Raw genomic sequence first — 115,343 nt, 5'->3', positions numbered from 1 at the left:
CGTAGCGGATGCGATAATAATGACGCCAAACATATCCATTTGGCGGCGGCCTGCGGCCAATGCCCCTGTCATGGCTTCGGCGGTAATACCAATAATATAGAGAACGCTGAGTAGCATAATGATCACGTTTCTTTCGGGCTGCAAAAGGCCGCAGAATAATCACTCAGGTTTATTATCGCGACTGAGATTTTCTAAGTCATGAGTTTCAAATTATATTATCTAATCAATAAAATTATTATCTATTTAATATATATGAATAAAAAACAATAAAATTTAATATTTATCATTATTTTTTCTTTTGAAAAAAACATCAGTTTGGGGTTTGCCGCAATACTGCTGCTGCGTGATTATGATGACCGAGTCCAATTGCAGTGTTGCTGATCCGATGGTAGTTTTTATCTTTTAATTCAGTGGGATTTTTACATGAATATGCATATTCATCGGCATCACTATCGGGTGAGTTTATTTACCGGTATGGTTGCCATCATCGTATTGCTAACTGGCTGTGTTAATCACACTGATTCCGAAAGTAGGGGCCATGGAAATGCAACAAATGATAAAACAACCCTGTCGAGAGTTTCGCCACCGGTCTGTAGCCGGGGTGAGTCTATGGTACAAACGACACTCTATTTCGGCCTGAATCGGCCTCATGGTCCTGTGATTACTTCGAATGAATGGCAGTCATTTGTTGATAATGATGTGACGAGCCGTTTCAAAGAGGGGCTGACCGTTATTGATGCCAAGGGACAGTGGTTGGGAAATGACGGGCGTGTCGCCAAAGAAAACAGCAAGGCGTTGGTGCTTATCCACAAAAATGATAGAAGTGCTGATATTGATACTGTGCGTTCTCGCTATAAGCAGCAGTTTGAGCAAGAGTCTGTGATGCGCGTTGATAACAGCGTATGCGTAGATTTTTAAGGACGATCTTCGTATGACTGCATGACCTTTTATCTCATCATTGATGAATCAATGCTGTACAGCGAGTCAATGAGAGATAAAAGGCTGATTATCTGAGGTGTTGTGTACGATGATACGGCTACAACGACAGGATAAGCCCTGTAATGGCGGCAGAAAGCAGGCTGACTAACGTTGAACCGTAAACGAGTTTTAAGCCGAATCGTGATACCACATTACCCTGGCGTTCATTCAATCCTTTAATGGCGCCCGCCACGATGCCAATAGAAGCAAAGTTGGCAAAAGAGACTAAAAATACGGAAAGAATCCCTAAGCCACGCGGAGACATTTCAGCGGCCACTTTTTTCAACTCAATCATGGCAACAAATTCATTGGCGACCAATTTGGTTGCCATAATACTCCCTGCTTGCAAGGCATCTTGAGCAGGAATGCCAATTAGAAACGCCAGTGGATAAAATAGATACCCTAGAACACCTTGGAAACTGATGTTGAATAGGCTACTAAATAAAGCATTAATAGCAGAAATGATGGCAATAAACCCGATTAACATTGCGGCTATTATCATGGCAATTTTAAAACCGGCTAGAATATATTCGCCCAACATTTCAAAAAAACTTTGATCTTCATGAAGCTTGTTTAGTTTTAATTCCGGTTCTTCACTGGGGTGATAAGGGTTAATGATAGAAAGAACAATAAAAGTACTAAACATATTCAAAATGAGTGCTGTTACCACAAATTTTGGCTCGAGCATGGTCATATAAGCACTCACGATTGACATCGACACCGTTGACATCGCTGTTGCAGCCATGGTGTACATTCTGCGTGGTGAGATATCAGCAATAATTCCTTTATAGGCAATGAAATTCTCGGATTGCCCTAGAATCAAGGTGCTTACAGCATTGAAGGACTCGAGTTTGCCCATTCCGTTTACTTTTGACAGCAGTGTACCCACAACCCGTATGATGAGTGGTAGTACATGGAAATGCTGTAAAATACCAATCAGTGCGGAAATGAAAATAATAGGGCAAAGGACATTCAAGAATATAAAGGCTAAACCTTGCTCATTCATATTCCCAAAAACAAAACTGGTGCCGACCGCTGCAAATTTCATCAATACTTCGAATAATCCTGCGAAATAAGTGATTGCGCCTAATCCACTTTCTGAGTGTAGGAAAAAATAAGCGAGTGCTATTTCTATAATCAGTAATTGGAAAATAAAGCGTAGTCTAATACTCTTACGGTCGCGGCTCGCCAGTAATGCCAGTATGGCAATGGTTATCAATGCCAGAAAAAAGTGCAGAATGTGCAACATAAAAAAATCCGTCAGGAATAAATTTTCAGTCAGCATTTTATCTGCAATATCAGAATTTTTTCATCTAAAATTCAATGCTCATGAAAAGGTATATTCTACGCATTGCATAGCTGCGCGCTAAACATTCCGGTTATTTAATATTTTACTGCTTTCCCCTCATTTATCCATTGAGTGACTCACTATTTAACTGCCAGCTTAGATTGCCGTGACTACGGTCTTTTGAGCGTTCCTCAAGGAGGATATGGCTTGAGAAGTCCTTTCCGTGTTCAACTAACTCATTGGATGGAATATGAATATGATCAATCTGCCTAGCTGCCGCCCTTTTACTGAAGCCGGCCATTTATCCCAAATATCGGCTTATTATGAAGAAGAGCGCAATATTATGTGGATGCTATTGCGAGCGCATCCACGCCCTTGTTTTAACCTCGAGTTAATTGAAAATATTATGACGCTAGTAAAGGCGGCTAAAGAGTCGAAATTGCCCTTCGACTTTTGGGTCACAGGGTCAGTCGTACCTAATATGTTTAATGTGGGGGGGGATTTAAGCTTTTTTGCACAAATGATTCGAAGCCGTAAACGTGAATCACTCATGGCCTATGCTCGTGCTTGCGTCGATTGCGTCCATGCAGCTTCTCGCGGATTTGATACTGGTGCCGTATCGATTGCGATGATTGAAGGTAGTGCGCTAGGGGGAGGATTTGAAGCGGCACTCGCTCATCATTTTGTCTTGGCACAGACGACTGCCAGAATGGGCTTTCCTGAAATTGCCTTTAACCTATTCCCTGGGATGGGAGGATATTCACTGGTCGCGAGAAAAGCGGGTATGCGGGTGGCTGAACAACTGATTTGGACAGGAGAATCACATGCTGCCGAATGGTATGAAAGCCGAGGGTTAGTGGATAAGTTATTTCAACCGGGCGATGCGTATCTTGCGACTCGCACCTTTATAGACACAATCAGACCTAAGTTAAATGGTATGAGAGCCATGATTCGAGTCCGGCAGCGTGTTTTACAGCTAACACGTTCTGAGTTAATGGATATAACTGAAGATTGGGTCGATTCTGTATTCTCAATTGAGCCAAAGGATATCGCTTATATTGAGCGATTGGTGATGTTACAAGATAGGCATACTTCGACAATGCCTAAAGCAATATAGCTTTTGTTATCTAAGGCGTTTTTGGCACCTAATCTTGTAAAAGGTGAGGGTGTTGTGTGACCAGCCAATGCTCCAGTTCATCTGCGAGCATTGGTTTGGCGTAAAGAAATCCTTGTTTTTCATCAATACCTATAGAATCCAAGAACACCTCTTCACCTTTTGTTTCCACCCCTTCGGCAATGACCCGCATTTTAAGCGCTTCAGCAACCACAATAATGGCTCGAACCAGTGATTGTGAAATAGGATTATTATCAATGCCACGAACAAAGCTTTGATCCAGCTTAATGGCATCAATGGGAATACGTGCCAATTGGGAAAGCGAAGAATAACCGGTGCCGAAGTCATCCAAATGAACCTGTGCACCTAAGTGACGTAATTGCTTCATGATGTTGATAGCCGCATCTTCATCATCGATCAAACAACTTTCGGTTAATTCTACATCCACCAAGCTGTATTCTAGATTGCTTGCTTCTAGTGATTCCCTAAAACTGGTGACGATCGCCTCATCAATTAATTGCCGAGCAGAGACATTAACGGCAACTCTCAGATTAATTCCTCGCTTTTTCCAATCTACAGCTTGTTGCATTGAGGTTTGTAGAACCCATTTACCCAGTGGTCCTATCAGCCCAGACTCTTCCGCATATGAAATAAACATCAGAGGGGCAATTAAACCGCGTTCAGGTGAAAGCCATCTCACTAAGGCTTCCACACTGTGCACTTTACCGGTTTGAGTCGATATTTTAGGTTGGTAAAAGACTTGTAATTGGTGCTGTTCTAAACCTTTACGCAAATTGGTATCTAGCCATACATACTCAGATACTTTTTATTCATTTCTTGTGAAAAGATTGAGTAGGTACGCTTACCATGTTCTTTTGCGGTATACATGGCGGTGTCTGCACTGCGAATAATATTTTCCAGCGTATCGCCATGCTCTGGGCATAATGCAATGCCAATGGAGCATCCCGTATAAACCTCGATTAATCCGACTCTAAAAGGCGCTTTCATGCGATTAAGAATACGCTGTGTTGTCGTTTCTAACTCACTCATGCGGGCATTTTCGACCAGAACAATAAACTCATCACCGCCTAGCCTGGCAAGCATTTCGTTCTCACCCAAGCAACCTAAAATAGCCAGCGAGACGTCTTTAAGTAATCTGTCACCAAACATATGGCCATAATGGTCATTTACTTTTTTAAAGTTATCGAGATCGAGATAAATAATGCCGACCGAAGTTTCACCACGAGTTTGGATCGCGCTATTAATGCGCTCATGAATAGCATGACGGTTAGGAAGACCCGTAATCATATCGGTATTCGCTAAAATCCGGAGGCGTTCTTGAGCTCGTCTCTCTTTCGTTATATCTGTACCGGAACAGATAAGGTAGCGTTCATTTTTACCACTTCCGCTATGAACAAATTTATTACGAAATAGGAATAGACGCTTCCCTTTAACGGTATTGACCCAACGTTCAACTTCATAAGACGCACCACGTTGGAAGAAGCCTTCAATATTCTTACGGGATGATGCCCCTTCTTTAGCGGTCATAAACAAGTCATAGACATTTTTGCCAATCACATCTTGTTCTTTCTTCCCGGTATATTCTTCGCTGAGATGATTGAAACGTTGGACGCAGCCTTCTTTATCAAGAATAACGATCACTGAATTTGCTTCAGAAACGACCTGTTCGGCAAAAGAAAGCCCTACTACTAAATCGCGTGCGACAGACTCGGTATCAGCATAAGCTGAGGCTGTCCCTCCCCATTCTTTGTCATTAATTTTGCGGCCAACGAGGTGTAAGTGAAGTGGATGTCCGTAAATCTTAATTTCGACATCTAAACTGGCGGTAATACCAGTTAAACTCCGGATTTTCATTGTTTGAACTGAATTGAGGGGAATCGCAATAATAGTCGTCCCTTTAATTGCTGATAACTCTAAAGCTTGGCTATCAAAAGCAAGTCGCCAAAAAGGACTGTGGGTACCAAAATAGGTATTGAGGATCGATGTGTCTTGGTCTTCGAACATGCGCGATCCCCCAAAAAATATCTATGTGTCTTTTAGTTACCTTAGCCAGTCGTTAAAAATAGCTCATCCCTGGCCCACTTGGTTTTTTGTGATAATTCTAGCCTCTGTCGTGTGATGCTATCGAGAACACCCGACTGATACTGATAAAGTATATGTGTAATTTTTGCATACCTGACATTAGATAGTAGTCATAATCATATTAATTGTTATTTCTACTCTAACAGTGTGGCATAGAACGAAAGTTAAGCATGAAAAATGTAATAAAACACGATATTTTTTATGTTGTTATGTACTTTTGAGGAAATTCTCAAAAGTGATGCTGGCAGCTTGTTTCAGTGTGCGAGAGGGTAGATATACCGTTTTTATGGATTAGTGGCACTAAAGCATGGGGTCTCTGTAATTAGAGCTTCTCACTTCAAAAAAATGCTAAAACTCGATATATGTCATCGTGACTGAGTTGATTAAGATAACCTGTGTTTGTTGTCACGCTTCTCAATCACTTGCTTTCTTATTGTGCTAATCATGTCACAGTGCTTCACACAATATTGGCAGTCTTAATGACTGAAAGATATTAGCAAAGATTCTATTAACTCAAATAAGCCTAAAGGTAGAAAAAATCATATCTAAGTTGTATGCCACTTTCCTTGGACCAAGATTAAGTTAAACCCAACATAACAGTCACGATATTACGGATGATTGGAATCCTTGACGCTAAGATAATGAATTAAAACTCAATTAAGGTCGGTGTAAAGCATTCTCATTTTGTCGTGCTGATAATAAAACCATGTACTTAAAAACAGTATTGACATCTCATGCAGAACAAGTAGATTGGAATTTAACACCGGTGCAATGAGTAACGAAATTTTTATTTAACCGGTGTCCATGTAGCAAGATTTAAATAATGCGATAAAGGTCACGAAATACTTTTTTATGTGAGATTCACGGCGGTTTTTTTATAAATGACCATTGTGATGATGCTTTAAGGCCACGCAGTAAATCTTTACAATCGCATTCTGTGGACGATAACGCGATGAGTTAAGGCTTTGTTGTTAATAGTAATGTTCGCGATTTGTGTACGTGAGTATGAGATCGAGAATATCGCGACGAGAGTTAAAGCCATGTAACAAGAGTATATATCGCGAGGGGATGTACTAATTTAGTCTGTCTTATCATAGGCATGACTGAAATGAATTAAGCAGGAATTGTTACCATTCAGTTAAAATATTGGAGGGAGAGTTAACACTAAACAAAATATTCCTGTAGAAACATGTACATCGATATAAACAGTACGTAGATAAGTAATACGTTATTAAGTTGATTAATGTTTAATTTTAAATTTGTAGTACCTTAAAAGCCCTGGCTAACTCAGTCAGGGCTTTTATCATTTTAGTGCCAGATATTATGTAACTCATTATATATTAAGGTTGTTTTTAGTCTGACTTAAATGGAGGAATATCACCAACCCTTTGCCGATGCCGAAATTAATCTCACCTCTATAGTCACTGACCTTCTCATCTTCTTATCCAAGCTAAAATACGTATTTTGACGGATTTCTATCGCGGCTTTAATTTGTGTGAGATATATCAACATATTAGTTTTTGGTATTGATTTAGGCGATATTGAACGGTGTTTTAGCTGCGATGTATTGCTCAATAAGGGTGTCACAATGTAAAATCCATGTGAATTATATGTGACTCCGTGCGCAAAAACACACCAATTTTATGCTGATTTCATAGAGAAAAACACGTCAAAAATCCTTTTGCTATACATTAATTCAAAATGATATCAACCATAACCAATTAATAATTAAGGTTATTACCTGATTTTATTTTGATGTTTCTGCCGTTTTGTTGTCGTTTTCCTTGTGCTTGATTGTACTTGTCTATACGAGTATATGTTAATAAAAGCTCAAGAGAAGTAATGTCGTCGACACCTGAAAAACTGGTTGAAGGAAATTGCCGTGACTGCCCAAAACAGATTTCGTGATAATGAGATTAGAGCCGCTCGTGGAACAAAACTGACCGCAAAAAGTTGGTTTACAGAAGCCCCGCTGCGCATGTTGATGAATAACCTTGATCCTGAAGTGGCTGAGAATCCTAAAGAATTAGTGGTTTACGGCGGTATTGGCCGCGCAGCCCGCAATTGGGAGTGCTATGACCAGATTGTAGAAAGTCTGACACACTTAAATGATGATGAGACCTTATTGATTCAGTCTGGTAAACCTGTCGGTGTCTTTAAAACCCACAGTAATGCACCTAGGGTATTGATTGCCAACTCAAATTTAGTCCCTCATTGGGCTAATTGGGAGCATTTTAACGAACTGGACGCTAAAGGGTTGGCGATGTACGGCCAAATGACAGCGGGGAGTTGGATCTATATCGGTAGCCAAGGCATTGTCCAGGGTACCTATGAAACATTCGTCGAGGCGGGTCGGCAGCATTTTGGCGGTGACCTGAAAGGGCGCTGGGTGCTCACCGCAGGGCTAGGTGGTATGGGGGGCGCGCAGCCGCTGGCAGCAACATTAGCGGGTGCTTGTTCCTTAAATATTGAGTGCCAACAGAGCCGTATCGATTTTCGCTTAAAAACCCGTTATGTCGATGAACAAGCTGCCGATCTGGATGATGCATTAGCACGTATCGGAAAATATACCGCTGCGGGTGAAGCCGTTTCTATCGCTTTATGCGGTAATGCGGCTGAAATTTTACCGGAATTGGTTCGCCGTGGTGTACGACCTGACATGGTGACCGACCAAACCAGTGCTCATGACCCATTGAACGGTTATTTGCCAAAAGGCTGGAGCTGGGAACAGTATCGTCAGCGTGCTCAAAGTGAACCTGTTTTGGTGGTGAACGCGGCTAAAGCATCGATGGCAGAGCATGTCGAAGCGATGCTGGCTTTCCACAACATGGGTGTCCCTACGTTCGATTACGGCAATAATATTCGCCAAATGGCACAGGATATGGGCGTCACTCATGCTTTTGATTTCCCAGGTTTTGTCCCTGCCTATATTCGGCCATTATTCTGTCGCGGTATCGGCCCATTCCGCTGGGCGGCGCTCTCTGGTGAGGCAGACGATATTTATAAGACGGATGCTAAGGTTAAAGAGCTGATCCCTGATGACGAACACTTGCATCATTGGCTCGATATGGCCCGCGAACGTATTAGTTTCCAAGGTCTACCAGCGCGGATTTGTTGGGTTGGATTGGGCCAGCGAGCAAAATTAGGTTTGGCTTTCAACGAAATGGTGCGCACTGGTGAATTGTCGGCTCCCATTGTGATTGGCCGTGACCATCTGGATTCTGGATCAGTCTCCAGCCCTAATCGTGAAACGGAAGCCATGAAAGATGGCTCTGATGCCGTATCTGATTGGCCATTGCTGAATGCCCTGCTCAATACAGCGAGTGGCGCTACTTGGGTGTCATTGCATCATGGTGGTGGCGTCGGGATGGGCTTCTCTCAACATTCTGGCATGGTGGTGGTTTGTGATGGTAGTGATGAAGCCGCTGAACGTATCGCTCGGGTGTTACATAATGACCCGGCAACGGGCGTCATGCGTCATGCCGATGCAGGTTATGATATCGCTATTCATTGTGCCCAAGAGCAAGGATTAAATCTGCCAATGGTTGCCGCAACTCAGGGGAAACGTTCATGAAAACAGGAATCAATCCAACCATGGAAACGATGACACTGCGCCCGGGCCAAATGACTCTGGCAGATTTACGGCATATTTTCCTGCATCCAGTGAAGATCTCTCTTGATGAAAGTGCGCATGCACCGATTCAACAGAGTGTTGATTGTGTACAAGCCATATTGGCCGAGAAACGCACCGCCTATGGCATCAACACTGGCTTCGGTTTGTTGGCATCAACGCGTATTGCCACGGAAGATTTGGAAAACCTGCAACGCTCGATCGTGCTTTCTCATGCCGCTGGCGTCGGAGAGGCCAATGATGATGCCATTGTACGCCTGATTATGGTGCTTAAAATCAATAGCTTGGCTCGCGGTTTTTCGGGTATTCGCCTTGAGGTCATTCAGGCGCTTATCGCGTTGGTTAATGCCGAGGTTTATCCACATATTCCACTAAAAGGTTCGGTGGGAGCGTCAGGGGATTTGGCCCCATTGGCCCATATGAGCCTGTTGCTATTAGGTGAAGGCAAGGCTCGCTATCAAGGCGAATGGTTAGATGCCCGTAGCGCGCTGGCAAAAGCGGGCCTACAACCACTCACATTGGCGGCGAAAGAAGGGTTAGCGCTGCTTAATGGCACGCAGGTGTCTACCGCTTACGCACTGCGTGGCTTATTTGAGGCGGAAGATCTCTATGCTGCGGCATCTGTTTTTGGCAGCTTGACGGTTGAAGCCGCCTTAGGCTCCCGTAATCCATTTGATGCTCGTATTCATGCGGTACGCGGTCAGCGCGGGCAGATTGATGCTGCCAGTACTTATCGCCATCTGTTAGGCGATCGCAGCGAAGTGTCGGAGTCTCACCGTAATTGTGACAAAGTGCAGGATCCATACTCTCTACGCTGTCAGCCTCAAGTGATGGGCGCTTGCCTGACCCAAATGCGTCAGGCTGCAGAGGTACTGGCTATTGAATCTAATGCGGTATCCGATAACCCTCTGGTATTTGCTGAGCAAGGTGATGTGCTTTCTGGTGGTAACTTCCATGCTGAACCTGTGGCTATGGCAGCGGATAATTTAGCACTGGCGTTGGCCGAAATGGGGTCACTATCAGAGCGCCGTATTTCGTTATTGATGGATAAACATATGTCGCAGTTGCCGCCATTTTTAGTGGAGAACGGCGGTGTCAACTCTGGCTTTATGATCGCGCAAGTCACCGCAGCCGCACTCACCAGCGAGAATAAAGGGTTAGCCTTCCCTTCCAGTGTTGACAGTATTCCTACTTCTGCCAACCAGGAAGACCATGTTTCTATGGCTCCTCGTGCCGGTAAACGCTTATGGGAAATGGCTGAAAATGTACGCGGCATTTTGGCCGTTGAATGGCTGGCTGCGTGTCAGGGGCTGGACTTGCGCAAAGGCTTGAAAACGTCGGATGCGCTGGAGCCGGCGCGTCAGTTATTGCGCCAGCATGTAGCCTATTACGAAAAAGACCGCTTCTTCGCTCCAGATATTGAAGCAGCAAGCCAGTTAATTGCGCAACGTCATATGAACGAACTGATGCCTCCGCATGTCTTACCTAGCCTCTAATAAATAAAAAGCAGCAATAATTTTTGCCTATAGGTGATCCCGTTCGCGAGATCACCCTCTCTGAACCCCTGCCTGAAAGGGCACAAATCTTGCGAGAATGTACCATGAAGAATGATTCATCCACGCTCAAACGCGGCCTTAGTGCGCGACATATCCGGTTCATGGCATTAGGTTCCGCCATTGGTACGGGTTTATTTTATGGTTCTGCCGAAGCTATTCGTTTGGCGGGGCCAGCAGTCCTACTCGCCTATTTGATTGGCGGTGCGGCAGTATTTATGGTGATGCGTGCACTCGGTGAAATGGCGGTGCATGATCCGGTTGCGGGGTCATTTGGTCATTATGCCAGTCGTTATCTTGGGCCACTGGCGGGGTTTCTGACCGGCTGGACCTATACCTTTGAGATGATTATCGTGGCGTTGGCCGATGTCACTGCATTTGGTATCTATATGGGATTGTGGTTTCCAGATGCCCCACAGTGGGTTTGGGTGCTGAGTATCATCTTCTTTATCGGTGCGCTGAATCTCTGCTCAGTTAAAGTCTTTGGTGAGATGGAGTTCTGGTTATCGCTGCTCAAAGTGACGGCGATTATTGCCATGATAGCCGCTGGATTTGGCATTATGATGTTTGGTTTTGGTGCCGGTCATGAGAGCACTGGTGTTAGTAATCTATGGTCGCATCAAGGGTTTATGCCCAATGGACTGACGGGGGTGATTGCCTCGTTTGCGGTTGTTATGTTTGCTTTTGGCGGCATTGAAATTATCGGCGTGACGGCCAGTGAAGCAAAAAATCCGGAAAAAGTATTACCACGCGCCATTAACACCGTGCCGGTACGTATTCTTTTATTCTACGTTTTAACGCTCTTTGTTCTGATGGCGATCTATCCGTGGAATAGTATTGGGCAAAATGGCAGTCCTTTTGTAGCAATTTTCAGTAGCTTAGGGATCAGCTCCGCCGCGAATATTCTAAATCTGGTGGTGATCAGTGCGGCCATCTCAGCGATTAATAGCGATATCTACGGCGCAGGTCGTATGATGTATGGCATGGCGCAAGAAGGGTTAGCACCCAAGTGTTTTAGTCGCCTGACACGTAATGGCGTGCCTTGGATGACCATTTTAGTGATGGCCATTGCGCTGCTATGCGGCGTGGTACTGAACTACCTTATTCCAAAAAATGTGTTCCTGATAATTGCCTCAATTGCGACTTTCGCCACCGTTTGGGTATGGTTGATGATTTTAGTGTCGCAAGTGGCCATGCGCCGGAAGATGAGTAAGGAGAGTGTCGCCAAACTTGCCTTCCCTGTTCCGTTTTGGCCAGTCGCACCGATTCTGACCATTCTCTTTATGGCTTTCATCATTGTCGTTCTAGGGTATTTCCCTGCCACTCGTATTGCCATGTATGTCGGTTTGGCATGGGTTGCCTTAATGACGCTGGCATGGTGGATCTGGTTACGTAAATCGCCCGCGTCTGCTCCCCAACCGCAAGTTGAAAGCAGCGAAGCCTAACGGGGAGTATGCAGCTTAGCCACTGATAGTGTATTCAGTGGCTAAGTATCTTCATAGCGGGTGAACGGATTACTCTTCACAAATTAAGTCTTATATTAGGTGTAGTATTAAAATGAAAACTAGGAATGATAACCAAAGTCATTAATTGATTGGTCAGCATGATTATCTCAGCATTGCCACAACACAAGATTAAATCAGATATTTTTAATTCCACAGGCATATTTAATACCGTCGTTATACGCAAGATATATCGCATAATGAAACTGAACATCGGTATTCATTTGACAACAATAACCACATACTGATTTAGTTATATCGCACTCTATTCCAAGAGAATATTTTGCGTTTAAAGTAGCAGCGTCGCCAGATGGTGATAAACTGACCCCAATTGTAAAAAAAATTATAGACCTACGGAGTAACGGATCATGCTTTCCATAGCCATTAAGCGGTGGATTAAACGGATTATTCTAGTCTTGGTGGTAATTTCCGTTACCATACTGGCAATTCGAATTTACGATACACAGCGTGGTCCGAAGCTAGAGCTTTGGCACACTTTTGTTCCACATGAAATGCGCGCGGCTGAGATAGATAAAGCTAGCTGGGCGGATTACATGAAAGCTGAAAATAATATTTTTGATGAAGTTCGGAAAAATGTGACTGAAAAGCTGGAACCAAGAACGGAGATTCCACTAAACCGTTATTATTCTGGCAGCTCGATTTATCCACCAAGTTTTAAAAACGACTGGAACCGTTCTTATATTCTGCAGCCCGATGGGAAACCTAAAGGTGCTGTGGTATTGCTGCATGGCTTAACCGATACCCCATATAGCTTGCGCCATATCGCTGAAAATTATCGTCAGCGTGGCTATGTTGCTATCGGTATCCGTTTACCTGCCCATGGTTCTGTACCGGGTGCCTTGACCGATGTTGAATGGCAGGATTGGTTAGCCGCCACACGTTTAGCTGTTCGTGAAGCTAAAACACTGAGTGGTCCAGATTTACCTTTGCATGTTGTTGGTTTCTCCAATGGCGGTGCACTGGCAATGAAATACACGCTGGACTCATTAGATGACCCCGCATTGGCGAAACCTGCGCGGGTGATATTGATATCCCCAATGATCGGTGTGACGAGCTTTGCGCGTTTTGCCGGTATTGCAGGGTGGCCTGCTATCTTCCCAGCTTTTGCTAAAGCAGCTTGGTTAGGGATCGTGCCTGAGTTTAACCCGTTCAAGTACAACTCATTCCCAGTGAATGCTGCTCGCCAATCTTATTTACTGACATCCGTATTGCAGCAGCAAATTGCACGTGATTCCAGAAACAATAAGATGGAAGAGCTTCCACCTATTCTGACGTTCCAGTCATTAATGGATTCAACCGTCAGTACTCGTGCAGTAGTGACAGCGCTCTATAATCACTTGCCAAAAAATGGCAGCGAAGTGGTATTGTTTGATTTAAACCGCGCTGCCAGCTTCGGCCCATTACTGAGAAACTCTTCTTACACTGCACTGGCTCGCTTATTGCCGCCGCCGCCACGTAATTACAGTGCAACGGTGATTACCAACGTTTCTCCACAAAGTAATGAGACCGTTGCGATAACGACTCTAGCGGGTCAAACCAACGAGACTACCGTGCCAACAGGCTTGATATATCCGCCTGATATCTTCTCGTTGTCTCATGTTGCGTTACCATTCCCAATGAGTGATTCATTGTATGGCCGTTATCCTGAGCCACGGGACCAGTACGGTATCAGTTTGGGTACGTTTGCTGCACGCGGTGAACGTGCAGTGCTGGTTGTGGGCTTGGATTCCTTGATGCGAATTTCGTCCAACCCTTTCTACCCCTATATGTTGCAGCGAATCGACGATAAAATTGATGCCCCTGCACAGTAATTGATAACCCGCACGGCCAGATGACTTTTGAAGCCCCCAAAATTGGGGGCTTTTTCATATGAGTGCCATACTTTCACGTTGTACCTGTTCTTCATCTTCATTGACCCTGAAAGGAAAGCACTATGTCTATCGAAAAAGTCGTATATCGCGCCAAAGCTAAAGCCACTGGCGGCCGTGACGGCCGAGCAACCTCCTCTGATGGCGTATTGGATGTGAAGTTGGGCGTACCAAAAGAGATGGGGGGCGCAGGTGGTGCGGTGACGAACCCCGAACAACTGTTTGCTGCGGGTTATTCTGCCTGCTTCCTTGGCGCACTGAAGTTCGTTGCATCGAAAGAAAAAATTAAAATTCCTGATGATGCCAACATTGAAGGGACTGTCGGCATTGGTGCCATTCCAACGGGTTTTGGCATTGAGGTTCAACTGGATATCAGCTTGCCGGGAATTGAACGAAGTGTGGCTGAAGATTTAGTAAAGAAAGCGCATGTTGTCTGCCCTTATTCCAATGCCACTCGTGGCAATATCGATGTCACACTCAATATTAAGTAAGCCAGTTCCCGTCTCATAAGCCCATAAGACTTTTCTTGTGGGCTGTTCTTCGCCCTCGTACATGCTGCCTCGTTCTACACTGCTTTGGGATAGTTAAACCCATATCCGCTATGGAGAGTTTGCGTTAGCTCGCGGACAGGACCATTGAGAGCGGCTAAGATATTTCTCGCGAAAAATCTATAGCCTGCTTATTGATATCACACTGAACCTGATAGCGGGTTCACTGTCTGATTGATTCAAGCCGCAAATAGTGTCTTTGGAGACCGGGCGTTTTATGGACAGAGTAAAATCTTTATCACAGCAAAGTCTTTCTTTGTTGTTGGCTGTTTATATTGGCATTTTCTTGAATATCTCTGTCTTTTATCGTCGTTTTGACTCCTTTAGCCAAGGTATCCAAGGGATAAAAGTCGTGACCGCTATCATTGAAGTGATGGCCATTATCCTGTTTACCTTTTTTGTGATGCGGGTGATTTCACTCGGTGGGCGGTGGTTTTATCGTGTTGTCGCGACCCTCTTGGTACTCATTTCTGTTGCTGCCAGCTATTACATGACTTTTTTCAATGTCGTGATTGGTTATGGCATCGTTATTTCCGTTTTAACCACAGATACCGATCTTTCAAAAGAAGTGATTGGGCTGCATTTTGTTATCTGGATGGTGCTGGTCAGCGCTTTGCCTCTGCTGCTGATCTGGAAAAACACTCTGCGCTTAACCCTACTTGAGCAGTGCAAGACACCTGGTCAGCGTATGAGGCCGATTTTGTTGATGATAGTGGCAGTGGCGCTAGTTTGGTTGCCCCTTCGTTATCTAGATAAAGTGCAAGCGGCCAATGAGCAACTGCAAACGGTAGATTTACCCAGCTATGGTGGCGTAGTGGCTCACTCATACCTGCCCTCTAACTGGTTGGCCGCACTGGGGTTATACGCATATACGCAATACAACGAAAGGTATGATGCGGCAACGCTGTATGATCCAGCAGAACATCATACCTATGTGGCTCCGGCAGGCATTGATGACACTTATGTCGTGTTTATCATTGGTGAAACAACCCGCTGGGATCATATGGGCCTGTTGGGGTATTCACGTGATACGACGCCCCGTTTAAGTAAAGAGAAGAATCTGGTCGCTTTTCGTGGCACATCGTGCGATACCTCCACGAAATTATCACTGCGCTGCATGTTTGTACGTGAAGGCGGTGCGGAAGATAACCCACAGCGCACATTGAAAGAACAAAATATCTTCGCAGTCATGAAATCATTGGGGTTCACTTCTGAGCTGTTCGCCATGCAGAGTGAGATGTGGTTCTACAATAATACCAACACCGATAATTACTCATTCCGCGAGCTTATCGCCTCAGAGAAGCGTAATGATGATAAGCCTGTGGATGATATGTTGCTGGTCGATGAGTTGAAAGAGTCACTTGGACGTTATCCGCAAGGAAAGCATCTGGTTATTCTGCATACCAAAGGATCCCACTATCTCTACTCCCAGCGTTACCCCCGTAGTTATGCTCGCTATCAGCCAGAATGTATGGGGGTGGATGATTTTTGTAGCAAGCAACAACTGCTCAATGCATTTGATAACAGCGTGTTATACACCGACTCATTTATCGCCAATGTTATCGACCAAATGCGGCAAAAAAAGGCATTAGTGTTTTATGCCGCCGATCACGGTGAGTCTATCGATGATAATACTCACTTCCACGGTACGCCGCGTGAAATGGCCCCCCCAGAGCAATTTCGTGTGCCATTAATGGTTTGGGCTTCAGATAAATTTTTGGCTCAACCCGAGCACCTCGCTGCCTTTGAGCAACTACAAGCAGAGCAACGTGTGGGTAAAACACATCGTCATGTTGAACTGTTTGATTCTATTTTAGGCTGTTTGGGCTACACCTCGCCGGATGGTGGGATTAATGAACAAAACAACTGGTGTCAGGCACCAAGCCGACATCCTCAGCCGGTAATATAATTAATTAGCATAGATATAATTTATTCTGGCGCGATCCTCGACGCTAATCGCCATTCGAGCATTCAGCTTGCGGTATACTCCAGCCTTGATCTATCACTGGCTGGAGCCTTCCATGACTTACCGTGTTGTCTTTATTGATGATCATGACATCGTGCGTTCAGGATTTGCTCAATTATTGTCGTTAGAAGAAGATATTCAGGTGGTTGGGGAGTTCAACTCTGCCAAACAGGCCCGCGCCGGATTGCCGAGTTTACAGGCTAACGTCTGTATTTGTGATATTTCTATGCCAGATGAAAGTGGTTTAGACTTATTGAAGGATTTACCCTCAGGTCTGGCGGTCATCATGCTGTCAATGCACGACAGTCCTGCTCTAGTTGAGATGGCTTTAGAGCGTGGAGCGCGCGGTTTTCTGTCTAAACGATGTAAACCAGAAGATTTGGTTTCCGCCGTCCGTACTGTGGGCAGCGGTGGTGTCTATTTAATGCCTGAGATTGCCCAGCAACTGGCCCGTATTGCTGTCGATCCCTTGACTCGCCGTGAACGTGAGGTGGCGGTGTTGCTCGCGCAAGGAATGGAAGTGCGCGAGATTGCGGAATCGCTCGGGCTGTCTCCCAAAACGGTCCATGTCCATCGCGCAAACCTATTTGCCAAGTTGGGCGTCAGTAATAATGTTGAATTGGCGAAGCAGGTTCTGAACTCATGATGCAGCGTTTGATCATGTTGGTCGCGTTGATGTTTATTTATACCACCGCAGCTTTCTGTTTATGGTCAATTGGCACGCAACTGGTCGATCGGCCTTTACAGGCCTTACTGCTATTTCCCTTTGGCCTGCGGATGGGCATTTTATTGCAAAGCCCACGTCAGTATTGGCCGGGTATTCTGCTGGGTGATGCCCTATTGTGGTGGCTGCTCACGGATCAATTTGGTTACGTTGACCTGCTGTGGTACGCGCTTCCGCTGTTATTGGCGACGACGTTGTTGGCGGTTTTTGCTTCTCCATGGCTATTACGCCATCAGAAAAATACCAGTGAGTGGCAATGGCCGTTGATGCAAGGCTCAGTGATATTAGCCGCAGCTCTAATACAGGCATTAGGCTGGCAGATTGCCAGTCATCAGGGGGCGATGGCACTGTTGCTCGGTTTAGTTGGGGGCTTCACGATTGCACCAACCTGCCTATTGCTGTGGCACTATCTGGCTCGCCAAATCTGGTTGCCGTTAGAACCGGGGCTCATTCATAAGCCGATAAACCTGCGTCTGCAGCATATTATGTGGTATCTGCTGCTGTTTGCGCTGAGTATTTGGTTGCAATACGAAGTCACCGAAACGGATTTACATCTCTTTGCGCCATTCTGTCTCGTCATTCCGATTGTTTTTATGTCCTACCGTTATGGTTGGCAAGGAGGCGCGGCAGCAACATTGCTAAATAGCGTGGTGCTATTGATCAATACACCGCTGCAATTGGACTCTCATCGCGACCTGTTGCTGTCACTGTTGGCGCAAAGTTTAACGGGCTTACTTCTGGGGGCGGGTATTCAACGCCAGCGGGAGTTAAACCAACAACTGCAAATACGCTTGAATGAGAACCGTGAACTGGCTAAAGCATTAGTGGTGGCGGAAGAGCATGCTCGCCGTGATGTGGCGCGAGAACTACACGATGAAGTGGGGCAAACAGTCACTGTTATTCGAACTCAAGCCAGTATTATCAAGCGGTTGACAGCAGAAGCACCGGTACTGAAAAGTGCTGAAATGATAGAGATGCTCGCTTTGAGGGTCTACGATGGCGTTCATGATGTTCTCGCCAAATTATGGCCAGCAGCATTAAATAACTTGCCGCTTTCGGCGGCAATTGCTGCGTTGATGCGGGAGCTGATCCCACAAGATCAAACTGTCGTGGGTGTATTGAATTGGCAACTGGATGACCACCCGATAGATGAAACACTGAAAATCACGCTATACCGAATTTGCCAGGAAGGTGTGACTAATGCTTATCGCCATGGTGCGGCCAGCCGAATTGAGATAAATGCGCGGCAAGATAAGCAGAAGATATATCTAACGATTAGCGATAACGGAAAGGGCATCGATTTAGCCACATTGACCCCTGGTTATGGGCTACGTGGTATGCAATCTCGTGTGAGCGCACTTGGCGGCAGCTTCAACCTGAGTGTCAATCAGGGGACTTGCTTAAATGTGATCCTTCCCACAGTTCCTTCGGTCACTAATGAAAACTAGGAAATATTCTCGGGTCTAGCGGGAATTTCTCTCATGGGTTTCATGCATGTGCGCACCATGATGATGGCACTAGTAATAATATTCTGAGGTTCAACATGTGGTCCTTCCTCAAAAGTCGAGATAACGTCGCGTCTGTCACGGATCAAACTCAAATTGATTCGTCCTATAAATATTGGCGTATCCAACTCATGTGGACGATGTATATCGGCTACGCGGCGTTCTATTTTACCCGTAAAAGTTTCACCTTCATCATGCCAGCCATGCTCAGTGATTTGGGCCTCACGATGTCTGATGTCGGGATTTTAGGCACCCTATTTTATATCACCTATGGCTGCTCTAAATTCATCTCTGGCATGATCAGTGACCGTTCAAATCCGCGTTACTTTATGGGTATCGGGTTAGTGATGACGGGGATTATCAATATCCTGTTTGGCATGAGTTCATCACTCATGGTCTTTGGCACGTTGTGGATATTGAATGCGTTCTTCCAAGGATGGGGCTGGCCACCGTGTTCCAAAATCTTAACCAGTTGGTATTCGCGCTCAGAGCGTGGTGGCTGGTGGGCAATTTGGAATACGTCTCATAACTTTGGTGGGGCATTAATCCCCTTGTTAGTGGGGGTGATTTCTCTCCACTTTAGCTGGCGCTACGGCATGATTATCCCCGGTATCATTGGTGTGGTGATTGGTCTGTTGATGTGTTGGCGCTTGCGCGACAAGCCAAGCACCATGGGGCTGCCAACGGTCGGTAAGTGGCGTAACGATGCGATGGAGTTGGTGCAAGAATCAGAAGGTCGGGGACTCTCAAATAAAGAAATCGTCAAACGCTATGTATTAACCAATAAATACATCTGGTTGCTTGCGGTGTCTTATGTACTGGTTTATATCGTTCGTACGGCAATTAATGACTGGGGTAATCTCTATTTAACCCAAGAGAAAGGTTACTCATTGATGACTGCCAACTCCGCTATTTCGTTATTTGAAGTGGGGGGGTTTATTGGTTCGCTGGTGGCCGGTTGGGGGTCTGATAAGTGGTTCCGTGGTAATCGTGGACCAATGAACCTGATTTTCGCCATTGGGATCTTCCTCTCTGTTGCCTCGTTGTGGATTATGCCGGGGGTCAGTTATGTCTTACAGGCAGGCTGCTTCTTCGCGATTGGTTTCTTTATTTTTGGCCCGCAAATGCTCATTGGCATGGCTGCAGCAGAATGTTCACATAAAGATGCTGCGGGGGCTGCCACGGGCTTTGTCGGCTTGTTTGCCTACTTAGGGGCGGCTTTATCTGGCTACCCTATTGCTCGCGTGATGGAGATTTGGCACTGGAATGGTTTCTTTGTGGTTATCTCTATTGCCGCCTGCTTATCTGCGTTATTCTTGCTGCCCTTCCTACGGGCACAATCGCCACAGTTGAAACCCACTGAAGCCTGATAGAAACAAGAAGAAAAGCGTTAAATGGTGTTGTTTTGACCGCTGGTGGCGATATTACCAACAGTCGCCAGCGGGTTGTTAAAAAGTGATTGACGCCCTAGAGCCGTAGCAGTAAGATGCGCCCCGATTCGGCGAGTAGCGCAGCTTGGTAGCGCAACTGGTTTGGGACCAGTGGGTCGGAGGTTCGAATCCTCTCTCGCCGACCAAATTTAAGAACCCTGACAGAAATGTCGGGGTTTTTTTCGTGTTTTTTCTCTGTGTTCATTCCGTTTTTTATCCTCTCAATGCCGAGGGAAGTACGTCATTATTAATGACCATAATATAAACTTAATACTTTTATATTAATGGTGCATTTGTTTTATATTATTGATTGTAGAAAAATACAATATTATATTAATTAACATTTCCTATCACCATGAGTTGCCGCTAATCGATAGATGTAATTATTCATTTATCGACGAGTTTTTCATTTTATTTCGGTCGGCTATTACTTGTTTTTTATTTGAGTGAGGTTGATTAATATGAAATTAAAAAATAAAACAAATGTGAGAAAAATAGATAGGTATGAATATTGCTGGAGTAATATTACATTTCTATTATTTCTTCACATGAATATCGGGTTATTCTCGACTCAGGCTGTTGCTGAGATAGAGGCTATTGCTGAAAGATCACCATCAAACCCTATTTTGAATGAGGAACAACGGGCCTGCGTGTTGGTTAACAATATTGAAATAAGCAAGGATGACTTAAGTAGCCAGATAAAGATTAATCGCCAGCAAGCACGTTTGTGGCGAGCCAATGCATACTTTGATGATGGTGGGCCTTATGCTTTGGGACACTATCGTTCCGGTTTCATCCTGTCTATCGATAATCCTTTCTCGTTGAGTGAATTGCTCTATTTTTCGTTTAATCGTGATGCTGATAAACACCATGACAAAGGTTACAGCAATTATGCACTTCATTATTCAGTCCCGTATGGCAATTGGTTATTGAGCATGACAGGGAGTCAAGGACGTCGCTATCAGTCGCTAATACTGGCAGATAATACATTTCAGTACAGTACTCGCTGGAATATGTTTGACGTACGAATTCAGCGGCTGCTTTCGCGTGGTGACCATGATAAAACGGCGGGGTATGCCGGATTATTAATACGGCAGTCTGCCAGTTTTTATGCCAATAAAGAGCTTCGTATCCAGCGAGTTAAGACGACAGACTGGCAATTGGGGATTGAGTATTATCGCTCGATATCAGGGGCAACCCTCAGGGGCAGTATTCGCTATCAACAGGGAGCAACATGGTGGGGAGCCAGGCCTGTTCAAGGCAAAATAGATAGGTCACCTGCACGGTTGGTAGCGATCACCGGCTCATTGGATATCCCGTTCAAATTGGGGGCGCAAGCTTTCAATTATCAGCCCGCTTTCAGCCATCAATATACCTATTCAGCGATCAACGTGCAGGATAGATTTTCGATTGGTGGTCGCCAGTCTGTACGCGGATTCAATGGCAATAGCGCGGTAGTTGGACCACAAGGGTGGTATGTGAGAAACGATGTTTTATGGCATGACCCGATCGCGGGTCAACAAACTTATTTTGGTCTGGATTACGGGGAGGTGAGTGAAGGTGGCCATTCAATTTTTCGAGGTAATCGTTTGGTAGGGGCCGTCGTGGGGGCTCGCGGCCGTTATCATTCAGTGGGTTATGATTTTAATGTGGGTATCCCTATCATCAAACCCGATAAAACTCATGCTGAACCCTGGGTCTTTGGATTCTCGGTGACTTGGCAATATTAGATTTATCTATAATCACAGAAGCAATACCGATGCCCTATGCAGATTTTCTGGCGAAATATCGGGCTGGAATGAGCCTCAATTAACGCCGTAAAAATACCCAGCCCTATTTTGGTGCACCATTATCGTGCTCTTCTTCAATATCGAGGCTTTCGGATGAATATCGAGGCTCTCTCATGGGAAATGAGGGAAGGAACAAGTCAGTTTTGCTTTTTTAACGCCACGCAAGATGTGTTCGATTATGGCTGAATGTGACAGTGCTCACGTCACTTATCGGCTGTAACAGCAGCATTTCCTCCTGTTTTCTGTCGAGATTACAAAAAAATCTGAACGGTTAAGCATCATTTAGCAACAAAGTTTTTTGCTTTGTCATTGGGCGTTACCACTGCTTAATTTTAATTACCTAGTTAATTTGGCTGGAATAGCACTGCTAGCACAATTTTTCATGCTAATAATGTTAACGGAAAGTTTTTTTATGTTTGCATGCTGTTTCTCATTGTCTTGATAAATCCTTGTAGACCGTATTGACGTTGCCATCAACTGTTGCCAAATTGGTAGCCTCAGGGCGAGTAATAGAGTGCAATTTGGGTGATTCCACGCACCAAAAATTGTGGTCGCGATAAGATTTATCCGGCACCTCAATCCCGCATCCCTGCGGCGAATAAGCCAAAACGGTACAGACAACGGGCTAAAAAATTATAGGGTCTGGCCGAACACACAACACACATCACCATAATGGAGCACAAGCGATGACGATTTCCTTGGGAAAAACAGGGATACTGAAATTCGGTATTGGGCTGATTGCACTGACCGTAGCGGCCAGTGTACAGGCGAAAACATTAGTATATTGTTCTGAGGGTTCACCAGAAGGTTTCAACCCGCAGCTCTTTACTTCGGGCACAACCTATGACGCAAGCTCCGTTCCTATCTACAACCGTCTGGTTGAATTCAAACTCGGGACAACCGAAATTGAACCGGGTCTGGCTGAGAAGTGGGAAGTCAGTGAAGATGGTAAGAGCTATACCTTCCACCTGCGCAAAGGCGTGAAGTGGCAAGATAACAAAGAATTCAAACCTACTCGTGATTTCAATGCTGACGATGTGATTTATTCCTTCATGCGTCAGAAAGATGATAAACATCCGTACCATAAAGTGTCTGGCGGCAGCTATGAATACTTCCAAGGTATGGGGATGGGTGATTTGATCACCAATATCGTTAAAGTTGACGACAACACAGTTCGTTTCGAGCTGGCCCGCCCAGAATCACCATTCTTGGCTGACTTGGCGATGGACTTTGCGTCAATCTTGTCTGCCGAATATGCGGACAATATGCTGAAAGCCGGTACACCAGAAAAAGTCGATTTGAACCCAATCGGTACTGGCCCGTTCCAGTTGCAGCAGTATCAAAAAGACTCCCGTATCCTGTACAAAGCATTTGATGGCTACTGGGGGACTAAACCAAAAATTGATCGTCTGGTCTTCTCTATCACCCCAGATGCATCAGTGCGTTACGCTAAATTGCAGAAAAACGAATGTCAGGTTATGCCGTACCCTAACCCTGCTGACATCGCTCGCATGAAAGAAGATAAAACCATCAACCTGATGGAGCAGCCTGGCCTGAACGTTGGTTACCTCTCTTTCAACGTTGAGAAAAAACCACTGGATAACGTTAAGGTTCGCCAAGCGTTAACCATGGCTGTCAACAAAGAAGCCATTATCGATGCGGTTTATCAGGGTGCTGGCCAAGCGGCTAAGAACCTGATCCCACCAACAATGTGGGGCTACAACGATGATGTAAAAGATTACGCTTATGATCCCGCTAAAGCGAAAGAGCTGTTAAAAGAAGCAGGTTTACCAGATGGTTTCTCCATCGACCTGTGGGCAATGCCAGTTCAACGTCCGTACAACCCGAATGCACGTCGTATGGCTGAAATGATCCAGTCTGACTGGGCGAAAGTGGGCGTGAAAGCCAAGATTGTTACCTACGAGTGGGGCGAATACCTCAAACGTGCTAAAGACGGCGAGCATGAAACGGTGATGATGGGTTGGACCGGGGACAATGGGGACCCAGATAACTTCTTCGCTACCCTGTTCAGCTGTGATGCGGCCAAACAAGGTTCTAACTATTCCAAGTGGTGTTATAAGCCGTTCGAAGACGTGATCCAGCCAGCCCGTGCTGAGTCTGATCATGACAAGCGTGTCGCGCTTTACAAACAAGCTCAGGTTGTTATGCATGATCAAGCGCCAGCGCTGATTGTTGCTCACTCAACGGTATACGAGCCAGTGCGTAAAGAAGTGAAAGGCTATGTTGTTGATCCGTTAGGTAAACACCATTTCGAGAACGTGTCACTGGATTAATTTTAACCGAGTAGTTGACCGGTGGATGTGCAAGCTGCATGTTCACCGGTTTCTTTGTTTAGGTTAAGACAGATACAGATGTGAGCCATATAACCTCTCCTAATAAGTGTCATTGTCGCCGTAATTTTGAGCATGGATTGCGCCCAAGCACCGAAACACCTTATACGTGACGGTGATGAGCACTGTTCTCTCAAAATGATGCACAAAATAGCCTAATGGGATGGGTTTAATAAGCTGGGTTGCCCACGAGCAGCTTGGCATTCTACACAGAGAGTTCGGGATATGTTGCAGTTCATACTCCGACGTTTGGGGCTAGTTATCCCAACGTTTATCGGCATTACGTTGCTGACATTTGCTTTTGTCCATATGATCCCCGGCGACCCGGTGACCATCATGGCTGGGGAACGCGGTATCTCCGCAGAACGTCATGCGCAAATCATGGCGGAAATGGGGCTGGACAAGCCTCTTTATCAACAATACTTCCAATATGTGAATGGCGTATTACATGGTGACCTCGGCATCTCGCTGAAAAGCCGTATTTCCGTATGGGAAGAGTTCGTCCCGCGCTTTAAAGCGACGCTGGAACTTGGGATCTGCGCGATGCTGTTTGCCATCGCCGTGGGGATTCCGGTTGGAGTGTTAGCTGCCGTCAAGCGGGGTTCAATATTCGATCATACTGCAGTAGGCGTCTCCCTGACGGGCTACTCAATGCCTATCTTCTGGTGGGGCATCATGCTGATCATGCTGGTGTCGGTGCAATGGAACCTGACCCCTGTCTCAGGGCGAGTCAGTGATACCGTATTCCTTGATGACAGCCTACCGCTCACCGGTTTCATGCTGATAGACACCTTTGTTTGGGGCGAACCGGGTGATTTTAAAGATGCCGTGATGCATATGATTCTACCGGCCATCGTCTTGGGCACCATTCCTTTAGCCGTCATCGTGCGTATGACCCGTTCCTCCATGTTGGAAGTACTGGGCGAAGACTATATCCGTACGGCACGGGCTAAGGGCTTGAGCCGGATGCGCGTGATTGTGGTGCATGCTTTGCGTAATGCCTTACTGCCTGTCGTCACGGTCATTGGTCTGCAAGTCGGTACCATGTTAGCTGGGGCGATTTTGACTGAAACCATCTTCTCTTGGCCGGGGTTAGGCCGCTGGTTGATGGACGCATTGCAGCGTCGCGACTACCCAGTGGTACAAGGTGGTGTGTTGCTGGTCGCTATCATGATTATTTTAGTTAACTTGCTGGTAGATGTGCTCTATGGCGTAGTTAACCCGCGTATTCGTCACAAGAAATAAGGGGCGCAGAATGTCTCAACTTACTGAGTCTGCAGTAAAAAGTGCGCCGAAGCCGATGACTCCTTTGCAGGAGTTTTGGCATTATTTCAAGCGCAACAAAGGGGCTGTTATCGGCCTGTTTTACATCATTATCATGCTGGTTATTGCCGCCGGTGCGACTTGGCTTGCCCCGCACGGGCCAGCAGAGCAATTTCGCGATGCGTTGTTGAAACCGCCAGTCTGGGAAGAGGGCGGCAGTTGGAAGTTTATTCTCGGTACTGATGATGTGGGCCGCGATGTCTTATCCCGCTTGATGTATGGCGCACGACTCTCGCTGTTAGTCGGCTGTCTGGTCGTTGTGCTGTCGTTAGTGATGGGCGTCATTTTCGGTTTACTGGCTGGGTATTTTGGCGGCGTCGTCGATGCCATTATCATGCGTATTGTCGATATCATGCTGGCATTGCCAAGTTTGTTACTGGCACTTGTCTTGGTGGCGGTATTCGGGCCTTCCATTGTCAACGCTTCGTTAGCGCTCACCTTCGTCGCTTTGCCACATTATGTGCGGTTAACCCGCGCAGCCGTGCTGGTTGAGGTCAACCGAGACTATGTCACGGCCTCAAGAGTGGCAGGTGCGAGTGACTTGCGCCAAATGTTTATCAATATCTTACCCAACTGCCTCGCGCCATTAATTGTGCAGGCATCTCTCGGCTTCTCTAACGCTATTCTCGATATGGCCGCTCTCGGCTTCCTTGGCATGGGTGCGCAACCGCCAACACCGGAATGGGGCACCATGCTCTCTGACGTGTTGCAGTTCGCTCAAAGCGCTTGGTGGGTCGTGACCTTCCCAGGTGTGGCGATCTTGCTAACGGTTCTAGCGTTTAACCTGATGGGGGACGGCCTGCGTGATGCTCTCGACCCCAAACTCAAGCAGTAACAGAGGTAGAGAGAGATGGCACTTTTAAATGTAGATAAATTGTCGGTGCACTTCGGTGACGAAGGTGCGCCGTTCAAGGCCGTAGACCGTATCAGTTACAGCATTGATCAAGGGCAGGTGGTCGGGATTGTCGGTGAATCTGGCTCCGGTAAATCGGTCAGTTCACTGGCTATCATGGGGTTAATCGATTTCCCCGGCAAAGTCATGGCTGACAAACTGGAGTTCAATGGCCGCGACTTGACCAAGATTTCAGAAAAAGAGCGGCGTCAGTTAGTTGGCTCGGAAGTGGCGATGATCTTCCAAGACCCGATGACCAGCCTTAACCCATGCTACACCGTCGGTTTCCAGATTATGGAAGCGCTGAAGGTGCATCAGGGGGGGAACCGTAAAACGCGTCATCAGCGTGCGGTAGACCTGCTCACATTGGTTGGTATTCCTGATCCGGCTTCGCGTTTGGACGTATATCCGCACCAGCTTTCTGGCGGGATGAGCCAGCGCGTCATGATCGCCATGGCGATCGCGTGTCGACCAAAATTACTGATCGCTGATGAACCCACAACGGCGCTGGATGTGACCATTCAGGCGCAAATCATTGAGCTACTGCTGGAATTACAGCAGCGTGAAAATATGGCGCTGTTGTTGATTACCCATGACTTGGCTCTGGTCGCCGAAGCGGCCCATCACATTATTGTGATGTATGCCGGTCAGGTGGTGGAAACCGGTAAATCATCAGAAATTTTCCGCGCGCCGCGACACCCGTATACGCAGGCATTACTGCGTGCCTTACCGGAGTTTGCTCAGGATAAAGCGCGGCTTGCCTCATTACCGGGTGTGGTGCCGGGTAAGTATGACCGCCCTGAAGGCTGCCTACTTAACCCACGCTGCCCGTATGCCAACGATCGTTGCCGCCGTGAAGAGCCTGAACTGTTGGGGCCAGCGGGGCGTCAGGTTAAATGCCATACACCGCTCGATGATGCGGGGAGGCCGACCCTATGAGCCAGAATAACACCGAAATGAAACCAGAATCCCAAGGCGCTAAGCCCTTGTTACAGGCCATTGACCTGAAAAAATACTATCCGGTCAAGAAAGGTTTATTCGCGCCAGAACGCTTGGTGAAAGCACTTGATGGTGTTTCATTCACCTTAGAGCGGGGCAAAACCTTGGCCGTGGTGGGGGAGTCTGGTTGTGGTAAATCCACGCTGGGCCGCTTACTGACCATGATTGAAATCCCGACGGGCGGTGAGCTTTATTACCAAGGGCAGGATCTGCTCAAGCCGGATGAAAGTGCGGAAAAACTGCGTCGTCAGAAAATCCAGATTGTGTTCCAGAACCCCTATGGTTCGTTGAACCCGCGTAAGAAAGTGGGGCAAATTCTGGAAGAGCCGCTGCAAATCAATACCAAGCTCAGCAGCAAAGAGCGCCGCGAAAAAACATTGGCGATGATGGCGAAGGTCGGCCTGAAAACCGAGCACTATGACCGTTATCCTCATATGTTCTCTGGTGGTCAGCGCCAACGTATCGCGATCGCGCGCGGCTTAATGTTGAATCCTGATGTGGTGATTGCGGATGAACCTGTCTCAGCACTGGATGTATCAGTGCGAGCGCAGGTCTTGAACCTGATGATGGATTTACAGCAGGAACTGGGGCTGTCTTACGTCTTTATCTCCCATGATCTGTCCGTGGTTGAACATATTGCTGATGAAGTGATGGTGATGTACTTGGGGCGTTGTGTTGAAAAAGGCAGTAAAGAGGCCATTTTTAACAATCCACGTCATCCTTACACGCAAGCATTGCTATCCGCGACACCACGGCTCAATCCCGATATGCGACGTGAACGTATTAAGTTGACGGGCGAGTTACCAAGCCCAATGAGCCCACCCCCAGGCTGCGCGTTTAATGCGCGTTGCCGTCGGGCCTTTGGGACCTGTACTCAGTTACAGCCGCAACTGAAACAGTATGGTGACCAAATGGTGGCTTGTTTTGCCGTTGATCAGGATGAAGCGGAAAAAGCCAGCTAAGCTCAAGAGGTTATCTGGCCATGGGGGCCGAAGCGATGTCACTGTGAGTGCCACGCACTGGTTTTAGGCCCTTTGCTGTATTGTTTTGTGTGAAAAAACCACATCAGAGTGAGAAATTGCACTCTGATGTGGTGATCATGATAGGAAAACACTGAAACCCACGGTATTCTTCCATTCCGGTCTTTTATCACCGGATAAAATCTGAAAGCGATCGAGTATACTCAGACAGAATCGACGGGTAGCCTATGACGTGGCCACCATTTTTTTATTCAGTCGGCATTGGGCGGAGAGCGAGTTTGCGGGTAAGGCGTTCATTAACGATTAAACAAATGGCGGCAGTGGCTGTTGTTGCATTGGTCACCATCTGTATTTTTATCGTCCTTCAGTTATTTCACTTTGTGCAACAGCGCAAGGATGATTACGCCAGGCAACTGGAGAGCATTGCCTATTCCGTGCGCCAACCCTTGTCTGAAGCGGTATTAAGCGTTGATATCCCCCAAGCAAAAAAAATCCTCAATAGCCTATTGCCGATAGGTATTCTCAGCCGCGCTGAAGTTATTTTGCCTAACCAAATTCAGGTGTTACACGCTAACTTTCCCACTGAGCGGCCAGTACCTCGTTGGGCAAAACGTATTTTTTATCTACCGGTAGAAATAACTGTTCCCCTGTATGCACTGGAGCGGGTATCTGCGAATCCACAGCCCTTGGCACATTTAGTCTTGCGTGCGGATTCGTACCGAATCTATCAGTTTATTCTCAGCGCGCTGTCAGCCATGCTATCGACCTATCTGTTGTTGGCATTGGTGCTCTCAGTTTCTATCGCTTGGTGTATTAATCGCCTCATTATTCATCCACTACGCGCGATGGCGAAAGAGTTGGAAAGAATGGGCCAGCAAGGCGTGCTTAATCACCAACTGACTTTACCTGCTCACCATCAAGATGATGAGTTAGGGGTACTGGTACACAATTATAATCGTAACCAGCAACTCTTAGCGCAAGCCTATACGGACATGAACCGTATCAATACTCGTTATCCGGTTGCTGACTTATCCGACCCGTATTTTGCAGAAGAAATACAACGGCGACTGTCACAGAAAAACGATATTTTGCGGGCCATTGAAGAGGGTGATTTCGTCCTGTTTTTGCAACCGCAATGGAATATGTCAGAACAACGGGTTGTCGGAGCGGAAGCGTTACTGCGCTGGCGTCAGCCTGATGGGCACTACCGGTTACCAGCCGAGTTTGTCCACGCAGCAGAAGAAAGTGGTGCAATGGTGCCGCTGGGCAGTTGGGTGCTGGAAGAAGCGTGCCGTATTATGGCCGACTGGAAGGCGCGAGGAATTACCTTGTCGCTTGCGGTCAATATTTCAGGCTTACAGGTACAGAGCGATCAGTTCCTCCCACATTTGAAAGCCCTTATCAGTCAGTATGCTATTGATCCGCATCGACTCATTTTGGAAATTACCGAGACAGCGCGTTTACAGAATCTTGATGAAGCACTGACGCTGTTACGTGAAATTCGTGAGCTTGGGTTGTCGATTGCCTTGGATGATTTCGGGACAGGGTATTCGAGCCTACAGTACCTAAACCATCTAAAAAGCTTACCCATCAACATGATTAAGTTGGATAAGAGTTTTGTGAAATCCCTGCCACAAGATGATGTAATGGCGCGTATTATAGTCACGGTTTCTGAAGTATTGAAGTTGAAAGTGATGGCCGAAGGGATCGAAACAGATGAGCAGCGCCAATGGTTGCTGCAGTATGGCATCCAATGTGGGCAGGGTTTTTTGTTTTCGGAGGCGTTGGCGCAGGAGGAGTTTGAGTCTCGCTATACCCTTCATCCTTGACGCTACAGCATTTACCCTTCGTCCTTGGTGCTACAGCGTTGTTAGCTGCGCTCGCGCACCCGAATCACTGACCAGTGTCAGCTCATCGGGATTTACTTGCTGGCTGCCTAGCTGTAGCCCCAATGTCTTTGGGTAACCCCCTTCATTTTCAGTTTTTGTTTTGTATTTATGGCTGCGCAATGGCTAGAAATCAGTTTTTTCGTCTTTTGGGAAAAATAGAAATATTCCCTATTTATCTATTAAGTCATACTTATCTTTAGGCAATAATTCCTACAGTACGGGCCCTGAGAAATATCTGTTGAGTAATTTCTTATAAAATCTGATGGCAGGATTTGAAATATGTAAAAGTACTTAAGGCTGATAATAATACCGATGAGAAAATATTGGTCTGGAATCTATATTTCATATTTTTAATGTCTTACAATATTATCACCCACCGCGTCAACAATATTTTTAATGCGAATTTACCTTCCGAAAATAGCATCAATCCCTTGTCACATCTGCGATATAACAGAAAACTTACAATGCTTTGTTATGACATAAATTTAATTTACTTTGAACCATGTCACATAAGTGGATATTTGTGTCATTAATTTTGAACTATCGGTCATGGATCTCGGAACTTTATATCAAAATAAATAGAATGCTGTTTCATAACTATTGTTTGTATTTTTTTTGGGATAACGATGTTCTATTAAAATAAGGTAACCGTAATGAAAATTAAATTATTATCTCTGGCAGTAGCAACACTTCTTAGCACCAGCGCCGTCGCGGTAACAATTGACTATCGTCATGAAATGCAAGACCAAAGTGGCAACACTCATAAAGACCGCTTATTAATGTCCCACCGCTTCGCAAATGGCTTTGGATTGTCTCTGGAAGGTAAGTGGAAAGGTGCTCAAGATAAAGATAAAGCATTTAATGAAACTGTCAGTAATGGGACTGAAGTTGTCGCGAGTTATGTTTATAAAATTGATAAAACATTCTCTATTGAACCAGGCTTCTCATTAGACTCAAACTCCACCTCGAATAACTATCGTCCTTACCTGCGTGGCAAGGCAAATATCATTGACGATCTCTCTGTTTCCTTACGTTATCGTCCCTATTACAAACGCACCAGCGCCAATATTAATACCAGCAAAGACACATCTGAAAGTGGTTATAATTTAACGAGTGTTATCAGCTATAAAATAGCCAAAGATTATCAATTAGATTATGAAATTGACTACAAAAAAGCCAATAAAGCCGGCGTCATTTTATCGAACAATGAAAGCTATGATTGGACGCACGATTTTAAATTAACTTACAAGTGGGATAAGAATTGGTCCCCTTATATGGCTGTCGGTAATGTCTCAGGCAGTAAAGCTACTGACGAGCGCCAAACTCGTTACCGCGTCGGGATAAAATACAGTTTCTAATCCATGAGTGAAATTATCAGATTCTGATATTTGGGGTCACACCACACCATAACGGTTTTAACAGATAACAATTTTTGGCAGGTAACGGGTAATGAAAAAAAGAGCGTTATTTTTGAGTATGGCAGCATTGGCAACGCTGTATATACCAGCCGGACATGCAGCGGATACCGATCGCCTGACGGTAGTAAAGCAGTATGTCGATAATGTGCTGAGCAAGGCCTCGGACACTTATCACGGTGATAAGCCCAGCCCGCTGCTGGCAGATGGTGTTGACCCCCGTACAGGGCAGCAAATGGAATGGATATTCCCCGATGGTCGTCGGGCGGTATTATCAAACTTCTCGGCACAACAAAATTTGATGCGTGTCATGAGCGGCTTGAGCCAGCTAAGTGGCGATAATCGCTATCAAAAGCGCGCTGAAGATATCGTTCGCTACCACTTCCAGAACTATCAGGATCCAAGTGGTTTACTCTTCTGGGGTGGGCACCGTTTTATTGATCTGAAAACACTGCAACCAGAAGGGCCGAGCGAAAAAGAGATGGTGCATGAGCTGAAAAATGCTTATCCCTATTATGACTTAATGTTTAGTGTTGACCGTGATGCCACCGCGCGCTTTATTCGTGGCTTCTGGAACGCCCATGTTTATGACTGGCGTATCCTGGAAACCAGCCGCCACGGTGAGTATAACAAGCCGATGGGGGAGTTGTGGGAGAGCAAATTCGAACAGCAGCCGCCTTTCTTTGCCACCAAAGGGCTCAGTTTCCTCAATGCGGGTAATGACCTGATTTATTCGGCTTCGCTACTCTACAAATACCAGCAGGACCAAGGGGCATTAGTGTGGGCTAAACGTTTAGCTGATCAATACGTCTTGCCGCGTGATGCGAAAACGGGCCTCGGTGTTTATCAGTTTACACAAGCTCTGAAGCGAGAAGAGCCAACGGATGATGCTGATACGCACTCTAAATTTGGTGACCGTGCACAGCGCCAATTTGGCCCTGAGTTCGGTGCAGGAGCGCTTGAAGGCAATATGATGCTCAAAGGGCGCACCAGTACGATTTATTCTGAAAATGCGTTGATGCAGTTGCAATTAGGCAAGGACTTAGGCCCTCAAGGGCAGGACTTGCTGAAATGGACTGTCGATGGCCTGAAAGCGTTCGCCAAATATGCTTATAACGATCAGGATAATACTTTCCGCCCGATGATTGCCAACGGGCAGGACTTATCAAACTATACCCTGCCGCGTGATGGCTACTATGGCAAAAAAGGCACGGTGATCAAGCCGTATAAAGCGGGTAACGAATTCCTGATTTCCTATGCCCGCGCCTATGCCATTGATAATGATCCGTTACTGTGGAAAGTTGCTCGCGGTATCGCAAATGATCAGGGGTTAGGTGATATCGGTACAGCGCCAGGTAAAGAGATGAAGGTCAAGCTAGATACCACGAATAGCGACCCTTATGCCTTGTTTGCCTTGCTGGATCTCTATAATGCGAGTCAGGTTGCTGATTATCGGGCATTAGCAGAGAAAATCGGCGATAACATCATTAAAACCCGTTATATCGACGGCTTCTTTATGGCCTCACCGGATCGTCAATATGCTGATGTCGATGCTATCGAACCTTATGCACTACTGGCACTGGAAGCTTCACTGCGTAACAAGCCACAAGCTGTCGCACCTTTCCTGAATGGGGCTGGTTTTACTGAGGGTGCTTATCGAATGGATGATGGTTCCGCGCGTATTTCGACCCGTGACAATGAAATCTTCTTGCTCAATGTCGGTGAGAAGCTGAAACCCAACGGTCGTAAATAGACCCAACAGTGGCCCGTGCTGGGGTCACTGCTGGTAAAAGTGTCGAGCAACGGCTTCCCAGGGTCTCTCTGCTCGGCGCTTTTCCCTTCGGGGGCTCGTTTTTGCCCCCATCTTGAATACGATTTGCAACTAAGCTGCAGCAATTGACGTTGTAGCAATCGAAGTTATTGCAATTGAAGTTACTGCAATTGAGCCACAATCAGCGGCCAGCGTGCATCGAACTCTTGTGTCGGTCTGTAACGGAATTCAGAGCGAACAAAACGCGACAGCATCCCTTCACAAAATGCCAATAGCTGCGTTGCCAGTAAAGCCTCATCATGGATAAAGCCTTGCCCATCACGCAGTTTTTTCTCGCGCAGTACCTGACGAAGTTGAACTTCAATACGCTCAAACAGTTGGTTAATTCGTCCTTGCAAGCGATCTTGCTCAAACATTAATGCGTGCCCAGTCATAATCCGAGTGAGTCCTGGATTACGTTCGGCAAACCCTAATATCAACAACAGGATCAACCGAAGACGATTGAACGTCTCTTTTTCATCTTGCAGAATCAAATTTATGCGGGACATCAAACTATCTTCGATGAACTCGATCAGGCTATCAAACATCCTCGTTTTACTGGGGAAGTGACGATAAAGAGCTGCTTCTGACACCCCCACAGTGGCGGCGAGTTTGGCGGTTGTTATGCGTTGGCTGCCATCGCTGGATTCCAGCATTTGCGCTAAAGCCTGCAAAATTTCCTCGCGCCTGTTCCTTTTCGTATTTTCTTTTTCTGCCATGTCCGAGTAGACCCTTGCTAAAAATAACTTAATAACAAAAACCCAAATACCGGCCACAGGGGATACCCAACCCCGATAGCTTATGTGATAGCTTTTTTACGGTATCAAGGTCTGGGGTAGATTATTGGCGTCCAGAATGACCAAAACCACCAGTACCACGTTCACTCAGGTCAAAATCTTCAACCAGATTGAATTCTGCTTGTACCACCGGCACAAACACCATTTGTGCAATACGTTCGCCGGGCTCGATAGTGAAAGGCTGTTGACCACGGTTCCAGACAGACACCATTAATTGTCCTTGATAATCCGAGTCAATCAAGCCAACCAGATTACCCAAGACAACGCCATGCTTATGCCCTAACCCTGAGCGCGGCAAAATAACTGCTGCCAGTGCATTGTCACCGATATGTATCGCTAAACCTGTCGGCAGCAAGGTGGTTTGACCTGGCAAGAGATCAACGGCCTCGTCTAAACAGGCACGTAAATCCAGCCCAGCAGAACCTTCGGTTGCATACGTTGGTAAAGGAAATTCATTGCCAACACGCGGATCCAGAATTTTAATGTCGATTTTTTTCATCATAACGGCTGACAATCTCGTCTATTAAATGCTGACTGAGCAAGTGTTTATCGCTGAGCGGTAAACGTTTCTCGCCAGTCGGCCAAAAAAGGTGCAAGGCATTGGTGTCACTGTTAAAACCATGCTCTGCAAGCGATACATCATTAGCGCAAATAAGATCCAGATTCTTTCGCGCCAGTTTTTGTCGCGCGTATTCTTCCACATTCTGGGTTTCAGCCGCAAATCCTACAACAAATGGGCGATTTTTCGCCATCGAAGCTACCCCTGCGACAATATCGGGGTTTTTCACTAACTTAAGGGTAATTTCATCACCCTGTTTTTTTATCTTCTCGTCAGAAACATGCACGGCGCGGTAATCCGCTACTGCAGCACAAGAAATAAAAATATTCTGCTGAGCGGCCAAATTCTGAACGGTTTGCTGCATTTCAAGCGCACTGACGACATCAATTCTATCTACGCCTGCGGGCGTTGGGAGATTAACCGGCCCGGCAACTAGCGTGACTTTTGCCCCTCGAGCAGCGGCTGCTTGAGCGATGGCAAACCCCATCTTGCCTGAACTTTGATTGCTGATAAAGCGCACAGGATCAAGTGCTTCACGTGTTGGACCGGCAGTAATCATGACACTCAAATGTTGCAGGTCTTGTTTCGCAGAAAAATATTCATGCGCTAATTCGACGATTTCCAGCGGGTCTAGCATTCTTCCTGGCCCAACATCGCCGCAGGCCTGGCTACCACTGTCTGGCCCCCACAAAAGCACTCCGCGATTGGCGAGCGTTTGCAAATTCGCTTGGGTTGCGGCAGCGCGGTACATTTGTTGATTCATGGCAGGAACGGCTACAACCGGTGCCGCTGTTGCTAAGCAAAGCGTCGTCAGCAGGTCATTTGCCATACCTGCAGCCACTCTCGCCAGCAAATCGGCAGTGGCAGGGGCCATAATCACCAAATCAGCCCATTTACCCAGTTCAATATGGCCCATCGCTGCTTCAGCCGCAGGGTCGAGTAAATCATCAGAGACGGGATAACCCGAGACAGCCTGCAATGTGAGGGGGGTAATGAATGCCTTCGCAGCGGCGGTCATCACCACACGTACATCTGCGCCTCTATCGCGCAAGCGACGTACTAGCTCTGGTGATTTATAGGCGGCTATACCTCCGCTAATCCCGAGCACAATCTTCTTGCCGGAGAGATGTTTGCCGGAAAGTCCCGTCATCATGATTGTCCGTATGAAAGCCCTAAGAGCCGATATTTTAGCATAATCGCCGAGCAGAATAGCTATCAGGGCATCTCCTGATGCCATCAATCATCAAATTTGCGAGACGTTACGCATGCTCTTCATGACGATGTCGCGTGGCATAAAGCCTTCTGTCATGCTGCTTGCAATATTTAAGGATGAGTGGAGCCAAGGAATGGATGAGTGGAATGGGCAGCTTGCGCCAAGAGAAAAATTACTTAAATACGGCGCTGCCGTGTTGTCAGATGCCGAATTACTTGCGCTTTTTCTGCGCACAGGTATCCCAGGTATGCATGTCATGAGAATGGCTGAAAGTTTGATTGAAACCTTCGGTTCTCTTCACGGGCTGATATCGGCCGATTATCAGACGTTATGCGCACATAAAGGGGTTGGGACATCGAAATACAGCCAGATTCAGGCGATAGGTGAACTGGCCAGCCGCTGCTTTTCCTCACACTTAATGCAAGAAAGTGTCTTGCTCAATCCCGAGGTCACGCAAAAATTTCTGCAGAATATTCTTTCTCACCGTGAGCGAGAGATTTTTTTAGTGATGTTTTTGGATAATCAGCATCGTGTTATTCGCCATGAGGAGATGTTTACTGGTACCATCAACAGTGTTGAGGTCCATCCGAGGGTAATTGTGCGTGAAGCGCTGAAGGTGAATGCCGCCGCGCTGATTCTGGCGCATAATCACCCCTCCGGCATGGCTGAACCGAGCCAAGCCGACCGTTTAATGACAACGCGGGTGATTAAAGCCTGCTCATTATTAGACATTCGGGTGCTCGATCATTTAGTGGTAGGCCGAGGTGAATGTGTCTCATTTGCTGAACGCGGATGGCTTTAGTGAAATAATAATTGATCCTTTTAGGATCTTTAGCTGTTCGGGACTTGAGCACTTACGCTTCAGAGCGTATACTACGCCACCTTTGAGAATCTTGGGTTTGGCGTGAAGAGCCTATCTCAGCAGGTTTATAACCTGGTGACAGGGGTTTCTGACCTGATGACAGTGAGTCTTCTCAGTGAATTTGCTGAGATGGGCTCTAAAGCCTGACGAGGCGGCCAAATCCTATACGAAGCTCGAGCTGATTTGATTTTTGGAGAATAGACATGTCCCGAGTCTGCCAAGTTACTGGCAAGCGCCCGGTGAGCGGTAACAACCGTTCCCACGCAATGAACGCGACCAAACGCCGTTTTCTGCCGAACCTTCACTCTCACCGTTTTTGGGTTGAGGGCGAGAAGCGCTTTGTAACTCTGCGTGTATCTGCTAAAGGTATGCGTGTTATTGATAAGAAGGGTATCGAAACGGTCTTGGCCGAACTTCGTACCCGCGGTGAGAAGTATTAAGGAACTGAATCATGGCTAAAGGTGTTCGCGAGAAGATCAAGCTGGTTTCTTCTGCTGGTACTGGTCACTTCTATACCACTACGAAGAACAAGCGTACTAAGCCGGAAAAATTGGAACTGAAGAAATTCGATCCAGTTGTCCGTCAACACGTGATCTACAAAGAAGCTAAAATTAAATAATTTTAATTTTGGTGGATTAAGAAAACCCAGCTTCGGCTGGGTTTTTTATTATATAAAGTCCAGTGAGATACGTTTAGGGAGGTGACATGCCTGAATTACCAGAAGTTGAAACCAGCCGACGCGGGATCGAACCTTATCTTGTCGGCCAGACGATTTTGTATGCCGTGGTCAGAAACGCTCGCTTGCGTTGGCCGGTGTCCGATGAAATTTTGGCACTCAGTGATCAACCGGTGTTGAGTGTGCAGCGTCGGGCAAAGTATTTATTGCTAGAGTTGCCTACGGGCTGGATTATCGTGCATTTGGGGATGTCAGGCAGCCTGCGTATTTTGTCTGAAGAATCTGAAGCAGAAAAACATGATCACGTCGATTTAGTGATCAGTAATGGCAAAATACTGCGTTATACCGACCCACGCCGTTTTGGTGCTTGGTTATGGGCAAAAGACCTTGAAACCAGTAATGTGCTCGCGCATTTAGGGCCAGAGCCACTGAGTGATGATTTTACGGCTGAGTATTTGTTTGAAAAATCACGCAATAAACGCACGGTGATCAAGCAGTGGGTGATGGATAACAAAGTTGTGGTCGGGGTCGGCAATATTTATGCCAGCGAATCTTTATTTGCTGCCGGTATTTTACCTGAGCGTGCCGCCGGTTCATTGACGCAAGCTGAAATCGCGCGATTGGTCGCTACGATAAAGGCGGTGTTATTGCATTCTATTGAGCAGGGTGGCACGACATTGCGCGACTTTTTACAGTCGGACGGCAAACCAGGCTACTTTGCGCAAGAGTTGCAAGTATATGGGCGAGCAGGGGAGCTATGTCGCCAATGCGGGCAACGCATTGAAATGGCGAAACATGGGCAGCGTAGTACGTTCTTCTGCCGCCACTGCCAGCATTAACTTCCATCCAATAATAGCGACGAAAGTTAACTGAAATTAGGCCAGTTTTGATAATAGTGCTTTGGTCACAGGCGCTGGTAAGAAAGGCGTGATATCGCCACCGTGCCGCGCCACTTCTTTCACCAAGGAAGAAGAGATAAACGACCATTTTTCTGATGGCATCAGGAACACACTTTCTAGTTTTGGCATCAAATGGCGGTTCATATTGGCGAGCTGCCATTCATACTCAAAATCAGATACAGAGCGTAAGCCCCGCACTAAAATCGTCGCATTGTGTTTTTTGGCAAATTCCGCCATCAATTCACTGAATCCCATCACGACAACATTCTTCAGCGGTGCGGTGACTTGCTGTGCTAATGCTACTCGTTCGTCCAACGTAAACATCGGTTTCTTGCTGGAGCTGTCGGCGATAGCCAGAATCACATGACTGAACATTGCTGAGGCCCGCGTCACTAAGTCCAAATGCCCATTAGTCATTGGATCAAATGTTCCCGGGTAAATGGCTCTGGTCGTCATGCGTTCTCGCTTTTCTGAAGTTGATGGCTCAATGCCCACAGAGCCGCATATTTATTGAAAGTATATTGCGCGTTTACCACAGCCAGCAAGAACCCTTGTTTACCATCAAGGAAGCCAGCACGTAGCAGCCATGTCTTACAAAATGCCCCAAGAGTATGGCTGAGAATAGAGAAATAACCGCAACTTTTGCCTTGCTGGTGGCGTTGAGTCGCCCAAGCTTCAGCATAGTTAAGCTGTTTGCGTTGAAAAGCAAAGAAATCGCGACAAGTTAGATGCAGCAAATCACCCGCCAAGGGAATAACCTTGGCAGAGCCACTCGCAAGGGATTCATGAACTAAGTCATCGTTGTAGCGGAATTGGTGATGCGGGTACAAGCGGGTGACTCTATCAGGATACCAGCCGCTATGGCGCATGAACCGGCCTAAGAATAGATTGCGCCGTGCAAGGCTATAAACCGCACCCTCTTCTGGAGCTAATAATACGGTTTCAATAGCGGCTTTCAGTTCAGGGGTAACACGCTCATCAGCGTCCAGCATCAGAATGTAATCACCACTGGCATATTGCTGAGCTAACTGCCGCTGTTTACCGTAACCCGGCCATTCGGTATTGCTATACACTTTCGCGCCATATTGTTGAGCGAGTGCGACGGTTTCGTCTTCACTGCCTGAATCTAATATGACGATTTCATCAGCCCAATTAACGGATGCCAAACAATCTGCCAGTAGTGAGGCTTCATTCTTGGTAATCATCACAACAGACAGACGTTTTTTAGCACTCATTAGTGGCTCCGTTGCGGTAGATAAGGCTCCAGCAAGTGTAAAAGCCGTTGTAGGGCACCCTGATTTTCATGCAGCACATCAACCGCATGGCGACCATAATAGAGGCGGCAATCCTCATCTGTCAGCAGCAGGGTTATCTCTTTCACCAGCGATGAAGTGTCGGTGACGGTAATCAGCCCTTCGGCCTGTTCCAGCTTGGCACAGATGTCTTTAAAGTTAAACGTATGTGGCCCCATCAGCACAGGTATCGCATGTGCAGCCGCTTCCAGCGGGTTATGACCACCACGCTCAACCAAACTACCTCCAACAAAGGCTAAATCTGCAATTCCGTACAAGAGCATGAGCTCGCCCATGGTATCGCCTATCACCACTTGTGTACTGGCTGAAGGAATCTCGCCTTTGCTACGTAAGGTGTAACTCAACCCTGCTTTTTGCGTCAGTTCGACCGCTTTTGGGAAGCGTTCGGGATGACGTGGTACCAGAATCAACAGTAAGGTTGGGAAATGCGCCAATAATTGCCGATGAGCCTCAAGCAAAATAGCTTCTTCACCGTCATGGGTGCTGGTTGCTATCCACACTGGGCGGTGTGCTGCCCATTGGCTGCGTAATGTGACTGCTCTGGCGGCTAATTCAGGGGTGACAGAAATATCAAACTTTAGGCTACCCGTTACCGTCAGTTGTGAGCGTTTGAGGCCCAACTCAATGAAACGATCCCCATCTTCTTTATTTTGTGCGGCGATCAGTGTGATACGTTGCAGCATATTGCGCATAAAGCTGCCGATCTTTTTGTAGCCAGCAGCAGAGCGAGCGGAGAGGCGCGCATTCGCAATCACCAGTGGTATCTTGCGGCGATAAAGGGCATTGATCAGGTTCGGCCATAGCTCAGTTTCCATGATGATCACCAGCTTTGGATTGACCTGGTCCAAGAAGCGGTTGACAGAACCAGGCAGGTCATAAGGCAGATAAACGTGATGAACATCTTTACCAAACGCTGACTGGACGCGCTCCGAGCCTGTAGGGGTCATGGTCGTGACGGTAATGGGTAACGATGGGTAGCGGTGACGTAATGCCCTAACTAATGGAATAGCGGCCAATGTTTCACCGACTGAAACGGAATGCAGCATGATGCCGCCAGCAACGACTTTACCGGCGCAGAAACCATAACGTTCACCCCAACGCTTACGATAAGCGGGGGCTTTACGGCTACGTAACAGCAATCGTAACCAAATCAAAGGTTGAATAAGGTAGAGCAGTACCTGATATAAGCGCAGCAACATTCTATCAATTTCATTTATATGGATTACTAAGAATAATACCATATTTGTGCAAGAAAGGCTCTTTTCAGAGGGACACCGAAGATTGCCTGAATAGAGACAGGTTATTCATAAAAAAGAATATATATTCTGAACATTATGAGTAAACGAAAGCGGTAAAATGGATTTCATCTATTCAAAATTGAGAATGGGTTTCATTTCCATCCTTGGGTTGTCAGAGATTTGGCTATAGATGCTATCACTCCATTTATCCATGGTGCTTTTGCCTGATTTTAATCCTTTATTCAGCGAGTTATTATTTATCGTTTCAATTTGAGTTTTGTTGGTATGGTATTTCGTCATGAATGATTTAAGTAGATAAATCAATGTGGATTATTAACAAAATATGAGTAATATAATTTTCTTAATTATCTATAAAATTAATTAGCAGCGCTTAACAATAGTGAAATCAATAACTGTCGACTCTGATAATTACCAGAGCCGATTGTTATTACAGAATAAGCGCTTGGTGGCGAAATTTTAAACGGCCAATCACTGCCGGAATTAACACATTATTGTTTATGAAATCAATGCTTCTAATCGCGCCATAATGGTTTTAGCTGTAATAGTATCCATACTTTTTTGCTCGGAAATAACGGCAATCTGGTTTTCACCGTAACCCCCAATTAAACCTGGGTCGGTGGGGCCGTACAGCGTGATATTGGGGCGATTCAATGCAGCAGTCAGATGGCTTAGGCCCGTATCAACAGAAACCACGGCTTTTGCACCAGCAAGGACTTCTGCCACTTGTTGGAGACTGAGCTTAGGCAATACCTCAACATGCGGATAATGCTCCGCTAGCCGTAAAGCACGTTGGAACTCATGCTCAGCGCCCCAAGGCAATTTGATTTTTAGCCCCGTCGCGGCGACCTGTTCGATTAATTGCAGCCAATGGCTCTCAGGCCAGTGCTTACTGTCACGGGTTGTTGCATGCAAGAAAACCAAATACTGACCAGCATCGGCGGGTAACTGGCTTAAAAAGCGGGGTGCGATAGCATAATCACCATAACTTTCGGGTTTGCCATAACCCAGGCTTTTGGCGAACAGTTGGCGTGTACGTTCAACCGCATGTTGCTTAGTGTCGATTTCATGTCGGCAGTTATAAAACCAACTGGCAAATGGCTCTCGCGCACTTTTGCAATCAGGCCCATGCTTAACGCCTTTGGCGATGCGGGTAATGAGTGCGGCACTTTTAATAAGCCCCTGCGCATCAATCACTAGGTCATAATTCCGCTGTTGCACGATGCGCTTAAAATCACAGCGTTCTTGGCGCGTGTCGGTACCAAACCAGTTTTTTCGCCAACGGCGGATAGCCACTGGAATGACTTTATCTACCGCAGGATGCCAAGTCGGGACTTGGCTGAACCCCTCTTCGACCACCCAATCAAAGCGAATATCTGGTATAGCGTGCATCGCGTCTGTCAGCGCAGGCAATGTATGTAAAACATCGCCCATGGAAGAGGTTTTAACGATTAATACGTGCATTAATCTTCCTCTTTGGCTGAGCATTTTTGCGCAGCAAGCTGTTTTTCAAGGGCATCCATCACTTGCTCTGGCTGGATATCAATCAAACTCTGATGATAACCCTGAGCGCTATCGCCTTTGCGCACTTTATGGTAGCCAGTAATCAGGCGAATGACGGTCGCTTTGTCAGACAGCGGCGGCGTAAAATCTGGGCTGCTTGGGCCATACAAGGCCACCAAGGGTTTATTCAAGGCTGCGGCAACGTGCATTAGGCCAGAATCGTTACTGACGACTGCACAGCAAGCAGCAATCAGTACCACCGCTTGTTCCAGTGACGTTTGGCCTGCCAGATTGAGGCAATACTCGCGCGATTCTTCACTCAGAGCCTGACGGATCTCTTCACCGGCTTCATTATCTTTCGCCGAGCCCAGCAAGATAACCTGATAACCCGCATCAATCAGTTTTTGTGCCAACGTAGCATAGTGATAGTGTGGCCAGCGTTTTGCTGGGCCGAACTCAGCACCGGGGCAAAAACCAATAATCGGGCGGTTCTCGCTAAGCTTATATGACTCTGTAATTTCTACGATTTCGTCATCGCGGACCTGCAACTGGGGCCACAGCAACGGTTGTGGTAAATCGGCCGCCGAATGAATTTTCTCTTTATCGTAGGCCAACGCAACATAGCGCTGAACCATCATTGGGAAGGCTTCTTTATCCAGTATTCGCATATCATTGAGCAAGAAATAGCGCATTTCGCCACGCCAGCCAATACGATGCTTAATACCTGAAAAATAAGGTATCAGGGCTGATTTAAATGAGTTTGGTAGCACGTAAGCACGGTCATAACCTGATTCACGTAAGGCCAGACCCAAGCGGCGACGCTCATCAAAAGCAAAAGCCCCGTGTCCTAGTGGCATGGGGATTGCGTGACGCACTTCTGGCATTCGAGCCAAAAGCGGACGGCACCACGCGGGTGCCATCACATCAATAACTGCTGCCGGATATTCGGCCTTCAGGGTGCGGTAAAGACTTTGCGACATCATCATATCGCCAACCCAAGAAGGGCCGATGACCAGTATTTTCATACCGTTTATCAATTCCTTGCAGCAAATAATTTAGATTGAGCGGTTAAGCCACGCCAGATATTCTTTGACGCCTTCAGCGACAGTTTTGAATGGCTTGTCATAACCGGCAGCACGCAAATTAGTCAGATCGGCTTGCGTGTATGCCTGATAGCGGCCCTTCAGTTTCTCTGGGAATTCAATATATTCCACTGGCCCACTTTGGTGGAAATCAACCACCGCATCGGCGACAGCTTGGAATGATTCAGCGCGACCCGTACCGCAGTTGAAAATGCCGGATACACCGTTTTGCCAGAACCACAGATTAACGTCAGCCACATCACCCACATAGATGAAGTCGCGTTTGAAGTTTTCACTGCCAGAGAACAATTTTGGTCTTTCACCGGCATTGATCTGGTTATTCAGATGGAAAGCGACGCTCGCCATGCTGCCTTTGTGGCCTTCACGTGGGCCATAAACGTTGAAATATCGGAATCCACAAATTTGGGAATCAGCTTGCGGCAGTATCTCGCGCACATACTGATCGAACAAGAATTTGGAATAACCATAAACGTTAAGCGGTTGTTCGTACTGGCGATCTTCGATGAAATTATCTGTGCGCCCACCGTAAGTGGCAGCAGAAGAGGCGTACAAGAACGGAATACCGCGATCCAGACAGAAGTGTAGGATATCTTTTGAATACTGATAGTTGTTATCCATCATGTATTTGCCATCCCACTCGGTAGTGGAAGAGCAGGCACCTTCGTGGAAAATCGCGTCAATATCGCCCATGTCGTCGCCGGCAACAATACTGGCAACAAAATCTTCTTTATCCATGTAGTCAGCGATATCCAGATCCACCAGATTGACGAATTTAGTGCCGTCTTTCAGGTTATCTACGACTAAAATATCCTTATAGCCGATATTATTCAGTGCCTTAACAATGTTGCTGCCAATGAAGCCGGCGCCGCCAGTGACGATGATCATCAGGTTCACCCTTGTCAATCTTCTTGGTCGGGCACAATACCCGACACGTTAGTTGGCGATATCATAACATTTCATCGGGTAGCGCACAGCCGGAAGGGGGTTAATCTCTCGCTTTCTGTGCTGCTTTAGGATTGTTCACCGTGATATGTGCTGCATTTTTTGCAATATAAGCCAAGGTTACTCGTCAGTTCACGAGTCAGGCAGTAAAATGTAAGGCGAAACCGCCATTCTGGAGATAACTGCATGTCCCTGCCTTCTAAGAGAAACCCGCTTTATCAGCAACTCGAACAACAACTCAAAACTACCCGTGCTGAAGGGTTATATAAAAACGAACGAATTATCACCTCCGCTCAGCAAGCCGATATTTCTGTTGCTGATGGAAACCGCGTCATTAATTTCTGCGCCAATAACTACTTGGGCCTGGCAAATCACCCGCGACTGATCGCCGCAGCTAAAAAAGGCATGGATACTCATGGCTTTGGTATGGCATCGGTGCGTTTTATTTGTGGCACCCAAGATACTCACAAAGCATTAGAGCAGAAGCTCGCCAGTTTCCTGGGAATGGAAGATGCCATTCTCTACTCCTCTTGCTTTGATGCGAACGGCGGTTTGTTTGAAACCTTGCTCGGGCCAGAAGATGCCATTATCTCGGATGCGCTGAATCATGCCTCCATCATTGATGGCGTGCGGTTATGTAAAGCTAAACGTTACCGTTATGCCAACAACGATATGAGCGAGCTAGAAGCGCAGCTAAAACAAGCCAAAGCCGAGGGTGCGCGTCATATTATGATTGCCACCGACGGCGTGTTCTCGATGGATGGGGTGATCGCCAATCTGAAAGGCGTTTGTGATTTGGCGGATGAATATCAAGCATTAGTCATGGTGGATGATTCTCATGCAGTCGGTTTTGTCGGAGCCAATGGGCGTGGGACGCATGAGTACTGCGAAGTGATGGATCGCGTTGATATTATCACTGGCACCTTGGGCAAGGCGCTCGGCGGGGCATCTGGTGGTTACACCGCTGGCCGTAAAGAAGTGGTTGAATGGTTGCGCCAGCGTTCACGGCCTTACTTGTTCTCTAACTCATTAGCCCCCGCTATCGTTGCCGCCTCAATTGAAGTGTTATCACTCTTGGAAGACGGTGCCGAACTGCGTGACCGTCTGTGGGCGAACGCTCGTCTCTTCCGTGAGAAAATGAGTGCTGCCGGTTTCACGCTGGCGGGTGCTGATCATGCCATTATCCCTGTGATGCTGGGTGATGCGACATTGGCGCAAGAGTTTGCCAATGCATTGCTGAAAGAAGGAATTTATGTCACCGGTTTCTTCTACCCAGTGGTTCCAAAAGGTCAGGCTCGTATCCGTACACAGATGTCGGCCGACCACACGACAGAGCAGGTAGAGCGGGCGATTGAAGCCTTTGTCCGTATCGGTAAGCAACTCAACGTTATTGCGTAAGGAATATCATGAAAGCATTGTCCAAACTGAAAGCAGAAGAAGGTATTTGGATGACCGATGTGCCGCAGCCAGAGCTCGGCCACAACGACATCATGATCAAAATTCGCAAAACCGCTATCTGTGGCACGGATGTACATATTTACAACTGGGATGAGTGGTCGCAAAAAACGATCCCTGTCCCAATGGTGGTCGGCCATGAGTATGTGGGTGAAGTGGTTGCCATTGGTCAGGAAGTGAAAGGGTTTAATATTGGTGATCGGGTGTCTGGTGAGGGGCATATCACTTGCGGACATTGCCGTAACTGCCGTGGGGGACGCACCCATCTTTGCCGTAATACGGTCGGTGTTGGCGTGAACCGCCCAGGCTCTTTTGCTGAGTTTCTGGTGATTCCTGCTTTTAATGCCTTCAAAATCCCAGATAACATTTCTGATGAATTAGCCGCTATTTTCGATCCTTTCGGCAATGCTGTGCATACCGCATTATCCTTTGATTTAGTGGGGGAAGATGTGTTGGTATCCGGTGCTGGCCCGATTGGTATTATGGCTGCCGCGGTGTGTAAGCATGTCGGTGCTCGCCATGTTGTCATTACAGATGTGAATGAATACCGCTTGGATCTGGCGCGTAAAATGGGCGTCACACGAGCCGTTAACGTCAGTAAAGAGAACTTGAATGATGTGATGGCCGAGCTGGGTATGACGGAAGGATTTGATGTGGGGCTAGAAATGTCAGGTGCGCCACCTGCATTCCGTTCACTGCTTAACTCCATGAATCACGGCGGCCGTATCGCGATGTTGGGGATACCGCCATCTGATATGTCTATCGATTGGAATCAAGTGATTTTCAAGGGGCTGTTTATCAAAGGGATTTATGGCCGTGAGATGTTTGAAACTTGGTACAAAATGGCAGCACTGATTCAGTCTGGCTTAGATTTAACGCCGATCATTACTCACCGTTTCTCTATTGATGAGTTCCAAGAAGGCTTTGATGCCATGCGTTCAGGGAAATCAGGTAAGGTCATATTGAGCTGGGATTAATCGTCGATAAAAGCAAATTATTGATGACAAAAAATCATAGATGACAATAAGCGGGGCGACCATTATTTGGTGGCCCCGTTTGTTCTTCAGCCCATCATGGGGTATCCGTTTTGGGCTGATGGGTTGTCGGTTCATCTACTTTTGGCTCATCTACCGGTACGGCTGGCATAAAATGAGGTTGCCAATAGCGCTGAATAAAGGTGACAGCAGGGTTTTGCATCAGGCTCTCGCCGATGATGCCGAACATCCTGTCTGCATAGATTTTCTCTGGCACATAATGGGCTTTCACTTTGCATTGCTTGATGGCTTTCAGGCGATCATTTTTCGCGGGTTCACGCGGTGTTGATTTGCCCGGTGAAGTCGTGCCACTGCTATGGGTTACAGGCTCATTCAGCAGTGCACTTGGCCGGACCAATACGATGTCTGACGGTAGTTGAGGCAACATCTGTTGCAGCACTTTAATCGTCGCCGGATGTGGATGGCCAATCGCAATAGCAGAGCCATTTCGGCGTGCCAATTCTACCGCGCGATTAAACTGCAGGCGGATAGCTGCTTCATTTTGTGAGTCATCCAAGAAGACTTTACGTTTAATCACTTTCACTCGAGTGCCATCGGCCGCTTTGCTGGCTTGGCTATTGCCAATCGTGACGCTGTCGAGGAAATAGAGCTGATAGTGCTCCAAGACCTGCATCACTTTCTGCATCCCCGTTAAGCTGGAAGTCATGGCGCTGCCCATGTGGTTATTCATGCCACTGGCGTAAGGGACGTTATTCACCGCTTGGCGAATAATGCGCTGGATCTCTTCACTGCTCATGGATGGCTGCAAGGTATCACGCTCCAGCGGCTGCTTGCTCAGCGGTGCCATTGGCAGGTGAATCAGGATTTCACGCCCCTGATTGTGGGCTTTAACCGCCATCTCTCGGGCATAGGGAGCATTGGGCAAGATAGCGACCGAAATAGGTAACGGCATCTGCAATATCTTGTTTTCGTTCTGCGGGCGATAACCAAAGTCATCGATGACAATTGAAAGTTTGCCTGCCTGTGCGGCACTGGCGATCAGTAGAGTCGTGGCGATGATAAATCGGCGTGCATTGAAATAGCGCAATACGTGTTTCCTAACGTTGTTCCCTATCTTCCTAACCAGGGTTGTGGGTTAACAGCTTGCCCCTGACGGCGGATTTCGAAATAGAGTGATGGTTCACCCTGACCGCCACTGGTGCCAACGAGAGCAATCGGCTGGCCAGCTTTCACCTGTGCACCGACATTGACTAACGCGCTCTGGTTGTAGCCATATAAACTCATATCCCCTTTACCGTGCTCAATCACCACGACCAGACCATAGCCTTGTAGCCAGTCTGCTAGCAAGACTCGTCCATCTGCAATCGCTTTGACTTCACTGCCTTCCGGTGCGGAAATCACCATCCCTTTCCAGCGAAGTTCCCCTTGTAAGGCTTCACCAAAACGATGGGTGACGTTACCACGTACAGGCCAGACAGCTTGAGCACCTGGGCGACCAAGGCCACCGGTACGTGCCATTAATGAGCGCTCACTTTCGCTTGGTTTATAGCTGGAGCCCGTTTTCTTGGCTTGTTGCTCTTTGGCTTTCACCTGCTCGCGGACACGGGCGGCTTCTTTGGCTTCCCGCTCAGCACGGGCTTTGGCTTCCCGTTCTGCTTTGGCAATTTGGTCACGTAACCGTGACTCGTTCAGTCTTAGCTCCGCCAGACCCTGCTGATCTTTTTCCAGCGAGGCTTCTAACGAAGTGAGGGTTTTCTTGCGCGCAGTCCGCGCTTGTTCCAGCTTCTGCTGCTGGTTTTTTTGTTCATCCAACAGCGTTTTTTGCTGACTCTGTTTCTGTTCTAGTGTTTTTTTCTCTGCAGAGAGATCGGTGCGGGTCTGTTCCAGCTCTTCAATAGATTTTTGTCGAGCTTCATTGAGATAACTGAAATAGGCCAAAATACGCTCACTGCGTTGGCTCTCTTCACCGCTTAAAATAAGCTGCAAACCACTGTGTTGGCCTTGCTTAAAGGCGGCATCAAGTTGTTTAGACAGCATATCTTGTTGCTGAGATTGTTGGCTTTGCAGCTTGGCAATAGAGGTCGTGAGCTTGGAAATGTCTTTGTCTAACTCAGTCAAGGTGCCTTGAGTGTCGCGCAGGCTACGGCTGGCTTGAGCAATGGTATTCTCTTGTTGTTTCAACTGATCCAGCAATGAACTACGTTGCTGTTTTTGCTGCTGAACACTTTTTTCTTTTTCGGCGATATCTTGCTGAAGGGTTTTCAACTGATTTTTGTTATCAGTTGTTTTTGCCGCCGCAGGGGGGGCATCCGCGGCATTGACGGAAAATGGCAATAGCAATACGCCAGCGCAAAAAACGCTGGCGTACAGTGCTAACCACGGACGACGCCCCCACTGAGTCGGCAACGGAGTATGACGCTCTTCGTTGCCCGCAGGGGTATTGTCTGAAGCCATTGATATCGTGAATGCCGCTTTTTCCTTCATAACGAAGGATTATTCCACGATGAACAGCGGCTTACCAGTCATCTCTTTCGGGATTTCCATTTCCATCAGTGACAGCATGGTTGGGGCGATGTCAGAAAGTTTGCCACCCTCAACCGCTTTCACCTCTTTATTACCGACGTAAATCAGTGGCACAGGCAGGCTAGTATGGGCTGTGTGGGCTTGGCCGGTTTCTGGGTCACGCATCTGCTCAGCATTACCGTGGTCAGCGGTGACCAGCAATTGGCCGTCAACGGATTTGACCGCGGCAACCACTTGCTCGATGCAATTATCCAGCGTTTCTACTGCTTTCACCGCCGCATTATAGTCACCAGTATGGCCGACCATATCGCCATTTGGATAGTTACAAATGATCACATCATATTTGCCACTGGTAATTGCGGCGACCAGTTTCTCGGTCAATTCTGCCGAGCTCATTTCAGGTTGCAGGTCATAGGTTGCCACTTTTGGTGAGTTAATCAGAATGCGATCTTCACCTTTAAAGGGTTCTTCAACGCCACCGTTATAGAAGAATGTGACATGCGCATATTTTTCAGTTTCAGAAATACGTAACTGCGTTTTGTCATGCTTCATCAGCCACTCACCGAAGGTATTCTCCAGTGATGCTGGTGGGTAAGCGCAGGCGACTTTAATGTCCGCAGCATATTCAGTCAGCATGATGAAATCGCCGAAATTAACCACTTTATCGCGTTTGAAACCGTCGAAATCGGCGTTAACAAAGCAACGGGTAATTTGACGAGCGCGGTCAGCACGGAAGTTCATGAAGATTAATGCATCACCATCGTTCATGGCTGCTTGAGCTTCGCCAGCGGCTTGAATCACGGTCGGTTTAACAAATTCATCGTTCTCATTACGGGCATAAGCGGCTTGCAAGCCAGCGACGGCATTATCCGCAGTAAACTCGCCTTTAGCCTGCGTCAGTAAGTCGTAGGCCAGTTGGACACGATCCCAACGGTTATCACGGTCCATGGCATAGTAACGACCAATAATCGACGCAATGCGGCCGTTACCCAATTCTGCAAATTTCTCAGTGAATCGTTTCAGTGAAGATTCAGCACTACGCGGTGGAGTGTCACGTCCGTCGAGGAATGCATGCAGGTAAATGGCCTTTGCACCGCGTTTGGCGGCTAATTCCACCATGGCCAGAATATGGTCTTCGTGGCTATGTACACCGCCGGCAGAGAGCAAACCCATGATATGAACTGCTTTACCTGCTTTAACCGCGTTATCAACTGCTGCGGTTAGCGTCGCGTTAGTGAAAAAGTCACCGTCTTTGATCTCTTTATCGAGGCGAGTTAAGTCCTGATAAACGATGCGGCCAGCACCTAAATTGACGTGGCCCACTTCTGAGTTACCCATCTGCCCATCGGGCAAACCAACATCCAAGCCGGAAGCTGCAATCAATGTATGAGGTTGCTGCTGCCACAAGCGGTCCATGACCGGCGTTTTTGCATTTAGAATGGCGTTATCCTGCTGTTCTTCACGGTGACCGTAGCCATCGAGAATAGTCAGAACCAGTGGTTTTTTAGTGCTCGACATTGCATAACCTCTTTCTTGTTCTATTGGGTATATATGTTGAAAGGCGGTAATTTACTATAAAACCGGTTAAAAATAGCCCAAAGAGATCAACATTGGCGCTGGGTTTTACGTAAATATCATTATTTAGGCGACAAAACTTCCCGAGATTGCTCGCAGTTTCTGCAATCGCGCTTGCATATTGGCTGTATTTGCCGCATCGCGCAGGTATACTCTGTGACCTTGAATATTATCCCCTAACTAACGGGAGTTTTTACCCCCATGTTGCAAGAGATTATGCAATTCATTAGCCAGCATCCAGTTTTGAGTCTGGCCTGGGTGGCGTTGTTCGTCGCCGTGATTTTCACTACTTTCAAAAGTTCTCTCTCAAAAGTGAAAGAGATCACCCGTGGTGAAGCGACGCGTCTGATTAACAAAGAAGATGCGGTTGTGGTTGATATCCGCACACGTGATGATTACCGCAAAGGTCATATCGCCAGCTCTCTTAATTTGTTGCCGACCGACATTAAAAACGGCAGCTTAGCTGAGTTGGAAAAGCACAAAGCGCAGCCTATTATTGTAGTTTGTGCTACAGGAACAACCTCCCGTGCTTCTGCTGATCTGCTGAGCAAAGCAGGCTTTGAGCGAGTGTTTACCTTGAAAGAAGGTATCTCGGGCTGGAGTGGTGAGAATCTGCCACTGGCGCGCGGTAAGTAATTGCGATACAAATTTCGCTATATCAATAAATTATATAGTCAATTGAGGTGTATCCATGGCGAAGATTGAGATTTATACCAAAGCAACTTGCCCATTCTGTCACCGTGCTAAAGCACTGCTGAACAGTAAAGGCGCTGCTTTCCAAGAGATCGCAATTGATAATGACCCTGCCAAACGCGAAGAGATGATTGCTCGTAGCGGGCGGACGACTGTACCTCAGATATTTATTGATGGGCAGCATATCGGTGGCTGTGATGATTTACATGCCCTGGATGCGCGCAGTGGGCTAGACCCGCTGCTTTAACTCGTCAGTGGGCCACACTCATTAATGGAAGAGCCCACGGCGGCAGTGCAGTTTAATAAGGACGTCTAACTTTAGGGTATCTATACACATGTCAGAACAAAACAACACCGAAATGGCTTTCCAGATCCAACGCATCTACACCAAGGATATTTCCTTCGAAGCGCCAAATGCTCCGCAGGTTTTCCAGCAGGATTGGCAGCCAGAAGTTAAACTTGATCTTGATACTGCTTCCAGTCAGCTAGCTGAAGATGTGTATGAAGTGGTACTGCGTGTGACGGTAACGGCCTCTTTGGGCGAAGAAACTGCATTCCTGTGTGAAGTTCAGCAAGGTGGTATCTTCTCCATCGCCGGTATCGACGGCACCCAACTGGCTCATTGCTTAGGCGCATACTGCCCGAACATCTTGTTCCCGTATGCTCGCGAATGCATCACCAGCTTGGTTTCTCGTGGTACTTTCCCACAACTGAATCTGGCACCGGTTAACTTTGATGCCCTGTTCATGAACTATCTGCAACAGCAGGCTGAAGGCGAAGGTGCTGAACAACGTCAGGATGCCTGATGAACACCACGACTGCTTCAATGACAGTTATCGGTGCCGGATCTTACGGCACCGCATTAGCCATTACACTCGCGCGTAATGGCCATCAAGTTGTGCTATGGGGCCATGACCCTAAGCACATTCAAGTTTTGCAACATGACCGTTGTAACCAAGCGTTCTTGCCAGATGTCCCTTTTCCAGAGACTTTGCTTCTGGAAAAGGATTTGGCACGTGCTTTAGCGGCCAGCCGTGATGTATTGGTCGTTGTGCCGAGTCATGTCTTTGGCGCGGTATTGCATCAGTTGAAACCGCATTTACGCCAAGATGCACGAATTGTCTGGGCGACAAAAGGGTTAGAGGCAGAAACTGGCCGCTTGCTGCAAGATGTCGCGCGGGAAGTCTTGGGTGAAAGCATTCCCCTGGCTGTCGTTTCTGGACCTACTTTTGCGAAAGAGCTTGCCGCTGGGTTACCTACAGCGATCGCATTGGCCTCAACCGATACAAAATTCAGCGAAGACCTGCAACAATTGCTGCATTGTGGCAAAAGTTTCCGCGTTTACAGCAATCCTGATTTTATCGGCGTTCAGCTCGGTGGTGCGGTCAAAAACGTGATTGCGATTGGTGCGGGGATGTCTGACGGCATTGGTTTTGGTGCCAATGCCCGTACTGCATTGATTACCCGTGGCTTAGCTGAAATGACCCGCTTGGGTTCGGCCTTAGGCGCAGATCCTTCCACCTTTATGGGCATGGCAGGGCTGGGTGATTTGGTGCTAACCTGCACAGATAATCAATCTCGTAACCGCCGGTTTGGCATTATGTTGGGCCAAGGGTTAGGTGTACAAGAAGCGCAGGACAAAATTGGTCAAGTGGTTGAAGGTTACCGCAACACCAAAGAAGTCTTGGCATTGGCGCAGCGTCATGGTGTTGAGATGCCGATAACTGAACAGATTTATCAGGTATTGTATTGCCACAAAAATGCCCGTGAAGCGGCATTGACCCTACTGGGTCGGACTAAAAAAGATGAAAAAAGCGGTATTTAAGCGCTTGAGTTAAATACGCGCAAAAGGTCTGGGCTGAAATAAAATAATAACGATATATCCAGTGTCATTGAGGTTTTCGCCTCAAGGGAAAGGGTATCAGTTGCTTCGGCCGTTCCCCGAGGCAACCTGTTTATGGGCAGGAGTACGTCATGTCGTCAGAAGAGTTAGAACTGGTCTGGAGTAGCATTAAATCTGAAGCCAGAGCACTGGCTGAGTGTGAACCGATGCTGGCAAGTTTTTTTCACGCGACATTATTGAAGCATGAAAATTTGGGTAGTGCACTGAGCTACATTCTGGCGAATAAATTGGCAAATCCAATCATGCCTGCTATCGCTATTCGTGAGGTGGTAGAGGATGCCTATCGCGCGGACGAACAGATGATAGTCTCCGCTGCTCGCGATATTTTGGCTGTACGCCTGCGTGACCCCGCCGTCGATAAATACTCCACACCATTGCTATACCTCAAAGGTTTTCATGCGTTACAGGCTTATCGCATTGGGCATTGGTTGTGGGCGCAGGGGCGCAAAGCCTTAGCCATTTATCTGCAAAATCAGGTGTCTGTCGCTTTTGGTGTCGATATCCACCCTGCGGCAACCATTGGCTGTGGCATCATGCTTGACCATGCTACGGGTATTGTTATTGGTGAAACTGCCGTCGTTGAGAATGATGTTTCCATCCTGCAATCCGTTACTCTTGGTGGTACGGGTAAAACCAGTGGTGATCGTCATCCGAAGATTCGTGAAGGCGTGATGATTGGTGCTGGCGCGAAAATTCTGGGGAATATTGAAGTCGGGCGAGGGGCTAAAATTGGCGCAGGGTCAGTGGTGTTGCATTCTATACCTGCGCATACTACCGCCGCGGGTGTACCTGCTCGTATTGTCGGTAAGCCAGAAAGTGATAAGCCTTCACTGGACATGGATCAGCATTTCAATGGTGCTGGGCATGGTTTTGAGTACGGTGACGGTATCTAATCCTGCCTGCTCTGTTTGACGCTCTTACGGTGTGAGTAACATTTGTGTGAGCAACATCTGTGTGAACAATAATTGGTTACTTGGCCCATCCGTGGGCCTCGCCTTCGCAAGGCTTTACTCTTTCAATAGCGCACCCGGATACCCTAGTTGCCGCCAGGCTTCATATACGACGACCGATACGGCATTTGACAGGTTCATACTGCGGCTATCGGCTTGCATGGGTATTCTGATTTTCTGCTGGGCAGGTAACGCATCCAGAACGCTGGCCGGTAAACCTCGGGTTTCAGGGCCAAACAGCAGGTAATCATTAGCTTGATAACTCACAGCGCTGTGGGCTGGTGTCCCTTTGGTGGTCAATGCAAATAAGCGCGCAGGTGTTGCACCGGAAGACTGTGCACCATCGAGTTTTTCGCTGTCCAAGAAGGCTTGATAATCATGATGATGTTTGATGTTAGCAAACTCATGGTAATCAAGACCCGCACGGCGTAAACGTTTGTCGTCCCAAGTGAAACCCAAAGGCTTAATCAGATGGAGTTGGCAGCCAGTATTCGCGCATAACCGAATAATATTACCGGTGTTGGGCGGGATTTCGGGTTCAAATAAAACAATATTAAGCATATGTCCCCCAATAATTAGGGGCGCAGGATATCAGAATCCCCCTGTGAGTGCAGCGGTTGGCGACGCGGATAGCATAAAACAAAAAATTTAAAAGCAAGGAGCGGAGAGTACTGTTAACGGTTATTTTATAGGCTGACCATCACAGTCAGTATTAATGGGGTATTCATCATGACAACAGTCAAAAGCGCATTTGGTAGCGAACAAGACTCACGTTGGGTTGCCGTGACGACGCGTGATAAAGCCGCCGATGGTCAGTTTGTTTATGCAGTGAAAACCACCGGTATCTATTGCCGTCCCTCCTGTCCGTCTCGTCAGGCTAAAGTCGAACACATTGAATTCTTTGCTGATAATCAGGCTGCGGAGCAAGCGGGTTATCGAGCTTGCAAACGTTGCCGGCCCACTCAATTGCCTTTGGCACAGCAGCATAGAGATAAAATCAGTCAGGCGTGTCGTTTGATTGAACAAGCAGAAACTCCACTTAAACTCGATGAACTGGCTGCTGAATTGAATCTTAGCGCTTTTCATTTTCACCGGCTGTTTAAAGCGATGACCGGACTGACCCCAAAGGCGTACGCTAACGCGGCTCGAAGTGCACGTGTTCGTACTCAATTGGCAGGTGAAGGCTCAGTGACTGATGCTATTTTTGAGGCAGGGTATAACGCTAATGGCCGATTTTATGCGCAATCAAATGCGCTATTGGGCATGACGCCAACTCGATATCGTCACGGTGGTCGTGATGTGACACTGCGATTTGCCGTTGGTGAGAGTTCACTTGGGGCGATTTTAATGGCGAAAAGTGAACTGGGTATCTGCGCCATTTTATTGGGTGACTCACCTGATTTGCTGGTGCAGCAATTACAGGATAAGTTTCCGCACGCGACGTTAATCGGCGGCGATGATGAGTTTGAGCAATGGTTTGCACGAGTCGTGGGGATGGTCGAGGCACCCAAACTTGGCCTAGATTTACCACTGGATATTCAGGGGACTGCTTTTCAGCAACGTGTATGGCAGGCACTGCGGGAAATTCCAGTAGGTGAAACCGCCAGTTATGCCGATATCGCCGCTAAAATAGGCTCACCGAAAGCGGTTCGTGCCGTTGCGGGTGCTTGTGCGGCCAATATGCTGGCTGTTGCGATCCCTTGCCATCGCGTTATTCGCCAAGATGGTGCATTGTCAGGCTACCGCTGGGGTATTGAACGCAAGAAGCGGTTACTGGAAAAAGAAGGGAATCTAAACAGCGTCGATCTGCCCGATCCGCAATGATCGGGCAGTCAAATTAACACTCAAGCCAAGAGGGCAATGAATGCCCTTTTTCACACCAAAATTAGGCTTTCAGCGGGTGCAGCGGTAACCACAGTATCAGCCGTAAGCCGCCTAATGGACTATCCTCTGCTCGTACCCAACCGCGATGCTGGTTAACCGCAGTTTCAACAATCGCGAGTCCTAAGCCAGTGCCACCTGATTCGCGATCTCGCGCTTCATCAGTGCGGTAGAATGGCCGGAATATCTGCTCGCGGTCGTCTGGGCTAACACCTGGCCCATCATCGTCAACAATGATAGTGACGCCTTGGTTATCCGAGCTGAATGCCACCGCAATGTGGTGATGGGAATAACGCAGCGCATTACGCACGATATTCTCCAGCGCACTCTCTAGAGCTGCTGGGTTTGCAAATAAGGTCCACGGCCCTGGGGGAGAGGTGACTTCCAGCGTTTTACCCATTTGGTCAGCTTCGAACTGGGCGTCTGCCAGCACATCAGACCACAAATCATTCGCTTTAATCGGCTCGCGATGAAGCTCGCTTTTGTGCTGACTGCGCGATAACACCAACAAGTCATTGATCATGCTATCTAACCGCTGGGCTTCCATCTCGATACGCTCTAACTCTTTACCCTCACCATGGCGACGACGCATCAGCGCTGTTGCCAGTTGCAAGCGAGTGAGTGGAGTGCGTAGCTCATGGGAGATATCCGAAATAAGCCGTTGTTGGGCCACGACCATTCGATCGAGCGCGCTGATCATCTGATTAAAACTGGCACCGGTAGCCAAAAATTCTTGCGGTCCGGATTCCAGCTCTGGGTGCGGTTTTAGATTGCCTCGGGCAACATCATCAGCCGCATTTTTCAGCTTACGGGCCGGTTTTGCCAAACTCCACGCCAGCCACAATAGCAGGGGTGAGCTGATTAACATGGTGGCAATCAACAGCAGTAACGGCCGGTCAAACATCAGGTTGATAAAATCAGATTGGGGACTGCTGGCAGGGCGCAGCAAATAAAGCTGATAGTTATCTTCCCCATCCCGAATCGAGAAAGGGCCGACCATCTCGACGCGGCCATATTTCTTCTTTTTCGGCTGATCAGAGTTATCTGACTGGCCGATAAAGTTACGGACAATCTGCATTTCGTGGCGTTGAGCACCAATTACACGGCCTTCGGAGGTCACTAACACCAAATGCTGGCCCGGCGGTGCCCACTTCTCAATGGCGCGATACAGCCTACGCCACCACATGAGATCATTCGCAGGATCGCCGGCCAGCTCGGCTTCAATATGTTGCTCGAGCATCGTACCCTGACGCTCTTCGCTATCGAGCAAAGTGGTCATTTGACGCGAGTCAAGCTTTGGCAACATCAGCACGAGCATCAAAACCAGCGCTAAGGTAAACCAGAAAATGGCAAAAATTCGCGTCGTTAAACTGTTAATCATGTTTCGGATACCATCAGATACCCGCGCCCACGTAGAGTTTTAAACCACGGCAACCCATCTTTGCGATCGGGTAGCTTACGGCGTAGGTTCGAAATATGCATATCAATAGCGCGGTCAAAAGGTGTCAACCGTTTCCCCAGCACTTCTTGGCTCAGATGCTCTCGCGAGACGACCTGACCGAGATGCTGAGCCAGTAAGTAGAGTAAGGTAAATTCAGTGCCAGTCAGTTCCAGCACTTGTCCTTCAAAACTGGCTTCTTGTCGGCCTGGATTCAATTGGAGGCAATCAACGTCAAGTATCGGCGCACCCTGATCAACATTTTGTTGCTGTTCGCTCCAGTTTGAGCGACGCAAAATCGCGCGGATACGGGCAACCAGTTCACGATCGTTAAAGGGTTTTGCCAGATAATCGTCAGCACCTAGCTCAAGGCCAAGTACCCGATCCAATTCACTGCCACGGGCAGTCAGCATAATCACCGGTGTTTGGTGATGTTGACGCAACTCTTTTAGCGTCTCGATGCCGTTTTTACGTGGCATCATAATATCAAGTAATAACAAGTCGATAGAACTGTCCAGCAAGTTCAATGCCTGTTCGCCATCATGGGCAACAACAACATTAAAACCTTCCATTTCCAGTAATTCTTTCAACAGCGACGTCAATTCACGGTCATCATCAACTAATAGGATTTTATGCATGGTTATTTCTCCTCTTGACGCAAAATACGTTAACGCTTGCCGGTATTCCATGACTTTACTTAGCTTTACATGCTCTGACTCCAGTTTTACATCCGCTGACGCATGTTTGCAGCTAGACCGATAGACTGCTCCTCATTGAATCGCATAGCAGCAAATCGCTTAGCAGATAGAACCCAGGAGTTAAATGATGCGTAAAGTAACTAAATTAACAACGTTAATGATGGCGTCAATGTTAGTTCTCGGCTCTTCAGCCGCCTTCGCCGCCGGTAAAACCGACACAAATAATGGCTGGTGCCATGGTGACGGTACGATGATGAACAAAAAAGATGGCCGTGGTCACCATAACATGTTTGATGGTGTGAATCTGACTGAACAACAGCGTCAGCAAATGCGTGACCTGATGCAGCAGTCTCGCCAAGGTCAACCCCGTATTGATATTGCTGACCGTGAAGCCATGCACAAGCTCATGACCGCCGATAAATTCGACGAAGCTGCGGTAAGAGCACAAGCCGAGAAGATGTCCAAAGACCAGATTGAACGTCAGGTCGAAATGGCTAAAGTTCGCAACCAAATGTACAACTTGCTCACACCAGAGCAAAAAGCTGCCCTGAATCAAAAGCACCAGCAGCGCATTGAGAAAATGCAGCAGGCGCCAGCAGCACAACCCTCTTCTGCCCAGAAGTAAGTAGTACCCTGTAATACCCTGTTTTCCTTGCCATAGACACCATCCCTGTCTTTCCCCGCCATGATGGCGGGGCTTTTTTTATGTGCCTTTCGCCGTGTGAAAATCTTTACTCTAATGGCTAATTAGACGACTTCTTCACTGATGACCTGACTGCACCTCGAATTATTTAGGGTATATACTGAGAGTCCTTAATATTATTCGGAATGCGTTATGGATCCGCAATATGCGCGACTGGTCAAAGCCGCGGCACTGAGTGCTACTGTGTTGGCATCAATTTTACTGGTGATTAAAATTTTTGCCTGGTGGCACACTGGGTCGGTGAGCTTACTGGCCGCGTTAGTTGACTCACTGGTGGATCTTGCCGCTTCTCTAACCAACCTTTTTGTTGTGCGATACTCACTGCAACCTGCTGATGCAGAGCACACTTTTGGCCACGGGAAAGCGGAGTCATTAGCGGCGCTGGCGCAAAGCATGTTTATTTCTGGCTCTGCATTATTCCTGTTCCTGACCGGTTTCCAACATTTAGCCTCACCGGAACCCTTGCAAGACCCAGGTTTAGGCATCTGGGTAACGCTATTTGCATTATTCAGTACCCTAATATTAGTGACATTTCAGCGTTGGGTGGTGCGAAAAACTCACAGTCAGGCCATTCGTGCCGATATGCTGCACTATCAATCGGACGTCATGATGAATGGTGCTATTCTTATTGCATTGGGGTTAAGCTGGTATGGCTTCCATCGAGCGGATGCGCTATTTGCTTTGGGGATCGGGATTTATATTCTGTATAGCGCGTTGCGTATGGGTTATGAGGCGGTACAAGCTTTACTGGATCGTGCATTGCCAGATAATGAACGGCAGGAGATTATCGATATTGTGATGTCTTGGCCGGGTGTGATTGGTGCTCATGACCTGCGAACTCGTCAGTCGGGGCCGACTCGCTTTATTCAGTTGCATCTTGAAATGGAAGATATGATGCCGTTGATGGAGGCGCATGTCTTAGCTGAGCAAGTTGAGCGTGCATTGTTACACCGCTTCCCTGGTGCGGATGTGCTAATCCACCAAGATCCCTGTTCTGTCGTGCCAAAAGAGCGTCATGCGCATTGGGAACTATAATAATGACTGAATAAATAATAGCGTCATTAACAATGGATAAACTTTGTGACATGTTGATTCGATCATGAAGAAAATACCGCCAAATGGCATGACTTGAATCAATTCAGCTTGGTGTTTTTGCTATAATATCCGATATTAATCTCATAAAGCTGATTTCCGTACTCTATCACCTGTGCCAAGCATAAATCAGCAGACAACGAATTTAAAAATCGCATCTACAAGTTTAGAGGTAGTCATGGTCAAGAAAATCGGTGTACTAACAAGTGGTGGTGACGCACCTGGTATGAACGCAGCCATTCGTGGGGTGGTTCGTGCCGCTTTGTCAGCAGGGCTGGAAGTTTACGGTATTGAAGATGGCTACCTTGGCTTGCATGAAAATCGTATGAAGAAGCTGGACCGCTATAGCGTGTCAGATATGATTAACCGCGGTGGTACTTTCCTCGGTTCTGCACGTTTCCCTGAATTCCGCGATCCACAAGTGCGTCAAGTCGCGCTCAAGAATATGAGAGATCATGGTATTGATGGTCTGGTCGTTATCGGTGGTGATGGTTCTTATGCTGGTGCCGACTTGCTGACGAAAGAAGGTGGTATTCACTGTGTCGGTCTTCCGGGCACCATCGATAACGATGTGGCGGGTACGGACTACACCATCGGTTTCTTCACCGCGCTGGAAACCGTGGTCGAAGCGATTGACCGCCTGCGTGACACGTCTTCTTCACACCAGCGTATCTCTATCGTTGAAGTCATGGGCCGTTATTGCGGTGATTTGACTTTGGCAGCAGCTATTGCTGGGGGATGTGAGTTTATCGCTATCCCTGAAGTTGAATTCAAACGTGAAGATCTGGTTGCTGAAATCAAAGCGGGTATCGCGAAAGGTAAGAAGCACGCTATCGTGGCGATCACCGAAAAACTGGATGACATCGATTCGCTAGCCAAATACATCGAGAAAGAAACTGGCCGTGAAACCCGTGGCACTGTACTCGGTCATATCCAGCGTGGTGGTGCTCCGGTTGCTTATGACCGTATTTTGGCCTCCCGTATGGGCTCCTATGCTGTGGATCTGTTGTTGCAGGATCATGATTTCTCGCAAGGCGGTTTCTGCGTCGGTATTCAGAATGAGAAAATGGTGCATGAATTAATCTCGATTTGTATCGCGCCAGAAAACAAGAAAAGTAAATTCAAAGAAGACTGGTACGACACAGCGAAAAAACTGTTCTAAAACAGTCGAACACGTCCTCTCAGAGCCTCCGCATGCGGGGGCTTTTTGCATTTTAGATGTTGTATATTTCGTATTGATATAATCAGAAGTTTTTTATTCTTTAATTGGATGGATAGTTTCTGGCACGCTCTTTATCAAGCCAACCAATCAGGTTGATAGCACGTTAGGTTGAAAAATTAGATTAATAATAATCATTTTGGGAGCGGGTCAATGCGTAAATGGGGTGTGGGTTTGTCGTTACTGCTGTTGGCATCAGGTGCCATGGCGAAAGATATTCAATTATTGAATGTGTCCTATGATCCGACACGTGAATTTTATCAGGAATATAACCAAGCATTCAGTAAGCACTGGGAACAACAAACTGGCGATAAAGTCACGGTGCGCCAATCCCACGGCGGTTCTGGTAAGCAGGCGACCTCGGTGATTAATGGTATTGAAGCCGATGTCGTGACACTGGCACTGGCCTATGACGTCGATGCTATTGCTGAGCGTGGTCGTATTGATAAAAACTGGATCAAACGCCTACCGGATAACTCCGCACCTTACACATCAACCATCGTATTTTTGGTCCGCAAAGGGAATCCTAAGCAGATCCATGACTGGTCAGATTTAGTCAAACCAGGTATTTCGGTGATCACCCCGAATCCAAAAACCTCTGGTGGTGCGCGTTGGAACTACTTAGCTGCATGGGGTTATGCCTTAGAGCACAACAACAACGATCAAGCCAAGGCGCAGGAATTTGTCAAAACCCTGTATAAGAATGTGGAAGTATTGGATTCTGGCGCTCGTGGTGCCACCAATACCTTCGTCGAACGTGGCATTGGTGATGTGCTGATTGCTTGGGAAAACGAAGCGCTACTGGCAGTGAATGAAGTGGGTAAAGACCAATTCGATATCATCACCCCAAGTGTCTCTATTTTGGCCGAGCCAACGGTGTCGGTCGTGGATAAAGTGGTCGATAAACGTGGCACTCGTGATGTCGCTGATGCGTATTTGAAATACCTATATTCACCAGAAGGCCAGACCATCGCGGCTAAGAATTACTATCGCCCACGTGATCCAGCCGTTGCAGCTAAGTTTGCGAATGAATTCCCGAAACTGAAACTGTTTACGATTGATGACGTTTTTGGTGGCTGGACTCAGGCCCAGCAGGTGCATTTCGCCACGGGCGGCGTATTTGACGAAATCAGTAAACGTTAAAATTACGGTATTGATTATTGCCCGAATAAGACGCCTGTCAGTGAAAACTGTGGGCGTTTTGCTTTATTGATTTTCGTAATAATATTTTTTCATATTTATTACCTTACTTATAAATGCCAACCGTAGGATTCGCTAACTGCTGCACAGTACGTTATTAAGTGGTCTTTGCCGATAAGGCAACACAACGTATTGGGGGAAATAATGGTAAAAAGTATTTCTAATGCAGGCGCGTTTGTTAAGCCCGCTATGGGCCCATCAGAGCCAAATCCGCCAACAGTCGGGTACGGCTCTCTTGAATCACTCCACAGTGTGCATGATCTATACGGCTCCTTTGATGACATCAGTGAATATAGCCTCGGCGATTTATCAACTTATGCACCACCTGAGAAAATAGAAAATAAAGAAGCTCTCTTTGGTATCAAGCCAAATCGCCACCCTTTGGGCAAAGAAGCCTACTTCGAGTATTTATTAACAGAAGTCAATCGTGAGGGAAAACCCCCTCTATTACTGCGGCCGTTAGCTGCGTTATTGGCATTATTTGGTATTCATGGTTTTGGGCAAACCAACTGTGCGTCTTGCGCTACTGCCGTCATTGATACATTCGAACAGAATAAATTGTATCTCGCCTTGCCAACATTGAGAGGCGCAGATGTCAAAGCGAATATGGGGCTACCGAAAGATGATGAAGCGGGTATGTCTAATGCTAAATTAATCGCGCAATTAGAAACATGTAAGCCTGAAAATGAGTTATATGGTGTTCTTGTTGTCCATCGACCAACGTTATGGACGATGTTGCCGGGAGCGACCCGAGGGCATGCCTGTAATGTGATTAAGCTTAAAGACAGTGATGTTCTTCATTTTATTGATACTCAAAAGAGAACCCATTTATGCTTTGATCTGGTTGACCTCCCTTACATGAGTGAAGAAGTCAGTGAGTTTTTAGGGCGAGTGGGTAAAGAGGGTATCGACTTATACCGAAAAGAATTTAAGAAGTAGGGACATAAAAAAGCCAGAGCAACGGTAAATTGCTCCGGCTTAATCGCTAAATACCTGAATTAGGCTTTTTTAGCTTCTGCTGCTGCTTTCACGATAACCGCAAATGCATCTGCTTTCAGTGAAGCACCGCCAACCAGTGCACCATCGATATCTGGCTGGGTGAACAGTTCTGCTGCATTTTTATCGTTAACAGAACCGCCGTACTGGATAATCACTTGTTCTGCAACCGCGGCATCTTGTTTTGCAATGTGGTCACGGATGAATTTATGAACGGCTTGAGCCTGCGCTGGAGTAGCTGATTTACCGGTACCGATAGCCCAAATTGGCTCATAAGCGATAACCGCGCCTTCGAATGCTTTCACGCCTAAGGTGTTCAGCACGGCATCCAGTTGTTTAGCGCAAACCGCTTCAGTTTGGCCCGCTTCATTTTCTGCTTCAGATTCACCGATGCACAATACTGGGATCAGACCAGTTTCTTTCAGTACACCGAATTTCTTGGCGATCAGTTCATCACTTTCTTTGTGATAGGTACGGCGCTCAGAGTGGCCGATGATGATGTACTGTGCGCCGACATCTTTCAGCATTTCAGCAGAGGTTTCGCCCGTAAATGCGCCAGACAGATTCACATCAACATTCTGTGCACCCAGAGAAATGCGGCTACCTGACAGCTCATGTTTAGCTTGATTCAGATAGATAGCCGGTGGGGCAATTGCAACACCACAACCGTCAACGGTGCTCAATTCTTTACGCAGGCCAGCGATAAGCTCGATAACCATGTGAGTGCTACCGTTCAGCTTCCAGTTACCCATAACTAATGGATGACGCATGTTTCTTCCTCCAACAAAGGGATACGAGGGTCAATAAAATGACTGCCTGACAGGCAGTTTACCTGTCCAACAGTATAGAGATGATTAGTGACAATGGCTTTGCTTTTCGTCATTAATTGCGGTGAGATTATGCTTCAGATAGTGAAAGCTTAATCGGTTCAACAGCGAAAGTAAGCCCTTTTTCACCATTATCTGCCACAACATAGCGAATTGCGCCGACAGGATGAGAGTAGAACGGCAAACCTTTACCTTGCGTCAACAGTTGTTGCACGTTTTCGATGCTTTGCTGGGGCGTGAGTGTGGGTTCAAATTGCCGCATCAGGGCTGCCATATAGTTGACGGCCACTAATCGGGCGGCTTTCTCCTCACTCCCTTTGATTGGTAAGTAAGTGATTTGCAATGTTTTAATCTTACCAGTTCCCTTTTCTAACGCGGTTGAAGCATAAAGATTTTCATTAATCTTGCTCGCGGCTCGAGTCAGTGGGGGAGCATCATCTTTTACGGTGATGGCGTGAAACTCATGCAGGGGTAGTGTCGGGTTAGCGCGGTTATAACTTTCTCGGAATTTAATCAGGGTTAAATCGAAGGTTGGCGCGCCGGAGAGCAGGTAAGGTGCTGTCGGCTGCGACTCTTCTGTGGGCTGACCACTGTCGTCTACGGGATCGGCATGAGCGCGACCAACCGTTGCTATTAGCAGCAGTATTGTCAGCGTTGCGGTGATTTCTTTTCTCATGACTTACGCCGTCGTTAGAAGTGTATGGGGGGATTAAAACGGTATTCAGGGGTGATTGTCAAAATTCACTGCGAAGTTTGTCGGTTGGTAGCCTGTTTAGGTTACACTCAGGCACGATTAAATGAGGTCTATGGATCAGTTCATCGATGACAATACAGCAGTGGTGTTTCTCTTTTAAAGGCCGTATCGGTCGGCGAGATTTTTGGATCTGGATGGGTTTGTGGCTTCTGGCAATGTTAGTTATTTTTACACTGGCCGGAAAGGACTGGATGCCTATTCAGACTGCCGCATTTGCGATAGTTTTTCTGCTGTGGCCAACAGCTGCGGTGGTGGTGAAGCGGTTGCATGATCGCAATAAAGCAGGCTGGTGGGCGCTTTTAGTGGTATTGGCTTGGATGTTGATGGCCGGTAACTGGCAGATGCTAGCACCTATTTGGCAATGGGGCGTTGGGCGGTTTATTCCCACACTAATTATTGTCATGATGTTTATCGACTGCGGCGCATTTCTCGGGACTGAGGGGGATAACCGCTTTGGTCCACCTGCGGTGCCGGTAAAGTTCTTAGCAGATAAAGCATGAAATAAATAAGTGGTAGGGGAAAGACGAGGATGGTTCAGTGGCAAAACCATCCTCGTTGTTTAGGGGGTTGGTAGATGTTTAGGGGGTTGGCAGAAACTTAAGGTCTGACGCCCAAGGTATGGCAAATCGCATAACTTAACTCAGCGCGGTTTAAGGTATAGAAATGGAAGTCTTTCACACCTTCGCGGCTCAAGATTTTCACCATATCCATCGCAACTGAAGCCCCGACCATTTTGCGCGTCTCAGGATCATTATCTAGCCCTTCAAAAATAGTCGTCATCCAATTTGGCACTCGCACATTGGTCATGGTGGCGAAGCGCTGAAGCTGTTTAAAGTTAGAAACCGGTAAGATGCCAGGCACGATTTCAACGTCAATGCCGGCCGCTACGCAGCGGTCACGAAAGCGCAAATAGCTTTCGACATCAAAAAAGAACTGCGTAATAGCACGGTTAGCACCCGCATCAATCTTACGTTTTAAATTGATCAAGTCAGCTTGAGCACTCTTCGCTTCAGGATGAACTTCTGGATACGCTGCCACCGAGATATCAAAATCACCGACGCCTTTCAGTAGTGTCACTAAATCAGAGGCATACATCTCAGGCTTGCCGCTATCCGGCGGCAAGTCCCCGCGCAGAGCAACAATATGGCGGATGCCGCTTTTCCAATAATCAGCCGCAATATCACGTAACTGAGTGGGAGAGGCATCAATACAGGTTAGGTGCGGCGCAGCTTCAAGGCCAGTGCGGTCCTTAATCCCTTTAATGATGCTATGAGTACGGTCACGCTCACCAGAATTCGCGCCATAAGTGACGGAAACAAACTTTGGTTTCAGGGTACTTAGGCGATCAATAGAGCTCCACAAGGTCTCTTCCATCTCGCTGGTCCGCGGCGGGAAAAACTCAAAAGAAACATTAATTTGGCCTTGCAGCTCTGCCAGACTTTGATTTAGCGCTTCCCGCTGGTTTGCGTGATAAAAACTCATACCCTGTCACTCCATTGTCGCTATAACGACTTATGTTATCTGTTTTCGCTCATTTGTGAGCGTCTATACGTTTAGATGGCTAAATAGAAGGTGCCGGAAGTTGGCTAAAGAGTCAACGTTTAAATAAGTTTAGGCTGATGATTAATGTTCATCGGGTCATGAGAAAGATTCATGTTGTGGGGAAGTAGAGAATCGCGCGATAAGTTAGCCCCTTCTGCGCAGAGCAGAAGAGGCTGAGGAATAGCAGGTTACAGCAATTGAGACAGTCGGTTTAAGTCAGATTGAATCGCACCGGCTGTGACATCTCGCCCAGCGCCTGGGCCACGGATCACCAGTGGATTATCACGATACCAACGGCTTTCAATGGCGAAGACGTTATCGCACGGCAATAGGGAAGCCAGTGGATGGTCAGCCCGCACGGCTTCAACGCCCACTCGAGCCTTCCCATTGGCATCAAAACGTGCCACGTAGCGCAAGACCAAACCCATTTCATTTGCGGCTTCTAAGCGCTGGACCATTTGCTGATTCAATGCATCACCGTTTTCGAAGAACTGATCGACCGAGCCAGCCTCTGCACCGGCAGGCACCAGTGATTCAACCCTAACCTGATTCGGTTCGATGTCATAACCCGCTTCACGAGCCAGAATGACCAACTTACGCATCACGTCTTGACCGGAAAGGTCTACACGTGGGTCTGGTTCGGTCAGCCCTTGTTGCCAAGCTTGATCCACCAACTCAGTGAACGGCACTGTGCCATCAAATTGCAGGAAGAGCCAAGACAGCGTACCGGAGAAAATCCCGCTAATGGCCAGAATGCTGTCGCCACTGTCACGCAAGTCGCGCACGGTATGGTTAACCGGTAGCCCCGCACCGACGGTGGCGTTATACAACCAATGACGACCCGTTTTAGCAAATGCATCGCGGATTTGGCGATAGTTATTGCTACTAGACGCCCCTGCGAGTTTGTTCGCACTGATCACGTGGAAACCATAACTGGCGAAATCCAGATATTGCTCGGCAAGTGATTCGCTGGCCGTCACATCTAGCACTACCAAATCATCAAACGGGTGCGCTCGCATCCACAGGAACAGTGATTCTTCATCCTGCTCTTTGGCTTCATCATCGTAAAATGCCAATGTTCGGCTGGCATCTAGCCCGTCATAACTCAGCAGGCTGCGGCGGCTATCCACCACGCCCGCCAATACGAATTCAAAGCCACTACGGGCGGAAATATTTTTTTGCTCGCGCGCGAACAACTCAAGCCAACGGGCACCGATATTCCCTTTCCCGAATAGGACAAGGCCAATACGTTTTTCGGCGCGGAACAATGACTGATGCAAACCCTGAATCAAATGCTCTGTCGGCCCGAGACGCAGAACGGCGACCAAACTAATCCCATCTTCAGCCTGCCAGATAAACTCAACCGGCTGATCTTTTAGTTGCTGGTAGAAACGGTGACTGTGCAGTGGGTTCTTACTCACGCCTGCGCCGACCAATGCAACTAAAGCCAATCCTTCGCGCAGAGACAGTTTCCCCGGCAGCGTGGCATCTTCTAGCACTCTCAGTGCACTGCCGACGACTTCAGAGGTATAGCAAAGTTGCAGCAGATTGCGGTCTGGGTGAATACCGGTTGCCAGCGGCTTGATTTGCGCCCGTTTGAGCAGCGAATCAATTTCTTTTTGTGCCAGTGAGAAATCATGGTGGCCAGCAATTTGCAATTCAATGAGGCAGACATCATCGTGGCTGGTGACAATTTTGGCACCAGAACCGGACGCCAACACACGCTCAATACGGGTAGAACCTTGTTCTGGCTGGTAGCTACAACGCAGTTGCAAATCGATATCGCTACCTGAAACAGGCTGTAATGTACGGGTATGCAATACCGGCGCAGCCAAACGGGCGAGTTCACTGGCTTCATCTAGACGCAGTAAAGGCAGCAAGCAGGCATCTTTCACTTTACGTGGGTCAGCACTGTATACCCCAGCAACGTCACTCCAGATGGTGACACGTTCCACGCCTGCGAGCGCACCCACTTGTGTGGCTGAATAGTCACTACCATTACGCCCTAACAACACGGTCTCACCGGCGTTATTGCGAGAGATAAAGCCCGTCACCACGAGACGCTGGTGCGGGTTTTGCGTCATTAATTGCTGCAACAACGGATAAGAGCGGCCTTCATCAATCTGGGGCTGTGCTGCTCGCTCAGCGCGGAGGAAATGACGTGCGTCCAGCCAATTCGCTTTCATGTCCAGCTTGTTCAGCACCGCAGCCATCAGACGAGCGGACCAAATTTCACCATGCCCAACCACTTCGGCATAAATAGCATCGTCTACTTTACTGTCTAGCAAACCCGCCAAGCGTTCCAAATCATGGATAAACTCACTGATTAGCGGCTCAGCCATTTCTGGTGGCAGTAAGCCGTTGATCAGGTCATGTTGATAACGACGCAGGTTTTGCTGCACTTGATGGGCAGAAAGACGATCACTTTGACTGAGTTTTAGCCAACTAATCAGTTGGTTAGTGGTACTCCCTGCCGCAGATACCACCATAAGATCGCCGGGGTGACTGTAGTTGGCCATAATATTGGCCACTCGCAGGTAACACTTCACGTCCGCAAGGCTACTACCACCAAACTTATGCAGTTGACGACCGGTGACCGCCGCTGCTACCGCTGTTGCATTCATGCTTACCTCGTTCCCGCCAACTGGAATGCATTTTCCAGATCGGCAATCAAATCTTCGCTGTCTTCAATACCCACGGAAATTCGCAACAAGCTATCAGTAATGCCTGCGGCAATACGCGCTTCTGGTGCCATACCTGCATGTGTCATGGTTGCAGCATGGGAGATTAGGCTTTCCACGCCGCCCAAAGACTCTGCCAAGGTAAATAGCTCAAGGGCAGAGAGGAAACGACGTAATACCTGTTCATCACCATTTAGCTCAAAACTGAGCATCGCACCAAAACCTGACTGCTGACGGCAAGCAATTTCGTGGCCGGGATGTTGTGGCAGAGAAGGATGATACAGCTTTTTCACTAAAGGCTGCTGCTGTAAATAGCGAACAATGTCATCTGCGTTACGCTGCTGTTGGGCCATACGTGGTGATAAGGTTCGTAAACCACGTAATAACAAATAACTATCGAACGCGGCCCCAGTCACACCGATATTATTTGCCCACCAAGCGAGTTCGACGGCTAACTCAGGATCTTTGGCAATGACTGCCCCCGCGACCACATCGGAGTGACCATTCAGATATTTAGTACAAGAGTGAACCACTAAGTCAGCCCCTAGAGACAAGGGCTGCTGCAAGGCTGGGCTGAGGAAGGTATTGTCGCAAACAGTCAGTGCGCCGACAGCATGGGCTGCTTTGCAGATGGCCGCAATATCCACCACTCGTAATAATGGGTTACTCGGTGTTTCAATCAAGACCAGCTTAGGTTTTTCAGCCAATGCTCGGTTAAGGGCGGCAGTATCCCCTTGATCAACAAACAACACGCGGTAAGCCCCGCGCTTGCTCAGACTATCGAATAAGCGGTAACTACCACCGTAACAATCGTGTGGTGCGACCAACAAATCGCCTGGCTTTAAAAATGTGGTGCAAACCAAATGAATCGCCGACATCCCGCTGCTGGTCATGACGGCACCCGCCCCCCCTTCCAGTTCAGCCAGCGCCCGCTGCACCACATCACGTGTTGGGTTGCCGCGACGTGAATAGTCATGTGCACGTGGCTGATTAAAATCAATAAAATTGTAAGTACTGGAGAGGTGAATCGGGGGGACAACGCAGCCGTATTGCTCGTCATCATTCAATCCGCTACGGACTGCAATTGTTGCCTGTTTACGCGTCATAAGGATTTCCACCAACCGGGATCGAGAAAATGTTACGCCAGAGTAGACGTACAAATTACGGACGTCAATACATCTGGACATCTAAACTTCTTTGCGTATAGATTGAGCAATGGAATAATAACCGTTAAAATTATTGTGGTTTTAGATCTCTTAATGATGACAGTCAGTTTTCGGTGATGTCTTGTTTAATCGCAAAGACGGCAGAGAAAGGTATCAGCTATTAATTAAGTGTCATTTGGGTCGTGAAAGTCACGGGTACTACTGCAAAGGGCTGAACATACCTAAATCAGTAATTTGGGCGGGAGTATTGTTAGGATCGCAGTAAACTCAAGCAACAGCGGCATTTCAGTGACCTTAGTCTAGTAAAGTTGACATTTATTTAGTGAGAACAGCGAAGATCGGGCATAATTGACCCGTTTTCAGAATTTTATATTTTTCCGACAAATTTAAGGTGTCCCATGGCTGAGTGGAACGGCGAGTATGTCAGCCCTTACGCTGAACACGGCAAGAAAAGCGAGCAGGTTAAAAAAATCACGGTATCCATCCCGCTGAAGGTGTTAAAAATCCTCACGGATGAGCGTACCCGCCGTCAGGTCAATAACCTGCGCCACGCCACCAACAGTGAATTGTTGTGTGAAGCATTTTTGCATGCGTTTACTGGTCAGCCGCTGCCGAATGACGAGGATCTGCGTAAAGAACGCAGTGACGAAATTCCGGAAGCCGCGAAGATTTTAATGCGTGAATTAGGTGTTGATCCCGATACTTGGGAATATTGATTTCTAATGCTTCCCGTTCATCAAACATGATGAATAGGGGGAGTAGAAACAAAAAAGGCGCCGAGGGCGCCTTTTTCGTCTGACGAGCAGATATTACTTCTTAGCAGCACCTGGCACGCTGAAACGCTTGTTAAAGCGGTCAACACGGCCACCGGTCGCAACATCACGCTGCTTGCCAGTGTAGAACGGGTGGCATTCGCCGCACACGTCCAGATTCAGGTCATGACCAACGGTAGAGTTGATCTTGATAACGTTACCGCAAGAGCAAGAGGCAGTAACTAAATCGTATTTTGGGTGGATACCTTGTTTCATGGAAAACCTCTATATTTAGGCCGTGTCGCTATCCAGCCCTGATTCGCCAGACACCACACGATTGATAACTAACAATCGCTGATAAAGTAACCAACGCTTGTTAACAGGATTTGATATCGAATTATATCAAAGGCGGCGAATCATACAGAATTTAGCCAAGCCGCGCAATCGAATCCGCACATTGTGTAGCATGCGGTGTAAACTATTCAATCTTTTTTGCTCAGGTCAATTTTCTCATTCAGGATAAAAACACATGTCCGTTGTTCAAGTGGCTTTACCCGTACCGCTGGCCCGTACCTTTGATTACCGATTAGACAGTGCCATGGCCTGTCCGGTGGTAGGTGCCCGTGTCAGCGTGCCATTTGGTAAACGTACCGCTATCGGCATTGTGGTTGGGGTTAGCGAGACAAGCGTATTTCCCCTTGAGCAACTGAAAGCCATTGATGCCGTTCTGGATGATCGCAGCTTATTTCCCCCCAGCCTATGGCGCATTCTTTGTTGGGCAACCGACTACTACCACTATCCAATAGGCGAAGTGCTTTTTCATGCCTTGCCTATTTTGTTGCGGCAAGGGAAACCCGCGCAGTCGGCACCTTTGTGGCAATGGTTCGCGACCGAGCAGGGGCGCGCCACGCCACCAGAAAGCTTAAAACGCGCGCCAAAACAGCAACAAGCCCTCGCTGCGTTATTACAAAAACCGGTCTATCGTCATCAAGTGAATGAAATGGCGTTAACCGAAAGTGCGTTACAAGCTTTGCGTAGCAAAGGATTGATTGATCTACGCACGCAGACAGTAGCCACCACCGATTGGCGTCAGGGTTTTACGGTATTAGGCGAACGGCTTCGGCTGAATACCGAACAGGCCACGGCTGTTGGGGCTATCCGCAGCGAAGATACGCAGTTTGCCGCTTGGTTGCTGGCGGGGGTGACGGGCTCCGGTAAAACTGAAGTCTATTTGAGTGTGCTGGAAAATATTCTGGCGCAGGGCCGTCAAGCGCTGGTGCTGGTGCCTGAAATCGGTTTGACCCCGCAAACCATCGCCCGTTTCCGTGAGCGATATAACGCACCGGTTGAGGTGTTGCATTCCGGGTTAAACGACAGTGAACGTCTATCGGTCTGGTTGCGAGCCCGCGACGGTGAAGCTGCGATTGTCATTGGGACCCGCTCCGCGCTGTTTACGCCGTTTGCCCGTTTAGGCGTGATTATTATCGATGAAGAGCACGACACCTCATACAAACAGCAGGAAGGTTGGCGCTATCACGCCCGAGATTTAGCGGTATTTCGCGCCCGTGAAGAGGGCATTCCTATCGTTATGGGTACCGCCACCCCTGCACTGGAAACGCTGCATAACGTACAAATGGGGAAGTATCGTCAGCTCACGTTGTCAAAGCGAGCTGGCAATGCCAAACCGGCAGTACAGCACTTACTCGACCTTAAAGGGCTGCCACTAAAAGTCGGGCTTTCTCAGCCGCTGTTGAAAAGAATTAGCGCCCATTTACAAGCGGATAATCAGGTCATTTTGTTCCTGAATCGTCGAGGGTATGCACCTGCTTTACTGTGTCACGAGTGTGGCTGGATTGCCGAGTGTCAGCGCTGCGATCACTATTACACTTTGCATCAAAATCATCGCCAACTCCGCTGTCACCATTGCGACAGTCAAAGGCCCGTGCCTCAGCAATGCCCAAAATGCGGCACCACACATTTGGTGTCTGTCGGCGTCGGTACCGAGCAATTGGAAAATGAGCTAGCGCCACTGTTCCCTGATACCCCTATTACCCGCATTGACCGCGACACGACGAGTCGTAAAGGGTCGTTGGAACAGCATTTGGCCGACGTTCATCAGGGCGGAGCGCGTATTTTGATTGGTACGCAAATGTTGGCGAAAGGTCACCATTTCCCCGATGTGACGCTGGTGGCATTGCTGGATGTTGATGGTGCGCTCTTCTCGGCTGATTTTCGTTCAGCGGAGCGTTTCGCGCAGCTCTATACACAGGTATCAGGTCGTGCGGGCCGTGCCGGTAAGCAAGGTGAAGTTATTTTACAAACGCATCACCCTGAGCATCCGTTGCTGCAAATTTTATTGCAGCAGGGATACGACGCTTTTGCCAAACAGGCACTTGCGGAACGTAAAAGCGTCTTTTTACCGCCTTATACGAGCCACATCATCGTGCGCAGCGAGGATCACGATAATCAGCAGTCAGCGCTTTTTCTGCAACAATTACGCAATTTACTGGAAGCCAGTCCGCTCAAAGATGATGCACTCTGGATAATGGGGCCAGTACCCGCACTGCAAGCCAAGCGTGGTGGGCGTTTCCGCTGGCAACTCTTGCTACAGCATCCCTCACGCCAACTGCTACAGCGACTGATTAAAACGTCTCAGTCGTTGATCAATACGTTGCCGCAGGCGCGGAAGGTTAAGTGGGCGTTGGATGTGGATCCAATCGATAACTAATTACCCTTCGTCCTTGTCGCCGCAGCGTTGTTAGCTACGCTCACTTACCCGAATCACTGACTTTCGGTAATGAATAATCCTCATGTTATTTGGGGTGTATATGGATGATTTTTTGTTCGATCCACGTCTCTAAGCAATCGATTACCCTGCTTTCTGCGAGCCAGTTCGAAAAAACCTACTTATGTCACACTTTTAATGCAAATTAGGTAACAAATTACCCTCACTATCTGTATAGAATGTTCCAAAGTTTGTTATTAATCGAAACCACACTGCCATGAAAGGATATGAGCGCGGCCGACCGGTAACACTGATAGCCGTGTGACAACTCGTTAATATCCTGAGCGATTGGCCTCGGGATATCTCAAAGTCATTAGGGCTGGCATTACGCCAGAGCAAGGAGAAAGGCGTTGGAACAGAAGAAAGAATTCACGGTGGCCACCATGAAAGATGTTGCTGGCATGGCGGGCGTTTCAACAGCGACGGTATCACGTGCGTTAATGAACCCAGAAAAGGTTTCAGCAGTGACCCGACAAAAAGTGGAACAAGCTGTTCTGGCTGTGGGTTACTCTCCTCATGCTTTATCTCGCAACATCAAACGTAATGAATCGCGCACCATTCTGGTCATCGTACCGGATATCAGTGATCCGTTTTTTGCCGACATCATTCAGGGCATTGAACATGCCGCCGCTCAGCAAGAATATCTGATCTTAATCGGCGACTGCGCACAACAAACTCAGCAAGAGCGTACTTTCCTTAATCTGATCATTACTAAACAGATCGATGGCATGTTGCTGTTAGGTTCGAATTTGCCGTTTGATGCCAGTAAAGAAGAACAACGCAATTTACCGCCGATGGTGATGGCAAACGAATTCTCACCTGAGTTGGAACTACCAACGGTACATATTGATAATTTGACCGCTGCTTTTGAAGCGGTTAACTATCTGCATGAGTTAGGGCATAAACGCATCGCCTGTATTGCGGGACCAGAGACACTACCGCTGAGTCATTACCGGCTACAAGGGTATATTCAGGCGCTGCGACGTAATGGCGTGGTGGTCGATAACGATTATGTTATACGCGGTGACTTCAGTTATGAATCGGGTGCTGAGACCTTCGCTACCCTGATGACACTACCCAATCCGCCAACGGCAATATTTTGTCACAATGATGTGATGGCGATAGGTGCAATGTGGCAGGCGAAGAGAATGGGGCTCAATGTACCGCGAGACGTCTCACTGGTTGGGTTTGATGATCTGAAGCTGTCACAATATTGCGATCCCCCCTTAACCACGGTAGCGCAACCTCGTTATCAAATTGGTCAGCAAGCCATGTTACTATTACTCGAACAGTTACAAGGGCATTCAGTACAAAGTGGCTCCCGCTTGTTAGACACCGAATTAATCATCAGGGAAAGTACTGCTGCGCCTAAAAGCTAGGCAAATATTCAGGGGTTCAGTAACATGACGGACTTATTCCATCATTATGACGCAGCGAAACGATAGTGGCACAAAGAGATTATGTAAGCCGAGGGCGCTCAGGAGCGCGGCGCAAAAGCACTAGCCGGAAAAAACGCAGTGCACCAGCAGTATCTAAAACCGTGGTGGCACTGGCCGTCGCGTTATTAGTGGTATTTGTTGGCGGCCTTTATTTCATTACGCACAATAAGCCAGATGAGCTTCCGTTGCTGCCTAACAGTGGCCCCCGTACAGGTAATGGGTTACCGCCAAAACCGGAGGAGCGCTGGCGCTACATTAAAGAGCTGGAAAATCGCCAAATTGGCGTACCGACGCCGACCGAGCCTTCTGCCGGTGGTGAGGTCAATTCTAAGACTCAGCTAACGAATGAACAGCGGCAATTGCTTGAGCAGATGCAGGCCGATATGCGTCAACAGCCAACACAGTTGTCCGAGGTGCCTTATAACCAAGGAATATCGGTGCCACGTTCTGCGGTAACGATTACACCGCCGACGACGAATATGCAGCAACCATTAACACAGCCACCACTAACGCAACCGCGTCAGGTGACAGCGCCAATACAACCGCAAACGCAGGTACCATCGCAAACACGGGCGCAGACTCAAACGCAGCCACCGGTCTCTACACCGCCGCGTACACAACCTGTTGCGCCGGTCACGCAGGCCGCGACACCACCGAAACCAGAAAAAGAGAAAGAAAAAGCACAGCGTTGGATGGTGCAATGTGGCTCATTCAAAGCTATCGATCAGGCTGAATCTATCCGAGCCCAGTTGGCATTTGGTGGTATCGAAAGCCGTATTACCACTGGCGGTGGTTGGAATCGCGTCGTGCTCGGCCCGTACAGCACGAAAGCGGCGGCAGATAAAACCTTGCAGCGTTTGCAGGGTGCAGGTCAATCAGGATGTATTCCCCTCGCTGTCGGGGGTTGAAAAGTCGTAATCCTCCCCCATTTATAATCTCAATATACCCCATACTGTTTTTCTGAAGGGCAGTATGGGGGTTCATTCAGTCTGCAACGAGGGTCCGCTCGTGACAACAATTGTAAGTGTTCGCCGTAATGGTCATGTCGTGATTGGTGGTGATGGCCAGGTCACCCTGGGCAATACCGTCATGAAAGGCAATGCTAAAAAAGTACGCCGTCTTTATAACAATAAAGTCATTGCTGGCTTTGCGGGGGGAACCGCTGATGCCTTTACGCTATTTGAATTGTTCGAGCGTAAATTGGAGATGCACCAAGGCCATCTGACGAAAGCGGCGGTTGAGTTAGCCAAAGATTGGCGCACTGACCGCATGTTACGCAAACTTGAAGCACTCTTAGCTGTGGCGGATGAAACTGCCTCACTGATTATTACCGGTAATGGCGATGTTGTTCAGCCCGAAGATGATCTGATTGCGATCGGTTCCGGTGGACCTTATGCCCAGTCAGCAGCACGTGCGCTACTCGAAAATACCGAATTAGGTGCGCGGGATATTGTTGAGAAATCACTGAGCATTGCGGGGGATATCTGTATCTATACCAACCGCTTCCAAACCATTGAAGAATTAACGTACTAAGCATTAAACCGCTAGGCGTGATTAACGAATAAAGCGTAAGGATAGAGTGATATGTCTGAAATGACCCCACGTGAGATTGTCAGCGAACTTGATAGCTACATTATCGGGCAAGATAAAGCGAAACGAGCAGTGGCCATTGCTCTGCGTAACCGCTGGCGTCGTATGCAGCTCAACGAAGAGCTGCGCCATGAAGTGACCCCTAAAAATATTCTGATGATTGGCCCAACCGGTGTGGGTAAAACTGAAATTGCCCGCCGTCTGGCAAAACTGGCCAATGCGCCATTCATCAAAGTTGAAGCGACCAAATTTACTGAAGTTGGCTATGTGGGTAAGGAAGTGGATTCGATTATCCGCGATCTGACCGACGCAGCGGTAAAAATGGTTCGTCATCAATCCATTGAGAAAATGCGCTATCGTGCGGAAGAATTAGCGGAAGAACGTATTCTTGACGTGCTTATCCCGCCGGCCAAAAATAACTGGGGCCAACCGGATGAAAACCAAGAACCATCGGCTACTCGCCAAGCGTTCCGCAAAAAATTGCGTGAAGGCCAACTAGACGATAAAGAGATTGAAATCGATCTGGCCGCTTCGCCAATGGGGGTGGAAATTATGGCACCTCCAGGTATGGAGGAGATGACTAATCAACTACAATCGATGTTCCAGAACATCGCTGGTCAGAAACAAAAGCCACGCAAAATCAAAATCAAAGATGCATTCAAATTGCTGATTGAGGAAGAGGGCGCGAAGCTGGTTAACCCAGAAGAGCTAAAGCAGCAGGCAATTGATGCCGTGGAACAGCACGGGATCGTGTTCGTCGATGAAATCGATAAGATCTGTAAGCGCGGCCAAACGTCAGGCCCAGATGTCTCCCGCGAGGGGGTACAGCGTGACCTGCTGCCATTGGTTGAAGGCTGCACCGTGTCAACCAAACACGGTATGGTGAAAACAGATCATATTCTGTTTATCGCCTCCGGTGCGTTCCAAGTCTCCAGCCCGTCAGATCTTATTCCGGAATTACAAGGTCGCTTGCCTATCCGCGTGGAATTGCAGGCACTGACCACCGATGATTTCGAGCGTATTCTGACTGAACCGAGTGCTTCGTTGACCGAGCAGTACAAAGCTCTAATGGCAACGGAAGGCGTGACGGTAGAATTCACACGCGAAGGTATCCGCAAAATCGCAGAAGCGGCATGGCAGGTTAACGAGCGTACCGAGAACATCGGCGCACGTCGTTTACATACCGTGCTGGAGCGCTTGATGGAAGATATCTCCTATGACGCCAGCGAGAGTCAGGGTCAATCCATTACGATTGATGCGGAGTATGTCGGTAAGCACTTGGATGAATTGGTCGCTGATGAAGACCTGAGTCGTTTCATTCTATAATTCGCCAGTCAATATCGAGTGGGAGGCATTGCCTCCCATTCTTGTTTTAGCGAACCTTGTTTTTCATTAATTCTGTTCTCGCGCATGCTACATTCATTAATGTTGTTTTCGTTAAAACCGTTTTCAGTAACAGGGTTTCCGTCAAGATTTTTGCTATCAAATTTATTTTTTGATGACATTATTTCTGGCGACATTATTCTTGGCAGACATGATTTTTATAACGCGCCAATATGGGCGGACCAGACTCCTATTAAATGAAGCGAAAAATGAGCCTATCAACCAACACCAGCCAAACTCAGGCTTGGCTGGAAAGCCTACGGCCACGAACCCTACCACTGGCTTTTGCCTCTATCGTTACTGGATCAGCACTGGCTTTCTGGCTCGATAGTTTTAAACCCGCCGTCGCTTTACTCGCTTTGTTAACCGCTGGCCTGCTGCAAATTCTCTCCAATTTGGCCAATGATTACGGTGATGCCATTAAAGGCAGTGATACCGAAGAGCGTATTGGGCCATTACGTGGCATGCAAAAAGGAATGATTACCCGCCATCAGATGAAAGTCGCACTGATTATCACGGTAGTGCTGACGATCATTTCTGGTGTTTCACTTATCGCCATTGCCTGTGAAAAGCCCAGTGACATCTTAGGCTTCTTAGTCCTCGGTCTGATGGCCATCATGGCGGCTATCACTTATACCGTGGGCAACAAACCCTATGGCTATATGGGGTTAGGGGATATTTCGGTATTGGTGTTCTTCGGCTGGTTAAGTGTCGCAGGGACTTATTACCTTCAGGCGGGCCACTTCGACAGCATTGTTATGCTGCCAGCCACTGCCTGCGGCTTACTTGCTACCGCTGTTTTGAATATTAATAATTTGCGCGATATCGAAAGTGACCGAGCCAATGGTAAAAATACGCTGGCAGTACGCTTAGGCCCAGTAGTCGCACGCTATTATCATGCCTTACTTATCGCGGCGGCTATCTTCTGTCTGGCGTTATTTAGCCTGCTGAATCTGCACAGTTGGGCAGGATGGATTTTTGTTCTGGCAGTGCCATTACTGGTTAAGCACGCGTTGTTTGTACTGCGTGAGCCAACATCAGCAGGTATGCGCCCAATGCTCGAGCATATGGTTAAAGCCGCACTCCTGACCAACGTCCTATTTGCTGTAGGCTTGGTGCTGAGTTAATCCTGCCTCATTAATTGTCCGAGCAAGCAGGCGGAAAGGCTGGCTCGGATTGATTTAACAATTGATGCTTTTGCCAACAACGGCCAGAAAGGGATATACTTAGCATCCCAGCCGCAACCAGACGTAAATCCTATGAAATATGATACTTCCGATCTCTGCGATATCTATCATGAAGAGGTAAATGTGGTAGAACCACTGTTCTCCAATTTTGGCGGACGTACTTCATTTGGTGGCAAGATTACTACTGTAAAATGTTTCGAAGATAACGGCTTGTTGTTTGACCTACTGGAAGAAAATGGTCTTGGCCGTGTCTTGGTCGTTGATGGCGGTGGCTCGGTGCGCCGTGCATTAGTCAATGCTGAACTCGCTGATTTAGCACTGAAAAACGAGTGGGAAGGTATTGTCGTTTACGGTGCCGTGCGTCAGGTCGATGAGCTGGCTGAGTTAGATATCGGTATTCAGGCAATGGCCGCGATCCCTGTTGGTGCTGCGGATGAAGGCATTGGTGAGAGTGATATCCGCGTAAACTTTGGCGGTGTGACCTTCTTCTCCGGTGACCATCTGTATGCTGATAACACAGGGATGATTTTGTCAGAAGAACCCTTGGATATTGAGTAACATCTTACGGCGCTTTCAGCGAAGCATAAAAAAGGGCGATATTGATATCGCCCTTTTGCTTTCCTGTTATTTCAAGCAGGAAGAATTTGTGAAAGCCAGCCAGTACTCAGACTTCTTCCATCTTGCCCAATAGTGCCCGCAAGCGATCCTGCCAGACGTGCTGCTCTTGCTTTAGTTGCTCATTTTCGCGCACTAAGGCTTCACGGCCACCCGCGGCATCCTGAACTTCTTGGGACAGGGTGTTATTCTTCTCTTTCAGCTCTTCAATTTCCATCTGCAACAATGTGATGGTATCAATCGCCTGCTGAACTTTAACTTCCAATTTCTCAAATACTTCAAATGACATTCTTCGGTCCCCTTATGGTAGCAAGGCGTACATCTTTGGGTCGCAGTCATCATGCTTCACCGAAGTTACTGTATGACCGACGTCACCGAGTCGACTAAAGCAACCTTCGGCAGATGAAACTGCTGTGAATACTTATCGCGCTATATATCTATCGAACTAGTGAAACAAGCGCTATGTTCTCACGCGTTCCTTCGCAAAGGCGACGCAGCTTGATAAAACGATGCTCTTGATAAACTGATATTCTTAAACGATTGTATGTAGCCAGTCTCCCCCTGTCTAGCGCCATACCGGCACAAACTACACTCTGTAGCAATTTCTTATAAGTGACTATCGGCAAAAACTGAAAGACGATGCTTATCTATTCTGTAGAATCGAACATTCTTTTAACAAGCAGGGAGAAAAGTACTGGTCTGATCACACTTTCAAAGTCCCTTAACATCCATGTATAACGCGAAATCGCTCATTTTTATGACGCACTACACACATTTTGATTTCGCTATTTCTCGTTTGTGCTCGTTAACGATAAATTTACATCACTCCCTTCGTCGTCCGAAGGGCAAAAATAAGAAATACCCTATAAATCTCTGTCTCTAGGACATCTACTATGAGCCAAACCGCTAGTTCGACCTTGAAAGGCCAATGTATCGCAGAGTTCCTCGGTACGGGTCTGCTAATCTTTTTCGGTGTGGGCTGTGTTGCTGCGTTGAAATTGGCAGGCGCCAGTTTCGGCCAATGGGAAATTAGTATTATTTGGGGCCTAGGTGTTGCCATGGCCATCTATTTGACCGCAGCAATTTCAGGTGCACATCTTAATCCAGCGGTAACCATTGCATTGTGGTTATTCGCTTGCTTCGATCGCCGCAAAGTTATCCCCTATATCGTGGCGCAGGTTGCCGGTGCTTTTTGTGCCGCGGCATTAGTGTACGGCCTGTATTACAACCTGTTCGTCGATTTTGAACAAACTCATCAAATGGTTCGCGGCAGTGCCGAGAGCATCGATCTGGCGGGTATTTTCTCTACCTACGCCAATCCGCATATTTCTGTTTTCCAAGCATTCTTAGTTGAAACCGTGATTACCGCGATTTTGATGTGCCTGATTTTGGCACTGACTGACGATGGTAACGGCATTCCACGCGGTCCACTGGCACCACTGCTGATTGGTATTCTGATCGCCGTTATCGGTGCATCTATGGGGCCACTGACTGGCTTTGCATTAAACCCAGCACGTGACTTTGGTCCGAAAACATTTGCTTATCTGGCAGGTTGGGGCGAAGTCGCCTTTACTGGTGGGCGTGATATTCCCTACTTCTTGGTGCCAATCTTCGGGCCAATCGTCGGCGCGTTACTCGGTGCGTTTGGTTACCGTGCGCTGATTGGTCGTCACTTACCTTGTGATGTCTGTGTCAGCGATGAAGACGAAACCACGGCTACGACCACAGAACGTAAAGCATAAATATTAGATACTGCGATAAACGGCAACTTAAAATGTGAGCTTATTATGACAACTGAAAATACGACTCAAAAAAAATATATTGTTGCGCTTGATCAGGGCACCACCAGCTCCAGAGCCGTGGTGATGGATCATGATGCTAATATCGTGAGTGTGTCTCAGCGCGAATTCACTCAAATCTACCCGAAAGCGGGTTGGGTTGAACATGACCCAATGGAAATATGGGCGACCCAAAGTTCTACACTGGTTGAAGTGCTGGCAAAAGCCGGTATCAGTTCTGATGAAATAGCGGGTATCGGTATCACCAACCAACGTGAAACCACGATTGTTTGGGATAAAGAAACCGGTAAGCCGGTGTATAACGCGATTGTCTGGCAATGTCGTCGTACGGCAGATATCTGCGAAAAATTGAAAAAAGAAGGGCTGGAAGAGTACATCCGCCACAATACAGGCTTAGTGGTTGACCCTTACTTCTCCGGTACGAAAGTAAAATGGATCCTCGATAACGTCGAAGGTGCACGTGAGCGTGCTGAACGTGGCGAGTTGCTGTTTGGTACTGTGGATACTTGGCTGGTGTGGAATATGACACAAGGCCGTGTTCACGTAACGGATTACACCAACGCATCACGTACTATGATGTTTAATATCCGTACCAAAGAGTGGGATGAGCGCATGTTGACCGCGCTGAACATTCCACGCGCTATGTTGCCTGAAGTTCGCCCATCCTCAGAAATTTACGGCAAAACCAACATTGGTGGTAAAGGTGGGACGCGTATTCCAATCGCAGGGATTGCCGGTGACCAACAAGCGGCCTTGTTCGGTCAGCTTTGTGTACAACCGGGGATGGCGAAAAACACCTACGGTACGGGCTGCTTCTTGTTGATGAATACCGGTGAAGAAGCCGTTCAGTCTCATCATGGGCTGCTGACGACTATCGCTTGTGGTCCGCGCGGCGAAGTTAACTATGCGCTAGAAGGTGCGGTGTTTATCGGTGGTGCCTCTATTCAATGGTTACGTGACGAGCTGAAATTGATCAGTGATGCTACCGACTCCGAATATTTCGCCACTAAAGTGAAAGACAGTAACGGTGTTTACGTCGTGCCTGCCTTTACTGGCTTAGGTGCCCCTTATTGGGACCCGTATGCCCGTGGTGCGATTTTCGGCCTGACCCGTGGTGTTAACAGCAACCATATTATCCGTGCAACACTGGAGTCGATTGCTTACCAAACTCGCGATGTGCTGGATGCAATGCAAGCGGATTCTGGCGAACGCCTGAAATCACTGCGTGTAGACGGTGGCGCAGTGGCTAACAACTTCTTGATGCAGTTCCAAGCCGATATTCTGGGTACGCGTGTTGAGCGTCCTGCTGTGCGCGAAAGTACGGCATTGGGTGCCGCCTTCCTCGCGGGTCTGGCGACGGGCTTCTGGAATGATCTGGACGAAGTGAAGAGCAAGGCCACCATTGAGCGTGAATTCCGCCCAGGGATTGAAACCACCGAGCGTGATTTCCGTTATAAAGGTTGGAAGAAAGCCGTGGCCCGTGCTCAGGCATGGGAAGAGCACGACGAGTAACACCTCGCCTGTTTTACGCTGAACGTGCTTTTACATTGGACGTAATTTGCAAACAACGCGCTATCACCCCCCGATAGCGCGTTTTTCGTTTAAATCCCGATGAGCTTACACCGAGCTAACACCCCTACGACTTCAAGTACGAAGGGTGGTAGAATTCCCGCCCAAACATCAGTTCCTCATCCCGCAATCAACAGGTCTAACCATGAAACGTGAATTAGCCATCGAGTTTTCCCGTGTTACCGAAGCCGCTGCATTAGCAGGGTATAAGTGGCTGGGTCGAGGCGATAAAAATGCCGCTGACGGCGCAGCAGTAAGGGCTATGCGAATTATGCTCAATCAGGTCAACATTGATGGGCAAATTGTTATCGGTGAAGGTGAAATCGATGAAGCGCCAATGCTGTTTATCGGTGAAAACGTCGGCACGGGGCAAGGGGATGCTGTTGATATCGCGGTTGATCCCATTGAAGGCACGCGCATGACTGCCATGGGGCAGGCCAATGCATTGGCAGTACTGGCCGTCGGCGATAAAGGCACATTTTTACATGCGCCTGATATGTACATGGAAAAGCTGGTGGTTGGCCCGGGGGCGAAAGGCGCTATTGACCTGAATTTATCGCTTGAGCAAAACCTACGCAATGTGGCTCGTCAGTTGAACAAGCCTTTGGCTGATCTCACGGTGATCACCCTTGCTAAGCCGCGTCATGACGGCATCATTGCCGAAATGCAGCAACTGGGTGTAAAAGTATTCGCTATTCCTGATGGTGACGTCGCGGCGTCTATTTTGACCTGCATGCCCGAAAGTGAAGTCGATGTGATGTACTGCATCGGTGGAGCCCCTGAAGGCGTTATTTCTGCTGCGGTTATCCGTGCTTTAGACGGTGACATGCAAGGCCGCTTATTGGCGCGTCACCATGTTAAAGGGGATAACGACGATAACCGCCGTATTGGCGAGCAAGAGTTAGCCCGCTGCAAATCAATGGGTATTGAAGCCGGTAAGGTTCTGCTACTGGGGGATATGGCTCGTAATGACAATGTCATTTTCTCTGCCACTGGGATTACCAAAGGTGATTTACTGGAGGGGATTTATCGCAAAGGGAACATGGCGACCACCGAAACATTGCTAATCCGAGGCAAATCTCGGACTATTCGCCGTATCCGCTCTACTCATTTCCTCGACCGTAAAGATCCGGCGCTGCATGAGTTTTTACTGTAGTGGTCACAGCAACACCGTTTGTCAGGTAATACCCTTTGTCACAGCAATAAAAACGGGTACTGAATTCAGTACCCGTTAGTTTAAGTTAAGCGCGGTGCTCTTGGGGCTGCATCCGATGGGATAACGGCCACCAGCAGAGCAGAATCACGATTGCCATCGCGAACATTAACAACCCCAGACTGAATTGCCCCGTTTGCGGCAACATGGCGGATAGCCACGTCGCTAATCCTGAACCTACATTTTGCAACCCACCCACTAAGGCGCCAGCCGCACCGGCCAGATACGGAAAGGGTTCCATTGCCCCTGTCGTTGCCAGCGGGAATAGCATGCCCGCACCAAAGAAAAAGAGGGCGGCGGGTATCACTAACGTCCAGATATTCATCACGCCAAACCAACTGGGGATCCACATCATTAGCCCAGCCAGCAGGCAACTGATAACGGAATGCCACATCAGACTGTGGAAGGTCTTACCGTCACGACCGGCATACCATGCACCAAAGAAGGCCGCCGGAATGGGTAAAATAAACAAAATACTGACGGTCACACCACTTAGCCCAAGCACGCCCCCCATCAACACACCCGCACTGGCCTCAAATACGGCAATCCCGGCTAATGCGCCAATTAACATCACCAGATAACAGCTAAAAGCACCGTCAGATAGCAGCAGGCGAAAGCTGGCTAACATACGCCGTTTTTCCGTTTGCTGTGGCCGAGTTTCTGGTAACCACCGGAACATACAAAATGCGACTAAACTGCATAAAAATAGCAGGAATGCGTAGGATGCACGCCAGCCAAACAGGCTTGCCAATACCCCGCCGATAACCGGTGCCAGTAGCGGGCTGACCAAAATTCCCATGTTTAACATACTGTTGGCATAACGTAATGACGTGCCAGAATAAAGGTCACGGGGCATTGTCCGCGCCATAACGCCCGCAACACCCGTCCCCATGCCCTGTAAAGCACTAGCAGCCACCAGCATGGTGAGACTGCTAGCCAGCCAAGCTCCTAATGCGCCTAACATAAAGATCATCATGCCTGCCAGAATCACCGGACGACGACCAACACGGTCGGAAAGTGGGCCATAAATCAACTGTGAGAAGCCATAGGTCAACAAATAAGCCGCCATCACACGCTGCACCACTCCGGTACGAACCGAAAAGTCACGGGCGATATCCGCGATGACTGGCACATAGATCGTTTGCGCCATTTGGCCCACGGCAACGAGCAGGATTAACATCACAAGCAGGTGAAGATTTTCTATTTTTTTCATTATCTTAAAGCATCAATAAGCTGTAATACGTGTCTTTTTTGTGACACACCTCACTATCGGCGTATAAGCTAACAAATTTAGATTATTTATCTATGCAGCACGACATATTACAAAATCGAATATTGGCAGATAAAAACACCAAACACGTAAAGTAAACTGTCCATATTCACGTTGGCGAAATGAATCTGTTAAGTAAAACAGCGCGATAACATTTAATCGATAATACTTTTTAGGCAAATCCCCTAAAATATCGCCTGCGCTTTTGGCATGACTTCTAATAGGGACCATAACGATGGCTGAATGGGTTAGTGGCAAGATTACTCACGTCGATCACTGGACAGACGCGCTGTTCAGCATTCGGGTTAATGCACCGGTCGATCCCTTTACGGCTGGCCAATTTGCCAAGCTGGCATTAGATATCAATGGTGAGCGGATACAGAGGGCTTATTCATACGTTAACGCCCCAAGTGATGAGAATCTGGAGTTCTATCTGGTCACGGTGCCGGAAGGTAAACTCAGTCCTCGGCTAGATCAATTGGCTGTCGGCGATGAGGTGATGGTGACCAAGCAGGCTGCGGGTTTCTTCGTGCTGGAAGAGATACCCGATTGCGATACCTTATGGATGCTGGCCACCGGCACTGCCATCGGCCCCTATCTGTCTATTTTGCAGGAAGGGCGTGATCTGGAACGCTTTAAGCATGTGGTATTGGTCCATGCGGCCCGTTTTGTTCGTGACCTCAGTTATTTGCCCTTGATGCAGCAATTGGAACAACGCTATAACGGCAAGCTCCGTATTCAGACCGTGGTAAGCCGCGAACAGTCCCCCGGTTCGTTGACTGGCAGGGTGCCTGCATTAATTGAGAGTGGCGCATTGGAAGCGGCAGTGGGCTTGAAGATGGATGCCGCAGATAGCCATGTCATGCTGTGCGGCAATCCGCAAATGGTGCGTGACACTCAGCAGTTACTGAAAGAACAACGTGAGATGCGTAAACATCTGCGCCGTAAACCGGGGCATATGAGCAGCGAGCAGTATTGGTAGTATTCGGTATGAGTCAGGCGGCAGCCCAGAAATTTATAGGTTAGCGCTACGATCGACTGATGATTTTGATGTGGATGGTCGGTTGGGCACAAATGATATGCCAACCGACCTGACCAACTTGCTAGTCGGCTAAAGGCTCGTAAACCGGCTATAAGCTAGCCGGTTCAAATGAGCCTTGAGTACTAGCCTGTGTTGCGCATACCTGCCGCGACACCTGCAATCGTCACCATCAATGCTTGTTCAACACGCGCATCTGGGTGTTCTTGCTGGCGTGAACGGTGCAACAGTTCTGCTTGCAGGACGTTCAACGGGTCGGTATACACGTTACGTAACGCGATAGACTCCGCAATCCACGGCAAATCAGCCATCAAGTGATCGTCATTGGCAATTGCCAGCACCACTTTAATATCTGCTTCTAACTGATCGCGTAATTGCTGGCCCAGTGGCCACAAAGATTTCTCGACCAAACGCTGATCGTAATATTCTGCCAACCACAAATCGGCTTTGGCGAACACCATTTCCAGCATACCAATACGGGTCGAGAAGAATGGCCAGTTGCGGCACATAGCGGCGAGCGCATCACGCTTACCGGCATCAATCGCTTTCTGCAAACCGGCACCGGCACCCAACCATGCGGGCAGCATTAGGCGGTTTTGTGTCCACGCGAAGATCCATGGAATCGCACGTAAGCTCTCGACTCCGCCGTTCGGGCGGCGTTTGGCAGGGCGTGAACCCAATGGCAGCTTACCTAATTCCAGCTCTGGCGTTGCGGCGCGGAAGTAAGGGACGAATTCTGGATTCTCGCGCACATAACCGCGATACATATCGCAGGAAGCATCCGACAAGATATCCATCACCTCAATCCATTCTTTCTTCGGTTCCGGTGGCGGGAGCAGATTCGCTTCCAAAATGGCGCCTGCGTACAGGGCCAAGCTGCTGATGGTGACTTCCGGCAGACCAAATTTAAAGCGGATCATCTCGCCTTGTTCAGTCACACGTAAGCCGCCTTTCAGGCTACCCGGAGGTTGAGAGAGCAGCGCAGCATGGGCTGGTGCACCACCGCGACCAATAGAACCACCACGACCATGGAACAGCGTCAGAGAGATGCCCGCTTTCTCGCAGGTCTTGATCAAGGCGTCTTGCGCACGATATTGCGCCCAAGATGCGGCCATCACACCGGCGTCTTTCGCCGAGTCAGAATAGCCAATCATCACCATCTGCTTGCCTTGAATCAGACCACGATACCAGTCGATGCTCAGCAACTGCGTCATCACATCGTCAGCGTTGTTCAAATCATCAAGGGTTTCGAACAATGGCGCGACCGGCAACGTGAACGGACAACCGGCTTCTTTCAGCAATAAATGCACGGCCAGCACGTCAGAGGGGACTTTCGCCATCGAGATAACATAGGCGGCGATAGAGCCTTGCGGGGCTTCAGCAATCACCCGACAAGTTTCAAGCACTTCCTGTGTATCAGCACTTGGCTCCCATTTCAGTGGAACCAGCGGGCGCTTGGAGTTCAATTCACGGATCAGGAAGGCTTGTTTGTCCGCTTCAGACCAGCTCTCATAATCGCCGAGGCCCAGATAGCGGGTTAACTCTGCAATGGCATCGGTATGGCGGGTGCTTTCTTGGCGCACATCGATACGCACCAAAGGCACGCCAAAACAGCGGACGCGGCGCAGTGTGTCCAGTAACTGACCGTTGGCGATGATCTCCATGCCGCAGGCTTTCAGGGACTGATAACAGGCGTAGAGTGGATCCCACAGTTGGTCATTGCTCACTAACAGGTCAGTCGGTGGCAATACGCGCTCGCCTTTCAGGCGTTTTTCCAGATAAGCCTGTGTGTTCGTTAACTGAGTCCGAACTCGTTTCATCAGTTCACGATAGGGTTCTGGCACTTCGTCGCCACCAGCCAATTCACGCAGTTCAGGCGTACATTCAGACATTGAAAGCTCTGAGACCAGAACCTGAATATCACGCAGGAACAAATCAGTGGCTTTCCAGCGGCTGAGCAGCAGCACGTGGCGGGTAATTTCTGCCGTCACATTGGGGTTACCGTCACGGTCACCGCCCATCCATGAAGTGAAGCGAATCGGCACAGCTTCAACCGGCAAGCGGTAATCGAGGGAGTTTTGCAACTGCTCGTTAAACTCGCGCAAGAAAGCAGGTACGCCTTCCCACAGGCTATTTTCCACCACGGCAAAGCCCCATTTGGCTTCATCAACAGGGGAAGGGCGAATTTTACGAATTTCGTCGGTATGCCATGATTGTGCGACTAACTGCCGTAAACGACGCATGATCTTGTTGCGTTCGTAATCGGCTAAATCATTATGATCCAACTGGCTCAGGCAGGTATTCACTTCCACCAGTTTATGAATCAACGTACGGCGAGTTATTTCGGTTGGGTGAGCAGTTAAGACCAGCTCAATGGATAACTCTTCAACCGCGCTGCGCATATCTTTCTCGCTCAGCTTTTTATTTTTTAACCGAGTGAACAGTTGAGCCAGCGCTTCTGGATTGCTTGCCGCTTCACCGTGGGGTGAAATGCTGTGGTATTGCTCCGCCGTATTCGTCAGATTGAGGAATTGGCTAAAAGCACGGGCGACAGGTAACAGCTCGTCGTTGGACAAATTTTGCAGCGTCGTCAGCAGTTCCTGACGGCTCGCTTCATTCCCCGCTCGCGAAGATTTGGATAATTTACGGATGGTTTCTACCCGATCAAGAATGTGTTCGCCTAACGCTTCCTTGATGGTTTCCCCGAGTAGTTTGCCGAGCATACTGACGTTACTTCGCATTGCGGAATATTGTTCGTTCATATGACCCCTAACATACCCGTCATCATCCAAGTTGCAGGCAAAGAGGCTTATTTCGCTGGCCGCCTGCCTGCATCTTGAAATCTATTGGGTATATGATTTCTTTTTGTACCCTTCGTAACTTGATGGGTATGTAAATTAATTTCACCCAGAAGGCTGAGATGGACAATTCCACTCGCCACGTTCAATTCCATACCCCAATTGACACTATTTTCAGCAAAAAAACATCAATTTTAGGGATATTTCTGAAATTTAATTACCGAGGTTAGGTTATCAGTCTGGCTTATGGGCAATATTGATCCGTCTACCTCATTAGAGTTATTTTTGCTGACAAAAATGGTCAACTAACTGGCCAATCAGCTCACGAGTGGGTTCGATAAAGGCCATATCGATAAATTCATCTGGCTGGTGGGCCTGATTAATTGAGCCGGGCCCCAGTACCAACGTCGGGCAGATTTGCTGGATAAACGGCGCTTCAGTACAGTAGTTCACCACCGCAGTACGCTCACCCAATAATTTCTCAATAACACCGACCATATGATGGTCTGTCGGGCATTCATAGCCAGGAATCGGGGGATGCAGTTCATCAATGCTCAAGCGGCCTGGCCAGCGTTCACTCACCGGTGCCAGTGCCTCTGCCATCAACTCATCCAGATCACTTAAAGTGAGACCGGGCAATGGGCGGATATCCATATGCAATTCACAACAAGCACAGATGCGGTTTGCAGCGTCACCACCGTTGATATGACCAAAGTTCATCGTCGGATAAGGGACGGTAAATGCAGGATTGTGATAACGCTCTTGCAACTTAGTGCGCAGTTTCATTAACTCAGTAATGGATTCATGCATTAAATCAATCGCATTGACGCCACGCGCTGGATCACTGGAATGGCCGGATTGGCCCGTAATACGGATGGCGTTGGAAATATGCCCTTTGTGTGCCCTCACGGGTTGCAGTGAGGTGGGTTCGCCAATAATGGCAAAGTCAGGGCGCAACTGGGAGGAGGCGGCAAAATAGCGCGCGCCTGCCATCGTGGTTTCTTCATCGGCGGTGGCCAGAATATACAGCGGTTTACTCAGCTTGCTGGCATCGATATCGCGCACGGCATCTAAAATAAAGGCAAAAAAGCCTTTCATATCGGCAGTACCTAAACCGTATAACTTATTGTCGTGCTCGGTCAGTGTGAAGGGATCTCGCGTCCAACGCCCTTCATCGTAAGGCACAGTATCGGTATGGCCAGCCAGCAGCAGCCCCCCTTTGCTTGTACCGCTATTCGTTTCTCCGATACTCGCAAGCAGGTTAAATTTATGGCGTGTATTGGGAACGGGTTGGATTTCGATACGAAAACCTAAGTCTGAGAACCATCCAGCCAACAAGTTGATTAACGCCTCATTACTTTGATCAAGGGCGCCATCGGTCGCGCTGATGGAAGGCGTGGCGATTAACGCCCGATACAACTCAATAAATGGAGGTAATTTCATCTTCACTGTTGACAGCCTTTGGTTAGGATAGTATCAATATTCATGCAATTATTATGAATAAAAATACATTAAGCTTAAGCGTAAGGGAACCTTAAAACGCCCTTAAATTTACGAAAATGTCAATGCCCAATCGCGTGGGGGACAGTAAAACCTTGCTGACTACCCAAAAACTGGTTTTGACTACTTATGTTTTTAAAACCAATTTATGTGTTTAAACCCAATAACATTTTTATAGCCAAAGCACGGGGTGTTACAGCCAGCGGATGAATCTCACCCACATCGCTGCAACATCAAGTAAGCAAGGTAAGGTGAACTGAACCCATGTTAAATACGCTAATTGTTGGTGCTAGTGGCTATGCCGGCGCGGAGCTTACGGCTTACCTAAATCGTCACCCACATATGAACATAACCGGTTTAACGGTTTCAGCGCAAAGTGCAGATGCAGGAAAATTACTTTCTGACCTGCACCCGCAGCTAAAAGGCATCATCGATCTTCCGCTGCAACCCTTGGTGGATGTGGCTCAGGCGGCAAAAGGTGTCGATGTGGTTTTTCTTGCCACTGCCCATGAAGTCAGCCATGACTTAGCGCCACAATTTTTAGCCGCAGGTTGCGTTGTATTCGACCTCTCTGGCGCATTCCGAGTTCAGGATGCCGCGTTCTACAGCCAGTATTACGGTTTTGAGCACCAGCACGCGGATTGGCTGGATAAAGCGGTCTATGGGTTGGCTGAATGGCAAGCAGAAGATATCAAACAAGCCCAATTGATCGCGGTCCCTGGCTGCTATCCAACCGCTTCACAACTGGCGCTAAAACCGTTAGTGGACGGCGGTTTACTCAATGATGCGCAATGGCCAGTGATTAACGCCGTCAGTGGCGTCAGCGGTGCGGGGCGTAAAGCCAGCATCGGTAACAGTTTTTGCGAAGTAAGTTTACAGCCGTACGGTTTGTTTAATCATCGTCATCAACCCGAGATTGTTGCTCATTTGGGTACGCCGGTGATTTTCACTCCGCACCTAGGCAACTTCGCGCGCGGTATTTTGGCGACGATCACTTGCCGATTGAAGGCGGGCGTGACGGCAGAGGATATCGCTGAGGCGTATCACAATGCTTATCAAGATAAGCCGCTAGTGCGGTTATATCAGCAAGGTGTACCGGCACTGAAAGCCGTCGTCGGCCTACCTTTCTGTGATATTGGTTTCTCTGTAAAAGGCGAGCATTTAATCATTGTCGCGACAGAAGATAACCTGCTGAAAGGTGCGGCGGCACAGGCCGTACAATGCATGAATATTCGTTTTGGCTTTGCGGAAACTCAATCCCTACTGTGAGTCACTCTAGGGTAGCCAGTTACCGAGCCAGAATGGGCAGATACAGATACTTTATCCAATTAGATTGAGGCGAAACATGATAAACCCGTTGGTCATTAAATTAGGTGGCGTGTTGCTGGACAGCGAAGAAGCGCTGGAACGCCTGTTTACTGCATTAGTGACCTATCGTGAGAAGCATGAGCGCCCGCTTGTGATTATGCACGGTGGTGGCTGTCTGGTTGATGACCTGATGAAAAAACTCGCGTTGCCGGTCGTCAAGAAAAATGGCCTGCGGGTTACTCCGGCTGATCAGATTGATATTATCACTGGCGCACTGGCAGGAACGGCCAACAAAACCTTGTTGGCCTGGGCGATAAAACATCAAATCAATGCCGTTGGCCTGTGTTTAGGTGATGGTGATACTGTGCCGGTGACGCCGTTAGATGCCGAGTTAGGGCATGTAGGTAAAGCTCAACCGGGTTCACCAGCATTGGTGCAAACCTTGCTGGCTGTCGGGTATATGCCAATTATCAGCTCAATTGGCATAACGGCTGATGGTAAGCTGATGAATGTGAATGCGGATCAGGCTGCAACAGCGCTGGCCGCGACATTGGGCGCAGATCTGATTTTGCTGTCCGATGTGAGCGGCATTTTGGATGGCAAAGGCCAGCGGATTGCAGAGATGACGGCGCAGAAAGCAGAACAATTGATTGCTCAAGGTATTATTACCGATGGCATGATTGTTAAAGTGAATGCGGCGCTGGATGCGGCACGTTCATTGGGCCGCCCAGTCGATATCGCCAGTTGGCGTCATGCAGATCAACTGCCAGCATTGTTTAATGGTGTGCCCATTGGTACCCGTATTCTGGCGTGATACTGTTTATTTAAATTCCTTTACCCGACGCTATTGGCGTGGCAGGTTGTTGGCAGCCAGCTAACAAGCCTGTCGCTGCAACAGCGCAGGGTATTCTATCGTGTAATTAGGGAAGCAAGATTATGGCATTGTGGGGCGGACGGTTCAGTCAGGCAGCAGATCAGCGTTTTAAACAATTCAACGATTCCCTGCGGTTTGATTACCGGCTAGCAGAGCAGGATATTATCGGGTCTGTTGCTTGGTCGAAGGCGCTGGTCACCGTTGGTGTATTAAGCGCAGACGAGCAGCAACAATTAGAGCAGGCACTTTCTGTTTTGTTAGAAGAAGTGCAGGCCGATCCACAGGCCATTTTGAATAGCGATGCGGAAGATATCCATAGCTGGGTAGAAACCAAACTGATTGATAAGGTCGGCGATTTAGGCAAAAAGCTGCACACTGGCCGTAGCCGTAACGATCAGGTCGCGACGGACCTAAAATTGTGGTGCAAATTCCAGGTAACCGAATTAAAAGCCGCTGTTCAGCAGTTGCAGCAGGCGTTGGTTATTACGGCTGAAGCTAATCAGGATGCGGTGATGCCGGGTTATACCCACTTACAACGCGCCCAGCCGGTGACTTTTGCCCATTGGTGTTTGGCCTATGTTGAAATGCTCGCCCGTGATGAAAGCCGTCTGCAAGATACCCTGAAACGCTTGGATGTCAGCCCATTAGGCAGTGGGGCATTGGCAGGTACAGCTTATGCTATCGATCGCGAGCAATTGGCGGGCTGGTTAGGTTTTGCTTCTGCGACCCGTAACAGCCTCGATAGCGTTTCTGATCGTGACCACGTGTTAGAACTCCTATCGGATGCCAGTATCGGCATGGTGCATCTATCTCGCTTCGCTGAAGATTTAATTTTCTTCAACAGTGGTGAAGCAGCATTTGTCGACTTATCTGATCGTGTGACGTCAGGCTCTTCCCTGATGCCGCAAAAGAAGAACCCAGATGCATTGGAATTAATTCGCGGTAAATGTGGCCGAGTACAAGGTGCATTGACCGGCATGATGATGACGCTAAAAGGCTTGCCTTTGGCCTATAACAAAGACATGCAGGAAGACAAGGAAGGGCTGTTTGATGCGCTCGATACTTGGCTCGATTGCTTGCACATGGGCGCACTGGTTTTGGATGGCATTCAGGTAAAACGCCCACGTTGCCAAGAAGCGGCTGAACAGGGCTACGCTAACGCAACAGAACTGGCTGACTATTTGGTCGCTAAAGGCGTGCCGTTCCGTGAAGCGCACCACATTGTTGGCGAAGCCGTGGTGGAAGCCATTCGTCAGGGTAAAGCGCTAGAAGCCCTATCGCTCAGTGATTTGCAAAAATTCAGTACTGTCATTGGTGACGATGTGTATCCGATTCTGGCCTTACAGTCTTGTCTGGATAAACGTGTCGCTAAAGGCGGCGTATCGCCACAGCAAGTCGCCTTTGCTATCGCTGAAGCTAAAACCCGCCTGTTTTAGTTTGCTGTGTACTAATACCGATTACGGGTCACTTTACAGTGGCCCGCTCTTTTAGATATACCCGCCCCGAATATTCCTATTAATTCACCGACTCAGAAATTCAATCAACGTTACAGCAACACTTATTTATCGATGAATTATTCTTTCTATAAAATCAATATTCTCAGTGACATACTTTTTTATTCTTGAAGATGATTGAGTTTATAACCACAAATGATTATGATAATTATTCTCAAATAATGGCGTGGGAATATATCTTCGACTAGCATTAATGAATTAAAAAATCAGCTCTATGCTAATAACGGAAGACCTTAATTAGAAAGGTTAATTGCCTCACGGATAAAGCATGTCAATTATTCTGGTTTAATTAACCCCTCTTTGTGTGGTTTACGTTATTTAAATACTTGATAGAAAATTACGACACATTAATTATCCGGTTATTTATATCGCTCGGAGCGGATAGCTATTATCCAAATGACGGGTAAATCGTTAAGACTAAAATAATTAATGTATGTATTTCTTTTGTATTAATAAGGATGAGTTTTCATAAATGGATAATATGGCTAGAGATAAGAAAGAAACCATAATCTCAAAGAATAAGATTGCATTGGGCCTCATTTTAGCCCTCACCACTCAGGGCTATACTGAAGATGCTAGCGCGGAAACAGCAGTATCATCATCGAATAAAAATGACATGGTGCTAGATAAGCTCAAAGTCGAAGAGACGAGTCATGCTCAGGAAGGCGACTGGGTTTACGATGAAATACACTCAGTGAGCGAGATATCCAGAGAACAAATGGATAACCGGCCAGCACGTCATGTGGCGGATATATTAGAGCAAACATCGGGTGTCTATTCCAGTGTAAGTCAGCAAGATCCGGCATTATCCATCAATATCCGTGGCATGCAGGACTATGGCCGCGTCAATATGAATATTGATGGCATGCGTCAGAATTTTATGAAAAGTGGTCATGGGCAGCGCCATGGGGTGATGTATATCGATCCCGAAATACTGAGTAGTGTTGTCATTGAAAAGGGCCCTAGCAGTGGTATAGGAGGGGCCGGTGTTATTGGCGGTATTGCCACTTTCAGGACTTTTAATGCCAGTGATTTTCTCGAACCAGGAAAAGAGATTGGCGGTAAAGTCCGTGCAATAACCGGCGATAATGGCACTCAATTTATCGGTAGTGCGGTACTCGCAATCGGGAATGAATATGGCGATATAATATTGGCTGCCAGTGAACGGAATTTGAAAGAATATTGGCCAGGAAATAAAGGTCATATTGGTGACATTCGTTTTGGCAGAGGTTCCAAAACGCTGGGTGAAGAAATGAAGAAAATCAAAGTTGATTTTTCTAATTATAAAATGGACTCACAGTTGGCCAAAGTGGGGTGGAATATCTCTACCGATCAGCGTTTGGTATTAAGCTATTTGCAGACACAAATTAATAGCCCCAATGCTGGCATGTTCACACATGTTTATGATCGGCCAAACTCGAAGCGTAAGATAAATTACGGTTGGTTAAGCAGCAGCGTCAGTGATGTGAAGAATAGTAATGTCGGGCTGGATTATAGCTTAAAGCCAGAGCATATCGCGTGGTTGGATATGACGGCAAAAATCTATTATGTTGATACCGACGATAAAACCGATACCCATAATGCCAGCCCCGTTTTCCGCGATAAATTCTGGACCCAAACCCGTTTAACGACTCAGGGGTTACAACTGCAAAACACCAGCTTATTCGCCCCTGTAGATCAGCATCAATTTCGACTGAATTATGGCCTAGAGTGGTTCAGTGACCGTTCGCGAGGTAATTCAACTCATGAGTCCATGTTAGGGGTCACTCCACCAGGAAAACGCACTATTACCAGTACTTTTGCGCAGGTTAATTACGACTATAGCGATTGGCTAAGGTTAGAAGGCGGCTTACGTTATGATCACTACCGCTTGCAAGGGAATACTTGGATGTGGACTTCTGATTTTCGCCATCCTTATACCCGTGAAAATCCCTGTAACCGAAAAGTGCATGAACAGTCTTACAGAGCAGCTACGCGATGCTCTTCTAATGTAGATACGAAAATGAATTGGAATGTTGATCGGCGGGAGCAACAATTTTCACCCACTATGGCCATGGGTATCAAGCCCGGGGTTCAGTGGTTGGAATTCTTTGGTAATTACGGCAAATCCTGGCGACCACCGGCGATTACCGAAGTACTCGCCACCGGCAGTGCGCATGGGCACGGTTGGTCTTTACCGAACCCTGTATTGGCGACTGAAAAATCTAAGGCGTGGGAAGCCGGTATTAATCTTCAGAAACAAGGCTTGTTTATCAATGAAGATCGCTTCGTCGCAAAACTGGCGTACTTTGATACCCGCGTCAGTGATTATATTAACCTTGAATTATCCAAACAAAAACCTAAGTTTGGTCATGCTTCCTTTGCGAATGCAACTTATATTAATAACTTATTGGAGACCCAGTTTCGAGGGCTGGAGTATCAATTAAGTTATGATGCTGGCTTTATTTATACAAATTTAAATTATACCAGAATGATTGGTGTAAATAGTATTTGTTCAAAATATGCATGGTTAGGCGGGGTGAATACTGTATTAAGAAATAAGCAAAAGCATCGTTATGCTGTTGAAGGCCATCCAGTGAATGATTTAGTCGTATGTAAGAAAACGAATAATATATTTGGTTCCTCTGCTTATTTACCCGGTGATCGTGGTAGCCTAACGTTAGGTGGAAGAATATTTGATCAAAAGCTAGATTTCGGTACCATTATCCGTTATAACAAAGGGCATCAGGATTATACGGCACTGTCTAAGGACGGTAATGTCTTTGTTGCTTATGTGGCGGATTGGCCGAAATATACCTTATTTGATCTTTATGCCAGTTATAAGGTAACGAATAATCTTACTTTGCGCAGTTCAATAGAAAATATCACTAATCGAGCTTATATCGTGAGCTATGGGGATTCTCTTTCCTTCTCCCCAAATCGAGGTCGAACTATACAGGGCGGTTTTGAATATAAGTTCTAACATACATATTTTAAATAGATAACACACAGCATCCAATAATTTATAAAACAGATAACTTATTTAAATATAATGATTTTAGTATTCAGGTGAGTAATAAATTCGCCTGTGAGTCAGGGTGGCTCAATGATAAGTCACTCATTCGTTATTAATTAATATAAGGAAATTATTATGACCATAACCATTAAATACGATAGTGAATTCGCTGATTATTCCATCTCGACTTATACGCACGAGTGGGCAGAAAAACATGGTGATATCACGGAGGCAGCCAGAGGTAGCCGCAAATACGGTGAGTTTGAAGGAGGGACCGGCTTTTCAGGTACCAAATACTCTTTACCAAGTTCGCATGTGGCAGATACAGCCATGATTGTTGAAGGGGATGTAACCTATTCCTTTATGCCGCAACATACGTTCTACGGCAAAATGGACAGTTTAGAACTGGGGGAGGGACTTACCTCTAATCCTAATGGTAAATACCTGAGTGAAGTACAGCTAAAATTGAGTGGGTTAGATATTTCTGGCGAATACGACGATAACAAATCGAAGGAGGAAAATCAGCAAGGAGAAATGCATAAATCGGTATATGGCTTAATGCGAGGCAACGCCGAACCGATGCTGGAAATCCTTAAAGCTAAGGGCATTGATGTAGATGCAAAACTCAAAGATATAGATATTGCTAGCCAATTCGATGTGATGAGTGATGCCCCAGAAATTGCCACTGTCGGAATTGCAGATGATAGTGATGCACTGTTGATTGCTGCATAAATCTATTTCAGCCCGAGATAGACGGTCAGGAAATTGTTATCTGATGAATTAAATTACAGTACTCCACCACCGTATTCTGGTGAACTGGTTTATTGGCGACGGTGGTGGTTTACCTCATGTCATTAAAATTAATATGAATCAATTTAACTGAATTCTAAAATAACAATCTCACCAACCAATAATAGTTCAATGGCTAATGTTATGTTTTTTATTTAAAATGGGTATTATTGTGATGATAAAAGCGAAGTTAAATTCACTGTTGAATGAAACGATATTGCAGTTCATCGTCAAACAGTTAAAGATGGGTGAAGAATAGTATATTAGTGAAGGCAATACACTATCATCACCATCTTGATAATTCTGATTTATCGATATTGGTGGCGTTTTAATTTATCGTTAATTTGACGAGCCAATAGCACGATTTTAAATCTGACAGTTATATTACTTTTAGTATGGAAATGGATGCCATGGACTTCAGCAAAACGCCCAATCATTCTTCGGCCTCCCCAACTATTTTCTCGATATTAACCGATCATAAAAAAAACCTTTGGGGGATCGGATTATTTACCGCCGTCATTAATTTACTGATGTTAGCGCCAGCAATTTATATGCTGCAAGTTTATGACCGCGTTCTTGCCTCAACCAATACTATGACGTTATTAATGCTGACCATCCTTGTGCTTGGCGTATTTGCTTTTATTGGCTTATTAGAATGGGTTCGCAGTGCTGTTGTGATCCGGCTCGGAACGCGAATTGATATGCAGCTAAATCAACAGGTGTTTAACGCGGCTTTTGCTTCTCAACTCGTGGGCGATAAAGCACCCGCTGCACAAGCATTAAATGACCTCACCACTTTGCGTCAATTCGCGACCGGCCACGCACTGTTTGCTTTTTTTGATGCGCCTTGGTTTCCGCTGTATTTAATGGTGATTTTCTTACTTCACCCTTGGCTTGGTGTGTTAGCTACTGCAGGTGCGGGAATATTGATTTTTCTCGCTTGGCTCAATCATTCCATCGGCAAAAAAACCCTTAAAGCCGCGTCAGTCATCACTTCCCAAGCCACTCAACAGGCAAATGCGAATTTACGTAATGCTGATGCCATTGAGGCTATGGGCATGTTAACGGCCTTACGTCAGCGTTGGCTCGCATCACATTCCCATTTTCTTTATCAACAAAATCTTGCCAGTGATAAGAGTAGTCAAGTGACCGCCATATCGAAGGCCAGCCGACAGGCGTTGCAATCAATGATGCTGGGATTAGGTGCATTGCTGGTTATTGATGGTGCCATTACGGCGGGCGTGATGATCGCAGGATCCATTTTAATTGGGCGCGTATTAAGCCCCATTGATCAAGTTATCGCTGTCTGGAAACAGTGGAATCATGCGCGATTATCTTATCTGCGTCTGGCCAACTTGCTCGCCCAACATCCACCTGTTCACGCCGGTATACAGCTATCTCCTCCAACAGGGAAGCTAAGCGTGACACAACTGACTGTCTGCAAACCAGGCACACATCACCCTGTGTTGCAGGCCATCAGTTTTGAGTTGCAACCTGGTGATGTTCTTGGCGTATTAGGACCATCGGGTAGCGGGAAGAGTACGTTGGCAAAATTGTTGGTGGCCTGTAAACCGGCCTTTAGTGGCTCCGTCCGCTTAGACAGTGCCAATTTGTCTCAATGGGATAAAACTCGATTGGGGGAATTTATTGGCTACCTGCCGCAAGATATCCAGTTATTTTGTGGCTCCATTGCTGAAAATATTGCACGTTTTGGTCAGATTGATACCGCAAAAGTGATCGCGGCTGCGCAGCTCGCCGATGTACATGAGTTAATCCTCCACCTACCACAAGGCTATGACACCTTGCTCGGGGATGAGGGTGAGGGGCTGTCTGGCGGTCAGCGCCAGCGCATCGCTTTGGCGCGAGCTATGTACGGCATACCACGGCTGATTGTGTTAGATGAACCCAATGCCAGCTTGGATAAGGAGGGCGAAAAAGCCTTACTTGATAGCATTGTTCAACTGAAACAACAGGGTTGCACCATCGTGATGATTACCCATAAGCCCGCGCTTTTATCCGGCAGCGATTATCTGTTGTTACTCAATAATGGCCAGATGGAATTATTTGGTCGCACTCAGTCGGTTTTGCACGGCGGTAAAGGGGAGGACACGCCTACGACCAAACCGAATGTAAAAGCATTCAATAATAAAAATAATTGGAGTAACACTGCGTCATATGGCGTGGCATCAGCGCGCACAGCTTCAGAAAAGCCATGATGTTACATAGAGATTCCACGGAGGGGAGAAAACAGATGTCATCTGAAAAGAGTCACCACCAACAAAGCCCGCCACCGCTACAAACCAATAGCGAGCGCTATCTGAATCTAGGGGGCTTATTGGTTTTGGGCGGTTTCTGCAGTTTTTTGTTTTGGGCTGGGTTAGCGCCATTAGATAAAGGGATTGCTGTCGCGGGGCAAATTGTCGTTGCTGAAAACCGTAAAGTGATTCAGCCCATGCAAGGTGGGCGTATTCAGCAAATACATGTTGCCGAAGGGGACGAGATCGTCGAGGGGCAATTACTCATCACCCTAGATGATACGGTGATACGAAGCCATCGGGATAATCTACAGCAACAGTACCTCAATGCATTGGCTCAAGAAGCTCGTTTAGTCGCCGAGCAACATGATTTACCGGAGCTCCATTTTGCTGAGGAATTGTTTCAGGATTCGGCGCACTCATTGGTTGAAGGCATTATCGTCTTACAGCAACAGCTTTTTCAGCACCGCCGCCAAGCCCAATTGAGCGAAATTGCGCGGTTATCTGCGCAAATAGCCCGCCATCAGAGCCGACTAATTGGCCTACAAATCCTACGTGATAATAACCAGCATCAACTTGAATTATTCCAACAACAGTTACATGGCGTGCAGTCGTTGGCAAAACAGGGTCATGTTGCCAAGAACCAATTATTAGAAATGGAGCGTCAGGCCATTTCTTTGCGCACCAATGTCGCGCAAAACGAGAGTGATATCGGGGAGTTGTATAAGCTTATCGATGAAACGGAGCAGCATATTTCACAGCGTCACGAACAGTATCAAAGCGAGAATCGCGAGCAACTCGCCAAAGCACAGCAAAATAAACAAGAGTTGGCGCAGCGTTTGAGTATTGCGGAATATGAATTGGATAATACCCGAATCATCGCACCTGTCAGCGGTTCAGTTATCGCGCTTGCGCAACATACTATCGGTGGTGTCGTGAGCACTGGGCAAACATTGATGGAATTGGTTCCCAGCGGGCAACCTTTGTTGGTTGAAGCCCAGCTCCCAGTAGCACTCATTGATAAAGCCGTGATTGGATTGCCGGTTGACCTTAATTTCTCAGCGTTTAATCAAAGTACCACCCCACGGCTTTATGGCGCTGTCTCGCACATTGGGGCTGATCGAATGCAACATGCACAAACGCTAGAGCCTTACTACCCGCTTACTATCCTCATCGATACCAACCAAACTGCGCTGAAAATCCGGCCCGGTATGTCAGTTGATGTTTTCATCCGCACAGGAGAGAGGTCATTGCTTAACTATTTATTTAAGCCGCTAACCGATCGTCTGCATGTTGCGTTTGCCGAAGAATAGCCTCTGATGTGAGTTACATTCCGATAACTCGTTAAAAATAAAGAAATATAATGATTAACCACATGAAAATAAGACAGAATAACAACCGCATGACTCTTTGGTTGAGCAGTGCCATATTGGCGAGTTGTGTTCATGCCTATCTGCTTTGGTGGCTGAGTTTGGTCGCCATCCCCACCACAGTCCTAAACTCGTATCCTATGGCCGTGATGGTCCGTTTGGCGGCTGAACCTGCATTTACCCCCAATGTAGAGCCACATCCAGTTGTGGGAATAACCCAAAATGCTAGCGAGGCCGCCGTTGATCCCACTGAGGAACCACCAGAACAAGCCAGTGAGTTACTGGCGGCTCCTGAAAGCCCTAATGCCATCTTGAATGTTGAAAAAGAGCGGGAGATCGTTAAAAAGCAGCAGATCAAAATAAAACGACCACAGCAAGAAGTGACGAAGCCACGTAAGCCCGTGACCGAAGAAACCTTGGTTCACCCGAGTAAGCCATCGTTACCCGCCGCAACGAGCAGTAGCTCGTTATCAGGCCAAAATCAGGAAACTGCCGCCGCGATGAATAGCGATTCTTTGCATATGCAGCAGATTAAAATGAATTGGAGAAGCCGCTTACAGGGGCATCTGATAGGGTTTAAGCGCTATCCACCCATTGCCAAAAAACAGCGGCAACAAGGTATCGCCACTATCCGTTTTATCGTTAATAAAGACGGAAATGTCCTCTCAGCTCAACTGGTTAAAAGCAGTGGGGTAGCGATTTTAGATCGTGAAGCGTTAGCACTGATTAAGCGTGCTCAACCGTTACCCAAGCCCCCTAACGAATTGTTATCACATGGGCAAATAACATTAGCATTACCCATTGGTTTTGATCTGAAAAACAAAAACTAATGATCTTGGTCTCGGGGGATCGGTGAGATTAACAATACAAACCTGTCGAGGGAGAAATATCAGCCCGACAGGTTTTATTCAAACGGCTAACCGTGCGCAAAGATAGCGATTTAGACTCACCCCTTCTTCAGATGCATTAATCGCCAAACGCCGATGTTGCTCTGGGGGCAAACGGAGGACCAGTTTTCCGCTATAACGTTTTTCAGCTAATGGCTCTGGTGGCGTGACGCCATTTTCTTGCATATCTTTCAAGATATCGGCGACCAAAGTTGTAATCCCTGATAGGGCCTCTACGCGATCTCCAGCTAACCATGACAAGCTGGGGAACTCGGCGCACAAACCCACAAATTCAGCGTCTTCAGTCGACCAAGTAATCCGGTATGTATAATGTTCTATATTAATCATGTTCCATTTCCCCGAGTTTAGCCAAGGCAGCAATTACTTGTTTTACTTAGTAAAATTTAGCCATTCCACTGCTGTCCTTTTGAATATTAATCCGTGGGTCACCTTGCCAAGGGGTACCGTAAACATGATGGCTGCTGGAGTAATGTCTCGGAAAGCCAAAATAGAAATTACATATTTTGACAAGTTCGCGAAATTTAACGCCAGCGGGATTTGCTTTTATCTGCGCAACCCGACTGTCCATGTCTTTCATGATACCTCCATTTTAGTATCGTTATTGATATCAAATCAATGCTCTTATTCGATATTCCTCCTTAGAAGGAAGAACTGGGCAAATGGTGAGTATTAGCGGCTGGTTTGCCAAGTAAGACGATGAGCTTTATGGAAGCAGTACGCAAAATTAGGGCATAAAAAAACCGGGTACAAAAACCCGGTTTGATAAAACTGTTATCGTTAGCCAGAAATATTATTCGCCAGGACAACGCAGGCAACGCTCGGCTTCATCGGCACCCAGCCTCAACTTGGATTGCAAATCTCGTAGTGCGGTACGCAAACCTTCCTCAATCACGGGATGGTAAAAAGGCATATCCAGCATTTGGTCGATAGTCATTTGCTGTTGATGTGCCCAAGCCAACAGATGGGCTATGTGCTCGGCACTTGGCCCCATCATTTCAGCACCTAAGAAACGGCCGGTCCCTTGCTCACCATAAACGCGCAAAATACCTTTGTTCTTCAGCATGACCCGTGAGCGGCCCTGATTTTCGAAAGAGACCTCACCGATTTCAAAACAACCGCATGCACTGAATTTCTGCGTCAATTCGCGGAAGGTAGAGCCTACCATAGCAATTTGCGGGTCAGAGAAAACCACTGAAATTGGACTACGGCGTAAACCTGGTACGACTTCGGGGAAACCACCGGCATTCACGCCAGCGATACGAGCTTGGTCACTTGCTTCATGCAGAAGCGGTAATTGGTTACTGGCATCACCGGCGATAAAAATATGTGGCACGCTGGTTTGCATCGTCAGTTTGTCAGCCGGCGGCACACCACGTTCATCAAGAACCAATGAGGTGTTTTCCAGCCCCAGCTTATCGACATTCGGGCGGCGACCCGTGGCAGCCAAAACATAATCCACCATAATCTCTTGTGGCTTATCGTTTTTATCGAGATAACGAATAAAGACTTTATCCCCTTCACGCTGCATGACTTCGACCGTCACATCCGGATCAAGGTAGAATTCTTCACCCAGTGTTTTTGCGGCGTAATTGCGCACAATACTATCAGTGAGCGGGCCGACGCCACCGCCGACGCCGAATACTTTCACCTGAACGCCCAACCGATGCAGTGCTTGACCCAGTTCCAGCCCGATGACGCCAGGGCCGAAAACGGCGACCGATTCAGGTAAATCGTCCCAGTCAAAAACGTCATCATTCACAATCAATCGATCATCCAACGCATTCCAAGCCGCAGGCCAAGTGGGTCTGGAACCTGTTGCGATGACAATTCTCTGCGCAACAATACGTGTATGATCATCTACTTGAAGGGTATTGTCATCAATAAAGCGAGCATAACCCTGAATTTTATCAGCAGCCGGAATGTTATCGACGCCTTCCAATACGAAGCCAACAAAACGGTCACGTTCGCGCTTCACACGGTCCATGACTTCACGGCCATTAATCAGGGTGTTACCTTGCGGATGAATACCGAATCCGGAGGCGGTTTCAATGTGATGCACGGCGTCGGCCGCCGCAATCAACAGTTTGGATGGCATGCAACCGACGCGTGCGCAGGTCGTGCCGTACTCGCCACCTTCAATCATCACCACACTTGGGGTCGATAGTTTGGCAGCGCGATAAGCGCCGAGCCCAGCAGTGCCACCGCCGATAACGGCAACATCAACGTTTAAGGTTTTCATGTCTACTCCTCACTGGAAAACAGAAAAAAACGGTAGGCCGAAGCCTACCAAGATACTTCATTTCATCTTTATTTTTGTTGATGTTATTAGGCTGAGAAATAATTCTCTAAATCATCACTTCCGCCAATGTGGCGTCCGCCGATATACACTTGTGGAACAGTCCCACGACCCGTCACTGCTCGCAGACTGACGGTTGTGGCGTCTTTACCCAGCACGATCTCTTCGTATTGGATCCCGCGCTCTTGCAGCATTTGCTTTGCTTTGGCACAGAATGGGCAGCCCGGTTTGGTGAATACTGAAACAGATTCTTGTACCTTAAAGTCAGGTGCCAGATATTTCAGCATGGTGTCAGCATCAGAGACTTCAAACGGGTCACCTGGCTTATTCGGCTCAACGAACATTTTCTCAACCACACCGTTACGTACCAGCATGGAGTAACGCCAAGAACGTGGTCCGAAACCAAGGTCTGCCTTCTCAACAAGCATGTTCATGCTCTTGGTGAACTCACCATTGCCGTCTGGAATAAAGGTAATATTTTCAGCGTGTTGATCAGCCTTCCATGCATTCATCACAAAGGTGTCGTTGACGGAAACACACAAAATATTATCAACGCCATGTTGCTTAAACACACCGGCAAGCTCGTTATAGCGTGGCAAATGGCTGGAAGAACAGGTCGGGGTAAAAGCACCGGGCAGTGAAAATACGATAACGGTTTTATTGCTAAATAAATCGTCGGTAGTGACATCAATCCACTTGTCGCCCTGACGGGTATGGAAAGTCACCAGTGGGATTTTTTGACCTTCTTGGCTAGCGAACATTGCAACTCCTTGATTAAAAAATTAAATGCTTAAATTTTTATGGGTGTTTCTTCGTTGGGAAACATTATTGATTTTATCGCTTGATAGTTCTAATCACTGGTTGCTATCTTATCTATCGTCAATGGCTATCATAAAGTGGAGCAGCGATGAACATTCGTGATCTAGAATACTTGGTGGCGCTGGCTGAATTCAGGCATTTCCGGCGTGCTGCCGATTCTTGTCATGTCAGTCAACCCACCTTAAGCGGCCAAATTCGTAAATTGGAAGATGAGTTAGGTGTCATGCTGTTGGAACGCACCAGCCGTAAAGTCTTATTTACTCAAGCTGGGTTATTGCTGGTGGAGCAGGCAAGAACGGTCCTGCGTGAAGTGAAAGTATTGAAAGAAATGGCCAGTTTGCAGGGTGAGAGCATGTCTGGACCCTTGCACATCGGGCTGATCCCAACGGTTGGACCTTATCTGCTGCCGCAAATCATTCCAACGCTGCATCACACATTCCCAAAACTGGAAATGTATCTGCATGAAGCACAAACCCAGAACTTATTAGCTCAATTAGACAGTGGCAAACTGGACTGCGCCATCCTTGCGCTAGTCAAAGAAACAGAGGCGTTTATTGAAGTTCCACTCTTTGATGAACCGATGCAATTGGCGATATACGCCGATCACCCATGGGCAGATCGTGACAGAGTACAAATGCATGAATTGGCGGGTGAAAAGTTGCTGATGCTGGAAGATGGTCACTGTTTACGCGATCAAGCGATGGGCTTTTGTTTCCAAGCTGGGGCAGATGAAGATACGCATTTCCGTGCCACCAGTTTAGAAACTTTGCGCAACATGGTTGCAGCAGGTAGCGGTATCACACTCTTGCCTTCACTGGCTGTGCCAAATGAGAGGCAGCGTGACGGTGTATGCTATCTGGAATGTTATAAACCGGTTCCCAAGCGTACGATTGCCTTGGTATACCGCCCCGGCTCCCCATTGCGTGGCCGCTATGAGCAACTTGCCGAGGCGATACGTGAGCACATGCAAGCGCGCATGAACCCAACGTTAGAACAGGCGGTTTAAGCCATTAAGTGCCGCTACGCGGTAGGCTTCAGCCATTGTTGGATAGTTGAAGGTAGTATTAACGAAGTATTCAATCGTATTACCTTCGCCTTTTTGCTCCATGATAGCTTGCCCAATGTGGATAATTTCAGCCGCGCGCTCACCAAAGCAATGAATGCCCAGTATTTGCTTAGTTTCGCGATGGAACAGAATTTTTAAGCTGCCAGTATTCATCCCGACAATTTGAGCGCGGGCTAAGTGTTTAAACTGCGCGCGACCGACCTCGTAAGGCACTTTCATTGCCGTCAATTCTTGTTCGGTTTTACCCACGGAGCTAATTTCGGGAATGGTGTAAATACCCGTCGGGATATCTTCGATCAAGTGAACATTCGCTTCGCCTTTGATCATCGCTTGCGCCGCAATGCGCCCTTGGTCATAGGCCGCAGAGGCTAGGCTTGGGTAGCCAATCACATCACCGACGGCATACACATGAGGCAGCGCTGTCTGGTACATACTGTTGACCTTCAGCAAGCCACGGCTGTCTGCTTCCAAACCAATTTTTTCTAGCCCTAATCCGCTGGTATTACCGGTACGGCCATTGGCGTATAGCAAGCAATCTGCTTTAACTTTTTTGCCTGATTTCAAATGAACGATAACGCCATCAACCGTCCCTTCGATCTGCTCAAACTCTTCGTTGTGGCGAATAACCACGCCGTTATTCCAGAAGTGGTAAGACAAAGCATCTGACATTTCTTGATCAAGAAAAGCCAGTAGGCGGTCACGGGTATTAATCAAATCCACTTTGACGCTTAAACCGCGGAAGATCGACGCATATTCGCAGCCAATAACCCCAGCGCCGTAGATAATGACGTGTTGTGGTTCATGGCTGAGCTGCAAAATGGTATCACTGTCGTAAATACGTTCGTGGGTAAAATCCACGTTTGCTGGGCGATAGGGGCGTGAACCGGTCGCAATAACGATATTATCAGCGCGCAGCGTATCGTTGGTGCCGTCGGCATATCGGACATTGATAGTATTGGCATCTATAAAGCTGGCATCACCGGAGAACATCTGGCAATGATTGCGATCGTAAAAGCCTTGACGCATACGGGTTTGCTGGTTAATCACGCGGTCTGCATGATTTAAAATATCAGCGAAAGATGAACTGATGGTTCGAGCATTGTCACTGTAGAGTGGGTTTTGGTTGAATTCGATAATACGGCTGACGGCGTGGCGCAAAGCCTTGGAAGGGATAGTGCCCCAATGGGTACATCCGCCGCCCACATTATTGTACCGTTCAATCACGGCAACTCGGGCGCCTTGCTTGACCAACCCCATAGCGGCACCTTCACCGCCAGGACCCGAGCCAATAACGATGGCATCAAAATGGAAGTGCTGTTGCATGTAGGAGAGACCTATTATTATACAAAATTACAACGATACATTAACATCATCCGGAGTATAACCCAATCAGCAATAGGTAAATCACCGTGATGGATACTGTAAAGCGGCAATTCCGTATTGGGATGATGCTTTTGTATAACGGTTGTTACTATAAAGTTTGGTATATTGCTGACTATATGTCTTAGATTGAGAATTTGGATATCCCTTGGGCACGATTATGGGCGTCAGAGCACAACAAAAAGAGCGGACTCGTCGTTCCCTTATCGAAGCGGCGTTCAGTCAGCTCAGTGCAGAGCGGAGTTTTGCCAGCCTCAGTTTGCGAGAAGTTTCTCGTGAAGCTGGTATTGCGCCGACTTCTTTTTACCGGCATTTCCGTGATGTTGACGAGCTTGGCCTCACAATGGTCGATGAAAGCGGTTTGATGTTGCGCCAGCTCATGCGACAGGCACGTCAGCGGATTGCCAAGGGCGGCAGTGTTATCCGCACGTCAGTTTCTACGTTTATGGAATTTATCGGCAATAATCCTAACGCCTTCCGCTTATTGTTACGGGAGCGTTCAGGAACCTCTGCTGCTTTCCGCGCCGCGGTTGCACGTGAAATTCAGCATTTTATCGCCGAGTTGGCTGATTATCTGGAGCTGGAAAACCATATGCCGCGTAGCTTCACGGAAGCCCAAGCTGAGGCCATGGTCACAATTGTCTTCAGTGCGGGTGCAGAAGTGCTGGACGTGGATATTGAACAACGGCGACAGTTAGAAGAACGCTTGGTCTTACAACTGCGGATGATCTCCAAAGGTGCTTATTATTGGTATCGTCGCGAGCAGGAGAAACTCGCAGTACCCCGTACTTAATAAGAAAAGGAAAATGATGGAACACGCTAATTCTGAAAAGCACTCTTCATCTGAAGAACACTCTTATCCTGAAAAACAGCCTCGCCGCGAAATAGGCACTCTACTGCTGGCATTGACGACGGGGTTAGCAATAAATGGTTCATTCAATGCATTATTTAGTGCGTTTGTGCCTTTTTCAATTTTTCCGCTAATCACATTAATATTGGCGGTTTATTGCTTACATCAGCGTTATCTCCATTTTGCGATGCCGCAAGGATTACCACTGTTGGCTTCGGCCTGTTTCTTATTGGGGATTTTATTGTATAGCGCCATTGTACGGGTCGAGCATCCGGCGATTGGCTCTAATTTTCTTCCCTCTATTCTCAGTGTGGCCTTGGTGTTCTGGATCTTGTTCAAGCTAAAAGCACGGAAATCGGCACAGGCAGACTCAGAAATCGGGTCGGATAATACGGAAAACCATTCGCCGCAATAGTCTCGTGTGGCCCATGGGGCATAACGAGTCAATATGCCGTTGGACTCCCAACGGCACCTATTTATCAGTGCAGATCGCTCAGTGCCAGTTAGTCGCGCTTTTCTAGCAAGACCCCGCACTCCATATGATGGGTATAGGGGAATTGATCGAAGAGTGCTAAGCGGCTGATTTTATGAGTGTGCTGTAACTGTTCAAGGTTGGCGCACAGTGTCTCGGGGTTACAAGAGATATAAAGGATGCGCGGATAAGCCTGCACCAACTTGACGGTTTCATCATCCAGCCCACTACGCGGCGGATCGACAAAAATGGTTTCGCAGTTATAGCTGCTTAAATCAATGCCCTTCAGGCGATTAAACTCACGAACACCTTGCATTGCTTGAGTGAATTCTTCCGCTGACATGCGGATTATCTGCACGTTATCAATGTGATTCGCCGCGATATTATACTGAGCCGCTGCCACAGAGGGTTTGGCTATTTCAGTTGCCAGTACCCGATCAAAGTTACGCGCCAATGCCAACGAGAAGTTGCCATTACCGCAGTACAACTCCAGTAAATCCCCACTGGCATGCTGAGTGACATCAAGCGCCCATTCCAACATATGAATATTCACCGCGGCATTAGGCTGCGTGAAGCTATTTTCAACCTGACGATAGATCATCTCGCGACCAGCGACCGGTAACACTTCGTCGATATAGTCGTGGTCCAACATGATTTTGGTTTTCGATGCTCGCCCAATCAACTGCAGGTCAAAACCTTGTTCTCTGAGCTGATCACGTAACGCCAATGCCTTTTGTTGCCATTCTTCATCTAACTGACGGTGATACAGCAAAGAAGCGATCAGTTTCCCGCTTAAGGTAGATAAGTAATCAATCTGGAACAATTTACGACGCAAAACAGGTTCGGCTCTGATAGCGGCCATCAAGGCACTCATCAGACGATTGATGAGCAAGCTGGCCACTGGGAATTGCTCGACCCGAATGCGCTGCTTGGTCTGTTGGTCAAACATGATGTGGTACAGATCGTATTCATCGTGCCAAACGCGAAACTCGGCCCGCATACGGTAATGTTCAACAGGCGAACGGAATATCTCGGGAGCGGGTGCCTGAAACGGCAACATCATTGCCTGAAGACGGGCGGATTTCTCTGCCAATTGGTGGTCATAGCCGTCAGTCGGCAGGATGTTGTGAGTCATGTTTCTTCTCGTTTGAGCATAATAAAGAGTGTTATTCCTGCGGATTGTAGGGAAAGTGGCCCTGATGTCCAGTTTTGTTCTATTTATTCATCATGAGAATAATGGAAGTCTAGACATCCATTTTACTTAATCGTAACATTGCGGTCCGGCCTCATGCAGTACTTAAGCACCTAAGAGTTAAAAGGGAATCCGGTGTAAATCCGGAGCTGACGCGCAGCGGTAAGGGGAAGTCACGGCGATAGGTTTCAACCAGACACTGTCCGTAAGGACGGGAAGTCATCGCCCGCTCTGTTTTTAGAGATCCCAAGCCCGAAGACCTGCCGGTATTACGTCGCAATATTCGTGGTCGTCGCGTACTACCGGCCATGGCTCTGCGGCATCCGCCAATTGAGTTTGGATGCTTTATGACAATTAAAAAATATACGCTGTTCACAGCCCTTTCTGTGACGGCATTTTCTGGCTGGGCGCAGAACAACACCACGACGAGTAATAATGACGAAATGGTGGTGACTGCCAGCCGTTTCAAACAGCCTGTTTCCACCGTATTAGCACCCACTGATGTGGTGACCCGAGATGATATTGATCGCTGGCAGGCCAAAAGCCTCAATGAAGTGATGCGCCGTTTACCGGGGGTCGATATCGCTCAGACTGGCGGGATAGGGCAAGGCTCTTCCGTTTATATTCGTGGCACTGAGGCGCGGCATGTTTTGGTGCTGGTTGATGGTATTCCCTTGGCACGTACCGGTATCGTCAATACTGCTAGCTTTAATCAGATACCCATCTCCTTGGTACAGCGAGTTGAATATATTCGCGGGCCGCGCTCTGCCGTATATGGCTCAGGGGCGATTGGTGGCGTCATCAATGTGATCACGCAATCTGATAAAGAAGGTGCGCAGATAAATGCAGGTGTCGGTTCCAAAGGCTATCAGCAATATGATGGCAGCGTGCGCCACCGCTTTGGCGATACATTAGCGACGATTGCGGGTGGATATCAAACCACCAATGGCTTCAATATCAAACCAGACTCTAGCTATTCGGTAGACAGTGACCGAGACGGTTTCCGTAATAAAAATTTCTGGGCAGGATTGGATCATCAGTTCAACCAAGAGATCTCTGGGTTTGTCCGAGGTTATGGCTACACCAATAGCACCGATTACGACGTCGGCAGTACCCCTTATCTGCCTGAATACAGTGGTGATAAAGAGCGTTTGTATAACCACACCTATGATGCTGGCTTGCGTTATGCTTCGGGCGCTTACTCTTCTCAGTTCATTGCGAGTTACCAAAAATATAAAGATTACAACTACAGCAGCCAATTAGGCCGCTATGGGGTAGCCACTACGCTCGACGATATGGATCAGCGTAATCTGCAATGGGGCAACACTTATAGCTTTGAAAATGCGACGCTAAGCGCAGGGCTTGATTGGCAGCAGCAACGTTTGGCTTCATCCAACACTACTATTTCTGATACCTACAAGCGTGATAACACCGGCTTATACCTGACTGGGCAGCAGAAGTTTGATAGCGTCACACTTGAAGCCTCTGGTCGTGCAGACAAAGATGAGCAGTTTGGTTGGCATGAGACATGGCAAACAGCCGCTGGCTGGGAATTCGTTCCTGATTACCGTTTGACGTTGTCTTACGGTACCGGCTTCTTGGCACCATCATTGGGTCAACAGTACGGCGCGCAGCGCTTCAGCCCACGGATTGAGCCAAACAGTAACCTTAAACCGGAAGAGTCTCGCCAATGGGAAGCAGGTTTGGAAGGGGTAACGGGTCCACTTGATTGGCGCTTATCGGCTTATCACAACAAAATACAAAACCTGATCGATTACTACTCTGACCCACTGACCTACATTGGGCAATATTACAATGTTAACTCTGCAACCATAAAAGGTGTGGAATGGACCGGAAATCTTGATACCGGTATCTTCACTCATCAGGTCACATTGCAATATATTGATCCGCGCAACGATGTAAACAACGAAGTGTTAGCCCGTCGCTCTAAACATCAGGCCAAGTACCAGTTAGATTGGACCATGTTCAACTTAGACATGGACGTTTCTTATCAGTACTTCGGCAAACGCTATGACAATAACACCTCTGCGTACAGCACAACGCAGCGTGAATTGCCGAGTTATAGCACGGTAGACGTTTCTGCATCGTATCCCGTTACTTCTCATCTAACAGTTCGTGGTAGAATTGCTAACCTGTTTGATAAAGAATATGAAACGGCTTATGGCTATAGAACTGCTGGACGAGAGTATTACCTTACAGGAAGCTACAACTTCTAAGGCTAATACCGCTCTTCGCCCGACGGCACTGATATTTGACTCAGGTGTTGGCGGGCTCTCTGTCTATCAAGAGATTCGGCAGCTATTGCCGGATCTCCACTATATATATGCTTTCGACAACGTTGCTTTCCCTTATGGGGAGAAATCCGGTGAGTTCATCGTTGAACGCGTATTAGAGATTGTCACCGCAGTACAGCAGCGTCACCCTCTGGCGATTGTGGTCATTGCTTGTAACACTGCCAGCACCGTCTCCCTTCCTGCTTTACGCGAGCGCTTCGCATTCCCAGTCGTTGGCGTGGTTCCTGCTATCAAACCTGCCGTGCGGCTCACCCGTAATGGTATCGTCGGTTTATTGGCGACGCGTGGCACCGTTCATGCTTCTTACACCTTAGATCTCATTTCGCGTTTTGCGACAGACTGCAAAATCGAATTATTAGGGTCATCGGAGCTGGTGGAGCTGGCAGAAACCAAACTGCATGGTGGTGTAGTACCTGCGGAAGCATTAAAGAAAATCCTTCATCCATGGTTGGCGATGCGTGAACCGCCAGACACTATTGTATTGGGATGTACCCATTTCCCTTTATTAGCGGAAGAGTTAGCACAAGTGCTGCCAGAAGGTACTCGTATGGTTGATTCCGGTGCAGCAATCGCTCGGCGTACCGCCTGGTTGATCTCTTCTCAGGAAAATGTGGCTTCTTCGCAGGATGAAAACATTGCGTATTGCATGGCGTTGAATACGGATACTGACGCTTTATTGCCCGTTTTGCAGGGTTATGGCTTCCCAACGCTGCAAAAACTGCCAATTTGACGGCGTTTTGACTAAAGAAACAGCGGTTGAAAAGTTTTTTCAAATTAGGGGTTGCAGCCTGACAGGAACTCCCTATAATGCGCCTCCACTGACTGGGAACAACGAAATAGACTTCGCCGGGTTAGGAAGAGAAAAGAATGAGTTTGAGTTCGAAAGAAAGCAAATAAAGCCTTGACT

Annotated in this window: 94 protein-coding genes, 1 tRNA gene, 3 pseudogenes and 1 riboswitch (1 of these 99 running past the window's edge); of the genes and pseudogenes, 64 read left to right on the top strand and 34 right to left on the bottom strand. The window is 47.7% G+C overall.

Annotated features, from left to right (window positions below):
* A protein-coding gene (locus tag BN68_RS20620) for a trimeric intracellular cation channel family protein (protein WP_019213084.1) crosses the window boundary here: on the bottom strand, positions 1–117 show its start. The gene continues 501 nt to the left of window position 1, outside the view; only the first 117 of its 618 coding nucleotides appear in the window; it begins with the start codon at positions 115–117; its stop codon lies beyond the left edge, outside the window.
* Between the two features lie 306 nt (positions 118–423).
* Here BN68_RS20620 and BN68_RS20615 point away from each other — a divergent pair, with 306 nt between their 5' ends.
* Positions 424–918, top strand: coding sequence for a DUF3574 domain-containing protein (locus BN68_RS20615; protein ID WP_019213083.1), 495 nt, complete (start codon positions 424–426; stop codon positions 916–918).
* A 118-nt stretch (positions 919–1,036) separates the two neighbouring features.
* Here BN68_RS20615 and BN68_RS20610 read toward each other — a convergent pair whose 3' ends face one another.
* A complete protein-coding gene (locus BN68_RS20610) occupies positions 1,037–2,227 on the bottom strand; it encodes a NupC/NupG family nucleoside CNT transporter (protein ID WP_042807056.1) in 1,191 nt (396 codons plus the stop codon).
* 289 nt (positions 2,228–2,516) lie between these two features.
* Here BN68_RS20610 and BN68_RS20605 point away from each other — a divergent pair, with 289 nt between their 5' ends.
* Entirely contained in the window at positions 2,517–3,383 is an 867-nt protein-coding gene (locus tag BN68_RS20605; RefSeq protein ID WP_042807042.1) for a crotonase/enoyl-CoA hydratase family protein, read from the top strand.
* Between the two features lie 28 nt (positions 3,384–3,411).
* Here BN68_RS20605 and pdeR read toward each other — a convergent pair.
* Positions 3,412–5,405: pseudogene (gene pdeR, locus BN68_RS20600) on the bottom strand (cyclic di-GMP phosphodiesterase).
* Between the two features lie 1,960 nt (positions 5,406–7,365).
* Between pdeR and hutU the strand changes: the two are divergent.
* The 19 genes and pseudogenes from hutU (at position 7,366) to BN68_RS20505 (ending at position 33,623) form a co-directional block, all read left to right on the top strand.
* On the top strand, positions 7,366–9,057 hold the full coding sequence (gene hutU / locus BN68_RS20595) for a urocanate hydratase (protein WP_019213081.1): 1,692 nt from the start codon (positions 7,366–7,368) through the stop codon (positions 9,055–9,057).
* Positions 9,058–9,077: 20 nt separating this feature from the next.
* A complete protein-coding gene (hutH, locus tag BN68_RS20590; protein WP_042807055.1) occupies positions 9,078–10,610 on the top strand; it encodes a histidine ammonia-lyase in 1,533 nt (510 codons plus the stop codon).
* 104 nt (positions 10,611–10,714) lie between these two features.
* A complete protein-coding gene (locus tag BN68_RS20585; RefSeq protein WP_019213079.1) occupies positions 10,715–12,112 on the top strand; it encodes an amino acid permease in 1,398 nt (465 codons plus the stop codon).
* 425 nt (positions 12,113–12,537) lie between these two features.
* The gene (locus BN68_RS20580; protein ID WP_019213078.1) at positions 12,538–14,001 is read left to right on the top strand and encodes an alpha/beta hydrolase; all 1,464 of its coding nucleotides are present in this window, start codon (positions 12,538–12,540) and stop codon (positions 13,999–14,001) included.
* Positions 14,002–14,123: 122 nt separating this feature from the next.
* Positions 14,124–14,549, top strand: coding sequence for an organic hydroperoxide resistance protein (locus BN68_RS20575; RefSeq protein ID WP_019213077.1), 426 nt, complete (start codon positions 14,124–14,126; stop codon positions 14,547–14,549).
* A gap of 274 nt (positions 14,550–14,823) precedes the next feature.
* Entirely contained in the window at positions 14,824–16,515 is a 1,692-nt protein-coding gene (gene eptB / locus BN68_RS20570; RefSeq protein WP_019213076.1) for a kdo(2)-lipid A phosphoethanolamine 7''-transferase, read from the top strand.
* 112 nt (positions 16,516–16,627) lie between these two features.
* A complete protein-coding gene (uhpA, locus tag BN68_RS20565; RefSeq protein WP_019213075.1) occupies positions 16,628–17,218 on the top strand; it encodes a transcriptional regulator UhpA in 591 nt (196 codons plus the stop codon).
* Positions 17,215–18,744, top strand: a complete 1,530-nt coding sequence (gene uhpB / locus BN68_RS20560) for a signal transduction histidine-protein kinase/phosphatase UhpB (RefSeq protein ID WP_019213074.1) — start codon at positions 17,215–17,217, stop codon at positions 18,742–18,744. The genes uhpA and uhpB overlap by 4 nt, the downstream gene beginning before the upstream one ends.
* 95 nt (positions 18,745–18,839) lie before the next feature.
* A complete protein-coding gene (uhpC, locus tag BN68_RS20555) occupies positions 18,840–20,171 on the top strand; it encodes an MFS transporter (protein WP_019213073.1) in 1,332 nt (443 codons plus the stop codon).
* Between the two features lie 129 nt (positions 20,172–20,300).
* Positions 20,301–20,377 (top strand) — tRNA-Pro (locus tag BN68_RS20550).
* A 516-nt stretch (positions 20,378–20,893) separates the two neighbouring features.
* Positions 20,894–21,961: pseudogene (locus BN68_RS20545) on the top strand (ShlB/FhaC/HecB family hemolysin secretion/activation protein); the annotation flags it as partial.
* Positions 21,962–22,707: 746 nt separating this feature from the next.
* Complete coding sequence (gene dppA / locus BN68_RS20540) at positions 22,708–24,315, top strand: dipeptide ABC transporter periplasmic-binding protein DppA (protein ID WP_019213071.1); 1,608 nt, start codon at positions 22,708–22,710, stop codon at positions 24,313–24,315.
* Between the two features lie 282 nt (positions 24,316–24,597).
* Positions 24,598–25,617 carry a dipeptide ABC transporter permease DppB gene (gene dppB, locus BN68_RS20535; protein WP_019213070.1) on the top strand — a complete coding sequence of 340 codons (1,020 nt, stop codon included), beginning with the start codon at positions 24,598–24,600 and terminating at the stop codon, positions 25,615–25,617.
* Positions 25,618–25,627: 10 nt separating this feature from the next.
* Positions 25,628–26,530, top strand: coding sequence for a dipeptide ABC transporter permease DppC (gene dppC / locus BN68_RS20530; RefSeq protein WP_019213069.1), 903 nt, complete (start codon positions 25,628–25,630; stop codon positions 26,528–26,530).
* Between the two features lie 15 nt (positions 26,531–26,545).
* Positions 26,546–27,526, top strand: a complete 981-nt coding sequence (gene dppD, locus BN68_RS20525; RefSeq protein ID WP_019213068.1) for a dipeptide ABC transporter ATP-binding protein — start codon at positions 26,546–26,548, stop codon at positions 27,524–27,526.
* Positions 27,527–27,543: 17 nt separating this feature from the next.
* Positions 27,544–28,548 carry a dipeptide ABC transporter ATP-binding subunit DppF gene (gene dppF / locus BN68_RS20520; RefSeq protein ID WP_042807052.1) on the top strand — a complete coding sequence of 335 codons (1,005 nt, stop codon included), beginning with the start codon at positions 27,544–27,546 and terminating at the stop codon, positions 28,546–28,548.
* Between the two features lie 296 nt (positions 28,549–28,844).
* Positions 28,845–30,395, top strand: a complete 1,551-nt coding sequence (locus BN68_RS20515; RefSeq protein ID WP_081578873.1) for an EAL domain-containing protein — start codon at positions 28,845–28,847, stop codon at positions 30,393–30,395.
* A 713-nt stretch (positions 30,396–31,108) separates the two neighbouring features.
* Positions 31,109–31,813 carry an oligogalacturonate-specific porin KdgM family protein gene (locus BN68_RS20510; RefSeq protein ID WP_019213064.1) on the top strand — a complete coding sequence of 235 codons (705 nt, stop codon included), beginning with the start codon at positions 31,109–31,111 and terminating at the stop codon, positions 31,811–31,813.
* Between the two features lie 91 nt (positions 31,814–31,904).
* Complete coding sequence (locus BN68_RS20505) at positions 31,905–33,623, top strand: pectate lyase (RefSeq protein ID WP_019213063.1); 1,719 nt, start codon at positions 31,905–31,907, stop codon at positions 33,621–33,623.
* A gap of 179 nt (positions 33,624–33,802) precedes the next feature.
* On the opposite strand, the gene slmA is transcribed toward BN68_RS20505, so the two are convergent.
* From slmA to coaBC, 3 genes are all read right to left on the bottom strand, one after another.
* The gene (slmA, locus tag BN68_RS20500; protein ID WP_019213062.1) at positions 33,803–34,399 is read right to left on the bottom strand and encodes a nucleoid occlusion factor SlmA; all 597 of its coding nucleotides are present in this window, start codon (positions 34,397–34,399) and stop codon (positions 33,803–33,805) included.
* Between the two features lie 121 nt (positions 34,400–34,520).
* On the bottom strand, positions 34,521–34,979 hold the full coding sequence (gene dut, locus BN68_RS20495; protein ID WP_042807039.1) for a dUTP diphosphatase: 459 nt from the start codon (positions 34,977–34,979) through the stop codon (positions 34,521–34,523).
* On the bottom strand, positions 34,957–36,189 hold the full coding sequence (coaBC, locus tag BN68_RS20490) for a bifunctional phosphopantothenoylcysteine decarboxylase/phosphopantothenate--cysteine ligase CoaBC (RefSeq protein ID WP_019213060.1): 1,233 nt from the start codon (positions 36,187–36,189) through the stop codon (positions 34,957–34,959). The genes dut and coaBC overlap by 23 nt, the downstream gene beginning before the upstream one ends.
* Before the next feature lie 193 nt (positions 36,190–36,382).
* Here coaBC and radC point away from each other — a divergent pair, with 193 nt between their 5' ends.
* The 4 genes from radC to mutM all read left to right on the top strand — a co-directional run bounded on the left by radC (position 36,383) and on the right by mutM (position 38,626).
* A complete protein-coding gene (gene radC, locus BN68_RS20485; RefSeq protein WP_019213059.1) occupies positions 36,383–37,051 on the top strand; it encodes a RadC family protein in 669 nt (222 codons plus the stop codon).
* Between the two features lie 263 nt (positions 37,052–37,314).
* A complete protein-coding gene (gene rpmB, locus BN68_RS20480; protein WP_019213058.1) occupies positions 37,315–37,551 on the top strand; it encodes a 50S ribosomal protein L28 in 237 nt (78 codons plus the stop codon).
* 11 nt (positions 37,552–37,562) lie between these two features.
* Complete coding sequence (rpmG, locus tag BN68_RS20475; protein WP_004392084.1) at positions 37,563–37,730, top strand: 50S ribosomal protein L33; 168 nt, start codon at positions 37,563–37,565, stop codon at positions 37,728–37,730.
* Between the two features lie 86 nt (positions 37,731–37,816).
* A complete protein-coding gene (gene mutM, locus BN68_RS20470; protein ID WP_019213057.1) occupies positions 37,817–38,626 on the top strand; it encodes a bifunctional DNA-formamidopyrimidine glycosylase/DNA-(apurinic or apyrimidinic site) lyase in 810 nt (269 codons plus the stop codon).
* Positions 38,627–38,662: 36 nt separating this feature from the next.
* Here the strand turns inward: mutM and coaD are convergent, their stop codons facing one another.
* The 6 genes from coaD to rfaD form a co-directional block, all read right to left on the bottom strand.
* Complete coding sequence (gene coaD, locus BN68_RS20465) at positions 38,663–39,142, bottom strand: pantetheine-phosphate adenylyltransferase (protein WP_019213056.1); 480 nt, start codon at positions 39,140–39,142, stop codon at positions 38,663–38,665.
* On the bottom strand, positions 39,139–39,921 hold the full coding sequence (locus BN68_RS20460) for a glycosyltransferase family 2 protein (protein WP_019213055.1): 783 nt from the start codon (positions 39,919–39,921) through the stop codon (positions 39,139–39,141). Before BN68_RS20460 ends, coaD begins: the two co-directional genes overlap by 4 nt.
* Positions 39,921–41,198, bottom strand: a complete 1,278-nt coding sequence (gene waaA / locus BN68_RS20455) for a lipid IV(A) 3-deoxy-D-manno-octulosonic acid transferase (protein ID WP_019213054.1) — start codon at positions 41,196–41,198, stop codon at positions 39,921–39,923. Before waaA ends, BN68_RS20460 begins: the two co-directional genes overlap by 1 nt.
* A 555-nt stretch (positions 41,199–41,753) precedes the next feature.
* Complete coding sequence (gene rfaC, locus BN68_RS20450) at positions 41,754–42,719, bottom strand: lipopolysaccharide heptosyltransferase RfaC (RefSeq protein WP_019213053.1); 966 nt, start codon at positions 42,717–42,719, stop codon at positions 41,754–41,756.
* On the bottom strand, positions 42,719–43,783 hold the full coding sequence (gene rfaF / locus BN68_RS20445; protein ID WP_019213052.1) for an ADP-heptose--LPS heptosyltransferase RfaF: 1,065 nt from the start codon (positions 43,781–43,783) through the stop codon (positions 42,719–42,721). The genes rfaC and rfaF overlap by 1 nt, the downstream gene beginning before the upstream one ends.
* A gap of 30 nt (positions 43,784–43,813) precedes the next feature.
* Positions 43,814–44,746 carry an ADP-glyceromanno-heptose 6-epimerase gene (rfaD, locus tag BN68_RS20440; protein WP_019213051.1) on the bottom strand — a complete coding sequence of 311 codons (933 nt, stop codon included), beginning with the start codon at positions 44,744–44,746 and terminating at the stop codon, positions 43,814–43,816.
* 243 nt (positions 44,747–44,989) lie between these two features.
* On the opposite strand from rfaD, the gene kbl reads away from it, so the two are divergent.
* Positions 44,990–46,201: a glycine C-acetyltransferase gene (gene kbl, locus BN68_RS20435; RefSeq protein ID WP_019213050.1), complete on the top strand. Its 1,212-nt coding sequence runs from the start codon at positions 44,990–44,992 to the stop codon at positions 46,199–46,201.
* Between the two features lie 8 nt (positions 46,202–46,209).
* Complete coding sequence (gene tdh / locus BN68_RS20430) at positions 46,210–47,235, top strand: L-threonine 3-dehydrogenase (protein WP_004876921.1); 1,026 nt, start codon at positions 46,210–46,212, stop codon at positions 47,233–47,235.
* Positions 47,236–47,329: 94 nt separating this feature from the next.
* On the opposite strand, the gene BN68_RS20425 is transcribed toward tdh, so the two are convergent.
* The 3 genes and pseudogenes from BN68_RS20425 to gpmM form a co-directional block, all read right to left on the bottom strand.
* The gene (locus BN68_RS20425; RefSeq protein WP_019213049.1) at positions 47,330–48,340 is read right to left on the bottom strand and encodes a divergent polysaccharide deacetylase family protein; all 1,011 of its coding nucleotides are present in this window, start codon (positions 48,338–48,340) and stop codon (positions 47,330–47,332) included.
* 23 nt (positions 48,341–48,363) lie between these two features.
* Positions 48,364–49,641 (bottom strand): annotated as a pseudogene (envC, locus tag BN68_RS20420) (murein hydrolase activator EnvC); the annotation flags it as partial.
* A 105-nt stretch (positions 49,642–49,746) separates the two neighbouring features.
* Positions 49,747–51,294, bottom strand: coding sequence for a 2,3-bisphosphoglycerate-independent phosphoglycerate mutase (gpmM, locus tag BN68_RS20415; protein ID WP_019213047.1), 1,548 nt, complete (start codon positions 51,292–51,294; stop codon positions 49,747–49,749).
* Between the two features lie 258 nt (positions 51,295–51,552).
* Between gpmM and BN68_RS20410 the strand changes: the two genes are divergently transcribed.
* The 5 genes from BN68_RS20410 to cysE all read left to right on the top strand — a co-directional run bounded on the left by BN68_RS20410 (position 51,553) and on the right by cysE (position 54,840).
* Positions 51,553–51,987 (top strand): rhodanese-like domain-containing protein, encoded by a 435-nt coding sequence (locus tag BN68_RS20410; protein WP_019213046.1) that lies wholly within the window; start codon positions 51,553–51,555, stop codon positions 51,985–51,987.
* Between the two features lie 55 nt (positions 51,988–52,042).
* Complete coding sequence (gene grxC, locus BN68_RS20405) at positions 52,043–52,291, top strand: glutaredoxin 3 (protein ID WP_019213045.1); 249 nt, start codon at positions 52,043–52,045, stop codon at positions 52,289–52,291.
* Positions 52,292–52,379: 88 nt separating this feature from the next.
* Positions 52,380–52,850, top strand: a complete 471-nt coding sequence (gene secB / locus BN68_RS20400) for a protein-export chaperone SecB (RefSeq protein ID WP_005164715.1) — start codon at positions 52,380–52,382, stop codon at positions 52,848–52,850.
* Positions 52,850–53,869 (top strand): NAD(P)H-dependent glycerol-3-phosphate dehydrogenase, encoded by a 1,020-nt coding sequence (gene gpsA / locus BN68_RS20395; RefSeq protein WP_019213044.1) that lies wholly within the window; start codon positions 52,850–52,852, stop codon positions 53,867–53,869. The genes secB and gpsA overlap by 1 nt, the downstream gene beginning before the upstream one ends.
* 149 nt (positions 53,870–54,018) lie before the next feature.
* Complete coding sequence (gene cysE / locus BN68_RS20390; protein WP_019213043.1) at positions 54,019–54,840, top strand: serine O-acetyltransferase; 822 nt, start codon at positions 54,019–54,021, stop codon at positions 54,838–54,840.
* Between the two features lie 114 nt (positions 54,841–54,954).
* On the opposite strand, the gene trmL is transcribed toward cysE, so the two are convergent.
* The gene (trmL, locus tag BN68_RS20385; protein ID WP_019213042.1) at positions 54,955–55,458 is read right to left on the bottom strand and encodes a tRNA (uridine(34)/cytosine(34)/5-carboxymethylaminomethyluridine(34)-2'-O)-methyltransferase TrmL; all 504 of its coding nucleotides are present in this window, start codon (positions 55,456–55,458) and stop codon (positions 54,955–54,957) included.
* 168 nt (positions 55,459–55,626) lie between these two features.
* Here trmL and ada point away from each other — a divergent pair, with 168 nt between their 5' ends.
* Positions 55,627–56,721 carry a bifunctional DNA-binding transcriptional regulator/O6-methylguanine-DNA methyltransferase Ada gene (gene ada / locus BN68_RS20380; RefSeq protein WP_019213041.1) on the top strand — a complete coding sequence of 365 codons (1,095 nt, stop codon included), beginning with the start codon at positions 55,627–55,629 and terminating at the stop codon, positions 56,719–56,721.
* Between the two features lie 61 nt (positions 56,722–56,782).
* On the opposite strand, the gene cpxA is transcribed toward ada, so the two are convergent.
* Positions 56,783–58,159, bottom strand: coding sequence for an envelope stress sensor histidine kinase CpxA (gene cpxA, locus BN68_RS20375; protein WP_019213040.1), 1,377 nt, complete (start codon positions 58,157–58,159; stop codon positions 56,783–56,785).
* Entirely contained in the window at positions 58,156–58,854 is a 699-nt protein-coding gene (gene cpxR / locus BN68_RS20370) for an envelope stress response regulator transcription factor CpxR (RefSeq protein WP_019213039.1), read from the bottom strand. Before cpxR ends, cpxA begins: the two co-directional genes overlap by 4 nt.
* 187 nt (positions 58,855–59,041) lie before the next feature.
* Here cpxR and cpxP point away from each other — a divergent pair, with 187 nt between their 5' ends.
* From cpxP to BN68_RS20345, 5 genes are all read left to right on the top strand, one after another.
* Positions 59,042–59,539, top strand: a complete 498-nt coding sequence (cpxP, locus tag BN68_RS20365; RefSeq protein WP_019213038.1) for a cell-envelope stress modulator CpxP — start codon at positions 59,042–59,044, stop codon at positions 59,537–59,539.
* A gap of 210 nt (positions 59,540–59,749) precedes the next feature.
* The gene (fieF, locus tag BN68_RS20360) at positions 59,750–60,652 is read left to right on the top strand and encodes a CDF family cation-efflux transporter FieF (RefSeq protein WP_019213037.1); all 903 of its coding nucleotides are present in this window, start codon (positions 59,750–59,752) and stop codon (positions 60,650–60,652) included.
* Between the two features lie 235 nt (positions 60,653–60,887).
* Positions 60,888–61,871: a 6-phosphofructokinase gene (gene pfkA, locus BN68_RS20355; RefSeq protein WP_019213036.1), complete on the top strand. Its 984-nt coding sequence runs from the start codon at positions 60,888–60,890 to the stop codon at positions 61,869–61,871.
* A gap of 210 nt (positions 61,872–62,081) precedes the next feature.
* Positions 62,082–63,071: a sulfate ABC transporter substrate-binding protein gene (locus BN68_RS20350; protein WP_019213035.1), complete on the top strand. Its 990-nt coding sequence runs from the start codon at positions 62,082–62,084 to the stop codon at positions 63,069–63,071.
* Positions 63,072–63,272: 201 nt separating this feature from the next.
* On the top strand, positions 63,273–64,067 hold the full coding sequence (locus BN68_RS20345) for a toxin glutamine deamidase domain-containing protein (RefSeq protein WP_019213034.1): 795 nt from the start codon (positions 63,273–63,275) through the stop codon (positions 64,065–64,067).
* A gap of 59 nt (positions 64,068–64,126) precedes the next feature.
* Here BN68_RS20345 and tpiA read toward each other — a convergent pair whose 3' ends face one another.
* Both tpiA and BN68_RS20335 read right to left on the bottom strand, forming a co-directional pair.
* Complete coding sequence (tpiA, locus tag BN68_RS20340) at positions 64,127–64,894, bottom strand: triose-phosphate isomerase (RefSeq protein ID WP_019213033.1); 768 nt, start codon at positions 64,892–64,894, stop codon at positions 64,127–64,129.
* Positions 64,895–65,021: 127 nt separating this feature from the next.
* Entirely contained in the window at positions 65,022–65,627 is a 606-nt protein-coding gene (locus BN68_RS20335) for a DUF1454 family protein (RefSeq protein ID WP_019213032.1), read from the bottom strand.
* A gap of 146 nt (positions 65,628–65,773) precedes the next feature.
* Between BN68_RS20335 and BN68_RS20330 the strand changes: the two genes are divergently transcribed.
* The gene (locus BN68_RS20330) at positions 65,774–66,205 is read left to right on the top strand and encodes a DUF805 domain-containing protein (RefSeq protein ID WP_019213031.1); all 432 of its coding nucleotides are present in this window, start codon (positions 65,774–65,776) and stop codon (positions 66,203–66,205) included.
* 97 nt (positions 66,206–66,302) lie between these two features.
* Here the strand turns inward: BN68_RS20330 and metF are convergent, their stop codons facing one another.
* From metF to metB, 3 genes are all read right to left on the bottom strand, one after another.
* Positions 66,303–67,187, bottom strand: coding sequence for a methylenetetrahydrofolate reductase (gene metF / locus BN68_RS20325; protein WP_019213030.1), 885 nt, complete (start codon positions 67,185–67,187; stop codon positions 66,303–66,305).
* A 248-nt stretch (positions 67,188–67,435) separates the two neighbouring features.
* Positions 67,436–69,871 carry a bifunctional aspartate kinase/homoserine dehydrogenase II gene (locus BN68_RS20320; RefSeq protein ID WP_019213029.1) on the bottom strand — a complete coding sequence of 812 codons (2,436 nt, stop codon included), beginning with the start codon at positions 69,869–69,871 and terminating at the stop codon, positions 67,436–67,438.
* Between the two features lie 2 nt (positions 69,872–69,873).
* A complete protein-coding gene (gene metB, locus BN68_RS20315) occupies positions 69,874–71,034 on the bottom strand; it encodes a cystathionine gamma-synthase (RefSeq protein ID WP_019213028.1) in 1,161 nt (386 codons plus the stop codon).
* A 458-nt stretch (positions 71,035–71,492) separates the two neighbouring features.
* On the opposite strand from metB, the gene metJ reads away from it, so the two are divergent.
* Entirely contained in the window at positions 71,493–71,810 is a 318-nt protein-coding gene (gene metJ / locus BN68_RS20310) for a met regulon transcriptional regulator MetJ (RefSeq protein WP_004392248.1), read from the top strand.
* A 93-nt stretch (positions 71,811–71,903) separates the two neighbouring features.
* Here metJ and rpmE read toward each other — a convergent pair whose 3' ends face one another.
* Positions 71,904–72,122, bottom strand: a complete 219-nt coding sequence (gene rpmE, locus BN68_RS20305; RefSeq protein WP_004876115.1) for a 50S ribosomal protein L31 — start codon at positions 72,120–72,122, stop codon at positions 71,904–71,906.
* Positions 72,123–72,375: 253 nt separating this feature from the next.
* Between rpmE and priA the strand changes: the two genes are divergently transcribed.
* From priA to rraA, 7 genes are all read left to right on the top strand, one after another.
* Positions 72,376–74,574: a primosomal protein N' gene (gene priA, locus BN68_RS20300; protein ID WP_019213027.1), complete on the top strand. Its 2,199-nt coding sequence runs from the start codon at positions 72,376–72,378 to the stop codon at positions 74,572–74,574.
* Between the two features lie 407 nt (positions 74,575–74,981).
* Positions 74,982–76,010 carry a DNA-binding transcriptional regulator CytR gene (cytR, locus tag BN68_RS20295; RefSeq protein WP_019213026.1) on the top strand — a complete coding sequence of 343 codons (1,029 nt, stop codon included), beginning with the start codon at positions 74,982–74,984 and terminating at the stop codon, positions 76,008–76,010.
* A 65-nt stretch (positions 76,011–76,075) separates the two neighbouring features.
* Positions 76,076–76,978 carry a cell division protein FtsN gene (gene ftsN, locus BN68_RS20290; protein ID WP_019213025.1) on the top strand — a complete coding sequence of 301 codons (903 nt, stop codon included), beginning with the start codon at positions 76,076–76,078 and terminating at the stop codon, positions 76,976–76,978.
* Between the two features lie 100 nt (positions 76,979–77,078).
* Positions 77,079–77,603 carry an ATP-dependent protease subunit HslV gene (gene hslV, locus BN68_RS20285; RefSeq protein ID WP_004714422.1) on the top strand — a complete coding sequence of 175 codons (525 nt, stop codon included), beginning with the start codon at positions 77,079–77,081 and terminating at the stop codon, positions 77,601–77,603.
* A 51-nt stretch (positions 77,604–77,654) separates the two neighbouring features.
* Positions 77,655–78,986, top strand: a complete 1,332-nt coding sequence (gene hslU / locus BN68_RS20280; protein WP_019213023.1) for an HslU--HslV peptidase ATPase subunit — start codon at positions 77,655–77,657, stop codon at positions 78,984–78,986.
* Between the two features lie 266 nt (positions 78,987–79,252).
* Positions 79,253–80,170, top strand: a complete 918-nt coding sequence (locus BN68_RS20275; RefSeq protein WP_019213022.1) for a 1,4-dihydroxy-2-naphthoate polyprenyltransferase — start codon at positions 79,253–79,255, stop codon at positions 80,168–80,170.
* A 132-nt stretch (positions 80,171–80,302) separates the two neighbouring features.
* On the top strand, positions 80,303–80,788 hold the full coding sequence (rraA, locus tag BN68_RS20270; RefSeq protein ID WP_019213021.1) for a ribonuclease E activity regulator RraA: 486 nt from the start codon (positions 80,303–80,305) through the stop codon (positions 80,786–80,788).
* 106 nt (positions 80,789–80,894) lie between these two features.
* Here the strand turns inward: rraA and zapB are convergent, their stop codons facing one another.
* Positions 80,895–81,134 (bottom strand): septal ring assembly protein ZapB, encoded by a 240-nt coding sequence (gene zapB / locus BN68_RS20265; protein WP_004704796.1) that lies wholly within the window; start codon positions 81,132–81,134, stop codon positions 80,895–80,897.
* Positions 81,135–81,738: 604 nt separating this feature from the next.
* Between zapB and BN68_RS20260 the strand changes: the two genes are divergently transcribed.
* From BN68_RS20260 to glpX, 3 genes are all read left to right on the top strand, one after another.
* The gene (locus BN68_RS20260; RefSeq protein WP_019213020.1) at positions 81,739–82,587 is read left to right on the top strand and encodes an MIP/aquaporin family protein; all 849 of its coding nucleotides are present in this window, start codon (positions 81,739–81,741) and stop codon (positions 82,585–82,587) included.
* 45 nt (positions 82,588–82,632) lie between these two features.
* The gene (glpK, locus tag BN68_RS20255; RefSeq protein WP_019213019.1) at positions 82,633–84,156 is read left to right on the top strand and encodes a glycerol kinase GlpK; all 1,524 of its coding nucleotides are present in this window, start codon (positions 82,633–82,635) and stop codon (positions 84,154–84,156) included.
* Positions 84,157–84,358: 202 nt separating this feature from the next.
* Positions 84,359–85,369: a class II fructose-bisphosphatase gene (gene glpX, locus BN68_RS20250; RefSeq protein WP_019213018.1), complete on the top strand. Its 1,011-nt coding sequence runs from the start codon at positions 84,359–84,361 to the stop codon at positions 85,367–85,369.
* Positions 85,370–85,454: 85 nt separating this feature from the next.
* On the opposite strand, the gene emrD is transcribed toward glpX, so the two are convergent.
* The gene (gene emrD, locus BN68_RS20245) at positions 85,455–86,639 is read right to left on the bottom strand and encodes a multidrug efflux MFS transporter EmrD (RefSeq protein WP_019213017.1); all 1,185 of its coding nucleotides are present in this window, start codon (positions 86,637–86,639) and stop codon (positions 85,455–85,457) included.
* A 292-nt stretch (positions 86,640–86,931) separates the two neighbouring features.
* On the opposite strand from emrD, the gene fpr reads away from it, so the two are divergent.
* Positions 86,932–87,678, top strand: a complete 747-nt coding sequence (gene fpr, locus BN68_RS20240) for a ferredoxin--NADP(+) reductase (RefSeq protein ID WP_019213016.1) — start codon at positions 86,932–86,934, stop codon at positions 87,676–87,678.
* Between the two features lie 182 nt (positions 87,679–87,860).
* On the opposite strand, the gene ppc is transcribed toward fpr, so the two are convergent.
* Together ppc and argE are read right to left on the bottom strand one after the other, a co-directional pair.
* The gene (ppc, locus tag BN68_RS20235; protein WP_019213015.1) at positions 87,861–90,497 is read right to left on the bottom strand and encodes a phosphoenolpyruvate carboxylase; all 2,637 of its coding nucleotides are present in this window, start codon (positions 90,495–90,497) and stop codon (positions 87,861–87,863) included.
* Positions 90,498–90,812: 315 nt separating this feature from the next.
* Positions 90,813–91,976, bottom strand: a complete 1,164-nt coding sequence (gene argE / locus BN68_RS20230; RefSeq protein ID WP_019213014.1) for an acetylornithine deacetylase — start codon at positions 91,974–91,976, stop codon at positions 90,813–90,815.
* A gap of 321 nt (positions 91,977–92,297) precedes the next feature.
* Here argE and argC point away from each other — a divergent pair, with 321 nt between their 5' ends.
* The 8 genes from argC to BN68_RS20190 all read left to right on the top strand — a co-directional run bounded on the left by argC (position 92,298) and on the right by BN68_RS20190 (position 103,968).
* Positions 92,298–93,302: an N-acetyl-gamma-glutamyl-phosphate reductase gene (gene argC / locus BN68_RS20225; RefSeq protein WP_019213013.1), complete on the top strand. Its 1,005-nt coding sequence runs from the start codon at positions 92,298–92,300 to the stop codon at positions 93,300–93,302.
* 76 nt (positions 93,303–93,378) lie between these two features.
* Complete coding sequence (gene argB / locus BN68_RS20220; protein ID WP_019213012.1) at positions 93,379–94,155, top strand: acetylglutamate kinase; 777 nt, start codon at positions 93,379–93,381, stop codon at positions 94,153–94,155.
* Between the two features lie 122 nt (positions 94,156–94,277).
* On the top strand, positions 94,278–95,651 hold the full coding sequence (gene argH, locus BN68_RS20215) for an argininosuccinate lyase (protein WP_019213011.1): 1,374 nt from the start codon (positions 94,278–94,280) through the stop codon (positions 95,649–95,651).
* 550 nt (positions 95,652–96,201) lie between these two features.
* Positions 96,202–98,691 (top strand): TonB-dependent hemoglobin/transferrin/lactoferrin family receptor, encoded by a 2,490-nt coding sequence (locus BN68_RS20210; RefSeq protein ID WP_019213010.1) that lies wholly within the window; start codon positions 96,202–96,204, stop codon positions 98,689–98,691.
* 168 nt (positions 98,692–98,859) lie between these two features.
* Complete coding sequence (locus tag BN68_RS20205; RefSeq protein WP_019213009.1) at positions 98,860–99,456, top strand: heme acquisition protein HasA; 597 nt, start codon at positions 98,860–98,862, stop codon at positions 99,454–99,456.
* 452 nt (positions 99,457–99,908) lie between these two features.
* Positions 99,909–101,729, top strand: coding sequence for a type I secretion system permease/ATPase (locus BN68_RS20200; RefSeq protein ID WP_186375627.1), 1,821 nt, complete (start codon positions 99,909–99,911; stop codon positions 101,727–101,729).
* Positions 101,730–101,764: 35 nt separating this feature from the next.
* Positions 101,765–103,081: an HlyD family type I secretion periplasmic adaptor subunit gene (locus BN68_RS20195; protein WP_019213006.1), complete on the top strand. Its 1,317-nt coding sequence runs from the start codon at positions 101,765–101,767 to the stop codon at positions 103,079–103,081.
* Between the two features lie 62 nt (positions 103,082–103,143).
* On the top strand, positions 103,144–103,968 hold the full coding sequence (locus BN68_RS20190; RefSeq protein ID WP_042807046.1) for a TonB family protein: 825 nt from the start codon (positions 103,144–103,146) through the stop codon (positions 103,966–103,968).
* A 78-nt stretch (positions 103,969–104,046) separates the two neighbouring features.
* Here BN68_RS20190 and BN68_RS20185 read toward each other — a convergent pair whose 3' ends face one another.
* The 4 genes from BN68_RS20185 to BN68_RS20170 all read right to left on the bottom strand — a co-directional run bounded on the left by BN68_RS20185 (position 104,047) and on the right by BN68_RS20170 (position 107,103).
* The gene (locus BN68_RS20185; protein WP_019213004.1) at positions 104,047–104,373 is read right to left on the bottom strand and encodes a type II toxin-antitoxin system HicB family antitoxin; all 327 of its coding nucleotides are present in this window, start codon (positions 104,371–104,373) and stop codon (positions 104,047–104,049) included.
* Between the two features lie 46 nt (positions 104,374–104,419).
* Positions 104,420–104,623 (bottom strand): hypothetical protein, encoded by a 204-nt coding sequence (locus BN68_RS20180; protein WP_019213003.1) that lies wholly within the window; start codon positions 104,621–104,623, stop codon positions 104,420–104,422.
* Positions 104,624–104,836: 213 nt separating this feature from the next.
* A complete protein-coding gene (locus BN68_RS20175) occupies positions 104,837–106,285 on the bottom strand; it encodes a dihydrolipoyl dehydrogenase (RefSeq protein ID WP_019213002.1) in 1,449 nt (482 codons plus the stop codon).
* Between the two features lie 86 nt (positions 106,286–106,371).
* The gene (locus BN68_RS20170; protein WP_019213001.1) at positions 106,372–107,103 is read right to left on the bottom strand and encodes a glutathione peroxidase; all 732 of its coding nucleotides are present in this window, start codon (positions 107,101–107,103) and stop codon (positions 106,372–106,374) included.
* Positions 107,104–107,249: 146 nt separating this feature from the next.
* Between BN68_RS20170 and oxyR the strand changes: the two genes are divergently transcribed.
* On the top strand, positions 107,250–108,167 hold the full coding sequence (gene oxyR / locus BN68_RS20165; protein WP_019213000.1) for a DNA-binding transcriptional regulator OxyR: 918 nt from the start codon (positions 107,250–107,252) through the stop codon (positions 108,165–108,167).
* On the opposite strand, the gene sthA is transcribed toward oxyR, so the two are convergent.
* Positions 108,150–109,550, bottom strand: coding sequence for a Si-specific NAD(P)(+) transhydrogenase (gene sthA / locus BN68_RS20160; protein WP_019212999.1), 1,401 nt, complete (start codon positions 109,548–109,550; stop codon positions 108,150–108,152). The genes oxyR and sthA overlap by 18 nt on opposite strands.
* 217 nt (positions 109,551–109,767) lie before the next feature.
* Between sthA and fabR the strand changes: the two genes are divergently transcribed.
* A complete protein-coding gene (fabR, locus tag BN68_RS20155; RefSeq protein ID WP_019212998.1) occupies positions 109,768–110,400 on the top strand; it encodes an HTH-type transcriptional repressor FabR in 633 nt (210 codons plus the stop codon).
* A gap of 13 nt (positions 110,401–110,413) precedes the next feature.
* Entirely contained in the window at positions 110,414–110,872 is a 459-nt protein-coding gene (locus BN68_RS20150; RefSeq protein ID WP_072085380.1) for a YijD family membrane protein, read from the top strand.
* An 88-nt stretch (positions 110,873–110,960) separates the two neighbouring features.
* Here the strand turns inward: BN68_RS20150 and trmA are convergent, their stop codons facing one another.
* Positions 110,961–112,064 (bottom strand): tRNA (uridine(54)-C5)-methyltransferase TrmA, encoded by a 1,104-nt coding sequence (gene trmA / locus BN68_RS20145; RefSeq protein ID WP_019212996.1) that lies wholly within the window; start codon positions 112,062–112,064, stop codon positions 110,961–110,963.
* 129 nt (positions 112,065–112,193) lie between these two features.
* Positions 112,194–112,403: riboswitch (cobalamin riboswitch) on the top strand.
* 65 nt (positions 112,404–112,468) lie between these two features.
* Here trmA and btuB point away from each other — a divergent pair.
* Both btuB and murI read left to right on the top strand, forming a co-directional pair.
* Positions 112,469–114,358 carry a TonB-dependent vitamin B12 receptor BtuB gene (btuB, locus tag BN68_RS20140; RefSeq protein WP_019212995.1) on the top strand — a complete coding sequence of 630 codons (1,890 nt, stop codon included), beginning with the start codon at positions 112,469–112,471 and terminating at the stop codon, positions 114,356–114,358.
* Positions 114,303–115,166 carry a glutamate racemase gene (gene murI, locus BN68_RS20135; protein WP_019212994.1) on the top strand — a complete coding sequence of 288 codons (864 nt, stop codon included), beginning with the start codon at positions 114,303–114,305 and terminating at the stop codon, positions 115,164–115,166. The genes btuB and murI overlap by 56 nt, the downstream gene beginning before the upstream one ends.
* Positions 115,167–115,343 lie beyond the last annotated feature (177 nt).

This window comes from Yersinia massiliensis CCUG 53443 (assembly GCF_000312485.1).
GTDB classification, from domain to species: Bacteria; Pseudomonadota; Gammaproteobacteria; order Enterobacterales; family Enterobacteriaceae; genus Yersinia; species Yersinia massiliensis.
The sequence above is the reverse complement of the archived record's forward strand: the minus strand, read 5'-3'. Positions and strand labels throughout refer to the sequence as shown.

What these genes read in the sequence shown, in the direction of transcription:
- BN68_RS20615 (WP_019213083.1), top strand. Translation starts at nt 424, where the DNA reads ATGAATATGCATATTCATCGGCATCACTATCGGGTGAGTTTATTTACC.
- BN68_RS20610 (WP_042807056.1), bottom strand. Translation starts at nt 2,227, where the DNA reads ATGTTGCACATTCTGCACTTTTTTCTGGCATTGATAACCATTGCCATA.
- BN68_RS20605 (WP_042807042.1), top strand. Translation starts at nt 2,517, where the DNA reads ATGAATATGATCAATCTGCCTAGCTGCCGCCCTTTTACTGAAGCCGGC.
- hutH (WP_042807055.1), top strand. Translation starts at nt 9,078, where the DNA reads ATGGAAACGATGACACTGCGCCCGGGCCAAATGACTCTGGCAGATTTA.
- BN68_RS20585 (WP_019213079.1), top strand. Translation starts at nt 10,715, where the DNA reads ATGAAGAATGATTCATCCACGCTCAAACGCGGCCTTAGTGCGCGACAT.
- BN68_RS20580 (WP_019213078.1), top strand. Translation starts at nt 12,538, where the DNA reads ATGCTTTCCATAGCCATTAAGCGGTGGATTAAACGGATTATTCTAGTC.
- BN68_RS20575 (WP_019213077.1), top strand. Translation starts at nt 14,124, where the DNA reads ATGTCTATCGAAAAAGTCGTATATCGCGCCAAAGCTAAAGCCACTGGC.
- eptB (WP_019213076.1), top strand. Translation starts at nt 14,824, where the DNA reads ATGGACAGAGTAAAATCTTTATCACAGCAAAGTCTTTCTTTGTTGTTG.
- uhpA (WP_019213075.1), top strand. Translation starts at nt 16,628, where the DNA reads ATGACTTACCGTGTTGTCTTTATTGATGATCATGACATCGTGCGTTCA.
- uhpB (WP_019213074.1), top strand. Translation starts at nt 17,215, where the DNA reads ATGATGCAGCGTTTGATCATGTTGGTCGCGTTGATGTTTATTTATACC.
- uhpC (WP_019213073.1), top strand. Translation starts at nt 18,840, where the DNA reads ATGTGGTCCTTCCTCAAAAGTCGAGATAACGTCGCGTCTGTCACGGAT.
- dppA (WP_019213071.1), top strand. Translation starts at nt 22,708, where the DNA reads ATGACGATTTCCTTGGGAAAAACAGGGATACTGAAATTCGGTATTGGG.
- dppB (WP_019213070.1), top strand. Translation starts at nt 24,598, where the DNA reads ATGTTGCAGTTCATACTCCGACGTTTGGGGCTAGTTATCCCAACGTTT.
- dppC (WP_019213069.1), top strand. Translation starts at nt 25,628, where the DNA reads ATGTCTCAACTTACTGAGTCTGCAGTAAAAAGTGCGCCGAAGCCGATG.
- dppD (WP_019213068.1), top strand. Translation starts at nt 26,546, where the DNA reads ATGGCACTTTTAAATGTAGATAAATTGTCGGTGCACTTCGGTGACGAA.
- dppF (WP_042807052.1), top strand. Translation starts at nt 27,544, where the DNA reads ATGAAACCAGAATCCCAAGGCGCTAAGCCCTTGTTACAGGCCATTGAC.
- BN68_RS20510 (WP_019213064.1), top strand. Translation starts at nt 31,109, where the DNA reads ATGAAAATTAAATTATTATCTCTGGCAGTAGCAACACTTCTTAGCACC.
- BN68_RS20505 (WP_019213063.1), top strand. Translation starts at nt 31,905, where the DNA reads ATGAAAAAAAGAGCGTTATTTTTGAGTATGGCAGCATTGGCAACGCTG.
- slmA (WP_019213062.1), bottom strand. Translation starts at nt 34,399, where the DNA reads ATGGCAGAAAAAGAAAATACGAAAAGGAACAGGCGCGAGGAAATTTTG.
- dut (WP_042807039.1), bottom strand. Translation starts at nt 34,979, where the DNA reads ATGATGAAAAAAATCGACATTAAAATTCTGGATCCGCGTGTTGGCAAT.
- coaBC (WP_019213060.1), bottom strand. Translation starts at nt 36,189, where the DNA reads ATGATGACGGGACTTTCCGGCAAACATCTCTCCGGCAAGAAGATTGTG.
- radC (WP_019213059.1), top strand. Translation starts at nt 36,383, where the DNA reads ATGGATGAGTGGAATGGGCAGCTTGCGCCAAGAGAAAAATTACTTAAA.
- rpmB (WP_019213058.1), top strand. Translation starts at nt 37,315, where the DNA reads ATGTCCCGAGTCTGCCAAGTTACTGGCAAGCGCCCGGTGAGCGGTAAC.
- rpmG (WP_004392084.1), top strand. Translation starts at nt 37,563, where the DNA reads ATGGCTAAAGGTGTTCGCGAGAAGATCAAGCTGGTTTCTTCTGCTGGT.
- mutM (WP_019213057.1), top strand. Translation starts at nt 37,817, where the DNA reads ATGCCTGAATTACCAGAAGTTGAAACCAGCCGACGCGGGATCGAACCT.
- coaD (WP_019213056.1), bottom strand. Translation starts at nt 39,142, where the DNA reads ATGACGACCAGAGCCATTTACCCGGGAACATTTGATCCAATGACTAAT.
- BN68_RS20460 (WP_019213055.1), bottom strand. Translation starts at nt 39,921, where the DNA reads ATGAGTGCTAAAAAACGTCTGTCTGTTGTGATGATTACCAAGAATGAA.
- waaA (WP_019213054.1), bottom strand. Translation starts at nt 41,198, where the DNA reads ATGTTGCTGCGCTTATATCAGGTACTGCTCTACCTTATTCAACCTTTG.
- rfaC (WP_019213053.1), bottom strand. Translation starts at nt 42,719, where the DNA reads ATGCACGTATTAATCGTTAAAACCTCTTCCATGGGCGATGTTTTACAT.
- rfaF (WP_019213052.1), bottom strand. Translation starts at nt 43,783, where the DNA reads ATGAAAATACTGGTCATCGGCCCTTCTTGGGTTGGCGATATGATGATG.
- rfaD (WP_019213051.1), bottom strand. Translation starts at nt 44,746, where the DNA reads ATGATCATCGTCACTGGCGGCGCCGGCTTCATTGGCAGCAACATTGTT.
- kbl (WP_019213050.1), top strand. Translation starts at nt 44,990, where the DNA reads ATGTCCCTGCCTTCTAAGAGAAACCCGCTTTATCAGCAACTCGAACAA.
- tdh (WP_004876921.1), top strand. Translation starts at nt 46,210, where the DNA reads ATGAAAGCATTGTCCAAACTGAAAGCAGAAGAAGGTATTTGGATGACC.
- gpmM (WP_019213047.1), bottom strand. Translation starts at nt 51,294, where the DNA reads ATGTCGAGCACTAAAAAACCACTGGTTCTGACTATTCTCGATGGCTAC.
- BN68_RS20410 (WP_019213046.1), top strand. Translation starts at nt 51,553, where the DNA reads ATGTTGCAAGAGATTATGCAATTCATTAGCCAGCATCCAGTTTTGAGT.
- grxC (WP_019213045.1), top strand. Translation starts at nt 52,043, where the DNA reads ATGGCGAAGATTGAGATTTATACCAAAGCAACTTGCCCATTCTGTCAC.
- secB (WP_005164715.1), top strand. Translation starts at nt 52,380, where the DNA reads ATGTCAGAACAAAACAACACCGAAATGGCTTTCCAGATCCAACGCATC.
- gpsA (WP_019213044.1), top strand. Translation starts at nt 52,850, where the DNA reads ATGAACACCACGACTGCTTCAATGACAGTTATCGGTGCCGGATCTTAC.
- cysE (WP_019213043.1), top strand. Translation starts at nt 54,019, where the DNA reads ATGTCGTCAGAAGAGTTAGAACTGGTCTGGAGTAGCATTAAATCTGAA.
- trmL (WP_019213042.1), bottom strand. Translation starts at nt 55,458, where the DNA reads ATGCTTAATATTGTTTTATTTGAACCCGAAATCCCGCCCAACACCGGT.
- ada (WP_019213041.1), top strand. Translation starts at nt 55,627, where the DNA reads ATGACAACAGTCAAAAGCGCATTTGGTAGCGAACAAGACTCACGTTGG.
- cpxA (WP_019213040.1), bottom strand. Translation starts at nt 58,159, where the DNA reads ATGATTAACAGTTTAACGACGCGAATTTTTGCCATTTTCTGGTTTACC.
- cpxR (WP_019213039.1), bottom strand. Translation starts at nt 58,854, where the DNA reads ATGCATAAAATCCTATTAGTTGATGATGACCGTGAATTGACGTCGCTG.
- cpxP (WP_019213038.1), top strand. Translation starts at nt 59,042, where the DNA reads ATGCGTAAAGTAACTAAATTAACAACGTTAATGATGGCGTCAATGTTA.
- fieF (WP_019213037.1), top strand. Translation starts at nt 59,750, where the DNA reads ATGGATCCGCAATATGCGCGACTGGTCAAAGCCGCGGCACTGAGTGCT.
- pfkA (WP_019213036.1), top strand. Translation starts at nt 60,888, where the DNA reads ATGGTCAAGAAAATCGGTGTACTAACAAGTGGTGGTGACGCACCTGGT.
- BN68_RS20350 (WP_019213035.1), top strand. Translation starts at nt 62,082, where the DNA reads ATGCGTAAATGGGGTGTGGGTTTGTCGTTACTGCTGTTGGCATCAGGT.
- BN68_RS20345 (WP_019213034.1), top strand. Translation starts at nt 63,273, where the DNA reads ATGGTAAAAAGTATTTCTAATGCAGGCGCGTTTGTTAAGCCCGCTATG.
- tpiA (WP_019213033.1), bottom strand. Translation starts at nt 64,894, where the DNA reads ATGCGTCATCCATTAGTTATGGGTAACTGGAAGCTGAACGGTAGCACT.
- BN68_RS20335 (WP_019213032.1), bottom strand. Translation starts at nt 65,627, where the DNA reads ATGAGAAAAGAAATCACCGCAACGCTGACAATACTGCTGCTAATAGCA.
- BN68_RS20330 (WP_019213031.1), top strand. Translation starts at nt 65,774, where the DNA reads ATGACAATACAGCAGTGGTGTTTCTCTTTTAAAGGCCGTATCGGTCGG.
- metF (WP_019213030.1), bottom strand. Translation starts at nt 67,187, where the DNA reads ATGAGTTTTTATCACGCAAACCAGCGGGAAGCGCTAAATCAAAGTCTG.
- BN68_RS20320 (WP_019213029.1), bottom strand. Translation starts at nt 69,871, where the DNA reads ATGAATGCAACAGCGGTAGCAGCGGCGGTCACCGGTCGTCAACTGCAT.
- metB (WP_019213028.1), bottom strand. Translation starts at nt 71,034, where the DNA reads ATGACGCGTAAACAGGCAACAATTGCAGTCCGTAGCGGATTGAATGAT.
- metJ (WP_004392248.1), top strand. Translation starts at nt 71,493, where the DNA reads ATGGCTGAGTGGAACGGCGAGTATGTCAGCCCTTACGCTGAACACGGC.
- rpmE (WP_004876115.1), bottom strand. Translation starts at nt 72,122, where the DNA reads ATGAAACAAGGTATCCACCCAAAATACGATTTAGTTACTGCCTCTTGC.
- priA (WP_019213027.1), top strand. Translation starts at nt 72,376, where the DNA reads ATGTCCGTTGTTCAAGTGGCTTTACCCGTACCGCTGGCCCGTACCTTT.
- hslU (WP_019213023.1), top strand. Translation starts at nt 77,655, where the DNA reads ATGTCTGAAATGACCCCACGTGAGATTGTCAGCGAACTTGATAGCTAC.
- BN68_RS20275 (WP_019213022.1), top strand. Translation starts at nt 79,253, where the DNA reads ATGAGCCTATCAACCAACACCAGCCAAACTCAGGCTTGGCTGGAAAGC.
- rraA (WP_019213021.1), top strand. Translation starts at nt 80,303, where the DNA reads ATGAAATATGATACTTCCGATCTCTGCGATATCTATCATGAAGAGGTA.
- zapB (WP_004704796.1), bottom strand. Translation starts at nt 81,134, where the DNA reads ATGTCATTTGAAGTATTTGAGAAATTGGAAGTTAAAGTTCAGCAGGCG.
- BN68_RS20260 (WP_019213020.1), top strand. Translation starts at nt 81,739, where the DNA reads ATGAGCCAAACCGCTAGTTCGACCTTGAAAGGCCAATGTATCGCAGAG.
- glpK (WP_019213019.1), top strand. Translation starts at nt 82,633, where the DNA reads ATGACAACTGAAAATACGACTCAAAAAAAATATATTGTTGCGCTTGAT.
- glpX (WP_019213018.1), top strand. Translation starts at nt 84,359, where the DNA reads ATGAAACGTGAATTAGCCATCGAGTTTTCCCGTGTTACCGAAGCCGCT.
- emrD (WP_019213017.1), bottom strand. Translation starts at nt 86,639, where the DNA reads ATGAAAAAAATAGAAAATCTTCACCTGCTTGTGATGTTAATCCTGCTC.
- fpr (WP_019213016.1), top strand. Translation starts at nt 86,932, where the DNA reads ATGGCTGAATGGGTTAGTGGCAAGATTACTCACGTCGATCACTGGACA.
- ppc (WP_019213015.1), bottom strand. Translation starts at nt 90,497, where the DNA reads ATGAACGAACAATATTCCGCAATGCGAAGTAACGTCAGTATGCTCGGC.
- argE (WP_019213014.1), bottom strand. Translation starts at nt 91,976, where the DNA reads ATGAAATTACCTCCATTTATTGAGTTGTATCGGGCGTTAATCGCCACG.
- argC (WP_019213013.1), top strand. Translation starts at nt 92,298, where the DNA reads ATGTTAAATACGCTAATTGTTGGTGCTAGTGGCTATGCCGGCGCGGAG.
- argB (WP_019213012.1), top strand. Translation starts at nt 93,379, where the DNA reads ATGATAAACCCGTTGGTCATTAAATTAGGTGGCGTGTTGCTGGACAGC.
- argH (WP_019213011.1), top strand. Translation starts at nt 94,278, where the DNA reads ATGGCATTGTGGGGCGGACGGTTCAGTCAGGCAGCAGATCAGCGTTTT.
- BN68_RS20210 (WP_019213010.1), top strand. Translation starts at nt 96,202, where the DNA reads ATGGATAATATGGCTAGAGATAAGAAAGAAACCATAATCTCAAAGAAT.
- BN68_RS20205 (WP_019213009.1), top strand. Translation starts at nt 98,860, where the DNA reads ATGACCATAACCATTAAATACGATAGTGAATTCGCTGATTATTCCATC.
- BN68_RS20200 (WP_186375627.1), top strand. Translation starts at nt 99,909, where the DNA reads ATGGAAATGGATGCCATGGACTTCAGCAAAACGCCCAATCATTCTTCG.
- BN68_RS20195 (WP_019213006.1), top strand. Translation starts at nt 101,765, where the DNA reads ATGTCATCTGAAAAGAGTCACCACCAACAAAGCCCGCCACCGCTACAA.
- BN68_RS20190 (WP_042807046.1), top strand. Translation starts at nt 103,144, where the DNA reads ATGAAAATAAGACAGAATAACAACCGCATGACTCTTTGGTTGAGCAGT.
- BN68_RS20185 (WP_019213004.1), bottom strand. Translation starts at nt 104,373, where the DNA reads ATGATTAATATAGAACATTATACATACCGGATTACTTGGTCGACTGAA.
- BN68_RS20180 (WP_019213003.1), bottom strand. Translation starts at nt 104,623, where the DNA reads ATGAAAGACATGGACAGTCGGGTTGCGCAGATAAAAGCAAATCCCGCT.
- BN68_RS20175 (WP_019213002.1), bottom strand. Translation starts at nt 106,285, where the DNA reads ATGAAAACCTTAAACGTTGATGTTGCCGTTATCGGCGGTGGCACTGCT.
- BN68_RS20170 (WP_019213001.1), bottom strand. Translation starts at nt 107,103, where the DNA reads ATGTTCGCTAGCCAAGAAGGTCAAAAAATCCCACTGGTGACTTTCCAT.
- oxyR (WP_019213000.1), top strand. Translation starts at nt 107,250, where the DNA reads ATGAACATTCGTGATCTAGAATACTTGGTGGCGCTGGCTGAATTCAGG.
- sthA (WP_019212999.1), bottom strand. Translation starts at nt 109,550, where the DNA reads ATGCAACAGCACTTCCATTTTGATGCCATCGTTATTGGCTCGGGTCCT.
- fabR (WP_019212998.1), top strand. Translation starts at nt 109,768, where the DNA reads ATGGGCGTCAGAGCACAACAAAAAGAGCGGACTCGTCGTTCCCTTATC.
- BN68_RS20150 (WP_072085380.1), top strand. Translation starts at nt 110,414, where the DNA reads ATGATGGAACACGCTAATTCTGAAAAGCACTCTTCATCTGAAGAACAC.
- trmA (WP_019212996.1), bottom strand. Translation starts at nt 112,064, where the DNA reads ATGACTCACAACATCCTGCCGACTGACGGCTATGACCACCAATTGGCA.
- btuB (WP_019212995.1), top strand. Translation starts at nt 112,469, where the DNA reads ATGACAATTAAAAAATATACGCTGTTCACAGCCCTTTCTGTGACGGCA.
- murI (WP_019212994.1), top strand. Translation starts at nt 114,303, where the DNA reads ATGGCTATAGAACTGCTGGACGAGAGTATTACCTTACAGGAAGCTACA.